We start from the raw sequence: 115,343 nt of genomic DNA on the forward strand, positions 1-115,343 counted from the left end.
ACAGTTCAGGCACCACAATGTGCGAAGCCACCGGCGAAGACGCCAGAACATGATCTGAAATGAAAGCCCATCCTACCCCGTGTTTGACCATTTCCAGAATGAGCCAGTTACTTTCAACCCACCAGACTTCAGCTGCTATACGCAGGCTTTCCCTTTTCTGCTTCTTGCCTCGGGACGCCACCAAAATCTGGCGATAACGTTTCAGTTCTTCCCAAGCCACAGGCTGCATTGCCAGTGGATGGTCTCGGCCACAGACCAGCCGAAGCGGCACACGTCCTATCGTCCGAAAAGCAAGATCAACCGGAGGTGTCGTCTGCTGCCACATCACGCCGAGATCCGCCGTCCCGGCCAGCACCATGTGGCCAACATCTTCCATCAGCGGTAACAGCAGTTCCAGTTCGACATGCGGAAAACAGGCTGCAAAATCCTGAAAAATGGAACCAAGCGCATTTTCCGGATACAGTTCGTCAACAGCAACGACCAGGCGGTTTTCCACACCTTCTTCCAGAGAGCGAGCCACGCCGACCAGATGCTCCCGCCGATCCAGAACGACGCGCGTTTCTTCCAGCAGTCTCTGACCTGCCGGTGTCAGAACGGGCACACGCCCTTCACGACTGAACAGTAACACTCCGAGGTCATCTTCCAGATTGCTGATATGCGTGCTGATCGCTGACTGCGCCTTGCCGGTCCTGCGTGCCGCCGCAGAAAAGGAACCGGCTAATGCGGCTTCCACGAAAGCCTCCAGTTGCTCAAAAGAGATACTCATTGACCTATCTTTAAAACAGATTGATTCTAACTTTTTCCATCTAAAAATCCGTGTAGATTGCCGCGCATGTCAACCGAATCCACTCAATCTTCCCCAGCCATGCGTTCCGGTGCCGATCGCCTCCGTCATATGGTGCTCTTCGAATGTCTTGCGCTGGCTATTGTTATACCGTGCGGCAGCATGCTGTTTGGCGTGCAGGGTTCAGACATGAGCGCCATCGGCGTCGGCTGCGCTATTACTGCGTCGCTATGGAATTATGGATACAATCTATTTTTCGACCGCATTATGCGCCACCTGACAGGCTCGACCCGAAAGAGCATCCCCGTGCGACTGCTGCACACGCTCCTGTTTGAAATAGGATTACAGCTCGTACTGTTGCCCGCAATTGCGCTCTATCTCGGTATCTCGCTCATGCAGGCCTTTTCACTCAACATGGCGATTGCGCTCTTTTATCTGGCCTATACGTTTCTGTTCAACATAGCCTATGACTCGATCTTTCCGGCGGGAGGCGTTGCCGCGAAATCATCTCCGACCGTCACGGCCGAATAAAAGGGCTGCCTGAAATTATCAGGACAGGCTCGAATGAGGCCCGTCCTGATTGTGTTTCACATATGACTGGACGTTTTCTTCGTCTCATCTTCCGCGCTGCCTGTGTCCACAGCCGGAACCAGATCAGAATGATGGAGAAACCGCGACACAGTCGGCGCTGATCCCCGGACATCAGGGGCAGCACTACCCTGCATGCATCCCGCCTGGCTCCCCGTGTCGGAAACATGCACGACCGGAGCAGCCTGTCCGTTCTGACTCATCGTGACTGTCTTGGAACAGGCCGCGCCATTCCCGCTCCAGCTCACGCTGGTAATGGACTGGTAAGAAGACCCACCCATCATGCCGGCTGCTGGCGCTGCTATAGCTGGCGTATGCTGGGCGACCTCAATCATCCGCTGCTCAGCCTTCTGCATCATCGCCATCTGCTGCGCCATCATGCGGTCCATATTCTCAAAGAGAGACTGCATGGGCACGACATTGACAGGCTGAGCAGCAGGCGCACGGATCAGCACACCGATCTGATGACCCTGAGTATCGACTACGCGGATCAGTTCCTGCGCCATTGCCTGTGGCGAAAGCGATACTGTCGCCACACCGGCAACCAGAGTAACCGCTGAAAGTTTGCCCAGAAAAGACTGTCTGAAGAAACGCATCACCAAACCCTCCATCAGGAAAATCTGTCTCTCGTTTCGTGGCCCGAAAACAGTTACCAATCTGTTTACGCGGCCATCAGAAATCAAGGGTTTTTGCTTCCAAAAACTGAAACCCTGATCCGCAACCTCAGATCGCCACCAGCCCCCGGATCTCCTCAGCTTCCAGTGTCTCGACAGCCCCGTTGGCAACAACCTTGCCACGGTCAAGAACAACCACATCCTGCGCCAACTCATAGGCGAAATCGAAATACTGCTCGACCAGCAGAATCGCCATATCGCCACGATCCCGCAGCATGCCGATCACCGAACCAATATCCTTGATGATGCTCGGCTGAATACCTTCGGTCGGCTCATCCAGCACCAGCAGACGCGGACGAATCACGAGCGCACGACCGATCGCAAGCTGCTGCTGCTGCCCACCTGAAAGATCGCCGCCACGACGGTCCCGCATCTTCGCCAGAATGGGAAAGAGATCATAGATCTCGTCCGACACTTTCCGCTGACCACGCGGCAGAAGACCAAAGCCGGTCTCCAGATTTTCCTTCACTGTCAGCAGCGGAAAGATGTCACGTCCCTGCGGCACCGTAGCGATGCCGCGTCGCGCCCGCTCATAGGCAGGCAGGCGCGTGATATCCTCCCCTTCCCACATGATCTTGCCGGACGAGACGGCGTGCATCCCCGTGACCGCGCGCAGAACGCTGGTCTTGCCGACACCATTGCGGCCCAGCAGGCACGTCACGGCACCAGCGCGCGCAGAGAGGGACACGCCGCGCAGGGCAATCGCCGCGCCGTAATAAAGTTGAATGTCCTGAACGTCGAGCATCTGTCTGTTTCCTCAGCGTCCGAGATACACTTCGATCACACGCGGATCGTTGCTCACCTGATCCAGCCCGCCCTCCGCGAGAACCGAACCTTCGTGCAGCACGGTGACTTTCACATCCAGCGCCCGCACGAACTCCATGTCATGCTCCACAACAACTACACTGCGTGTCTGGTTGATCTCACGGAGAAGATCAGCCGTCTCCATGGTCTCCGCGTCCGTCATACCCGCCACAGGTTCATCGACCAGCAGCAGGTCCGGCTCCTGACCGAGCAGCATTCCGATTTCCAGCCATTGTTTCTGACCATGACTCAATCCACCAGCCTGCCGGGATGCCTCACGGCCCAGACGGATTGTGCACAGCAGGCCATCGATCCGGACTTTTTCTTCCGCCGTTTCTTTTGCGAAAAGCAAAGCGAAAGGAGAACGCAATCCTTTCAGCGACAGCAGAAGATTATCGCGAACGGTCAGTTCCTCGAACACCGTAGGTTTCTGGAACTTGCGACCAATCCCCATGCGGGCGATGGCCGGTTCATCCAGCTTCGTCAGATCATGCTCGCGGAATTTGACCACGCCTGTATCAGGGCGCGTCTTGCCGGTGATGATGTCCATCATCGTGGTCTTGCCAGCACCGTTCGGTCCGATAATGGCCCGCATTTCACCGGGAGCCAGCGACAGCGAGAGGTCATTGATCGCCCGGAAACCGTCGAACGTGACGGAGACATGGCTCAACTCAAGCAGGGTTCCAGCGCTCATGCCTCGCCTCCTTCCGGATTGGTCACTTCAGGCGTTACTTCGGAAGGCCGTTTTTCTGGCAGGTGACGCATCAGTCCCATCAGTCCCTGCGGGAGAAACAGCGTTGTCGCCATGAACAATGCGCCAAGACCATAGAGCCACATTTCCGGCAGCCAGGCGGTGAACAGTGTCTTGCCAAGATTGACGAGGATCGCGCCTATGACAGCGCCGGACAGCGTGCCACGTCCACCAACCGCCACCCAGATCACCGCTTCGATGGAGTTGGCGGGCGCAAACTCGCCGGGATTGATGATGCCGACCTGAATGACATAGAGCGCGCCACCGATCGCCGCGATTACAGCGGAGAACACCCAGACCAGCAGCTTGACCTGCTCGGGACGATAGCCAAGGAACCGCGTGCGACTTTCCGCATCACGCACGGCAATCAGCAGACTTCCGAACCGGCCTCCAACCACATACCGCGCCGCCAGCAACGCCCCTGCAAGAATGAGGCCGCTGATAAACAGCATCCCGGCGCGGGTGTAAGGGCTGTGCAGGTCAAAACCGAGAATGTCCTTGAAATCGGTCAGACCGTTGTTGCCGCCAAACCCGAAGCCATTCTGGAAGAAAGCCAGCATCAGTGCGTAGGTCAGCGCCTGCGTGATGATCGACAGATACACGCCCGAGACGCGGGAGCGGAACGCCAGCCAGCCGAACAGTCCCGCCAAACCGGCAGGCACGACCAGCATCAGCAGCAGCGCCACAGGAAAATGGTCAGAACCCCACCAGTACCAGGGAAGGCTTTTCCATGACAGGAAGACCATGAAATCCGGCAGATCGGCATTGCCGTAAACACCGCGCGCACCGATTTCCCGCACGAGATACATGCCCATCGCATAACCGCCGAGCGCGAAGAAGGCTGCATGCCCAAGCGTGAGGATTCCGGCAAAACCCCAGACCAGATCAACAGCGAGCGCCAGCATGGCATAGGCCAGATACTTGCCGGCGAGCGTCATGATGAACGGTGACACCTGCACCGGGCTGGACGCGGGCAGCAGACTGCCCACTGCCAGCACGCCCGTCAGCAGGACAACGATGACCGCCGTGACGGACGCGCCACGAAATGAGAGGGATGCGTTCACGATTCCACTCCCCGGCCCCGCAGCGGGAACATGCCGCGCGGATGACGCTGAATGTAGAGAATGACAAGAACGAGCAGCAGGATCTTGCCCGACACGGCCCCGACCAGCGGCTCAAGCGCCTTGCCGCCGACACCGAGCGTAGCCGCCGCAGCCAGCGTGCCCCACAGATTGCCCACACCGCCGAACACGACGACGAGAAAGCTGTCGATAATATAGCTCTGCCCCAGATTGGGGCTGACATTGTCGATCTGACTGACCGCGACCCCCGCCAGTCCGGCGATACCGGAGCCAAGGCCGAAGGTCAGCGCATCGACCCGCGCCGTGCGGATGCCCATCAGCGCCGCCATGCGCCGGTTCTGGGTCACGGCCCGCATTTCCAGACCAAGAGGCGTGCGACGCAGCACCAGCATCAGTCCCGCCATGACCACGCCTGCAAAGATCATGATGGCCAAACGATCAATCGTGACCTCGATGCCGCCGAGATGAAAGGAGCCGGACAGCCACGGTGGCGTGATGACCGCCACATTCGTCGGGCCAAACAGGGAGCGGATGACCTGCTGGAGAATGAGAGATAGCCCCCACGTCGCCAGAAGCGTTTCAAGCGGACGACCATACAGGAACCGGATCAGTCCGCGTTCAATGACGATCCCCAGTGCTCCACACACCAGAAAGGCAGCAGGAATAGCAAGGATCAGACTGAACGACCCCAGAGCAGGCGCAACGGAAAACACGGCTTTCTGGGTCAGCCACGTCGTGTAAGCACCGATCATCATCAGTTCGCCGTGGGCCATGTTGATCACGCCCATGACGCCGAAGGTGATGGCCAGCCCCATGGCGGCCAGCAGTAGCACGGAACCAAGACTCAGCCCGTAAAACGCATCCTGTCCGAAACCCCAGAGTTTCAGCTTGAAATCGATGGAAGAGACAGCCGCTTCAGCAGCCTTACGTGTCGTCGGGTCCAGAGTCTCCGAAGTGGATGCCTGAGCCAGCACGCCGCGTGCATCCAGTCCTCCAGCGGCCTTGAGTTTTGCCACAGCCTGCTGCTGAGCCTGCGCATCGGACGCCGGAGCACCGGGGCTGAGCAGCGCCGCCGCACGGGCGTTGAGCAACGTGTCTTTCAGGGCGGCGTCATCGGTTTTTGACAACGCCTTGTCGATGGCGGGCAGCATGGCCGGATCGTGGCGCTGATAGAATACGTTTGCGGAAGCCTGCCGCTCCGCAGGCGTGCCGGAGACCAGTTCCAGCTCAGCCTCGGCTGCTACAACAGCAAGCCTGACACGGTTATTGACCCGGACAGGGCGCAGGTTTTCCTCATCAGGCGTGACGGTCGCACCGGACCGGGCATCCTCCCACCCACTGTCAGTGCGGATGAACAGACCGTCGCCCTCGCGAGCGGCAAAAAGTTTCCTGTCGGCCAGAGCGCGCAGAACAGGGAGAGCCCGAGGCCCTCCCTGCTGCGCAATCTGATCGACTGATGAAGCGATGGTATTGAACTGCGTTGTCGCAAGTCCGGCGAACGCATCTTCATCCGCCCGTGCATGCTGGGGCTGAATGAAAAGCAGACTCAGCAGGACGACGGCGAAGATACCCCGCACACCGTTCCGCATTTTCCGGCCTGAAAGGGCTGCCGGACCCGACATCGCAACGTCAGCCATGCTTTGCTCCGAGACAGGCCTTTTTGACCGTATCGTAATTTCCGCAATTGATGGGCTTGGTCCAGTCGCCGATCAGGTTCTTCGTCTCGGCCACATAAGGCGACCAGGCCATGCCCGGCACTTCCTTGGGTGTCTGCCAGACGACGTTGAACTGCCCGTCATCCTGAATCTCGCCGATATAGACTGGCTTGGTGATGTGATGGTTCGGAAGAACCTGCGCCGTGCCGCCCGTCAGATTGGGCTGTTTGAGACCGACCATCGCTTCGATGACCTTGTCATGGTCTGTGGAACCAACCTTCTCGACCGCCTGAACCCACAGATTGAAGCCGATATAGGACGCTTCCATCGGATCGTTGGTCGTACGCTTCGGATTCTTCGTGTAGGTATGCCACTCCTTGATGAAGGACTTGTTGGCAGGGCTGTCGATGCTCTCGAAGTAGTTCCAGGCGGCGAGCTGACCAACGAGCGGCTTGGTGTCCATACCGGCGAGCTCTTCCTCACCGACACTGAAGGCCATGACGGGAATATCTGTGGCGGAGATGCCCTGCGCGCCCAGTTCCTTGTAGAACGGGACATTGGCGTCACCATTGATGGTGGACACAACAGCCGTTTTCTTGCCTGCTGAACCAAAGGCCTTGAGCTGCGACACGATGGTCTGCCAGTCGGACTGACCGAACGGCGTGTAGTTCACCATGATGTCGGCGTCTGCGATGCCTTTGGATTTCAGGTAGTTCTGAAGGATCTGGTTCGTCGTGCGCGGATAGACATAATCCGTGCCGATCAGTGCAAAACGCTTCGCTCCGCCGCCGTCGGCGCTGAGCAGATAATCGACCGCCGGGATGGCCTGCTGGTTAGGGGCCGCGCCCGTGTAGAAGACGTTGCGGCTGCACTCCTGTCCCTCATACTGCACGGGATAGAACAGGATGCCGTTGAGTTCCTCGAACACCGGCAATACGGACTTGCGGGACACGCTGGTCCAGCAACCGAACACGGACGCCACCTTGTCTACGGCGAGAAGCTGACGGGCCTTCTCGGCGAACAGCGGCCAGTTGGAAGCGGGATCGACCACGACAGCTTCCAGAGGACGCCCCAGCACGCCGCCTTTACGATTCTGCAATTCGACCAGCATCAGGATGACGTCTTTCAGCGTGGTTTCGCTGATGGCCATGGTGCCCGACAGGGAATGCAGCACACCGATGCGGATCGGCTCGCCTTTGGGCGCTGCTGCGGCAGCCCCTTTCACACCGGCAAGCATCGCTGCGGATGCGGCGAGACTGAATTTCGTAAAATCACGGCGGGAGAAACGCGGCGACATCGTCATGGCCTCTGTCCTTCTGATACTGACATGAGCATCCCCACCGGGGCAGATTTTCCCATACGCAAACTTGCGTAGTTCATTACGATGTCGCATCTGGCATGAGGGATGCAAAGGAAAACACAGATGCAGGAGCGGTTGTCCGGGTGCCCAGGCGTGTTGCCATGAGGCCATTGCGCATCGTGCGTATGCGCCGCGACTACAATCGCTGGGCGGCCGACCAGTCGCTCGAGGATTACGCCCTGCGCTTTACGGCCCGCTCAGCCCGGGCCGCAACGCCTTTGCGAGCGGCACTGACGGCTCTAGGCTCCATTTCCTTTCTCGCGCTTGAGGCGATCGGCGGCACGCTGACAATGGCTTTCGGTTTCACCAACACGGCCCTTGCCATCGCTTTCGTCAGTGTTGTGATCTTTCTGGTGAGCCTGCCCATCTGCGCCACGGCTGCCCGCAGCGGTCTCGACATCGACCTGCTCACACGCGGCACGGGGTTCGGCTATATTGGCTCAACCCTGACCTCGCTGATCTATGCCAGCTTCACCTTTATCTTTTTCGGGATCGAGGCCGCCATTCTGGCCGCGTTGCTGGAGCAAATTCCTGGGATTTCCCACACCATTGCGTGCTGTCTGGCAGCCCTGCTTGTCATTCCACTGGTCACTGGCGGGTTCCGGTTTATCGCACGATTCCAGATCTTTTCTCTCCCCATCTGGTTCGCGCTCAACCTCATTCCCCTGATCGCCATTCTCTACGCTCACCCAAACTGGATCGGCGACTGGGTGCAGTTCAAGGGACTGGCCTCAACCCAGCCCGTAAACATCTTCGCCATTGGTAGTGCAGCGTCCATCATGTTCGTGCTGATCTGTCAGAGCGCGGAACAGGTGGATTTTCTGAGGTTCATGCCTTCCCTGACACGCACCAACCGGGTGAGATGGTGGTGCGCGCTGATTGCCGGAGGACCGGGCTGGATTGTGTTTGATGCGGCCAAGCTTTTCGCTGGATCGTTTCTGGCGTGGGCGGTCCTGAATGCCGGCTTTTCACCAGACCGTGCCGTGCAGCCCCAGCAGATGTACAGGCTGGCCTACGGCACATTCCTGTCGCCTGCGTTCGCGACACTTGCCACTGCGGCTCTGGTCATCGTCGCCCAGTTCAAGATCAACATCACCAACGCCTATGCAGGCTCCCTCGCCTGGTCGAATTTCTTTTCCCGATTGACGCACTCCCATCCGGGACGGGTGTTCTATGTCCTGTTCACGGTAGCGCTTGCCCTTCTTCTTATGCTCGCCGGTCTGGTCAGCACCATTGAGACGGGCATCGTCCTGTATGCTGATCTTGCCGCCGCATGGGTCGGCCCCATCCTCGCGGATATCGTGCTGTGCAAACCTCTCAAGCTCAGTCCACCCTTTGTCGAATTCAAACGCGCGCTCCTGCCGGACATCAATCCCGTAGGGCTGGGTGCGGCGTTCACAGGCGCTGTGACGGGCATTCTCTGCACTGACGGCTATTTCGGCCCCTATGCCTCGGCGTTTTCGCCGTTCATCGCGCTGGGACTCTCGTTTCTGGTGACGCCCCTTCTGGCGGCGCTGACAGGCGGGCGAACCTATCTCGCACGACGGGCACCCGCAGACTGGAACACACGCGGTTCCATGAAATGCGTGATCTGCGAACACACCTTTGAAGCTACCGACATGGCCAGTTGTCCTGCCTATGGCGGAACCATCTGCTCACTCTGCTGCTCGCTGGACGCCCGCTGCAATGATCGCTGCAAACCTGCTATCACGCATCTAAGGCAACAGTTCAGTCTGCCTTTCGATCTCCTCCCGCAAAAACTCAAAAGCTTTCTTTTATCGACAAAGGGCCGTTTTCTCCTTTTTTCCGGTCTTGGCACCGCGGCGATGCTGCTGATCGGCGATAGCGCGCTGGCCCATCATCATGCCTACCTGGTGCTGTTTCTTCTTGTCGTTCTGACATCCTGGCTTGTCGTGCTTGGGCAGGATGGACGACAAGCTGCGGGAGAAGAAACACGCCGACAAACCCTCCTTCTGATGAACGAAATCCGTGCCCACCAGCGGACAGACGCCGCCCTGAAACGGGCACGGGAAAAGGCTGAGGCCGCCAGTCTGGCAAAAACCCGTTATCTGAGCGGCATCAGTCACGAAATCAGAGCGCCCCTGAACACCATCATGGGTTACACCCAGATTCTCCAGAACGATCATCGTATTCCCGCAGATCGGCAGGATGTTCTGCGCACCATTCGGGAAAGTGGTGAGCATATGACCGGACTTCTGACCGGACTTCTCGATATTTCCAAAATCGAGGCCGGTCGGATCGAGCTCTACAGCGACAGGATCGCTCTCGGTCAGTTCCTCAACACCGTTGTGCAGATGGTCCGCCCGCAGGCACGAGCCAAACGACTGGATTTCCATTATCATCCTGGATACCTGCCGCCCGTCGTGATGGGAGATGAGCACCGCCTCCGTCAGATCCTACTTAACCTGTTGTCCAATGCCGTGAAATTTACTCCATCCGGCTCAGTGACGTTCACGGCGAACTGGCGCGGCCAGATTGCCGAATTCATCATCGAAGATACCGGACCGGGCATTGCTCTTGCCGATCAGGAACGGATTTTCGAACCATTCGAAAGAGCGGCCGGAGACGCTGTCCCCGGCACAGGTCTGGGGCTGACAATCACGCGCCTCCTCACTCATATTCTGGGAGGAGAACTCACTCTGGCGAGTGAGGTCGGACATGGAACACGCTTCCGGGTGCGCCTGCTCCTGTCCGACCGTGCCGAAAATGCAACCCCCGTCCTTCAGGGACTTCCCTCGGGCTATGACGGCGCCAGAAAAACCATACTGGTGGTCGACGACAATGCCGCTCATCGACGTATGATGCATGAATTTCTGGGGTCCAGACATTTCAATATCCACGATGTCTCTGGCGGTGTTGAATGTCTTGAATTTCTGAAAACAGAACTTCCTGACCTGATCATTCTCGATCTCTCCATGCCGGGCATGGATGGACGGGAACTGGCGCTGCGCATTCGGGAAACCAGTGCAGGCCATCTCCCCCTGCTCTTTCTCACCGGCAACGTGACTGAACTGGCAGCGCGTCGTGTTCCTTCACTGGATGACTGTACAGTGCTGCCAAAACCCGTCGATTTTCAGGTCCTTCTCGATGAAATCGGGCGACTTCTGGATCTGCAATGGGTGTTTTCATCTGACGATGAAGCGCTCCAGACACTAGCTTCAGAGCAGGAGACGACACGAACACCGGACAACATCAAACTCGACCTTTCATCGAATATCTCTTTGACAGAAAATGAGAAAACAGACCTTCTCGAACTGATCAACTCCGGAAACGTCCGTCTTTTACGACAAAAACTTGATCTTCTCTGTAACAGTTATCCTCATCTTGTCATGACTCTTGACCCCATTAAGCAAGCAGCCCGCACCTATCAACTCGAAACAGTCAGACGTTTGCTGGAGGAACTGCCCGCATGACACGTGAGACACCCTCCCGTTCCACCCTGCTTGTAATTGATGATGATCCAGCCGCCCTTGGCATGATGGACGAGGCACTGACAAATGCCGGTTACTCGGTTCTGCTGGCGCAATCTGGTGACAGCGCCTTTGAAGTCATGAACCGGACCCTGCCTGATCTCGTGCTGGTCGATGCGATCATGCCGGGACTGAGCGGCTGGGATATCTGCCGCAGCATGAAGGCGGATGCCACGCTCAACGCTCTACCCGTCATCTTCATGACCGGTCTGACGGAAATCGAGCATGTCCTGCGGGCGTTCGAAGCTGGGGCCACAGACTATGTGACCAAACCATTCCACTTCGCCGAAGTTCTGGCCCGTATCGAAATTCACCTGATCGCCGCACGTCGTATCCGAACGGCTCATGCAGCCTTGGACAGCGTCGGCAGACGCTTCTTCGCCCTTGATGACAACGGTGAACTGCTGTGGTCCACTCCAAAAGCCGCCGAGTTTCTGGCGCAACTCCCTTCGCCCGAGCATTTTTCCAAATTCGTCATGAAAAAATCGGAACCGGGACAGGTCATTTTCACTACCCCTCATCAGAATGGTGTTCTGCGCGTCACTTTTATCGGACGGGACGGCCCTCAGGAATGGCTGTTCTCCATCGCGTTTCAACTGGATCGTCCCGAACAGATTCTACAGGAAAAATTCGGTCTTAGCGCACGGGAAGCAGAAGTTCTTCTGTGGATCAGCCGGGGAAAAAGCAGTCGCGATATTGCTGAAATCCTCAGCATCAGTCCGCGCACAATCGATAAGCACACCGAGCAGCTTTATAACAAGGCCGGTTTCAGCGGGCGTGCGGCCGCAGCGGCGGCGGCTTCACGACTGTTGGGGGATATAGAATAACGCTCACATAAACGAAATCGGGTCTACATCCACATCCACGCGCACAGTACTCGTAAACGTCACCTGCCCCAGCCAACGCCGCAGGATCGGCTGCACGGCGATATTCCGATGCGTCCGCAGCAACAGCCGTCGTCGATGTCGACCACGCAATACGGCAATCGGCGCGGGAACCGGGCCAAGCACTTCGATCCCGTTGCCATGCGGCGCGGAAACACCAAGCTGTCGAGCCGCATTATCCGCAGCATCAGCATTTTCCGAACTGACAATCAACGCCGCCAAGCGTCCAAAAGGCGGCCAGAAACCCGGCTTCCGCTGATCGGCTTCCTCCGCCATGAAAGCCGCGAAATCGCCCGAAACCAGTGCCTGCATGACGGGATGTTCCGGTGTAAAGCTCTGAAGCAGCACCTCGCCGGGCGCTTCCGCACGTCCCGCACGGCCGGCGACCTGATGCAGAAGCTGCATCGTGCGCTCCCCTGCCCGCAGGTCAGCCCCTCCCAACCCAAGATCAGCATCCACCACACCCACAAGCGTCAGGTGCGGAAAATGCCAGCCCTTGGCGACAATCTGCGTGCCAATGATGAGATCCACTTCCCTCCGTGAAATCTTGCCGACAGCCTCCGCCGTTGCCGCCGGACCGCTGATCGTGTCGCTGGCCATCACCATGATCCGCGCATCAGGAAATTCGCTGCGGGCTTCTTCCGTTATGCGCTCGATCCCCGGACCGATGGCTGTCAGACTGTCCTCAGCTCCGCATGTCGGGCAGGCATGAGGAACAGGCTCAGTATGCTCACAGTAATGGCAGGCCAGAACATGCTTTTTCCTGTGTTCAACAAGCCATGATGTGCAGTGAGGACATTCCATCCGATGCCCGCAGGTCCGGCACAACGTCAGCGGCGCATAACCGCGACGATTGAGGAACAACATGGCCTGTTCGCCACGCCCGAGCCGGGTTTTCACCGCTTCCACAAGCACAGGTGAAAGAAACAGTCCGCGTGGTGGCGGGTTTTCCCGCATGTCGATCAGATGCGTCTCAGGCATGGCTGCGCCGCCATGCCGTGCCGTCAGCACCAGATGCCGGTAACGCCCGGTCTCGACATTGTTCAGCGTCTCAAGGCTCGGCGTCGCGGAAGCCAGCACGATGGGAGCCTTGGCCAGCCGTGCCCGCACGACCGCCATGTCACGGGCGTTGTAAGTAACGCCTTCTTCCTGCTTGAAAACAGCCTCGTGCTCTTCGTCAACAATCACAAGGCCCAGATCGCGAAACGACATGAACAGCGCCGATCGCGCACCGACAATGACCTTGGCCGAGCCGTCCTCGCAGGCTGCCCATGTCAGACGGCGCGCCTTCTGCCCAATCTCGGAATGCCAGACCGCCGGGCGCACACCAAAACGTCGGGCGAAACGGTCCATCCACTGAGCAGACAGAGCAATCTCGGGCAGCAGAACCAGCGCCTGTCGCCCCTGCGCCAGACATTCAGCTACCGCTTCCAGATAGATTTCAGTCTTGCCGGAACCGGTCACGCCTTCCAGCAAGGTCGCGGAAAACGCACGCTCATCGACACGCGCCCGCAACTCGGTGGCGGCGGTCGCCTGATCGCCCTCCAGAACCGGCGGATTATGAAAGGGATCCGGTTCCGCAAAGGGAGAGACCGGCCCCATTAGCATGCTTTTCAGAACGCCAGCATCCGCCAGACCGCGCACGACCGACACGCCGACACCTGCCTTCTCTGTCAGTTCCGCCATTGTCACCGGGGCCGCACCCTGCGGCAGGGCGTCCAGTACAGCACGGCGGGCGGGCGTCATCCTTAAGGACTCTGGCGGCTCCCCAATACGCACCCACCCCACGGCGGCCGCTGTCTGCTCGCCACGCAGATGGGAACGCAGCGCCATCGCCAGCACCATGCCCGGCGGCGCAAGCGTATAGGCCGCAACCCAGTCGATGAATTGTCGCAATTCAGCCGAGAGCGGCGGCAGATCGAGCCGCTCCTTGATCGGACGCAAACGGGAGGCGGCAATTTCAGGCGGCGGAGGCGGTGCAAGATCAACAGGAAGCACCGTCTGTTCCCAGACCACGCCTGTTTCCCGCCGACCACCCAGCGGCACGACCACCACATCGCCGGGGGCAAGCGAATCAGCCAACGACTGCGGAACGGCATAATCCAGCGCACAGGGAAACGGCAGTGGCAGCAGGACAGACACGCGCTTTCGCGAAGGCAAAGGTTCCAGTAGGCTGCTCTGCACCATGATGGCTCTCTCTACCTTCTTCACGGCGTCCTGTCTCGCCCTCCTTCGGAGAAATGTGCTTTGAAGGCTCACGACGCCCTGCAACAGTTTCTGGCCTGGATGACCGCCGAGCGGGGCGCATCACAGCATACCATCGACGCCTATCAGGGCGATCTGTCCCGTTTTCTCGGCTTTCTGACCAACCATCATGGCGAGGAACCCACGCTCGCCACTCTTGGCACAGCCAGCCTTTCCGACCTCCGCGCGTGGCTGGCGCACGAGCAGACTCAGGCGCTGACACCCCGCCTCGGCCAGCGGCCGACGACCCGCGACAAATCGGCCCGCACCCGTTCCCGTCGGGTCTCGGCGCTCCGCTCCTTCTTCCGCTTCCTCGCCCGACATAAAGGCGTGGAAAACCCTGCACCGAGCCTGCTGGCTACACCGCGCACCAAAAAGCCGTTGCCGCGCCCCCTGCCCGTCACCGAGGCGCTCGAAGCGGGTGAGGGAATCGGCATGCTGGAAGTGAACAGTATGGCGCAGGAACGGGACAAAGCACTGTTTCTTCTCCTGTACGGCGGTGGACTGCGCATTTCCGAAGGGCTCGGGCTGAATGTCGGAGACTTCGACGAGGCGCTTTCGACCGGCGTGTTCCGCATCCGGGGCAAGGGCAACAAGGAGCGTCTTGTGCCGCTGCTCCCACGCGTGTCCGAGGCCCTGAAACGCTGGCGCGGCTTTCATCCCTCGCCATCCCGGAACGAACCTCTGTTTCCCGGCGTGCGTGGAGGCCGCCTGAACGCCACCGTCGCGCAGAAAGCCATGCGGCAATGGCGGAAAAGCGAAGGCCTGCCCGAACACGCCACGCCTCACGCGCTACGCCATTCCTTCGCCACCCATATGATGGAAGGTGGCGCCGATCTGCGCGTGATTCAGGAACTGCTCGGTCACGCCAGCCTGTCCACGACTCAACGCTATACCCTTGCCGATGAAGCCCGTCTGCTGGATGTCTGGCAGAAAGCTCACCCCCGCGCCTCGAAAAACGCCGGAGACCAATGATGACCGCCACCCGCACACTCTATCCACCCATCGAACCTTACGCGCACGGTCATCTCGATACGGGTGAAGGGCATCTGGTCTACTGGGAACGGTGTGGCACGCCCGGCGGCCTGCCCGTCGTGTTCCTGCATGGCGGCCCCGGTGGCGGCTGCTCGCCGATGCAGCGCCGCATGTTCGATCCGGCCCGTTATGACATTCTTCTGTTCGACCAGCGTGGTTGCGGTCGTTCAACGCCACACGCCTCTCTTGAGAACAACACGACGTGGCATCTGGTCGCCGACATTGAGCGACTGCGGGAGATGATCGGTGTCGAACAATGGGTCGTCTTCGGCGGTTCATGGGGTTCAACACTGGCGCTCGCCTATGCGGAAACGCATCCAGAGCGGGTGAAAGCGCTGGCGCTGCGCGGCATCTTCACGCTGCGGCGTGAGGAACTGCTCTGGTATTATCAAGGCGGCGGCGCATGGCTTTACCCGGACAAGTGGGATGCGTTTCTCGCCCCCATCCCCGAAGAAGAACGCGGCGACCTTATGATGGCCTATAACCGCCGTCTGACCGGTAACGATCCGGTCGAGCGCGAAAAGGCGGCCATCGCATGGTCGGTCTGGGAGGGCTCCACTCTCACCCTGCTGCCCGATCCAAATATGGTAAAACAGCACGAAGACCCAACCTACGCCCTCGCCTTTTCGCGCATTGAGAACCATTATTTTGTGAACGCAGGTTGGCTGGCGGAAGGTCAGCTGATCCGCGATGTGGATCGTATTCGCCATATCCCGACGGTCATCGTGCAGGGGCGCTACGATATCGCCACGCCGGTGCGAACGGCATGGGACCTGCACAAGGCGTGGCCGGAGGCCGATTTCAAACTGATCGACGATGCCGGGCACGCTCTGTCCGAACCGGGCATTCTGTCGGCGCTTCTCGACGCCACGGATCGTTTCGCGGAGCATCTGGGCTGAGCATGATGCGCCTCCGCTCCCTCCTGACAGGCCTTGCTTTACAGGCGTTTGCGGTGTCAGCGGCGTTCGCTGCCCCCTGCCCGCTGACACCGATCATGGAAGCGCCCCTGCGGAATGATCTTGGCTTTCTATCCGCGCCCGTGACGGTTGCCGGGCGGACTGTCAGCTTCATTGTCGATACGGGGTCAGAAGGCAGCCTGATTTCACCGTGGTTCGCGCGGTTCATGAAACTGCCGGAAGATCCGAACGCGCTGACTCATGTCAGTGGCACAGGCGGCTCCGGTGGCGTGGTGCCGAACGTCATCATTCCCAGCCTGCAGGTTGGCAGCACCGGGTTTGGTCCGGTTTCCATGCCGCTCGGGTTTCTGCCCAGCCGCCCGAATATCACACCTCCTGTCGAAGGTCTGCTTGGCGGCGACGTGCTGGCGCAGGATGTGCTGGAGATCGATGCCCCACATGGTCGTGTCGCCATGTGGAACGCACCGGGCCGCAAGACCGATGCCTGTTCTGTAGAACCGCCTTTCCTTCCCGGTGTTGAGTGGCAAAGCCTTGAAGCCGAGAAACGTGGTCATCGGATCGTCCTTCACGTCCAACTGGATGGGCATGAACTGACAGCTCTGCTGGACAGCGGGGCACGATCCCGTATCCTCTCACGCCGTACAGCCGAGGCGATGGGGCTGACAGAAGAACAGCTTGCCACTGATCCGGGCGGCACGACGGCGGGTGTGGACGGGAAAGAGTCGGTCTATCGCTGGCACAAGTTTCACAGTCTGACCATTGGACAGGAAACCGAGCACAATCCTGTGCTGACCGTCTCTCCCGTGTCCGAACAGTCTGTCGATATGCTGCTCGGCTCCGACTGGTTCGCAGCCCATCATGTTTGGATCTTTTACAGGCAGGGACGGATTTTTGCCGCGAAGATTCCCGTCCGGCCAAAAACGGGCAGCGGAAAGCCTGCCCCAAACGGATCTGCCTCTCATTGAGAGGAAACAGAACTCTCCTTTCCTTCATAACCCCTTGTTCCAGCTTTCTCTTTATGTGTTCGTCTCCCGACCACCGTGTTTAAAGACAGGCCTCCTGTTGTAATCCACGGACGATCATCCCAACTCATAACGACTGCGTCTATTGAGAAAGGATCTGTCATGCCCAGCCTGTTTGAGCCGATTGAACTGGGAAGCATTTACGCCAAAAACAGAATTCTCATGGCGCCACTGACACGCGCCCGTGGCACCCGTGAGCATGTGCCCACCCCCATCATGGCCGAATATTACGCCCAACGGGCCGGAGCCGGTCTGATCATCTCGGAAGCAACCGGTATCAGCCGCGAAGGTCTTGGCTGGCCGTATGCGCCGGGCCTGTGGTCGCAGGAACAGGTGGAAGCCTGGAAGCCCATCACTGCCGCAGTTCACGCCAAGGGCGGAAAGATCGTGGCCCAGCTCTGGCATATGGGGCGGATGGTGCATTCCAGCGTGACGGGCCAGCAGCCTGTGTCCTGCTCGGCGACAAAAGCGCCTGAAGCCCTCCATACGTATGACGGCAAGCAGGCTCCCGAAGTCGCCCGTCCTCTCACCAAAGAGGATATTGCCCGTATCCTGAACGACTACGAAAATGCCGCCCGCAATGCCCTTCAGGCAGGCTTTGACGGTGTGCAGATTCATGCCGCCAACGGTTATCTGATCGACGAATTCCTACGTGACGGCACCAATCATCGTTCCGATGAATATGGCGGTTCGCCGGAAAACCGCATCCGCTTCCTGCGTGAAGTCACGGAGCGCGTGATCGCGACGATCGGCGCGGACAAAACGTCAGTACGGCTGTCCCCCAATGGCGATACGCAGGGCTGCATCGACAGCCATCCCGAGCAGGTTTTTGTGCCAGCCGCAAAGCTGCTGAACGACCTCGATATCGCCTTCCTAGAACTGCGCGAGCCCGGACCAAATGGCACGTTCGGCAAGACCGATCAGCCCAAGCTGCACGGCCCGATCCGCAAGGTTTTCAGGAAGCCACTGGTTCTGAATCAGGACTACACACGGGAAGAAGCGATCGAGACAGTCGCAACCGGTGTCGCGGACGCCATTGCGTTTGGTCGGCCTTTCCTCGCCAATCCGGACCTCGTGCATCGTCTGGAAGACAATCTGCCCCTGAACAAGGACGATATCCGCACCTGGTACTCGCAGGGCGCAGAAGGCTATACGGATTATCCACTCGCCCAGTAACGTGAAATAAAACCCTGAGATTCCGGGATTATTTTGATGGATCTCAGGGTTGAAATACAACACTGAGATCCATTAAATTTATGCCTTTAATACTGGAATATTACCGGCAAAGCGATCACCAGTACCGGGCAGACAAAGCGTTAACAATAGTCAGCGCATCTACGACCCAGAAAGCCGTTATTGCAACTACTGCAATCTGATGCAGCGCAAGAGACGGACTGATACGTCCTTCCTGTTTCAATTGAGGAAACAGGAGGATCAGAAACGGCATGATCGGTAAAAAATACCGTCCCTGCACACCGTCAACAATCGGGGCTCCGACTTTTGACCAGATGATATAAAGCGAAAGAAAGACAACACCAGCAGCTGCGAGGGTAGACAGGACAGTCAACGCCGATGCCAGTCTGGTTGGCAGAATGACCTCTTTGTTGCGCACAGAAGAGATGGAGACTGCTGCTGCAATGGCTACGGTTATACCTGAAAGAATATAAAAGGAAGCGGGCAGTGGCGTATCAAGCCAGCCGAGAACACCGACCCACTGTGCAGCGTAGCCGTAACCATTCTGCATAAGTGTATCAACCGCCAGCCTCGGTATTGACGTGATATGAGTCAGGAGCCAGTGGACCTGTTCCTTATCGGACACGCCAAGTTCGGCAAGAAACTGTATCTTGACCGGCTTGATCCCGATCCAGCTCCAGCTCACGACAAAAAGAACACTCATTACAAACGGCAGCAGGGCAAGAAGCTTTTTCTTCTCAAACATAAAAGCTGTTGGAATAATCGAGCACATCAGCAGAGGCGGCTTGCTGACAGCCAGTACGGCGAAGAATATACTCAGTAAAATCCAGTTGCGCAGGCTGATCTCGGAGAAACGATTAAAACGGGAAAGAATGCTGGCCGCCAGAATGGCAAGACTGATCAGTATCCCGTCCTGCGAACAGGACCCCGCAAGGGCCATTGTCATGGGCATACTTGCTATGACAGCCAGAAAGAGAGCCCCCCGACGCGCCAGTGCAATAGCAGCCGTGCAAATGAAGACGGACAGAAAACCGTTCACAAGTCTGATTGCATAGCTTGTCTGGATGATGGTCATCCGGGTGTGTCGCCCCACCCACGCTGTCACAGCACCGGGCATGTAGGTAAAAGGCGCATACATGACGGTATTGGGAAAATCGACAAAACCCAGCTCTTTATTCCAGTGAACATTTCTGGCTGCATCCATTGCAGCAACTGAAGTTCGATGCGCTGGCTGAAAAGGAAGATTGTCGAACCCGGTATATCCAGGGAGAAAATTTGTTGGCAGCATGCCGCCACTGTCTCTGGGAGACAGACGCTGGCCAATAATTACGCCTTCGGACAGCTGTACGCTTCGGGCAAAATGCGTCAGTTCGTCCGGTGTCTGCCCGGGAGGTGTAATCAGGGCGCAAATCACGACCATAATGGACGCAAAGAAGAGATAGACTCTTGCCAGAGAAAATGGCCTGTCTGAAATTATATCGCGCATTAACATTCCAAAATCCTGCCGCAGGCCAGAAAAGCATGACGGTCGATTGATTTATTGTCCGGAGCAGAGATTTTTACTGCTTGACAGCCATTATTACTCCAAAGAGCAACTGTCCGGGACAAGCAGTAAAGGGCCAGATCAGCTTCTCAGATAAGCCAGACGCTTCACCTCCAGGCGTCCGACTGCCACACTGTCCAGAATCAAACCACACACCAGAGACAATGCCGCCACAATTTCGCACCCGGTAGCCAGAACAGCCGTCGGCAGTCTGGGAACCAGACCGGTGCGCATGTAGTCAGCTATAACCGGAACTCCACAGAGCACGCCTGCCAATGACAGAAATGCGGCAATCAGGGTAAAGAACAGGAGGGGTCGTTCCTGTTTGACCAGTTGAATAATGGTCGACAGAATCCGCACACCATCTTTCCAGGTATTCAGTTTGGAGGTGGAGCCTTCGGGACGCTCAATATACCGGGTGGGGATTTCACCAATCGGCATACTCAGTTGAAGAGCATGTACCGTAAACTCCGTTTCTGTTTCAAAGCCTGCTGACGCAGCCGGAAATGATTTTACAAAACGCCGGGAAAACACACGGTAGCCGGACAGCATGTCATCCGTGGCCCGTCCGAAAAAGTGGTGAACCAGCGAGGTGAGAACCTTGTTCCCCAGAACATGGCCCGGACGGTACGCCGCCTTGCGATCCGTGACTCTCTGCCCGGTCACCATATCAAGATTGTTATCAATGGCCTCACTTAACATACGTGGAGCCGCATCCGCCTCATATGTCGCATCACCATCAACCAGAACGTAATAATCAGCGTCAATATCTGCGAACATGCGACGGATAACGTTTCCCTTACCCTGCATCAGTTCACGACGAACAACAGCGCCTTCAGCCCGTGCGATTTCCTGTGTCCGATCTGTCGAATTATTGTCGTAGACATAAATCGTTGCAAACGGCAGGGATTGCCGAAAGTCGCGCACAACAGTACCGATCGTTACTTCTTCATTGTAACACGGCACCAGCACAGCAATACAGGGTGACTGCTCAACCGATATTGTCTCTGTTTCCATCATTGAACAGTCTCTTAACCATATTGCAGGGTTGAATAACGCCGCTCCTATAGCAAAACAGCGTTTTTGCAAAGATTATTGCGCAGACAGACCACTCCATAAATCAGGCCGACGCCATTATGCCCCGAAGCCTTCGAGAACGATCTTGCCCTTTGCAGTCCCACTCTCCAGAAGAGCATGCGCACGACGAAGGTTGGCCGCATTGATCGGTCCAGCCACGTCGGTCAGGGTCGTCCTGAGCACGCCAGCATCAACAAGGCTGGAAACTTCTTCCAGAATTTCCGCCTGACGGATCATGTCTGCCGTCTGAAAGGTCGAACGGGTAAACATAAGCTCCCAATGGGCCGAAACACTCTTGGCCTTGAACGGCATGATATCGAGAGACGGCGGATCGTCGATAAGCCCGAACCGTCCCTGAGGCGCGATCAGTTTCACAACATCCGCAAAATGCTTGTCCGTCTGGGTGATCGAAAAGACATAACCCGGAGCGCTCAGCCTTGCCGCCTCGATCTGGGGAGCGAGAGGCTTGCTATGATCGAGCACAAAGTCGGCCCCCAACGCTTTCGCCCATTCCGCTGTCTCGGGCCGTGAAGCCGTGCCGATCACCGTCACGTTTCCCGGACGACGGGCCAGCTGGACCGCCATCGAACCCACGCCGCCACCGGCTCCGATGATGAGAATAGCCTGCGGCACACCGGGAATCGGGCGTGTGATATCGAGACGATCGAACAGCATTTCCCACGCCGTCACAGCCGTCAGAGGCATGGCCGCCGCTTCCGCCCAACTCAGGGTGCGAGGCTTCTTGCCGACAATGCGCTCATCCACCAGATGCAGTTCGCTGTTGCAGCCTTGTCGCGTGACCGCACCGGCATACCAGACCTCATCACCGGGCCGGAAACGCTTCACATCCGGCCCGACAGCCCTGACGATACCGGCAGCATCCCAGCCCAGAACCTTCCACTCGCCAGGGGGAGGTTCCGCCCGCATCCGTACTTTCGCGTCGACCGGATTGACGGAAACAGCCTTCACCTCGACCAGCAGGTCGTGCCCCGAGGCAACGGGGTCCGGAAGTTCGACATCAACGAGAGCGTTCTCGTCCGTCACCGGCAATGATTTCTGATAGCCAACAGCACGCATGGGTGGCCCCCTTCCCGCCGGCTATGAGTCCGGCTGATTTTTCGTCACAACAGCCGAAACCCGGCCATTTCGCAAGTCCGGCGTTCAGGGTCAGACAAGACTGTCTGATTTTCCGCGCAGCAGGCCGTTCGCCTGTCGTCCGGCCAGCGCGAGCGCCACCGCCTCCGCCACGCGGATACCATCCATCGCCGCCGACATGATCCCGCCCGCGTAACCCGCGCCCTCTCCTGCAGGATAAAGCCCTGGCGTATTGAGACTTTCACCATCATCCTTGCGTGGAATTTTCAGGGGAGAAGACGTGCGCGTCTCCACACCTGTCATCACAGCATCCCCCAGAGCAAAACTCGACAGCTTGCTGGCGAAGACCGGCAAAGCCTCGCGAATGGCGGCACAGACAAAGTCAGGCAGGCAGGAATCAAGACTCGTGGGGGTCACACCGGGGCGATAGGACGGCGTAACAGTTCCCAGATGCGTGGAAGGCCGTCCCGCAAGAAAATCCTCCACCCGCTGTCCCGGCGCCTTGTAATCACCGCCACCGGCAACAAATGCCTGACTTTCCCAGTGCCGCTGGAACGCTACACCCGCCAGCGGATCGTCTGGATAGTCCACACCGGGGCGCAGTTCGACAACAATCCCTGCATTGGCGTTTCGTTCGGCGCGGGAATACTGGCTCATCCCGTTGGTGACGACACGCTCCGGCTCGGACGTTGCTGCGACAACAGTGCCGCCCGGACACATGCAGAAGGAATAGACTCCTCGCCCCTCTTCCGTGCGGTGCACCAGCTTGTAATCGGCAGCACCGAGTATTTCGGACCCGGCCTGAGGCCCGAACTGATCCGCGTCGATCAGGGACTGGGGATGCTCGATCCGCACACCGATGGAGAACGGCTTGGCTTCCATCGCCACACCTTCCTCAGCCAGCATCTCGAACGTGTCGCGTGCGCTATGCCCCACGGCCATAATAACGTGACGGGTCTGGATCTCCTCACCGTCCGACAGGCGGACGCCGCGAACCTGTCTCTTTTCATCCAGAAGCAACTGCTCAACCCGCGTGTAAAACCGGTAGGTTCCGCCCGCAGCCTCGATTTCCCTGCGCATATGCTCGACCATCGAGACCAGTCGGAACGTGCCGATATGCGGCTTGGAGAGATAAAGAATTTCTTCCGGAGCCCCGGCACGAACAAACTCGTCGAGCACCTTGCGACCCAGATGACGGGCATCGTTCACCCGGGTGTAGAGCTTGCCGTCCGAAAAGGTGCCTGCTCCGCCCTCGCCGAACTGCACATTGCTTTCCGGTGTCAGTTCCGATTTGCGCCAAAGCGCGAATGTATCGACTGTCCGTTCGCGCACAGGTTTGCCGCGTTCGAGAATGATCGGTTTCAGGCCCATCTGCGCCAGAATGAGCGCCGCCATCAGGCCGCAGGGACCAGCGCCCACAACCACAGGACGCTGAAAATCCGGCTGCGCGAGCAACGCCGGAACATCCACATCCACAGGTTCATAGCGCGTTTCAGGCGTGACCTTGATCTGTGGGTCATCACTGTGTTGGCTCAGGATCGCCGCTTCATCCGGCACCGTGCAGTCCAGCGTATAGACCAGAAAGATACGTCCCCGTTTGCGAGCGTCATATCCACGACGGGCAACGGAAAACGCGCCTATATCCGATACGCTCACTCCCAGACGCTGGGCCAGCGCTTCAGGCAGGGCGTCCGGAGCATGGTCCAGCGGCAGACGGATCTCGCTGACTCGGATCATGGGAACAGCTCCTGTAAGGCGATAAGGGACACGCCTGTCGCCTTACGGATTTGCGGCCGATTTGAAAAGGGAGAGTCTCTGTTCAGGCGCAGGAAGGGCGCGTCACAGACGGCCGACCTGCCCACGATGACGCAGCAGATGATCTGCCAGAACACAGGCCAGCATCGCCTCGCCAACCGGAACTGCACGGATGCCGACACAAGGGTCATGACGCCCCTTGGTGATGACATTGACATCCTCGCCTGCGCGATTGACCGAATGCACCGGGATCAGCATGGAACTGGTCGGCTTGACGGCAAAGCGTGCGACGATCGGCTGCCCCGTGGAGATGCCGCCGAGAATGCCGCCCGCATGATTGCTCTGGAAAGCGACTTCTCCGTCCTCCATCCGCATGGCGTCCGCATTTTCCGGGCCTTCGTAAGCAGCGGTCTCGAAGCCATCACCGATTTCAACTGCCTTGACGGCGTTGATGCTCATTAGAGCGGCGGCAAGATCGGCGTCCAACTTGCCATATAGTGGCGCACCGAGACCCGCCGGAACACCTTCCGCGACCACCTCGACGACCGCGCCAACAGAGGAACCCGCCTTGCGGATACCGCCCAGATACTCTTCCCAGACGGGAACGCTCTCCGGGTCCGGTGAGAAGAAGGGATTGCGCTCCACCTCGCTCCAGTCCCAGCGACTGCGGTCGATGGCATGCTTGCCAATCTGCACCAGAGCGCCACGAATACGGATATTTTCCCCGAGCACACGTCGTGCAATCGCACCTGCCGCGACACGCATCGCCGTTTCGCGGGCAGAAGAACGGCCACCGCCCCGATAATCGCGAATGCCATATTTGGTCTGATAGGCCAGATCAGCATGACCGGGGCGGAAGGTCTGGGCGATATCGCCGTAATCCTTGGACCGCTGGTCGGTATTCTCGATTACCAGCGAAATCGGCGTGCCTGTGGTCTGGCCCTCAAACACACCCGAGCAGATTTTCACCTGATCCGGCTCGCGACGTTGAGTCGTGAAAGAGGACTGGCCCGGGCGACGCTTGTCGAGAAACGGCTGGATGTCCTCTTCGGTCAGACTCAGCAGCGGCGGACAGCCATCCACCACGCATCCGATCGCCGGCCCGTGACTCTCGCCCCAGGTCGTGACACGGAACATATGCCCGAACGTGTTGTAGGACATCCCTGACCGCTCCCGTTCTTACTCGCCAGCTACCGAAATATCCGGAGCCTTCGGGTTCTTCATGCCGATAATATGATAGCCGCTATCGACATGGTGTACCTCACCGGTCACACCACGGGAAAGGTCGGACAGCATATAAAGACCGGCGCCCCCTACTTCCTCCAGCGCCACATTCCGCGCAAGGGGTGAATTATGCTCGTTCCATTTGAGAATATAGCGGAAATCGCCAATGCCACTTGCTGCCAGCGTCTTGATCGGCCCTGCGGAGATTGCATTGACGCGGATACCGTCGCTCCCCAGATCCATCGCCATGTAACGTACGGACGCTTCGAGAGCAGCCTTGGCGACACCCATGACGTTATAATGCGGCATGACGCGCTCGGCCCCGAGATAGGACAGGGTCAGCAGCGAACCACCATTCTTCATCAGGGCAGCCGCACGACGGGCGACAGCTGTGAAGGAATAGCAGGAGATATCAAGTGCAGTGGAGAAAGCTTCACGCGGTGTATCGACGTAACGTCCACGCAGATACTGTTTGTCGGCCCATCCAATAGCGTGCACGACAAAATCAAGACCACCCCATTCCTTCTCGATTACTGTGAACGTTTCATCAATCGCCGCATCGTCAGACACATCACACGGCAGGACGAGGTTTGAACCAATGCTGTCGGCAAGAGGACGCACGCGCTTGCCCAGAGCCTCTCCCTGATAGGTGAAGGCCAGTTCACCACCCTGCTCAGCAACGGCTTTTGCGATGGCCCATGCAATGGAGCGATCATTCGCCACGCCCATGACAAGCCCCTTCTTTCCGCGCATCAGGGTGCCGCCAGCCGGTGCAAGGGTGTCCTCAGTCATAAAAAAACCTCTACCACTACAGTAATGACAAGATGGCACGGGTCGTTGCACAACAAACGTGCGGGAACAAGCCCGAGCAGAACAAGAATCCTTTCCACTCGTGACAGAGAACGGGGAACATCCATGAGCACTTCCAGCGATGAAGCACCACAAACCCCTGAAAATCAGCCATTAATCGATCTTTCAGCTGATCCGTTCGATCTTTTTTCTGCATGGATAAAGGATGCGGAAGCATCCGAACCGAATGACCCGAATGCAATGACTCTCGCCACAGTCTCACCGGAAGGACGACCTTCCGCACGTATCATTCTCCTCAAGGGATTTGATAAAAAGGGGTATTGTTTCTACACCAATCTGGAAAGCCGCAAGGGACGTGAACTGACCGCAACCCCGGTTGCCGCCCTGTTGTTCCACTGGAAAAGCCTGCGACGCCAGATCCGCATCGAAGGCACTGTTGCACCCGTGACGCCGGAAGAAGCAGACGCCTATTTTGCAACGCGTCGTCGCATGTCGCAGATCGGCGCCATTGCTTCCGACCAGTCGCGTCCCCTGCCCGATCGCGCTACCTTCGAAAAGCGCATCCATGATGTAGAAGAGAAGTATGCCGGTCAGGATATACCCCGGCCCGCCAACTGGTCAGGCTTCCGTCTGACGCCTGATCGTTTTGAATTCTGGCAGGATCGCCCTTATCGTCTGCATGACCGCGCCATCTGGGTTCGTCATGGCGCGGACGCATGGGACGTGACGCGTCTCTATCCATAAGACAATTATTATTCGGAGGCTGTCACATGAATATTCCGCTGGTCATAAGGGACGTCCAGGCTTCCGATGAAATCGCATGGCTCCGGTTATGGGCAGCCTATAACCGGTTTTACGAAGCGACAGTAGCGCCTGATGTGACTGATCGCACATGGAAGCGCCTGCTTGACGCTACCAATCCTCTTTTCTGCCGCGTTGCTGAAAAAGCAGGAGAAGTTATCGGCTTTGCCAATAACGTTCTGCATGAAGGCACATGGGTCGCAGAACCGATCTGTTATCTAGAAGATCTGTTTGTGACGCCTGAGGCCCGTGGCGGCGGCGTGGGTCGCGCCCTGATCCGGGATCTTGTCGATCTGGGCAGGACGCGGCACTGGTCACGGCTTTACTGGCACACAAGGGAAAACAATCCAGCCCGCAAACTTTATGATGAGTTTGTCAAAGCGGATGATTTTGTAAGGTATCGGATGGATCTTTAGGTTTTCTTGTCAGTATAGCAAGCTATCTGAAGTGTCATGAACCATCCGGGCGGATTATCTCAACTGATATCCGCACAAAAATTCAGATAGCTCAAAGACACATCATGCTTTTTATAAGAAATCTTTTACAGAAACCAAACCAGAAGTCCGATTTGTTTGGTGACAGAGCCGCCCAAAAGGTCATGATTTGCGATTGTTGGCAGCCTGCTGCCCGATATTCGTGTAAAAGGTTCCGGACCGGAGTGCGCCTTCAATTTCTTCCAGTGTGGTTCCTGCTGTTTCAGGCACGTATTTCCATACGAAGACAAAGGCAGCGACGTTGATAAAGCCGAACAGCCAGAAGGTGCCAGTCGTGCCGAGCGCCTCAACAAGAGACAGTGTCACAAGGGAAACAAGCGTGTCAGATAGCCATACCGTTGCACTCGCCAGTCCCATGGCCTTGCTGCGGATGCAGAGAGGGAAGACTTCGGCTGCGATCAGCCAGACAGCTACGGAAAGCGAGCCGAAATTAAAGAAGATATAGCCCAGAAGCGATGCAACCATGAGGATCAGGCGACCGCCGGTCAGCGGTGCGGAACTCAGGAAAACGGCTCCCAGCAGGAACAGGGAGAGAGCGGCCATCGGCAGCATGGCGAGCATCATGCGGCGGCGGCCGACCTTGTCGATCAATGCAATTCCCATTGCCGTCGTGATTGTGGAGGTGACGCCCACGGACACCGATGTCAGCAGGGCGGCGGAATGAACAAGTCCGGCCTGCGACAGGATGATGGGAGCATAATAGACAATGACATTCGGGCCGGAGAGCTGTGAAAAGGCGGCGACCCCAAGAGCTGCGATCAGAGCGGGACGTACCCAGCGCTGTTTCAGATCCGATCCTGTGGAGCCTGTCTGTTTCTTGTGATCGACTGTCAGGACATCATCCAGTTCCTGACGCACAAGATCCTTGTGTCCGCGCAGTTTGTAGAGGATCGAGACGGCTCGCGGTTCATGCTCGTGATGCAGCAGCCATCGCGGGCTTTCCGGCAGAAAGAACATGCCAAGGCCAAGCAGCATTGCCGGAATGGCGCCGAGCATGAACATGGCCCGCCACGCACCTGCGCCACCCGACAGTTCATATCCGACAAGGAAAGCCAGCAGCAGTCCAAGCGAAAAGACGAGCTGAAACAGCGACACCAGTCCACCACGTCGGGAGGCCGGGGCCAGCTCCGCGACGTAGACCGGAACAATCTGCGTTGTCGCACCAATTGCCGCGCCCAGCCACAGACGGGCGGCAATCAGCGTGCTGACATTGGGGGCCAGTCCGCAGCCCACGGAGGCTGCGATAAATATGCCGGCCGCGACCATGATGGCCGGGCGTCTGCCCCAACGATCCGAAACAGGCCCACTCAGCAGAGCGCCAAAAACAGCGCCGATATTGAGGGAGGCCGCCACCCATTCCTGTCCTGCGGTGGACAGTGAAAAGGTCTTCGTCACAAAAATCAGGGCGGAGGCGATGATCCCGGTGTCGTAGCCGAACAGGAGGCCGCCCACTGCGGCCACTGCTGCGGCCATGGACACATACCGGCGCGCGGAGCGGGTCTGGTCACCCTGATGCCCCATGTCAGACAGTGCTGTCAGGGCGCGTTTATGTTTGTGCGAATGCGGTTGATCCACGGCGGCTGGCATATGGGAAGCTCCTTCCCCTGTAATGGAAAACGCTGTTTTCAGCTTGCGCCGGACACACCGAAAATATCACGCAGGGTCTTTTTCATGACGTCTGCGTCAAGGGTTTTGCCAAGCCACAATTCCACGCCGATCACGCCCTGATTGACCAGCATGCCCAGACCATCAAGTGGTGTGCAGCCTTTTTCGCGTGCCTCACGCAGAAGGCGCGTCATCGGCGGGTTTGGAATAACGTCTGCAACAATCTGGCCTTTTTTCAGAGTGCTGAGGTCGATTTCAGGAAGCGCATTCGCATCGCCAAGCCCTACCGAGGTTGCGTTGATGACAACATCCGTGCCGACAGGAATCTGGACCTTTCCTTCCCATGGGGTGGCTGTTGTCTCACTGTCAGTGTTGTCCCGCACCAGAGCCGCAATGGTTTCAGCCTTGGCGGCGTCACGGTTGACCACGGTTATGTGGGCTGCACCAGCCAGCCCCAGTTCCACGGCAATGGCGCGTGCGGCTCCACCAGCACCAAGCAGGAAAATCTTCTTGCCCGCTGGATCAACCACATCCTTGAGAGAGGCCAGAAAGCCTTTGCCGTCCGTATTGTTGCCGATCGTCCTGCCGTCACGAATGGTGACGCAGTTCACGGCGCCAATGATTCTGGCTGCATCGGTCAGTGCGTCGAGATGTTCGATAACCGCCACCTTGTGGGGAAGCGAGCAGTTGAAACCGACCCACTCCATGGCGACTGCCCCCTTCACTGCGTCTGCCAGATTGCTGGCCTGCACGTCGCAGTTGATGTAGCGCGCATCAATCCCGGCGTGATGATAGGCTGCCTCGATCATGGCGACTGTCGGGTTGTCGGCGCAGGGCGTGGAGAAGGATCCGGTAAGGATGCTGCGAAAATTCTGGTCGCTCATACGGGGCTCCTGACTGGTAGCAAATAGTTTTGCATAGCTATGCAAGACAACACGCTTTTCAGGGGCGGATGCAACCCCTTCCTCGTTCAGAGAGGAAGGCGCGTGCTTCCACGTTCGATCAATTTCGCGTCAATGATGTGAGTGTGCGAATGGGAACTATCTTTTGCCTGAAAGGCTTTTTCAAGCAGTTCTAGAGCGCGGGCGACCATTTTCCCGGTGCACTGGTCGAACGATGTCAGATCGTAACTGCGCCATGCCGCCTGTGGGATATTATCGTACCCCAGCATGATGACGTCGTCAGGGCAGCGCAGGTCCATTTCTTCCCTGAGAGCGTCCATCGCACCGCATGCCATCATGTCGTTGCTGGCAAAGAGGCTGTCCGGCCGGATGCCCTGCCTTTTCAGGCTCAGCATGGCTTCATAGCCGCTGTCATAGGTGTCATCACCCTGCAGACGGGTCAGTTCGATATGGCTTGCGCCTGTTTGCTGCAGGCCCTGCAAAAACCCTTCGCCACGCGCAAGGGAAGCTGCATTTCGCTCGGGTCCAGCCAGCCACACCGGACGCACGCGGCCTTTTTCCATGATGAGGTGTGCAGCGGCGAAACCCGCTCCGTGATTGTCGGAGTTGATGGTCGAAATCCATGGCCCGACCAGAGACGAGTTGAAGCAGACAACCGGAATCCGGAGTCTGGACAAGGCTTGCGCCACCGTCTTCGAGCCGATTGCCAGTGACGTGACAATGGCGTCGATCCGGTAGCTCACCAACTGGTCGAGCGCATTATCAAGGGTCAGGGCGTCATCGACATGCATGAGAAGCACCTGAAGGCCGTTTTCCCGCAATGCGGTCGCCAGACGCTCCAGAGCCGTAGCATAAAACGGATTTTCCAGACCACCGATGACCACGCCCACCATGCAGGATCGGCCCGACAGCATGATGGCCGGGATGCGGTTTGGTCGGTATCCGAGGCTCTCCGCAGCGGCCAGAACCTTCTGTTTCGTCTGGTCCGAAATGCTGGACCCGGGAGAGAACGCCCGTGAGACTGCTGACTGGGAGACACCGGCCAACCGGGCGACATCAATGGATGTGACAGCGCGAATGACGGCCTGCTCCTGCGTAACCATGCTTACCGCGGACTGTACGCCATACACGCCCCTCACGCCATGCCGGCACCGAGCAAGTATGCCCTCTCACGATCCCTTTCAAAGAAAGATCTATTTTTATTACATACCAAAGTATTAGAAATCACCCCAGACTGTTACTCATTTCCCCTATTCACATCTTGCTGTTCTCAAATCATCACATATTTCTCAGTACCGTAACTTTTGGCCATTTCGCGCGTTTATCCAGTACAGCAAGAGCAATAAGTCCTAACGGCAGGAGCGCATCATGAAGCAGGTCAGCAAAATTCTTCTTCCTCTCAGCAGCGCACGAAATTCCGAAGCCGCCTTTGTCTCCGGCGCCAACTTCGCCCGCCGTTTCTCGGCCCATCTCGCCGTTCTGCATGTCCGATCGGATGGGCGTGACATTGCACCTCTCGCGGGCGAAGGTCTGACCGGAGGCATGGTGGAAGAACTCATCGCTTCCGCCGAGAAGGAAGGCGGCAAGCGTTCCCGTGAAGTGCAGAACGCCTTCGAGGATTTCGCAAGCCGGACACCGGACATCGAAGCCGTCCCTCCCCGTATCCCGTTTCCGCAGGGACGGCCGAGCATGAGCTTCAACGTCCTCAAAGGCGCAGAAAGCGAGGTCATCCCGTGGCATGCCCGGCTTTCCGATTTCACGCTGGTGCCACACCCGGACAGTGGGGACGAAGTGTCTTCCTCCGAAGCTCTCCACGCTGTGCTTTTCGATAGCGGACGTCCTGCCGTCATTGCACCCCGTATACCGATGCCTCACTTTGTAAAGCGCGTGTGCATCGCATGGAATGGCACGGCAGAAGCCGCTTCGGCGCTTCGTGGGGTTCTCGCATGGGCCAGCACGTCCGAGAGAGTCCGCGTTCTTCATTGCGAAGATTATCAGCGTCGCGGTCCGGATGCCCGGGAAGTCGTGGACTATCTTTCCATGCACGGCATCGCAGCCGACCGGCAGGAATTTCAGGCTATTGACCGCGATATCGGAAAAGGACTTCTGGGAGCCTGTCAGGATTTCGGTGCCGACATGCTGGCGATGGGCGCCTATTCCCATTCCCGCCTGCGTCAGCTCATTCTCGGAGGCGTGACGCGCCATGTTCTGGAAAACAATACACAACTTGTGCTGATGAGCCGCTGATCGGGCTCTGCCTCTCGTGTCGAAAGGTGTTGTCCACCTTGCATGGACAGCACCTTTTTCAGATTTCCCAGGGAGGTTTCTCGCCGAAACACTCCACCAGATAATCAATCATGACACGGGTCTTGAGCGGTACTGTCAGAGCAGGAGTGTAGACTGCCTGCAACTCTGGCCCTTCCAGAAGAGGCATGTCCAATTCGAAAATTGTCAGGTCACCCTTGCGAACGGCATCAGCCACAATAAACAGAGGCTGGTAGATAATTCCCATTCCAGCCAGGGCCGCCTCCATCAGCACGTCACCGTTATTCGCGCTCAGCGGCCCGGAGATCGGTACCGTCACCTCGCCATTTCTGCCGAAACTCCATCGCCCGACACCGACAGCTTCACTGAGCGTGTAACCAAGGCACACATGTGATGCCAATTCAGACACTGTTTTTGGCGCACCATACTGTCTGAGATAAGACGGTGCCGCACACACGACAAAACGAATGGAAGTGAGTCTACGTGCTTTCAGGCTACTCGCTTCCATCCGTCTGATTCTCAGAGCCAGATCCCAGCCCTGCGCGATCAGATCGACCAGACTATCATCCAGCCCAAGTTCGACGGAAACCTTGGGATACCGCCTGCTGAATTCCGGCAAGACAGGTCCAAGGTATCTGATGGCGAAAGAAACAGGCGCATTCAGGCGTAATCTTCCCAGTGGCTCGCGCCCTCCGGCAGCCGTCTCATGTTCCATCTCATCGAGAGCGCCCAGAACCCGCTGACAACCAAGAAGATACCCCTTTCCCGCCTCCGTCAGCGACAGACGACGTGTACTGCGGTGAAACAGCGTCACGCCCAGACGCTCTTCCAACGCCACAATATGGCGCGTCACCATGGTCTGGGAGAGAGACAGGGTGCGGGCGGCTGCGGCAAAACTGCCCTGTGCAACCACACGCACAAAGACCTGCATGCTTGTCACCCGGTCCAGCATCTCACACCCACAGTTCCAGATATCTTGCCTGAAACAGACATTATCACAACTTAGGTTGGATGCCATTCTTCGATTAAGCACACTGTCGGAGGGCAATCCCATGACTGACACCGCTAACACCAGAGAGGAACGTCAGCCAGTTCTGTTCCTGCCTCATGGTGGTGGACCATGCTTTTTCATGGACTGGGCAGGGTGGGACAAGATGGAAGCCCACCTTCGGAGCGTTGCCGCTACGCTGCCGCGCAAACCCTCAGCCATTCTTGTGGTTTCGGGCCACTGGGAAACCCGTGTGCCGACAGTCACGACAGCAGAAAAACATTCTCTGCTCTATGATTATTACGGATTTCCAGACCACACCTATCATCTGAAATACCCCGCCTCCGGTTCGCCCGCTCTTGCTGCTCGTGTGCGATCATTGCTCACGCAGGCTGACATACCGAGCGCCGAGGATGACAGTCGCGGACTGGACCACGGCGTGTTCATCCCCTTCATGCTTGCCTTTCCGGAGGCCGACATTCCCATCGTGGAACTGTCGCTGCGTGAAGACATGAATGCAGCCGAGGAACTCCGTGTCGGACGAGCCCTCGCCCCCTTGCGGGACGAGAATGTCCTCATTGTCGCAACCGGCATGAGTTACCACAATCTCCGACAGTTCATGACGGGCGATCCCTCCACGGACGCCATTGCGCGAACATTCGACAGTTGGCTTTCCCGGACCGTGGAAGCAGCCCCTGCCGAGCGGGATCAGGCGCTGGTCAACTGGGAACAGGCGCCCGGCGCGCGGATATGTCACCCACGCGAAGAACATCTTCTCTCCATCATGATCGCCGCCGGTGCCGCCGGGCAGGATCGTGGAGCGCGCACATACAGCGATGTGGTGATGGGGAAAGCCCTTTCGGGCTTCCGCTTCGGATAACTCAATTTTTCAAGCAAAGGATAAATCGATGAAGAAAAGAACTCTCCTCACTTCCTCTCTGGCCGCTTTCGGCCTGATCGCCACATTGGGAACCGCCAGCGCTGCGCCACTTCCCGCCGATATTCCATCGGGTCAGTATGCAATCGAGCCGGGGCATACACAGGTTATTTTCTCCCTGCTGCATTTCGGTTTCACCAACTATAGTGGTCTGTTTTCAGATGCTTCCGGCACACTGAAATTCAATCCCAAGCATCTCGACAGGACGAAGCTTGATGTCACTCTGAAAATCGACAGCGTTCAGACGACAAGCCCTCGTCTTACCGATGAACTGAAAAGTGCCGACTGGTTTGATGCAGCCCAGTTCCCGACCGCAACCTTCGTTTCAAGCAGCGTGACCCCGACGGGTGAAGGGGCAGCTGATATTTCCGGCGACTTGACCATCCACGGCATCACCAAGCCAGCCACGCTTCATGCTCACTTCATCGGTGCAGGCGTCAACCCGATGGACAAGGCCTATACCATCGGTTTTGAAGGCACAGCTACGGTGAAGCGCAGTGAATTCGGTGTCAGCCAATACCTGCCTGTGGTCGGTGACGATGTAACCCTGATGATCGCCGGCGCGTTCGAAAAGAAGTAAGCCCTGGCCAATTCGCTGATAGGGAGCCGGGCGCAAGATGCCCGGCTTTTTTATTGCCTTCTGGATAGACTCAAAGAACAGAGAAAAGACCAATACTTTTCCCTCTATATTTGCAAAACGAGACGATTACACTTCCTGTCCTTGCGGCATTTGCCCCGGAACATTCACCCTGCGCCCACCAAGGCACCAACCGCCCAGCAGCGCGACAAAGGGCATAACAGCCAGAAACGTACTGATCCCCAAAGAAAGACCCGTAATGGTCGTGAAGTTATCAAGAATGATAAACAGCACGCTGGCCAGCACAAACACGGACAGAACCGGGCACCAGTTTGTCGACAGGCTTCCAGCCTTCTTTATTCTATTGTTCCGAAAGAACATGACCACTGCGGCAGATGTGAGAATCATCAGCAGCACGATTCCCACTGTCGAGATACCAGCCATCGAGCCAAAAACCGTCACCAGCGGATCGGCCCCGGACAATGCGGCAACACCAACCAGCAGGAACGCCGTAATGGTCTGCACCACAGAAGAACTGTGCGGTGAGGCATGACGGGAATGGGTCTGCGCCAGAAAACCGGGCAGAATGCCTTCACGACCAAGCACAAGCTGATAGCGCGCAATGATGTTGTGGAATGAAAGCAGACAGGCGAACAGGCTGGTCAGCAGCAATACTTCCATGACGTTGCGCATGCCCGTGCCCACATAGCGGCTGGCCGTATCCAGAACCATATTGCCGCCGTCTGCCAGATATTTGCGGGCTACGGCGGTCACGGAATCAGCGCCCCAGGCTTCAATCAGGCACCAGCAGGAAAAGGCGTAAAACACACCGATGATCGCCACAGCACCATAAGTCGCACGAGGAATGGTGCGCTCAGGATCACGCGCCTCGTCCCGGAAAATCGCGGTGGCTTCAAACCCCAGAAAGCCCGTGATGGCGAAGAGAAGCGCCACGGCAAATGGCCCCATTGGCTCTGCCGCATCTGTGGTCACGGGAGCCGGAACGGGAGATGGATGCATCACGATGGCTGCATTCATGATGACTACCACACCGATTTCCAGAATCAGCGCGATACCGAGGACACGCGAGCTGAGTTCAATGTGCCGATAGCCAAGCACGCCCACCACAGCCAGCACCCCAAAGGCATAAAGCCACCAGGGAAGATGCGGACCTCCCCACTCCCTGATGGCGTCATCAACCGCCCAGCCGAAGAAGCCGTAAACGCCAACCTGAATGGCGGTATAGGTCAGCAGAGCCACGAAAGCCCCGCCGCAGCCGATACGTTTGCCAAGCCCCTCACGGATATAGGAAAAGAACGCGCCCGCCTCTTTCATATAGGGCGTCATGGCGACAAAGCCGATGGAAAACAGCATCAACACGAGCGCCGCTGCGACAAAGCCGGTCCAGGCGTAGGGGCCATTTCCCTGAGCGATGGCAAGCGGCACGTTTCCACTGACCACAGTCAGAGGCGCAGCAGCCGCCACGACCATAAAGATGATCTCCGCCACACCCAGATTACCGGAAAGGCGTCCTTGCGGTGAAGAGGTGTCGGTTTTCTTCATGCTCTTTCCTTTCGTGGGTCGGAGATCAGAGATCGATAGGCGGATGGCCGCCTGTCCTGAAGATAGGGATTGTCGTGCTGGGCGCGGGCAACCAGACCGGGCTCCACATCGGCAACAATCAGACCGTCGCCACGTTCGATGCGTGCCAGAACAGAAGCGTCCGGAGCCACGATCTGACTGTTGCCCACATAGTGAGTGTTACCTTCGCGTCCATCATGATTGATGTAGGCGAGATAGATCTGGTTTTCCCATGCCCGCGCACGGATCACTTCACGGGCGACAAAAGTAAAAGGCTCCATCTGCGCCGTCGGGACAAGCAGCAGTTCACACCCTGCCAGAGCTGTGGCCCGCACATATTCGGGAAACTCGACATCATAACAGATCATTGTAGCAATCCGAATGCCCATGAACGACACGACTTCAGGATTGGCGTCGCCCGGCAGAAAGAAATGGCGATCCAGTTCACCGAAGAGATGCTGCTTGCGATAACGCAGCACTTCATGCCCCTCAGACGTCAACATGACGGCACTGTTATAGAAACCTTCCGGTGTATTTTCCGCAAAGCCTACAAGGATTGCGAGACTGTGCCGCTGAGCGATCTCCCTGATCGCAGGAATCGGGTCTGTCCTGGCGAGTTCAAAAAGACGTTCACCAATGTCATAACCCGTCACAAACAGTTCGGGGGTAACAAGCAGATCGGCTCCAAGCGTACGCGCCTCCCCGGCAGCCCGATCCAGTTCCCGCAGATTGGCAGCCACGTCACCCGGCGTTCCTGCTGTCTGAAGTCCGGCAATCCGCATTTCAGCTCGCTCTCTTTCTTACGATAACGCAACAGACCTACACGAAAGAGAAACTGATGTGCAATGACTTCACACCTTACATGGCACGCGACCCCACACGCCTTTCACAAGAAGCGGCTTGGAGGGACAGATGACCATTCATCCTGAACCTGTCACTTGTCGGGATATTTTCTCCTCCAATATTGATCCTTCCAACACAATTGCGACATTGAATTCCCGGCTGACATTTCATGCTGGATGCACTCAAATTTACTTGTTTATCACATGGTTATTGTAATATATTTTATCGTCATAGTTGAAACGGGAAACCAATGGAAAAATCAATTTCATTTGCAGGACGAGATTTCTTTTTCGATGATGTGGATGGCAAGGACCAGATAGCCCAACAAATCAGAAACGGATCATTTGAGCAGCCTCTCCCAATAATGATTATGGCGAGTCTGTCCAGAATGGGCGGCACTTTCCTCGACGTCGGGGCCAATAGTGGCATATATACCATTCTGGCCTGCGCCACATCTCCGGAAATCAAAGTTCTGGCATTTGAGCCTTATCCCCTGGTCCGAGAGGCGTTGCAAAAGAACGTCATCGTCAACGGCTATGATCAGCGTGTCTCTCTTTTTCCCTACGCTCTCAGCGATCAGGAAGGGACCCTTCCACTCTATATCCCCGATGATTCTCATGGCGTTCTGGAAACGAGCTGCTCCCTTGAAAGCACGTTCAAGGACAACATAAGTCACACGATAAGTGTTGACGTAAAAACCATGGACTCATTTGGTCTATATGAAAATATATCAGTTATAAAAGTAGATATAGAAGGGCACGAACCATCCTTCATGAAAGGCGCCATTGAGACAATAAAAAGAAACAGGCCAATTATATTCTGCGAAATACTTTCCTCTGATACAGGTTTCTTTAATAGTTTCCTCCCCTCTGTGGGATATTATGACTTCAGACTTCGTCATGACATGGCCATTCTCGACGAGAGAATTGCGTTTGATAACCATTCATGGAACCATGCTTTTGTACCTCGTGAGAAATTGTCAGTTTTTTATGACTGCTGCCGCACCCATGGCCTTGAGGTTGTAAAAAAGGTCGTCATCTGAACGGCCCTACTCCTTACTGGCGGCCTTCATGCAGGACCAGGGATCTTTGAAGACCGTCCTATAAAAAGCAATGAAATCTGCCAGAAAACGCTGTGCGGCCTAAGATTTTTGCGGACACAGAAATCGAATAAACAGCGAGCAACGCAACCACCTCTCTCCCGATGCATTGTCTCTCTGAAACATCAACCTTCGGGAGACCTGTCATGCCTTCAACGCTCTCCAGCAGACAGTTTGAGAACAAGAGAGTTTTTATCAGTGGAGGCAGTCAGGGCATCGGTCAGGCCCTTTCCCATGCTTTTGCACGGGAAGGCGCACGTGTTGCCGTCAATGGACGTCACAAGGATAAACTGGACGCTTTCCTCCCTACTCTTCCTGCCGTAAGTTCTGGACCTCATATCTCCAGTCCTGCCGATGTGGCCGATGAACAGTCGGTCATCAACGCGATCGATCAGACCTTCCGTGATTTCGGTGGCCTCGATGTTCTGATTTGCAATGCAGGCGTTCTTTCGGAATCACCTTCCGAAGACGTTACATACGAAGACTTCATGAAGGTCATGAGTGTGAACGTTACGGGCGTCATGTTCTGTGTGCGTGAGGTGCTTAAACGCTGGCTGCACACCGGCACCAAAGGAAGTATCATCATCAACAGTTCGGTGCATCAGATCATCCCGAAACCTGCTTTTCTCGCCTATTCCGCCAGCAAGGGCGCCGTAGGCAATATGGTCAGGACATGGGGACTGGAATACGCATCGCGCGGCATTCGCGTAAACGGTGTCGCACCCGGCGCGATTCTCACACCCATGAATGACGCCTGGATGAACGATCCACAGAAATATGAAACTGTGTCATCACATATTCCTATGGGCCGCCCCGGAAAACCTGATGAAATTGCAGAACCAGTGCTTTTTCTGGCCTCTGGACTGGCTTCCTACATTACTGGCCAGACATTGTATGTTGATGGTGGCCTGACTCTTTATGCCGATTTCGCGAAAAACTGGAGCTCTTAAATAATTACAAGCATGAATTTTTAAAATATAATACGTTACGCAATTAAAAATTACAACATTATTTTCTTTTTTTGCATAATACCCTGAAGGATTGAAGAAAAAATTCATTGTTTTGATCAAAAAATTTATTCTATACTAACCAATATTTTGTACGCTTGCTGCAACATCAATCAGACGTTTCCTGAGTTTTGAGAAGACTATCTCAGACAGGTCGAGACATGGCAGCTGATCAGAAGGAAAAATAATTTACGTAATCGAATTCAGGCGCTGCCTGCACGACAGCCATTTGAGCAAGACAGGTTACTTATCACGACGACATTATTCGGTCGCAGACTTGTAAGGAAGACCAGAAGCCTCTGACAACGATGAGGAGGAAATGTGCAGCGAACACTTAATGCGGCCTACGCACAGCCTTATGATTTAAACATAAACTACCACTCCTTGCATCCCGAAGCACACAAAGTCCGGGCTACCCCCGAACCAGGCGGGGACCGGATCTCACGACAAGACCGGCTTTTTCAAACAACGCCTCATCTGCAATCTGGCACTGAGCTAGATCTCAATACATTCCGAGCTCACTTTGAGAGTTACTGGCAGATTTAAAGAGCCATCGGATTTATGTTGCAATAAAGCAACGGCTGTATGCTTCTCAACCAATCCGCCTTCGTGAAAAGGTCTGAGGTGCTGGAAAAGGCATCATAGAAATGCTTTATATCCCCATAGACCAAAACGATATCGAAATGACACATTCCGATATCGAATCGGAAAGCGACCGAAAAATCTTGAGAGATTCAGGAAGGCCACATGCAGAATTGTATACGGAAGCGCAATAGGTGTATTGTTTATACATCTTTTACCGCCATGGTTCGAACCAAAGAACGTCTGTATACGATAACCTGTCTGGCTAGCGTTTTCTCTGCATTTGCCTTCCTGCCTGAAGCACAGGCCGCATCACCGGCAAAACACTATAAATCAGCGAAAAATGCTGCGACGTCAGGCCCCTCCATCTCTTCTCATGCAGTCCACACACCAGCAAAAGCCTACGCCAAAGGTACAGAAGAGATAAAAGTTACCAGATCACGGCAGTCCTTGAACGGCGGTGGTGGCATGATGCGGGTCGAGACAGCGCCTCATACTGTGCAGACCGTCACAAAACAGTTCATCAGCATGCGTTCACCGATCCAGCACGGCACTGGATCTCGTCAAGAATGTTCCCAGCCTGAGTGTCTCGACACCTGACACCAGCGGCATGCAGGGCGGTATGATTCAGGTACGTGGTCTGACAGATCTCGATATGGCCCTGATGATCGACGGCGCTCCTGCAGCCGCAGCCAAATACATGAGTGAGAATCTTGATTCCGAAAATCTGGAGATGATCACCGTCACCCCGGGAAGTTCTGCAACAGCGCTTCCAGCGATGTCTGCTGCAGGCGGCGTCCTTGAAGAGCACACTCATACTGCTGCCCGCAAGTTCGGGGGTATGGTGGACTTCTCTTACGGCACCAACAATCTCTCCCGGGAGTTCATACGACTGGAATCCGGCGAGATCGGCAATAGTGGTGTACGCAGCTATTTGTCATTCTCGAACAGTCATAGCCGCAGCTGGATGGGTTCCGGCATCAATCAGCGACACCACATTGACTTCGGGCTCCAGAAAGACTGGGATAACGGTTCAAACGCCAAGCTGTTCCTCTCATGGAACAATGCCGATTTCACGATCGACAACTACCCCACGACACAGGAATTTCTTCGGTACAAGAAGACGGGCGAAGGCTGGGGACGATCAGCCCAGTCCTCCAGCGACAACTACTGGAAGAACAGCCTCGATCACTGGAACCAGATTTTTCTGACTGCACCTGTGCATATTGTTCTTCCAGCGAAGTTCTCGTTCGATCTTCAACCCTATTTCAGCTTTGGTCAGGGCTGGGATGCAGCTCCCGGCGGATATGATAGTGCAGGACAAAATCTGACCAGCTTCTTTCTCCAGAACTCAACCAAGCAAGTTGGCGCTGTGTCAAAGTTGAATTACGAGATTGATCATCATAACCATATTACCGGCGGTTACTGGTATGAGAACGACTATACCGATCAGTCCTATCCGACTGGCCTGACCAACACGAACGGCACACCGCCCTCCCCCTGGGCTCTTTACAAGACAACATCTCCCTATGGACAGAATGCCGGATACGAAATTCACGGACTATTTCTGGAAGAAACTGCGAAATACCTTCAGGATCGCCTCACTATTCATGGCGGGTTCAAATTCGTGATGGTCAATTCATGGACGTCTGACCCCTATAACCGTTACAGCAAAAACACGACCGAGCCGCTTCCTCAGCTTTCAATCGGTTACAAGATCAACGAGCACAACCAGATCTACATCAATGCCGAAGGTGACTATCGTCAGCCGAGCGCCGTTGACATGGGCTGGATGCCCACCAGTCCTAATTTTCTCAAAAATCAGTATTCCATCAAGGAAGAACTGGGATATCGCTATAATGACAAATACATCATCGCCGATGTCGCGTTCTTCAATTACAATGTGACAAACCGCATCGTGAACCAGTATATCGGCATGAACAGCTTCCTGCCGTTCTCGATCGGCAATCAGACCATGCGTGGTTTCGATGTCTCGATTTCCGGACGTCCCATCCATGGTTTCAGCCCGTTTGCTTCTGTCGAATATCTGCATGCCACGCAGGACAGCGACGTAATGGATCCCTATACCAACACCATGATCCACTCGAAGGGTTCGCAGGCCGTTCTGGCACCGCATGTGGTGGCGAATTTCGGTCTGACCTATACCTACAAAGGATTTTTCGCGAACGGAACAGTGCATTACACCGGCCCTCAGTCTGTCAGCGTTGCTGGCGATCAGCATATTCCGGGATATGTCACCGACACGCTTTCTCTGGGATATCACTTTCAACCCTTCATGTTCGCAAAGTCTCCGACTTTCCGTCTGAACTTTACAAACCTGACCGGCTCTGTCGTCCGGACCGGCGCGATGGGTGTGGTCTACAGAGGCAGCGACGCCAACACACACCCGGTCTGGAGCGGCAACTCCGCACCAAGCACTGGATATGGAAACTCTTTCATGGTTGAACCTCGCTTCAGCATGACAGGTACGATTTCCACGTCATTCTGAGATCGGATGATGGCGGCACAGGCCGCCATTGCCGCCGTAAGAGAGCCTGACCGTGTCACATGAAATTCCTGTCATAGATATCTCTCCCCTGCGTGTGGGAGCAGAAAAGGGATGCGCAGAAACCGCGCGTGCTCTCGGAAGAGCCAGCCGGGAAACAGGTTTTTTCTATATTTCAGGGCACGGCATGTCTCCGTCCACACTCCAGACCGTTTTTGATGCGTCTCATGCGTTTTTCGGACAACCGACTGAGGAAAAAAACAGACTTGCAATGAGTCGACTTGGCCGCAATCGCGGTTATGTCGGACTTGGTGTCGAACGTCTGGATACGCGGTCGAAACCGGATCACAAGGAAGCCTTCAATATCAGTCTGGATGAAACTGATGCGGATTCCGTCTGGCCTGATATACCGGGATGGCGCGATATCATGCGCTCGTATTTCTCAACCTGTCTTGATCTTGGGGCCGCCCTTCACCGGGGTTTTGCTCGTGATCTGGGCGTTGAAGAAGATTTTTTCGTAAAAAGTTTTCGAAATCCGCAAGCCACGCTGCGCCTACTTCATTATCCGGCTCCCTCCACCTCCTGGGATGAGGATGTGCCGGGAGCAGGCGCTCATACTGACTACGGCAATGTCACCATTCTCGCAGTAGACAGCGTGTCCGGACTGCAGGTCCGTCCCAGAGGACAGGACTGGATAGATGCCCCGCTCATTCCGGGCACCTTTATCTGCAATATCGGCGACTGCCTTATGCGCTGGAGTAACGATGTTTATGTCTCCACGCCGCATCGGGTTCTTCGCCCTGCACGGGAGCGCTATTCGGTCGCCTTTTTCCTGGATCCGGATGATGACGCAATCGTAGATCCCATACTCAGCGGGCCGGAAGATCATCCGCATTATCCGCCGGTTACCGGAAGAGACTATCTGGAAGAACGTCTGAACGCGACTTATGGCCGCGCAGAGCGAAAAAACGTATAAACGCAAAGTTCACGGAGCAAGTCTGCCTATGAACCACATGGCGTTTTGCAACGACGCCATCTGACAAAGGCCTGACCATCCAAAAAGAGAGGGATAGTCTTTCTACCCCTCAACCTTTGCCGCCAGCTTAGCCAGAACAGCCGTCACTTTCTGCGCCAGCCCCACCCGCTGCGCATTGAGCAATTCGCGCACGATGGACAGTTTCTGGTCCGGACGGACACGGATCTGCCCATCCGTCCACTTGCCCATCCAGCGGATAAGTCCATCCGGATTGGCGAAGTGATTGCCCCGGAACTGGATCACCATGCCTTTCGGACCCGCCTCCACACGCTCAATACCGGCGGCACGGCAGGACCGTTTGATCGCCACCACATTGAGCAGGTTTTTCAGCTCAGGCGGCACTTCACCAAAGCGATCCACCAGTTCGGCTTCCATCGCCTCATCCTCGGCAGCCGACGCCAGCGAGGCGATCCTGCGATACAAGCCGAGCCTGACAGGAAGATCCGTGACATAGGTGTCGGGGATGAGAACCGGCAGGCCGAGGACAATGTTCGGCGTCCAGTCGCGGTCTTCCCGCTTGGCCTTGCCCTTTTCAGCCCGCAGATCCGCCACAGCGTCCTGCAACATCTGCTGATAAAGCTCGATACCCACTTCACGGATATGACCGGACTGCTCATCACCCAGCAGATTACCCGCGCCACGCAGATCAAGGTCATGCGAGGCCAGCGTGAAGCCCGCACCCAACGTGTCGAGCGTCTGCATGATCTCAAGCCGCTTCTGGGCGGCAGCGGAAAGAAGATGCGTCTGTGGCCATGTCAGATAAGCATAACCACGCTGCTTGCCGCGCCCGACACGCCCACGGAGCTGATAAAGCTGCCCCAGCCCGAACATGTCAGCGCGATGGATGATGAGCGTGTTGACGGACGGCATATCCAGTCCGCTTTCTACGATGTTAGTGGAAAGCAGAATGTCGTATTTACCATCAGCAAATTCCGTCATCACCCGCTCAAGGTCGGTGGGCGACAACTGACCATGCGCCTGAACAACTTTCGCATCCGGCACAATGTCGGCCAGACGTTCCGCCAGACGGTTCAGATCTTCGATACGCGGCGCAACACAGAAAATCTGCCCGCCACGAAAGCGCTCGCGCTGGATCGCCTCGCGGATCACCACGCTGTCGAACGGCATGATGAACGTGCGCACAGCCAGACGATCGGTCGGCGGCGTGGCGATCAGGCTCATCTCGCGCACACCGGACAGGGAAAGCTGGAGCGTGCGCGGAAGCGGTGTGGCGGAGAGCGTCAGCACATGCACATCCTCGCGCAGGGCTTTCAGCTTCTCCTTGTGGCTCACGCCGAAATGCTGCTCCTCGTCGATAATCAGCAAGCCCAGATCAGCGAATTTCACGGTCTTGGCCAGCAGCGCATGCGTGCCGACCACGATGTTCACCGTGCCGTCAGCAATGCCCTTGCGCACTTCGGTCGCCTGCTTGGCCGTGACCATGCGCGAAAGCTGCGCGACGTGAATCGGGAAGCCTTCAAAGCGCGTCTCAAACGTACGGAAATGCTGACGGGCCAGCAGCGTGGTTGGCACCACTACCGCCACCTGTGTGCCGGACATTGCCGCTACGAACGCCGCACGGAGCGCCACCTCGGTCTTGCCGAAGCCGACATCGCCGCAGACGAGGCGATCCATCGGACGCCCGGACGCCATGTCCTCAATCACATCAGCGATGGCGCGGGCCTGATCGTCCGTTTCCACAAACGGGAAGCGGGCGCAGAACTCCTCCCACAACCCTTCTGGCGGAGCCAGTGAAGGCGCTTCCCGGAGCGCACGCGCCGCCGCCGTGCGAATAAGAGAGCCCGCCATATCGCGGATGCGCTCCTTCATCTTGGACTTGCGGGCCTGCCACGCCACACCACCCAACTTGTCGAGCGCAACACCTGCCTGATCCGAGCCGAAGCGGCTCAGCAGTTCGATGTTCTCCACCGGCAGATAGAGCTTCTGGCCGCCATCATAGAGCAGGCGCAAACAGTCATGCGGCGCAACGCCAACGCTGACCGTCTCCAGCCCGTCATAACGCCCGATGCCGTAATCCTGATGGACAACCAGATCGCCCTCGGTGATCTCGCCCGCTTCGGAAATCAGTTCATCAGCGCGACGACGCTTGCGCGGCGGACGGCCAATCCGTTCGCCCAGCAGATCCTGTTCGGAAACGATGGCGATATCATCGCCAACAAAACCACGATCGATGCCGAAGATCAGCAACCCGACCGGACCGGCCTTCATCTTGCTGGCAGCATCCCAGCTGTCGAACGTCTCAACCGCCACTCGATGTTCCATGAGCAGCGTCTTGATCCGCTCACGGGAACCTTTGGTCCATGCGGCAACAAAACAACGACGCTTCGTCTGCGCCCATTGCTGCGCGTAATCGGCGATCAGATCGAAGACCTTCTCGCGCTCACCCTGCGGAGCCATCTTGGCGAACATGATGCCGGGACGACCGCCCGCATCGATCCCCTCCGCGCCATCCGGCTTGGCGAAGGGACTGAATTTCGTGACCGGGAAACGCGACAGCGCGGCGTCCCAGCCCTTGCGGTCGAGATACAGCAGATGTGGCGGCAGGGCGCGATAGGGCGTTTCCCCTTCACGCGGCGGCGTCTTTCGCGCCTCGTAATGGTCCTGCACCATCTCCATGCGCGCCGCCAGAGATTCATCCACCTGATGATCGAGCGAAATGGCCGGATTTTTCAGGTAGTCGAACAGCGTTTCCATGTCCGCATGGAACAGCGGCAACCAGTGTTCGATGCCGGTATAGCGCCGCCCGTCGCTGACATGCTCGTACAGCGAATCCGTCGCGGCAGCCTGCCCGAACTGATCGCGCCATGCGGAACGGAAACGCGAGATGCTGTCAGGGTCGAGCGAAAACTCGGACACAGGACGGAGAGTCAGCCTCTCGGCCTTGCCTGTGGAACGCTGGGTACCGGGGTCGAAGTAGCGGATGTTCTCGACCTCGTCACCGAACAGATCGAGACGGACCGGCTCGGGCTGTCCCGCCGGAAACAGGTCGAAAATTCCGCCGCGGGAAGCGAATTCACCCGGCTCCATTACCGTATCGGTGCGGGTGTAACCGTTGGCGATCAGCAGTTCGATCAGAAAGGACTGATCGAGACTTTCACCTTGCGCCACTTCAAGCGACTGACCTTCAAACGCTGAACGTGGCGGCACACGCTGCATCAGGGCGGCAGGCGTGGTGAGAACGATCCGACCGCCTTTCGCCTTTGTCGGTTCAAGCAGGCGCGTCATGGTGGCGACACGCTCGGCGATCAGAACCGGATTGGGAGAAACGCGGTCATACGGGAGGCAGTCCCACGCCGGAAAACGCAGGACCTCCGTCTTCTCTCCCATGTAGTCCAATGCCTCGCCAAGCCGATTGAGCGCGGCATCGTCCTTGGCGACGTGGAGAACCGGCCCGTTATGTTCACGGGCACGCTTGACCAGCAGGAGCGCATCAAAACCATCCGGCGCACCCCAGACGGTGGTCGCGGCTGTGGTGGCTGTCCGGGTGTTGCGTGCGTCCGCGTCCATCGGGGAGAGGTCCATCAGTCAGAGAGAGAGAAAGTTCAGTCTTCGCCGCGTTGCGCCCGGCAGTCCTTGATCATGGCCACCAGCATGGGAGTCTCGCGCTCTTTCGGCAGAGGCAGACGCCCGAACAGCCAGTCCGACAGATCGGGGTCAGGCATTTCCAGCACGGCTTCCATATCGGTGAGGTCGGCTGCATCCATTTTATCGACGTTTCGATCGACAAAACCACCGATCAGAATGTCGGTCTCAAAGGTGCCGCGATGACGCGCCCGGAAGACGAGACGCCGCCGCCGTGTCTCAAGATCGGGTTCAGAGCCCTGCGCTGATTCCGGGGCAGATACGGTTTCGTTTTGTTCCATGGCTGTGGTGTCCTATAGCCTCATGACTGATGCCTGTCAGCCCGACAAGAAAGGCCGTTGCGCCGTCCGTGTCCAGACCAGTTCGCCCGCAGTCCCCCTCACGGGCGGGTGAGGTCATGCCTGCCCCGCAAGAAACGGAGGCAGTGCAGCCACCTGCCTGCGTCGCGCCGCTTCTGGAACCTCTGACCGCCCTCCCCGGCATTGGTGAGGCGACGGTCAAGCTGCTGTCGCGGGTTTCTGGCGGTAGCCGGATCATTGATCTGCTGTTCCTGATGCCCGAAAATGTCATCGACCGGCGCTGTCGCTCAACGATCGCAGCCCTTGATCCGGGTCAGATCGTGACTCTGACCGGAACGGTGACGCGGATATCCGAACCGGCGCACAGACGGCAGCCCTGGACGGTCACGCTCGCCGACAACACTGGCACGCTCGATATCGCGTTCTTCTCGAAATGGATGGCCAAACGCGCCGTCCTGAACGCCGCCATGCAGGTGTCCGGCCGCATCGAACTGTTCAATGGCCGCAAGGTCATGAACACGCCCGACTATTTCGTCTCAGCCGACGACCATATTCCTCCGCTCGATCCCGTCTGGCCGCTGACGGCAGGTCTGTTCGGCGGTCAGGTGCGGGCCGCGATGCGCCGCGCCTTTGCCCGCGTGCCGAGCGATTTGCCCGAATGGCAAAATCCGGCTGTCGTGAAAAAGCGCAACTGGCCCGATTTCAGGACAGCGCTGCTCTGGACCCACTTCCCCGGCGACGTGCCGGAGTTTCAGGAAGGCGAGACATGGCGGGAGAGCCGGCGCAAGGCACGCGAGCGGCTGGCGGCGGATGAACTGCTGGCCGACCAAATCGCCACCCTTCTGGCGCGGGAGGCCAACCGGTCGCGTCCCGGACGGTCCCTGAAAGGCGACGGCCATCTGCGTCGGGAAGCCCTCGCGCGGTTTGGGCACACCCTCACTTCCGCCCAGTCGAAGGCGCTCAGGGAAATCGACATCGACCTTGCTGCTCCTCGGCGCATGGTGCGTCTGCTTCAGGGCGATGTTGGTGCGGGCAAGACGCTGGTGGCGCTTCTGGCGATGCTCCGGGCCGCTGAGGCCGGGGCGCAGGCGGCGATCATGGCCCCCACGGAAATCCTCGCCCGCCAGCATTTCGCGACATTCGAGCGGCTTTCTCCGGTTCCGGTCGTGTTTCTCTCTGGTTCAGTGCGCGGCAAAGCCCGACGTGAGGCGCTTGCCGCCATTGCGGATGGGTCCGCCTCTCTGATTGTGGGCACACACGCCTTAGTTCAGGACGCCGTGCATTATCATGATCTGGCTCTGGCCGTGGTGGACGAACAGCACCGTTTCGGCGTCGGACAGCGTCTGACGCTCGGCGCCAAGGGCGACGCCGTGGACATGCTGGTCATGACCGCCACGCCCATTCCCCGCACGCTCCTGCTGGCGCAGTGGGGCGAGATGGAAGTCAGCCGTCTGGACAGCAAGCCCGCCGGTCGAAAGCCCATCCGGACGTCCGTGCATGGACCAGACTCTTTCGAGGGCGTGCTTGCCGGTCTGGAACGGGCGCTGAAGTCGGGCGCACGGATTTTCTGGGTCTGTCCGCTGGTCAGCGAGAGTGAGGCGCTGGACATCGCGGCGGCGGAAGCCCGGCATGTCTCTTTGGCCGAACGGTTCGGGGAACGGTTTGGGGTTGGTCTGGCGCACGGACAACAGGATATTGCCGTGCGCGAAGCAGCGCTGACCGACTTTGCCGAAGGACGTACGAAGCTGCTTGTCGCCACGACGGTCATCGAAGTAGGCGTTGATGTGCCAAGCGCCACCGTCATGGTGATCGAACACGCGGAACGCTTCGGGCTCGCGCAACTGCACCAGCTACGCGGACGGGTGGGACGTGGCGCTGCCGAGTCGTTCTGCCTGCTCCTGCATGGAAGCGAGATGGGACAGGTCGCCCGTCAGCGCCTGAGTCTTCTACGGGAAACGGAAGACGGTTTCCTCATCGCCGATGAGGATTTCCGTGTTCGGGGTGGTGGTGACGTGACCGGGAAACGTCAATCGGGGCTACCGGGCTTCAGGCTGGCCGATCCGGAGAATTGTGACATTGATATTGGCTCGTTGCTTGTTCTTGCCCGCCAGACGGCTGAAACCCTATCAGGACAGATGAAACGGCAACGTGATGTGCCCGAGAATATTCTCTGCCTTCTATCCTTGTTTAAAAAAAGTAATTTTGCTTCCATTTTACAGGCATAACACCAACAAGAGAGTCATCTAACTTTTGATTATTGTGTCATTAATTTTAGATTTACGGGCCTCTGCTACCACAGAGACCAATCGATACAGAGGCACGCGGGGAGCCGTTCTTTCTCGTCAGCCTTCTTCGCAAAGGCCATGGCTACGATGAGTGATAACAAGGCAGACAAAAACGGCCCGGATGTGTCTGGCAGCGCACTATGCCATCTCTTGCCGCAACTTCTGCCTTGCGAAGCTGCCGTTATACTCGAAACGGGTTCGGTACCGACAATCCTGTGTTTTAGCACGGATCATGAAAAAGCCTTTACGGCCTCGTCGCTGATTGACGCATTGAAGCTATCCACAGCACGACTGTCCGCTGAAGGCGGGGTAGAAGCCGGCCTGTTCCCTGAGCCTGTCCATGGCTTCCGTTCCTGGGCCAGCAAACCTATTGGGTCGAAAGACGGCCACAAGGTGCTGGTGCTGTGCCTGAACAGCAGCACGGAGCCTTTTCCGTCCCCGGCACTCACCAGACTGGCGACGCTGACGGCCAACGTCAGCTCTCCTGAAATCCGGAAAAAAATCAGCCATACTGGACGGATATCTGATCTGACACGGTATCTCGACACACGAATATCGCCGGCTGAAATTTCTTCCTCCACGCCTCTGGCGCTTCTCCGGCTTGACCTCGGCAAGATCAGCCCCATCAATGACCGGGATGGCTGGCCTGCTTCCGATGCCCTCATCGAAAGGGCTTATTCGCTGATCCGCGAATTTATCCCCGCCCGCTGCTTTACTGTGCATCTGGGGGGCGGAAGCTTCGCCATCGTGATTCCTGTCGAAAAGGACGTATCGGAGGCGGAAACACTTGCTGACGATCTGCTCAGACGCATGCAGCATGAAGTCATCGCTCCCAAGGACGGATTTCCTTTCGAACCGTATATCGGCTGGGCCTGTTATCCGTTCGATGCGCCGGATACACACACGCTGGTCAGTTTCGCGAACGCCGCTCTGGCCCGTATCAGGGGGCTGCGTGCAGGCCCCCTGATCAACCGGGTTGCTCCGGAGATTGCGCACGCCCATGCGGATGAAGTCGGCATGGAAAGTGACCTCCGGCAGGCGCTGATCGATAATGCCTTCACTCTGAACTGGCTTCCTGTTCTTGAGACCGGAACAGAGCACGTTGTCACATTTGAGGCGCTCGTACGCTGGAAACGGCCCGATCACGGCGATGTCGATCCCCCACAGTTCCTGCGCTGCGCCGAACAGGCTGGCCTGATCGAGGATATCGATTCCTGGGTGCTGCACACCGCCTGTCATCAGGCCCAGAACTGGAAAGAGCCACTCGGACTGAGTGTGAACGTGTCTCCCTCATGGCTGGCGACAGAACGGGTCGCCACAACAATCGGATCGGCCCTGAAAACAAGCGGACTGGATCCTCTCCGTCTCCAGATTGAGTTCTCGGAGAAAAGCGATTTCGGATCTCCCGATATTGTCCGAAAGGAACTTGCGAGAATCAGGGGAATGGGCGTCCGGCTTATTCTGGATGATTTCGGAACCGGTTTCGGCGCACTGGAACGTCTGACCAACTACCCCTTCGATCAGGTCAAGCTGGACCGCTCATTTGTACGTCGCGTCGGGGTCGACAGCCGGGTCGAAACGGTTCTTCGCTGCACACTCTATATGATTCACGCCCTGAACATGACCTGCTGCGCAGAAGGCGTTGAAACCGAAGAACAGCTTGGTTTTCTGGAAGCGCATGGATGTGAAGAAATTCAGGGCTATCTGATCGGACAGCCTACGTTGCGGCAACCAGACAGCAGGACCGACTGACGCGTTTCTTTTCGCAACAGTTTGTCCCAGCCCTTCTGGTTCCGTTTTTATCAGATCAGCTCGATCAGCATGATCAGAAACGGCACAGCGCCTAGCACAACCCAGGCACCCATTGCGCAGGTTGCACAGAAACGTGCTGTTTTACGCCGAAGACGTACGATTCCGGAAAGTGGTGAGACTGAAACGTCCCGCTTTTCCTGCTTCATTGTATCGTTCATGAGGAATTTTCCCCTTGTATCTGTCCATTCGATAAACCCGGCAAGGACAGAGGCGCTTTTCTCAGGCTACAGGAGACCTCATTTAAGGCAAAATCAGGGCAAATTTTCCCGTTTCCGTAAGGAATTTTTTCAAATACTGACGAGATGTTGCCTTTGGTGACCGATAACGAAACCAACACTTTTATTTCGCTTTGCTGCGTCCCCTCGCCCGCCCGCGCTTCTTCTCGGGATCGTAGCCGCCTCCACCCGGACCCAGCGGCACAGGTGCGCTATTTTTCCGACTCCCCCCCGCCTTCTGACGAGGCGCTGTCGGTGGCGGCGGCTCGATGCCCAGTTGCAGGGCTTCAAGCCGTTTGACTTCATCACGAAGACGAGCCGCTGTCTCGAACTCGAGATCAGCCGCCGCCGCACGCATCTTCTTCTCCAGTTCGGCAATCGTCTGATCGAGATTCTTGCCGACAAACTCGTCGGCTTCCGCACCCTGCGTCGGCGTGACTGTCACATAATCCTGTTCGAACACGGAGCCGACAATGTTGCCGATCTGCTTGCGCACGCCCTGTGGCGTGATGCCATGCTCGGTATTCCAGAGAGACTGCTTTTCACGACGACGCGCCGTCTCCTCAATGGCGTAACGCAGGCTGTCGGTCATGCGATCCGCATACAGCAGCACCCGTCCGTCAATGTTACGGGCAGCACGGCCAATGGTCTGAATCAGGGACGTCTTCGATCTCAGAAAACCTTCCTTGTCAGCATCAAGGATCGCAACAAGCGAACATTCCGGAATATCCAGACCTTCTCGCAGAAGGTTGATGCCAATCAGCACATCAAACGCGCCAAGCCGCAAATCGCGGATGATCTCGATCCGTTCGAGCGTATCAATGTCCGAGTGCAGATACCGAACCTTGATCCCCGCCTCATCCAGATATTCCGTGAGATCCTCGGCCATGCGCTTGGTCAGAACAGTGACAAGCACACGCCCTCCCTTGCCGATCGTTTCCCGACACTCAGCCAGCAGATCATCCACCTGCCGTTCGACCGGACGCACCTCCGTCACAGGATCGATCAGACCCGTGGGACGAATGACCTGTTCACTGAAAACACCCTCTGTCCTCTCCATCTCCCAAGGACCGGGCGTTGCACTGACAAAAAGCGTCTGAGGGCGATAAGCCTCCCATTCCTCGAACTTCAGCGGACGATTATCGAGGCAGGACGGCAGGCGGAACCCGAACTCGGCAAGCACGGACTTGCGCGCATGGTCTCCCCGCTCCATGCCGCCAATCTGAGGCACCGTGACGTGGCTTTCGTCTACAATCAGCAGGGCGTCTTCCGGCAGATATTCGAACAATGTCGGCGGCGGATCCCCTGCGGCACGACCTGACAGATAGCGTGAGTAGTTCTCAATACCCTTGCAGACGCCGGTTGTTTCCAGCATTTCCAGATCAAAGGTCGTGCGCTGCTGCAGACGCTCTGCCTCCAGCAGCTTACCTTCCTCGATGAACTTCGCGAGTTGCTGCTTCAGCTCCTGCTTGATGCCTACAATCGCCTGATTGAGCGTCGGACGCGGCGTAACATAGTGGCTGTTGGCGTAAAGACTGACTTCCTGAAGATCGGCCGTCTTTTCACCCGTCAGCGGGTCAAACTCGATGATCTGGTCGATCTCGTCGCCAAACAGGGACACCCGCCAGGCACGGTCCTCGTTCTGGGACGGGAAGATATCAATACTCTCTCCCCGCACACGGAACGCACCACGCACAAAGGCTGCATCGTTCCGTCGATACTGAAGCTCCACCAGCCCCTTGATCAGCTTGTCACGGTCGATTTCACCACCGACCTCCAGCCGCACGACCATGCGGGAATAGGTTTCAACCGATCCGATACCGTAGATGCAGGAAACCGACGCGACGATGATGACGTCATTCCGCTCTAGCAACGCCTGTGTGGCCGCATGCCGCATCCGGTCAATCTGTTCGTTGATCTGGCTGTCTTTTTCTATGTACGTGTCAGAACGCGGCACATACGCTTCCGGCTGGTAATAGTCGTAGTAACTGACAAAATACTCGACCGCGTTGTTGGGAAAGAATTGCTTCATTTCACCATAGAGCTGGGCCGCCAGCGTCTTGTTGGGTGCGAGAATGAGCGTGGGTTTCTGCGTGGCCTCAATGACCTTGGCCATGGTGAAGGTCTTGCCGGAACCGGTCACGCCAAGCAGCACCTGATCCCGCAGATTTTCCTGCACACCAGTGGACAGTTCACGGATTGCCGTCGGCTGGTCGCCGGCGGGTTCATACTCTGACACCACTTCCATGCGGAAGCGCTTCTCCTTGGGAGGCTGGCGCTCAGGCTGGAACAGAAGGGCGGGATTTCCCTCAAGGGAGGATCGGGAACGAGTGGCCATTTCGTGAACATGGGCGTTCATCGCTCAACCCGCAAGAGACAGAAACGGGGACTGAAGCATCTGCCTCGTCCCCGTTTCCATTAGCTACAGCTCAGAAGAGAACGGCTTAACGACGCCACCAGCCTGTGCGCGGCCTTGCCACAGGTGTGTCCTCATCAATGATCTTCGGCTCGACCACGACCGGCTTCCGATCATTTTTCGAAGCCTCTTCCTTTGGTGCTTCGGAGAGTGCTTCTGCCACAGAAGCTTCGGCAACCGGAGCTGCCTCCGCACTTCTCCGTGTCCGACGACGACCACGAGGAGCAGGCTTTTCATCTGCCAGCACGTCTGTTTCCGTCTCGGATTCAGAAGCAGGCGGCTCCGCAGCTTCAACCGGCTCTTCCCGCGTCGCTTCCACCGCGTTTCTGGAAGCACCAGAGCCCCGACGTCCTCGGCTGCGACGACGTGCCGGGCGGGCTTCCCGCACAGGCTCTTCCCCTTCAGTGGCCTCGGTTTCAGCCGCCTTCACGGCATGATCAGCCTCGCCATCTTCTACCTCAACAGCAGGAACCGGCTCGTGCTGTCGGACAGCAGCAGGCTTGGGTGCCGGCGCAGGCTTTGGTTCAGACGAAGCTTCAAAATCGACCTGATCCATGATGTCGAAGATATCGAAGCTACCGCCAAACGGATCAGCCGGTGTCGGCCCACGCCAGCCAGAAGCAGCAGCCGGTGTTTTGGCAGGCTGGCTTCTCTCGTTTGTCTGACGCGGCTCAGTGGGCGTCCGTGCCTGCGCCTGAGGAGCAGACGGCGTCTTGCGGGAGTAACGGGTGCGGTTACGACCCGGAACCAGATTTTCATTCGGTTCCGTCGCAGGTGCAGGCACGCTGTCTGCATAGGGGTCTTCTTCGGCAACAGGCTGCTCGCCTGTGCTTTCAGCCGTCACGCCTTCTGCGTTACGCGTTTCCGCCGTACCCTCTTCTCTCGGCCCACGACGACGACGGCGACGACGACGACGACGACCGGTGCCATCACCTTCACCACGCTCATCCTCCTGTGCCACCGCAGGATCACGGGCTTCATTTGCTACAGCGGGTGGCTCATCGCTGATGGCGATGACCTTTGTGCGCGTCTCTGTCGACGCAGCCCCATCCTTCCGGGCCGAGGAGTGACGGTCCGACGAAGAGCTTTCATCCTCGACAGGAGCAGCAATCGCAGGCACATCGAAGCGGGCCGTCTGCGCACGACGACGTTCGATCCGGATCTGCGGCGCAGGCAGAGACTGATCCGCGGAGAAGATCACGTGCATCTTGTGACGTGTCTCGATGGCTGTCAGCCAGTCGCGCTTGTTGTTGAGAATGTAGAGTGCAATCTCACCAGCGACATACACGACGATTTCCGCCGCACGACGCTGACCACCCTCATCCTCAACCGCACGGAGCACATGCAGGGCCGAGCTCTCGATACCGCGCACAATACCGGTGCCCTGACAGTGCGGGCAGGGCACAAAAGCAGATTCCGCGACGGAAGGACGCAGACGCTGGCGCGACATTTCCAGCAGCCCGAAGTGAGAGATTCCTCCCACCTGAATGCGGGCGCGGTCATGACGCAAGGCATCCTTCAGACGCCGCTCGACCTGAGCATTGTGACGCCGGGATTCCATGTCGATGAAGTCGATGACAATCAGACCAGCAAGATCACGCAGGCGGAGTTGACGCGCCACTTCATCAGCCGCTTCAAGGTTGGTCTTGACCGCTGTTTCCTCGATATTGCGCTCACGTGTCGCACGTCCCGAGTTCACGTCGATCGCCACCAGCGCTTCCGTCTGGTTGATGACCAGATAACCACCCGAACGGAGCTGAACTGTCGGCGACAGCATCCCGTCAAGCTGGCCTTCAACCTGATAGTGGCTGAAGAGAGGCTGGTTTTCCTTACGCCACAGCTTCACCCTCTGAGCGCTCTGCGGCATCAGCATCCGCATGAAATCGCGCGCAGCACGCCAGCCCTGCTCGCCATCGACAAGAATTTCATCGATATCGCGGGTGTAGACGTCACGGATTGCCCGTTTGACGAGGCTGGCTTCCTCGTAAATCAGAGCTGGTGCGACCGAATTGAGCGTGTGTTCGCGGATCTCGTCCCACAGATGCAGCAGATACTCGCAATCGCGCATCACTTCCGGACGGGGCCGCTGCCCTCCGGCTGTGCGCACGATCATGGCCATGCCACGCGGCAGCTGGAGATCCGCGATGATATCCTTAAGTCGCTTGCGATCAGCAACCGAGGTAATCTTGCGCGACACGCCACCACCGCGCAGGGCGTTGGGCATCAGCACGCAATAGCGTCCGGCCAGCGAGATGTAGGTGGTCAGGGCTGCGCCCTTGTTGCCGCGCTCTTCCTTGACGACCTGCACCAGCAGAACCTGACGACGACGGATGACTTCCTGAATCTTGTAGCTACGCAGGAAGCGGGCCATGCGCTTCTGCACCATGGCTTCTTCGCCGGTGTCAGTCTCGCCGCCGACATAATCTGGCGTCTGCTCGGAGGAAGTCTCCTCGCTGTTTTCTTCAGATCCGGTGGTTTCTTCAGCCTGCTCCGTCTCATCCGTCGCGGAGGCTTCGTCCGTCAGATCCTCTTCAGCAGGTTCTTCTTCCTGAAGGGCCAGCAGCTTTTCACGGTCAGCAACCGGAATCTGATAGTAGTCTGGGTGAATTTCGCTGAAAGCAAGGAAACCGTGACGGTTTCCGCCATATTCTACGAAGGCCGCCTGAAGGCTGGGCTCAACGCGGATGACCTTGGCAAGATAGATATTGCCTTTGAGCTGCTTGCGATTGGCAGCCTCAACGTCGTAATCCTCAAGACGGTTCCCGTCCATCACAACGACGCGGGTTTCTTCCGCGTGCGTCGCGTCTATCAGCATACGCTTGTTCATAAAAAAGGAAACTCCGGTGGCCCGGCGCTCGTCCAGACGGGCGCAGCCAACCAGATTGGAACAAACCAACATGGAAATGGGCGCCGCGCGGGAGCGCTGCGGGCAAATCGACTATAGGATCGGGGATAACGGGCGTGAGCGACACTCGGGAGACAGTGATGCCGGCATGACAGTCCATCACTGACAGCGGAAATGGGGCATCAAGAGGATACTTACGCTCCCTGCCCTTCCCTTGTTCCGCCAGTGTGTCCAGACCTGCTCTCATCCGCCCTTGTCGATCAGTATAAATTAGGCCTGACCCAAAACGCAGCCGCTCTCTGCATGATGAAGAAACGGCTTGCCTTGGTCCGGGCAGCGTGGATAACCGTCACAGACGGGCCACATGCTCGCAAACATGGCCGAAACCAACAGAGTACGCAAGCCGTCGGATACAACTGTATGTAACCGGGAGTGAATGCAGCCGCAACGAACCCCACACTCTCCTGACATAATCATCGTTCATTAATGACTTCCCAACGTCAGCATGGCAAAACATCAGAAGCCTTTTTCAGGACGCAGTTCATGGCTCAGAAACCGGATAACGGAGATACAGTGCCGACCAACCATCTGCTTCCCGGCAAATCATTCCGGCAGGGTTGCATCGCCAAAGCAGCGGATCCACTTCCCTTTGAAGCTCTATCCAGCCTTATGGGCCTCGCCCTGCCCCGCAGAACCGCTCTTCTCGCAAGCCTTGCGCCCCTGCTTCCGCACGCCGCTATGGCCCGCACAGGAAAAAGTGCACACGTTTCCACTTCGTCGCATGCCCATAACACGAATACGCTCCATGCCCCCGCCATCATCAGAGGCGCAGCACCTCCGCCGCCTCTGGTCATGCTGGACCCGGGTCACGGAGGAAAAGATCCGGGCGCCATCGGCTATTCAGGAACATATGAAAAGCATGTCTCTGAAGCCGCCGCCGCCGAACTGGAACGGCAATTACTGGCGACAGGCCGCTATCGGGTAGCGCTGACCCGCGCCAGTGACCGCTTCATCCCACTGGAAGGGCGCGTGGAAATGGCGCAGGCGCACAAGGCCTCCCTGTTCATTTCCATGCATGCCGACGCACTACATGATTCTGCCGTCCGCGGCGCCAGCGTTTATACGCTTGCGGGGGCCGCATCGGACTCCCAGACCGCCATGATCGCCCAGAGCGAGAACAGCGCGGACCTCTTCGGTGGGCCCCATGTCCACGCAACATCACCGGAAGTGCAACAGATACTGGCCAGTCTGGTTTCGGAAGAAACACGCCGGGGATCGACCCGCATCGCCAATCAGGTTGTCTCTTCCTTTCAGTCGCGCATCTCGTTGCTGTCGCATCCGCACCGCCATGCCGCCTTTGTCGTGCTCAAGGCGGCCGATATTCCTTCGGTGCTGGTGGAAATGGGCTTTATGTCCAATCGCAGCGATGAAGCTGCCCTACGTCAAGCCGGCCACCGGGCCATGGTCGCCGGCGCCATGCGGGATGCTGTGGATCGCTATTTTGCTACGGCCCGTATCGGGGTTGGTTAAAATCCGTCCATACAACTCAGGCTGCCTCATCTACGCCATCAGTGCGTTTCACACTCACGCCACACGATCCAGTCAAGGGAACAAGGGAAAATTCATGATCGCATCATCCAGACAGTCCGGAGCCCTTTTAGCCGGGGTCTTTTTCGCACTTACGCTGGGAAGCGCTTCATCTTTTGCGCGCACTGTTTCGTCCACCTGCGACAATAGCGGTTTCATTGAGGCTCAGCAGGCCTTCGAAAATGGTAGAAAAAAACAGGATATTCCTGTTCATATCTGCGGTCAGGTCATCGCTGTTTCGGAAAAGGCCAAACACACGCGCAGCGGCTGGCATGGTTATTTTTATGTAAATGTCGGACAGGGCATTTCAATCCGCGTAGTCAGCAACCTTGATGAAATCAATGCGCCGGAATGGCCATGGGTGCGGGATGGCGACATGGCTGACATTGTAGGGCGTTATTATTATGACTCCCCTCGCAGTCAGGGGATCGACTGGACCCACAGAGGCACCAGTCGTTCCTGGGACATTCCCGGTTATGCCATCATCAATGGCAAACGGTTCGACTGAAATCAGAAATGCCTTTTCCTTCTGTCGTCATGAAGGAAAAGGCGTTTTAAAACTGGCCGATAGAAAAAGAGATTTTCAGCTTACAACTAACCTGTTTTTCCATCCGATTTTTTGACGCTTTTCGGTAACGGGCCGACTTTTTTCAAACTATCCCACGACAGAAAGCAGTCCCCAAGAAAAGATGCCAGTGACGCGATCGTGCAGAGCAACGCGGCCCCAAACAGCCCTACCAGCCATAGAGCAATCGAAGCATCCCTGACGGTACCAAGAAAAAGCACGAAGGCAGCGCCGCATGTCATGGCTCCGGCAAGGCCGCCAAACATGATGGCCATATCAAGAACCATGACACGCTTCTGCAAACGCACGAAATGCTTCTGCAGCTTATGCCTGGCCTTGCTATCCTCTTCGTCCGTGAGCAGATCAGAGGCTTTTTCAATCTGGTCTGCAACACGACCAGCTCGGGTATTCAACAGATTCAGCAACGTTCCCACACCTGACAACATGAAAACCGGCGTCAGAGCCGTTTCAATCAGATGCGCGACATCACCGGCAGAATCAGAGGCAAGAGCAGAGAGAGGAAGAGCCATAATCGAATCACGCCGTCACAATAGAGAACACACTCCCTACAGAGAACCATACGAAATTTCAAATAAGGCTGAATGGATGTCTGTGAAAAGAACCCGCAAGACAGAACGCCTGCACACCCTACTCTCCACCACATAGGAAAACAGGGCGGCATTTTTCTTACAACGCAGCGAGAATTTTCAAACCACCCAGAATAGCATTGGGAATAACCGAGGTTTCTCCCGGACGCATTATATATTCAAACACAGGCTGCATCACGAGACCGGGCACCACCGGAATACCGTAATAGGCTTCCAGCGTCGCGGCATGGGTCTGGGGACCATTGACGTACGCTCCCATCGACATGCCCGCCATCTGACGCAAGCGCTGCCCCTCCGTCAGATTGTGGCTGATCTGATAGTAGGAATACATCACACCGAAACGGTCGAAGGGTCGATAAGGAAGAATGCCGAGCAGCGACGCGCCGACATAAAACTGGTCAGACCAGACCGAGACACTCGGGGTGTTATGAATATACCCGGCAAGCAGATATCCGCCTGCCATCTGATGATCTCCGCCCTTACGGTACACCATCTGATCGGCCTCAAAATAGAATGTATCGCGAGGACCGCCATTATGCCCCAGATAATCATGTTGGTAAGCTGCGGGAATACTGCCCAGCATGTCGTCATAATGGCTAGTGTCGTGTCCGAACCCGATCTTGTAATGACCTGGCAGCTTCTTTTCTCCAAGAAACGGCTCCCATGCCAACTCGATTGGCAGCATCACACCGGTATGCTCCTCGCCACCCCAAGCCCATCCCGACGGATTCGATGTCAGTGGTCCCGCAGCGTATACGCCTGTCGTCAGAGTGAGGTCCCGCACCGGCCTCAGACGGATGGTGCCGCCCCAGGTCGCTTTCGGATACACGCTCCAGCCTGCCTGCGATTTGAGAGCGACCGGCGCGGAGCACTGGATCATGAATGTGCACAGCAGCACTGATGTTGCATAGGTATGCGTCAGAGTCAGTCGACCGACGTTAATGTTAACCTTGTTATGGAAAAGAGATTTCTCAAGGTAGATATCGGCCAGATGGGCAGCCATATGACCTGACAGGCTGTAGACTTCGGACAGCAGCATGCGATGGTCACCGACATAGTCCGTTGTGACCTGACGTCCGGCACGCTCCATCATGACGGCATGCAGAATCCAGCCGTTCCACCCCACAAGCTTACCCAGATCAAATCTAGTGGTGAGCGTCAGCTCATGGGCATAATCCATACCCCTGGAGAGACCACCTCCTGTATTGGCAATACCCTCACCCTTATAAGAAAACTGAAAGCTGAACCCACGGTCCTGCATCCACTTGCGCCATGGCTGCAACTGGGGAACCAGATTACCGAACGTCTGTGCAGGAACATAATAACCTGCGGACAGATCACGCTCACGAATGGCGTCGTCTCTGTTGTTAAGCAGCGACGAAATACTTTCAGTGTCGAACAGACTCTCCAGACGCTGAGCGGGCGTTATGACCGTTTTCTTGGGAGCCGCATGAGCGGGCGCATCATAGGGGCCAACCTTTTTCTGCGCCGAAGCAGACACATCCGCTTCCGGGCGTTGTACAATCTCCTGCTTTTCCGCCCGCACTTCCGTGGCACTGACAAAAGAAGCCATCAGCACCCAGAATGGAGCACACGTAATCCAGCCATTTCGACGCGAAACTGCAGTCGCCCGGTTACCGGAGAGGGGTATTTTTTTTGTTTTTTTCATTACCACTAACTCACCTTGACCCTCCCAGACGTACTACGAATTACCCCTTCTTCCAATATTAACGGCACCGCTTTCCATCTCAATTTCCAAAGAATGTTGCAAAGCGACAACACAATTTTTCGTTACAAAAAATAAAAAACAAATAAATGTTTTATTTAAATAAAACAGATAATTATAAAAAATATTACTTCAATGCAGATCAGCAACGCCTTTATTTTATTTTTTAATAATTATAGTTAAATTATTTTTCAAACAACTTTAAATAAAAATCTGAATTTAAAATATAATAAAATATTACAATTTACATATATAAATAAATTTAAGAAATAAAAATTATATTTTATTTTTACATTATAAGTATAAAAAAAACCAAAACAACTCATATTTAAATTGACACAGGGTGCATGCAAGCATACTTTGTAAAAGTTATTTTGATAACATGAAAGATTTTTCATGTCAGACACCAACCTTGCCACCGCATCTCGTCAAATCGAACAAGCCATTCTCAATCCTGATCTTAGACCGATCGTGCAGACCTTCTTTGACGAGACCACCTTTACGGCAACTCACATTGCCCATGATCCTGCTACACTAAAGGCCGTCATAATTGACAGTGTCCTTGATTATGATGCTGCATCAGGGCGCACACAAAATACATCGGCGCAACAGGTTCTGAATTATATTCAAGAGAACGGACTTACTGTTGAATGGCAGCTGGAAACACATGCTCACGCTGATCATCTTTCTGCCGCTGTCTGGCTAAAGGAGAAGCTGGGAGGCAAGATTGCCATTGGTGAAAACATCACTCATGTGCAGGATGTTTTTGGAAAAATCTTCAATGCTGAAAAAAACTTTTCTCGTGATGGCTCACAATTTGACAAGCTTTTTCATGATGGAGAGACATTCTCGGTTGGAAGATTGCCAGCCATAGCCCTGTCTGTACCGGGACATACTCCGGCTGACATGGTCTACATCATTGGCGACGCGGCTTTTATTGGCGATACACTCTTCATGCCTGATTACGGGACCGCCCGCGCCGATTTTCCTGGCGGTGACGCCCGCCAGCTTTATCGATCCATTCAACGCCTCCTCTCTCTTCCGGACAAAACACGCGTTTTTCTCTGTCATGATTATAAAACGGCAGATCGCCATGACTTCATGTGGGAAACAACAATAGGCGATGAACGAAACAATATTCACGTGCATAAGGGCATTTCAGAAGATCAGTTCGTCACCATGCGAACCAACAGGGACAAAACCCTTTCCCTGCCTCATCTGATTATGCCCTCCGTTCAGGTGAACATGCGCGCTGGACATTTACCAGAGCCTGAAGAAAACGGTGTAAGCTATATAAAGATTCCTATTAATCGCATGTGACGTCTATGAGAGTTTGTGGGCAATTACGATTGCTATCAGGGCGGCATTTTTGGTGTGACCGCCTCTTTCACATTAGCGAACAGATAAGGTGCCCCGCGTAACCACATCACCAGTACGATTGTGGTTTAAACTTTTTTATCGCGTGAAGGGATGAATACGACATCATCCCTTTTTTGATAGTTATACCTCAATCGCAAACACATAAAATATTTTTAGAATTGATGAGCAGCAAAATATACCATCATATTTTGGTGAATTTATCAGGTATATCCAAGATAATTTAACGATCCAACGCCTCTATATCGGAATGCATCCAAAAGATTTATAGTCATCAGCATGACATTCTTGCCGAAAATCCAATATCCGCAAACATGCAAACTAATATGAGTCATGTAGCGCTGGAAATTTTGTCCGGCGTGCCGGTTGGCTTCACGCTTGGACTGATCGGCGGCGGAGGCTCAATCCTTGCCGTCCCACTTATGGTCTATCTGGTGGGCGTGAAAGATCCTCATGTCGCCATTGGTACAAGCGCTCTCGCTGTAGCTGTTAACGCTCTTGCTGGATTGGTACAACATGCCCGCAGCGGGACGGTGCAATGGCGATGTGCAGCCGTATTTGCTCCGTGTGGAATGATAGGTGCCATAGGCGGTGCCTGGCTAGGAAAAGCCATGGACGGACAAAGGTTACTGCTCTTATTCGCTTTCCTGATGATAGGCGTTGGCGTCACGATGCTTCGTGGACGTCGTGAAACTGATTGTGAAAAAACAAGTTATGCTCCAAAAAATATTGTGAAAATTGCCAGTTTTGGGGCGGGAACGGGCTTGTTGTCAGGCTTTTTCGGCATAGGGGGAGGTTTTCTGATTGTGCCTGGTCTCATGGCCTCAACTCATATGCCGATCATCAATGCTGTGAGCACTTCACTGGTGGCAGTGGCAGCTTTTGGTCTCAGCGCAGCGCTCAGCTATCTCCTTTCAGGCTACATTGATTGGAGTTTGGCTACTTTCTTCATTTTGGGTGGGATTATCGGCACTTACAGCGGCAGTTATTGTGCCAAGGTTCTATGTAAAAAGGGTTGCCAGTTAACGACTATTTTTTCCAGTATTATTTTTACTGTCGCTGTGTACATGATCTGGCGCGGGTTCCAGACACTCTGATTCCAAAGACGGTATCCTTCGATTCAGGCGCCACGCACCTTCAAGCGCCTCAATCAAAGTAGCTGCCTCCTCACTCCAGACCCCATCCGTGTCAGCAGCCTGAGTTATCGCTCGCCATTGACGCGACGCAGCAGAGCGTTCGATACGCACTTCCCAGTCATCAGGCAGGCGAGGCGAGACAAGACTCGCTCCAGGCGTTGAGCAATCCCAGCCGGTTTAGAATGATTGTGACCCATTTTTCTCATTTCGTATCAGAGGATTATGACGTATCGCCTTACTTCCATATTATATTCATTTGGACACAGCATCCACAACGATAACGATATTATCACCTAGATTGCATATCTACCCTTGCATGTAGCTCATTCTTGTGGTCAAAATAGCCCGAGCATTGGCAGAGGCGGTTGACTTTTTGTTCATACCGTTCGTACCAATAGCCCCTCTAAACTCCTTGGACGTCTTGCCGGATGAAGTGTGAATACGCTTCAGGATATATTGGTGAGGGTAAATCAGGGGTTCAGCTAGCTGTCCAGAGGACCAATCGATTGAAAACCAAGAAGGCATCGTGGTAACGCCATGAATATAAAGCGCATGCGCAACCGTAATCATCGTCCCGGCGGAAGCAACGGCGGAGGAGGCACGCGCCACCAGAACGGTCAGATACCTCTTAATCGTAATCATGTATTTGACAGTAATGGTCCTGAGGTTCGCATTCGGGGCACTGCACAGCAGCTCTTCGAAAAATATCTTCAGCTGGGACGTGACGCCACAAGCAGTGGAGACAGGGTTCTCGCAGAAGCCTATTTTCAGCATGCAGAACATTATTTCCGCATTCTCAATGCCATGAATCAGGCTGCACAGCAGGCACAGCAGGAACGACAGGAGCGCTCCGCACGGGCCAGAGCCTCTTATAAACAGGACGCTGAATCTGCCTCGGAAGATGAGGAAAACCGGAACGATCCTCAACCCGAATCTTTTGCTGCGACAGAAGGTGCAGCTTACTAATTTTAATCAGAGGACTTACTGCTACAAGACGTATAGCTCTATTCGTAACTAAATACGAATTACTTTCTTTCGCTCAGCTGTCATTGATGATCGCCAAGCGAAAGAAAGGTGTAGCAAAGCATTTGGTCATATCAACACCAAAAATCGTAAAAATTCATGTATTACCTTTCAATCAGCGACAACAATACAATTTCTTCCGCGTTTTTTACCTCTGTAAAGCGCCCGATCGGCGCGCCCAATCAATGTTGATGCCGTATCACCAGGTATAATAACAGCCAGACCTATACTGCAAGTCGCAACGACCTCAGAGGCACCGTAGACCATTGGGTTACGTAAGTGCTCATGCAATTTTGTAACCTGATCCAGCAGTTTTTCTGTAGAAGGAACGGACATGAACACTATGATAAGTTCCTCCCCTCCGTAGCGCCCACAAATAGCCGTTGACCCAGCGAATTTACGTAAACACTGTCCATATTGCTTCAGAACATAATCACCACCCTGGTGGCCAAGAGTATCATTAATCATCTTAAAATGATCAATATCAATAAGTGCCACTGCGATAAGTTCATTCGGAGAAATAGATGCTACCAGTTCATCAAGTTCATCAAGAGCACTCCGGCGATTAAACAATCCAGTCAGACTATCAACACGCGATTGATGCAAAAGCTGTGTCTGCATTTCTTCCATCACACGAGTACGTCCTCGCACAGCGGCTTCGAAATTTTTTTGCCTCGAAAGCTTTATTCTTCTGTACAAAATAGCGCCAAGTAATGCTACTGATAAAAATGAAAGAAAAGCCCACCACAAGATTCCCTTGAAACTTGATATTTTCAAACCGGAAGAACGCACAGACAAAGTCGCACTACTTGCAGAACGGTAATTCAGAATATCTCGCGCCTGAACCGTAAAAATTATTTTTTCTCCTTTTATATTGTTGTAATTTATAAAGTTTTTTGACAAATATACAACTTCTTGATCAATACCCAGCAGTTGATACTGGTATTTAATCTCTCTATTTCCTGTAAAGGTTGGGGCAACAAACTGGAAGGAAAGCTTTCTGTCACCATCAGGCCAGAAACGCTCTTTTCCTAGAAGATCTATATTATCCAGACGTGCAGACAGAAAAACTGTATGTAAATCAGGTAAAATCGGAAGAGAGCCCGGCTCCCTAAGGTGGTTTAGTCCGCTTTCTGTACCGAACCAGAGTGAACCATCATCATCTTCATTGATTGAACCAGAAAGAATACGGCTGGAGATTAACCCACTCGTCAAATCAAAATGAGACCAACCATTCGGAGTGGAAACATCCAGTCCATGAGAACCACCCAGCCATATCCATCCTCGGCTATCCCGAAATATCGTTGTAAAGTCGGAATCTTTTGGCCCATTATCCAGCATGGACACGACAGGAGAACCATCTTCCGGAAGAAATATCTTTCTGACGCTTCCTTTACTTCCTAAAACCCAGATGTCATTGGACATCCCCACTGTTATCGCACTGCCGTTCCCAATATCAAAACTTTCCAGATCAACCCGAGGATCAAAAACATTCTCCTCCGCTGTCTGCTGAAACAGAACGCTATCTGTCAAAACAAGAAGCCGTCCAAACTGATCGAAGCACAACGCATTGATACGACGATTTTGTAATGCGAATACCGTTGGCAAATGAGAAGCATAACGTAACGGATCATCTATCCGTATGAGCCCAGAAACGGTACCTACCCATATTCGACCACCGCTATCGAGGATCAAAGCCCCAGTCACCGGCTCGGAAGAAGGCAGGGTTCTGACCTGACCGGTGGCTGGGTCTATCCGGATCAACCCTTTTCCTTTTTCAGCTGTCCAGAGCGCACCATCTCCGGTACGAAGAAGGGAACTGATATTTTCAAGCTCAATATGTTTCAGGAGATGATCGCCATCATGGCTCGAAGATGATGCCGCATATTCAAAAAGACCATTTGCAGCTGCAATCCAGAAATTGCCAGCTGCGTCGTGTCTTACGCCAGATACACGCACAGGGAACGCATCATTTCCGTGAGGAAAAACCTGCCAGAATGGAAAGCCCGCAATACGGACGGGGCCGCGTCCTGGACTATCCAGCCACAGACCATATTCCCTGTCGATAAAAGCGCTCGAAATCGCCTGGGGAGAATAACCGGAAGGCCAGTCCATATCCTCCCAGTGTCCAGCAGAAGACCGGACAACAAGCGCACCGTCTCCAGGCATCAGCAAGGAGCCATCAGTCATTCGGGATATAAAAATTTCAGAAGGTCTTTCTCTGAAATATTCCGGCAGTTCATAGGGAATATCTTCCACATGAACTCCACCATTCGCTGCAATGATCACCAGTTTTCCGACACTTCGGGCAATCAGGGTACCGTCCGGAGAAATAGCCAGCGCACGCCAGATTTCATGCGGCACTCCCCTACGCTCATCAAAGGTGTCGACGCCACCGTCCCGATAGCGACAGAGCGCCTCTCCACAGCCTACCCAAACACTTTTCGCTTCCGAAGCCATGGCCGAAAGAACTTCAGATTCCAGCGGATTTGTGGATGGGACCTGACTGTCGGCATGATCTTTTACGAGCGATGCAAAGACCAACTCCCCTCTCTGGTGACGATATAGTCGCCAGATGCCTCCATTTCGAGCCGGTCCTTCGCCTGACAAGATGATAAAATCCATCCCATCAGCAGCAAGAGCTATCCGGCCATCAAACTGAAACGATAATTTTTCTAAACTAGTCTTTGTTTTCAGCCATAATTCCCTATCGGCAGCAATCAGAATGCTACCATTGGCTCCTCCCGCAATCGCTGCAGTATCTTTGAAAGGAGTTCCGTCAGGCCTGTCGATCCGGGTAAACTCACCACCAGAACTGACATACAATCCGGTTTTATTTCCAATATAGAAAAAACCATCGGAATCTTGAGCGAAGATATTTCGGGAAGCATCAGAAAGGCCGGTCTGTCCGTTAAAAAAACGGACAGTCTGCGCTGATGCTGGAGCCGCACAGAACGCCAAAAGACTAATCAGAACAGCAACAAGCACATCACACAATTTAAAAGACAAACCTATCCTGCTCTGGAAGGCTGCCTTGCGCTTAAGGGAATGATGAAAACAATCAGATTTCTTTTGCGACTGCACTGCTGGAGCGCAAGGAAAATATAGCAATGAAATCAACCTGCTTTATGAACCCCAATAGCAGGACATTAGAACCGGCACGGTTAGTATTCAGTTAAAACCTAACTTCATCGTCCAACCGATAAAGATTTCATAGAATTACAGACCAGCGGCCGCCAGTTGCTCTGCCTGATCTTCCTGAATGAGAGCGTCAACAATCTCATCAAGCTCGCCCAGCATCACCCGGTCAATCTTGTGGAGCGTCAGCCCGATGCGATGATCAGTCACACGACCCTGCGGAAAATTATAGGTCCGGATCCGTTCGGAGCGATCGCCCGTTCCCACCTGCGATTTCCGATCGGCGGCTCGGGACTCGTGAAGGCTGACACGCTGCTGTTCGTAAAGTCGGGACCGCAGAATTTTCATAGCCTTCGCACGGTTCTTGTGCTGGCTTTTCTCTTCCTGCATCGCCACGACAACGCCTGTCGGCAGATGTGTGATCCGCACGGCGCTTTCCGTCTTGTTGACGTGCTGTCCCCCTGCCCCGGAAGCGCGGTAAACGTCGATACGCAGATCTTTTTCATCAATCTGCACATCAACCTCTTCCGCCTCAGGCAGAACAGCGACAGTGATGGTAGAGGTATGAATGCGCCCCTGACTTTCCGTGGCTGGCACACGCTGCACGCGATGAACCCCGGATTCATACTTCAGGCGCGCAAAAACGCCCTTCCCGCTGATGGTCGCAATACCTTCACGCAGACCGCCAAGTTCGCTCTCGTCATACTCCATGACTTCGAACTTCCAGCCACGAAGATCAGCGTAACGTCGGTAAGCGCCGAACAGCTCTGATGCGAACAGCGCTGCTTCATCCCCTCCTGCAGCGGGTCGTATTTCAAGAATGGCGCTGCGTTCGTCAGCCGCATCCTTAGGCAGCATCGCCAGACGGACATCCTGCTGAAGCATCCCAATACGATCCTTCACCTCATGAAGCTCGCTTTCCGCCAGCGCCTTCATTTCCGGATCATCAAGAAGCTGCTTCAGATCCTGCTCTTCAGCCTGGACTGCGCGAAGAGCATTGATCCTCGCGACCAGAGGCTCGATTTCACCGTACTCACGGGAAGCCCGCGTAAAATCTTCTCCCGTTACACCGCTTGCCAGCAGCGCTTCGAGTTCTTCACTGCGGGCAACGATACGATCAAGCCGGTCGTCGAGATTCACGCGCGAACGTCTCCAGACTGGCGGATGGCCTCAACCAGAGCGGATGCCGCCACTTCATTCTGTAGGCCGGTGGCAAGATCACGGAGTTGCACCGTTCCCGCAGCCACTTCGGTTTCACCGATGATCACGACATGGGACGCATTGGTCTTGTTGGCGCGCTCCATGCGTTTTTTCAGATTACCGCGATAGGCCATCTCGGCCCGGATGCCACCGGCCCGCAATGCTGCAAGAGCACGGATCGCGGCTTCCTGCGCACCATCGCCGACCGGAATCACCGCGACAGGCTGCTGTACGGCGGGAGCGGCATCCAGCAGCATGGCCAGACGCTCGATGCCGCCCGCCCAGCCGATGGCCGGCGTCTGAGGCCCACCCATTTCCGACACAAGACCGTCATACCGTCCACCAGCAAGGACAGTACCCTGTGTGCCAAGGTTGGTTGTTACAAACTCGAACGCCGTGTGGCTGTAATAGTCGAGGCCGCGAACGATACGGGGGTTTTCGGTATAGGCGACGCCAAACATCTGGAGGCCTTCGCGGAGATCGTCCCAGAAGCGACGGGAGGTATCATTTAAAAAGGACGCCAGCATCGGCGCGTCAGCCACCAGTTCCCGGTCTTCTGGAGCCTTACTATCGAGAATACGCAACGGATTGCGTTCCAGACGATTCCGGCTGTCTTCAGAAAGGCGATCGCGAAAGTCCGAAAAATAGGCCACCAGTCCGTCACGCCAAGCAGCGCGACTTTCCGCATCACCCAGCGTATTCAGTTCCAGAACAACATCATTCACGATCCCCAGAGCCGCCAGAACGTCGCGTCCCATGGTGATCGCTTCAGCGTCAGCCATCGGTTCGCCGGGACCGATCAGTTCCGCGCCGATCTGATGAAACTGGCGATAACGTCCTTTCTGGGGTCGCTCATAGCGGAACATCGGACCCGCGTAGAACACTTTCTGCGGCAGCGACTGTGTCAGTCCATTGGTGACCAGCGCGCGGCAGATGGCGGCCGTCCCTTCCGGACGAAGCGTCAGGGAATCCCCGCCGCGATCCTCGAAGGTATACATTTCCTTGGACACGACATCCGATGTGTCGCCGAGAGAGCGGGAAAAAACCCCCGTCTCCTCAAAAACCGGTGTCGCCCATTCTTCAAAGCCATACAGAGCCGTGACACGTCGCGCCGTTTCCACGACATGAGCGTGACGACGCTGGTCCTCTCCAATCAGATCGTGGGTGCCACGAACGGGTCTGATGGCGCTCATAAGGACAGGACTCCGAAAAAAATGGCTTCAGGACGCCAACCGGCCATCAGACGGAAACGCCTGATGGCCGTAATGACATCTCTCATAGACTGTCCCGAAGACAGACGCCTCCGGGACCTGAGTTTTTTATTTCGCGCTGGCGAGGTCAGGCAGCGGCAGATCAATACCTTCCGCCTTTTCCTTGGCTTCCTCGGCTTCGATATTCGCTACACGCTCTTCAACAAGACCAACGATGTGTTCGATCATGTCGTTGGCTGGCACCGTGTGGTCCTGCTTGCCGGACGAGTAGACCATGTGACGGCCCGAACCGCCGCCGGTCACGCCGAGGTCAGTCATCAGCGCCTCACCCGGACCGTTCACAACACAACCAATGATGGACAGGGTCAGTGGCGTCTTGATGTGTGCGAGGCGATCTTCCAGCGTCTGCACCGTCTGGATGACGTTGAAGCCCTGACGCGCACAGGACGGGCAGGAAATGATCTTCACGCCGCGATGACGCAGGCCGAGGGACTTCAGGATGTCCCAGCCAACCAGCACTTCCTCTTCCGGCTCAGCAGAGAGAGAGACGCGCATCGTGTCGCCCACACCGGCCCACAGCAGATTTCCAAGACCGATAGAGGACTTCACCGTTCCGGCGCGACGGCTGCCGGCCTCGGTGATGCCGATATGCAGCGGATGGTCACACGCATCGGCAAGCTGCTGATAAGCTGCAACAGCAAGGAAGACATCTGATGCCTTCACGCTGATCTTGAACTCGTGGAAGTCATGATCCTCAAGGATCTTGGCGTGCTCCAGAGCGCTTTCGACCAGCGCATCGGGGTTCGGCTCACCGTATTTTTCAAGCAGGTGCTTTTCCAGCGAACCGGCGTTCACGCCAATACGAATGGAGCAGTTATGGTCCTTCGCGGCGTTCACAACCTCACGGACACGCTCGGCGCTGCCGATGTTGCCGGGGTTGATACGCAGGCAGGCCGCACCGGCTTTCGCGGCTTCGATGGCGCGCTTGTAGTGGAAGTGGATGTCCGCGACGATGGGAACATTCACTTCACGCACGATCTCGTGGAGAGCAGCGGTGCTTTCCTCATCGGGGCAGGACACGCGCACGATGTCCACACCGGCGAGTTCAGCGCGACGGATCTGGTCGATCGTCGCCTGGGCGTCGCTGGTCAAGGTGTTGGTCATCGTCTGGACCGAAATCGGCGCATCACCACCGACCGCGACCTTGCCGACGTGAATCTGACGCGACTTGCGGCGTTCAATATACTGATAGGGCCTGTAGCCACTCATCGTTCAATCCTCCTGTCGGGACGAAGGTCGAGGCTGAAAAAGCACGCCTCGGTATCTGTTCCGGGTCTTCCTGCCAAATTTGTCATCCGAAAGCCAGAGCGCAAGCCCTGACCGGAGTGCGTGACATTAACAGGCAGGTCATTTCCTGTAGGGCGCATCAGCGGGGATCGCCCATATTTTTCAACTGGCGCGCATTCAGATCATCCGCGGAAAGTTCTTTTTCCGGCGGCGCTGATCTCGGGCGCAACACCCGTGGCTTTACCACAGGTGGCGGAGGAAGGGGAATCGGGGGCTTTTCCTCCGCAGAAGCGGCATCGTCTGGCACCACAGCGGGGGACATTACAGCGTCGCCTGCTTTTGGAGCCAGTGCTGCAACGCTGCCATCGCGGATCGCATCATCGCTGACTGAAATATTACGCCGGACCGCCCCGTCCTTTCCCAGCGGCTGGGTCACCACATTATCGACAGCCAGCACCACACCGCCCGCATTCCCGACGGTCAGAGTGAACGGCGCGCCTTCCTTTGGAAACTCCCAGGTCTCCTCGGGTTCCATGATGTGGTCGTACACAACCTTGCCGTCAGCGTCCTTCACTTGAATCCAGCTTTTAGCTGTCGCCTTGATTTCAGCCGCTTTTGGAGGAGCAGGGATTTCGGGCGACGCCAGTCCATTTTCTACAGCCGCATTTTCCGAAGAAGTCGACCCCACTGAACCGGATGCAGCAGACGACGGTTCTGGCGGCATGGTCACAGCTTTAGCAAACTCATCCGCGCTGACATGGCTGGACGCGTCAGGATGCACTGCCTGAAGAGCCGGAGGTGTGCTGCCATTCAGCACTGAAGGGGCTGCATCCGGCATCACCGTCGCAATCTGCGGAGAAGGAGATGCAGCACTGTTCACGCCCGGCATCACACTGGCGACCGACGGAACTTTCTCCAGATGAACCGGCTCATGGCCGCCCATTTCATACCAGCCAACATAAGCCAGCACGATGACAAACAGACCCGCCAGCACGAAGGCGCTCGCAGGAACTGTCCGCTCTGGTTCGGGAGTGAGGAATGTCAGCTCAGGTTTTTTCGCGACATTCCGGACTTCACGCTTGAAACGGGCAACCATCGCCTCGGCGGGGAAACCCAGTGCTGCGGCATAAGTGCGCAGAAAACCGAGCGCATAGACACCGGCCGGAATGGTGTCCGCCCGATCATGCTCCAGAGCCTCAAGATAGGATTGTTTGATGCAGAGCCACGCCGCGACATCGGGCAAGGACCAGCCCAGCGTTTCGCGACGTATTTTCAGCGCGTGCCCCACGCCAAGAGAATGAAAATCAGGCAATGGCGCAGACCACGCACGGGAGGCCTCCGCAGTCTGATCAGGAATCTGATCAGGAATCTGCGCAGTGTCCTGCTGTCCGCCCTCTCCCATTGTGTCTTCCTCGATTCGCTTCGAGGTCTCCACGCTCATTCACTCTCCTCGACGAGCGCCCCGCTGTGCCAGAGCGCCAACTGCCTGCCGGACGAGTTCTTCGATGATGTCCTTCACCGGCTGGATGGTCTTTACCATGCCAACCGACTGTCCGGCCATGACCGATCCGGTCTCGACATCACCGTCAATCACGGCCCGACGCAATGCGCCAGCCCAGAAATGCTCGATTTCAAGCTGTGCTTCCTCTTTGGTCAGCTCTTCCGCCTGAAACCGTCGAAGCGTCTCCGCCTGATGCGCAAGGAAATTCTTGCTTCCTTCATTCACCAGTCCCCTGACCGGAATGACGGGGAAACGAGGATCAAGCTGCACCGAAGTCGTCGCATCGCGGGCAGCGGCGCGGATGAACGCCTCCTTGAAGCGTGGGTGAGCGATGCTTTCCTCCGCCGCCGCAAAGCGCGTTCCCAACTGTGCGCCGGAGGCTCCTTGCTCCAGAAAACCGACAATCGCATCGCCACGGGCAATACCACCGGCCACGAAGACAGGCACATCCTGAATATGCGGCAAAATTTCCTGAGCCAGAACGGTCAGGGAGACTGGTCCGACATGACCTCCGGCTTCCGCACCCTCGATCACCAGCGCATCGACGCCCATACGGATCAGGCGTTTGGCCAGAACCAGTGCTGGGGAAAAGGCGACAACCTTCGCGCCACCATCCTTGGCGGCACGGATCGCGGCTGAAGGCGGAATACCACCTGCCAGCACGATATGTCCCACACCAGCCCGAAGACAGACCTGCACCAGCTCATCAAGCTGGGGGTGCATGGTGATCAGATTAACGCCAAACGGTTTGCTGGTCAGAGCCTGCGTAGCCGCAATTTCCTTCTCCAGCAGTTCCGGCGTCATGGCGCCACAGGCGATCACACCAAAGCCGCCCGCGTTAGAGATCGCTGCGACGAGATTGCGCTCACTCACCCACGACATGGCGCCACCAAGGATGGCGTATTCAGTGCCCAGAAACGCGGTGCCGCGGGACCAGAGGCGATCAAGTTCCCGACGGGCAGCCTGCATGTCAGGGGCCAGCGTGTCAGAAGGTGCGGCGGTCGTCACAGAATGCTCCGTCATGGCGTCAGAAAATCGACAGCTTACGCTGCGTCGAGCCCGTAGGCAGTGTGAAGCGCACGGATGGCCAGCTCCGCGTAATCCGCTGGGATCAGCACGGACACCTTGATCTCACTGGTGGAAATGACCTGAATGTTAATGCCGCGCTCAGACAATGTGCGGAACATCGTGCTGGCGACACCGGCGTGTGAGCGCATGCCCACACCCACCACGCTGATTTTGACCACAGCGTCATCAGTGATGACTTCGCCGTACTGAATGTCCGGACGCGCTGCCTCGATCACTGCCATGGCACGGGCCAGATCCGTCTTGCTGGTCGTGAAGGTCATGTTGGTCATGCCGTCTTCGCCCGTGCTCTGGACGATCATGTCGACATTGATGTTGTTCTCGGACAGCGGGCCGAAAATGGCGGCGGCGATACCGGGGCGATCCGGAATGCGACGCATCGAGATCTTGGCTTCGTCGCGGGAATAAGCGATGCCGGTAACGAGTTCCTGTTCCACGATTTCGTCCTCATCAACCACAAGCGACCCGGGCAGGTGGCCATTTTCTGCGGGAGCTTCTTCAGCGAAGCTGGAAAGCACCTGCACACGCACGCGCTCTTTCATGGCGAGTTCGACACTGCGGGTCTGCAGCACCTTTGCGCCGACGGATGCCAGTTCCAGCATCTCTTCATAAGTGATCTTGGCGAGCTTGCGGGCCTTCGGCACGATCCGCGGGTCGGTCGTGTAAACGCCGTCCACGTCCGTGTAGATGTCGCAACGATCGGCCTTCACGGCAGCAGCAATGGCCACGGCGGACGTATCTGATCCACCACGCCCAAGTGTCGTCACGCGCCCTTCTGGCGAAACACCCTGAAAACCGGCGATGACCGGCACCTGTCCCGCTTTCATGCAGGCGGACAGTCCTTCGCCGTCGATGGAGTCGATGCGGGCCTTGCCATGTGCGCTGTCGGTGCGGATCGGCACCTGCCATCCCTGCCAGGATCGTGCGTTCACACCGAGGGCCTGCAGGGCGATTGCGAGCAGGCCACTGGTGACTTCCTCACCTGTCGCGACCACCGCATCATATTCACGCGGATCGTAAAGCGGCGACAGGCTTTCACAGAAACCGACAAGCTTGTTTGTCTCTCCGGACATGGCGGAGACGACAACAGCCACTTCGCAACCGGCGTTGACCTGCGCCTGAACCCGTTTGGCGACCGCACGGATCCGATCGAGGTCGCCGACTGACGTGCCGCCGAACTTCATGACGATCCGTGGTGGAGTGCGCTCCATGATCTGACCTGTCTCCATCCCCCGTCCGTGCGGAGGCCTGCTCTTTTCACGCAGGCGTCCAGATGTCAGAAACGCCACCTGAACCCTGCGTGTCTTGTGTTATCTCTTACGTTCGACGAATGGACTGTCTGTGTACACTGGGAGTTGCCGATACGGATCAGGCAACCATCCCCCTGCATGACCAGCCATTGCCAACGCGTGCAAGCCGCGTCACATAACCTCGCCCTTGGCTTACGTCCAGCCGGGAACGCAGTTGAAAGGTGTCGTTTCATGCATTCTGCTCATGACAGTGACTGGCAGACAACAGAACCGGAAACAGCAACCGGACAGGCCAATGCTTCGGCTGCGTCTGTTTCTCCTGAAGAAATCGCCCGTTTCAGCGCGATTGCCCGGGAATGGTGGGACCCCACCGGACCAATGCGTCCACTGCATGCCATGAACCCTCTCCGCATCGGCTGGATCGACCGTCATCTGCCGCTGAGAAGCAGAAAACAGTCACCCCTGACCGTGCTCGACCTCGGATGTGGCGCGGGACTTGCCAGTGAGGCGCTGGCAAAAGCAGGTCACGATGTGCTGGGCATGGACGCCTCGGCCGAAGGGATTGCCGCTGCCCGCAAACATCTTGAGGACAACCCGCTGCCTGCCGGGTCCGGTTCGCTGGCCTATCGTGTCGGCAGCGCTGAAGCGCTTGTCGCCGAAGGCGTTACGTTCGACGCCGTCGTGGCGCTTGAGATCATTGAGCACGTTACGGACCCAACCGCTTTCATGTCGATGCTCGCCAACCTGGTCAAACCGGGCGGCTGGGTGTTCGTGTCCACGATGAACCGTACTGCCCGCGCCTTTGCCTTCGCAAAAGTCGGGGCGGAATATATCATGCGACTTCTTCCTGTCGGCACGCATGACTGGCGCAAGTTCGTAACACCGTCCGAACTGGGGCATTACGGGCGTCAGGCCGGTTTGAGCCTGGAAGATATTGCCGGCATGACCCCTTCCCTGCTGGGCGACAGTTGGCGGGAAAGCCGTGATCTGGGCGTGAATTACATTGCCGCGTTTACGCGGGGCTGATTTTTTTAATGATGGACCTGATTTTCTGAAGCTTTTTGAGAAAAGCTTCAGAAAAAACTTTGTTTGTATGTTTTCAAAAACAAAGCAGCTTTGTCGTGAAGAGTTGTAGCACCCTACTCATGACCAAAAATCCATGTCATAAAAACCGCTTTTTGAATCATCATCTTCTAGCAATGGAGATAATGATTCAAAAATTCATTTCCCGGGCAAGGAACCTTCCGCCTCAAACATGTAATCGCGCGTCAAGGGAACCGCCCGGATGTTCCGGGTCAGCTGAATCTGAAAGTTCATGTGCCCCTGCACCTCAAAGGAAAGCTCTGCTCCTGCAAGGTAAAATTCAAACATGCGGCAAAAGCGTTCGTCGTACAGTTCTCTGGCTTTTTCACGCTGCTCAGCAAAACGCTGTCTCCAGATGGCTATCGTTTTTGCGTAATGCAGTCTGAGGATTTCACAATCCGTGACCCACAGCCCTGTCCTTTCGATCGCAGCGAACGTTTCGCTCAGGCTGGGCGAGTAGCCACCGGGGAAGATGTATTTATCAATCCAGGGATTGGTCGTCCCCGGTTCATCGCTACGACCGATGGAATGCAGGAGAGCTACACCATCATCTTTCAGACATTCCCGAACTTTCCTGAAAAAAGCTTCATAGTGCGCAATCCCGACATGCTCGAACATGCCGACGGAGACGATCCGGTCGTAACGTGTCTGGACATGCCTGTAATCAAGCAACTCGAACCGGACCTGATGGGAAAGACCCGCTTCCTGCGCTCGCTCGCGGGCGATCTTCAACTGTTCGACGGACAATGTAACACCCGTCACCATTGCCCCGTAATCCCGGGCCAGCGTGAGAGCCATCCCTCCCCAGCCGCATCCTATATCGAGCACTTCCAGTCCGGGACGGTCGAGCAGAAGCTTTGAAGCGATATGGCGTTTTTTGGCCTCCTGTGCCTCATCCAGCGTTTCCTTGCCGGTCCTGAAATAGGCGCAGGAATACTGACGATCCTTGTCCAGAAACAGATCATACAGGCGCGTATCGAGGTCATAATGATGCGCCACGTTTTTGCGTGACCGACTTTCCGGATTGAACTGAATCCAACTCCGTCTTGCATACCGCGCCGTCGCGGAAATGGCCTCTCCGATATGGCCACCCGGCTTCATGGCGTTGATCATCATGACGTTAAGAAGATCGTAAAGCGTGCAACCGTCAGGTTGTAGACCGCCATCCATATAGGCTTCGCCAAAGCCCAGACCGGGGTTCAGCAGAAGACGCTTTTCAGCTTCCGCGCTTGTAAAACGGAGCGCCGCATGTGGGCCAGCCTGCGCCCCCTTGAAAAGGGCTGACGAACCATCAGCAAAAACAACACCCAGAGAACCAACGGAAATAAAGCGCCGAAGCAGGATATTAAGTAGGCTCTTCATGCGTGGTCTCTCCAAAACAAGACGTTCGGTCATCACAGAATGCCATACCCCGAACAGATTGGTTTTCTTATATCTTATTACGATCCGGCATAGGCACGGGATCTGCTTTTCTTCGTAATGGAAAAGCTATTATTCCAAAAAGCCTCGCATCTTTGTCCCGGTTGGGTGGACTTCTGAAAACCTAATTACAATTTCCATGAATCACAAAAGAAAAAGGCCGGGATGGTTAAACCATCCCGGCCCTCTTCAAGATTCCAAATAAGACAGAAAGTCTTATGCAGAAGCTTCTTCTTCAGCCGGAGCTTCAGAAACAGTCTCTTCCTCGACGAGTTCGAGAACAGGTGTCTCTTCCTCTTCCTCGGCGCCAATCACTTCACCGCGTGCCTGACGCTCGGCCTCTTCAACCGTACGGGCCACGTTGACGCGCACGGAGATGGAGACTTCCGGGTGCAGTGCGACGCGAACGTCATACAGACCCAGTGACTTGATCGGGTGCGGCAGGAACACCTGATTACGGGTGATCGTGAGACCAGCCTCGGTCGTCGCCTGAGCAATGTCACGGGTGGAGACGGAACCATACAGGTTGCCGCCGTCACCAGCCTGACGGATCAGAACGACCGACAGACCTTCCATGCGCTCGGAAAGACGCTCGGCCTCTTCACGACGCTTGACGTTCTGAGCCTCAAGCTGGATGCGCTCGCGCTCGAAGCGCTCACGGTTTGCAGCATTGGCGCGGATCGCCTTGCCCTGTGGCAGGAGAAAGTTACGGGCATAACCCGGCTTCACCTTAACAAGGTCGCCCATCTGGCCGAGATGCTCGACGCGCTGGAGCAGGATAACTTCAGTTGCAGCCATGATCTTCTCCCTCAGCCCACAACATAGGGCAGCAGGGCAAGGAAGCGGGCGCGCTTGATGGCCTGAGCCAGTTCACGCTGCTTCTTCGCGGACACGGCCGTGATACGGCTAGGGACGATCTTGCCACGCTCCGAGAGGAAGCGGCTCAGCAGACGGACGTCCTTGTAGTCGATCTTCGGCGCGTTCGGCCCGGAGAACGGGCAAGCCTTGCGACGACGGTAGAACGGACGACGCGCACCAACAGCTACGCGACGGGCGCCCGGATTGATTTCGTTGCTTTCGGACATTCGCTCTTACTCCGCTGCAGCTTCGGCGTTCTCTTCACGAGCGCGATATTCTTCGCGATCGTCATAGGAACGGCGTGAGGAACGACCGCTTTCAAAGCGACCGGACGGCTTCGGACCACGGAAGCCACGCTCACCACGGTCGTCACCCTTGCGGGACAGAACCGGGGACGGGTTCTCGTCGATTTCCTCAACACGCAGCGTCAGAACGCGCAGGATGTCTTCGTTCAGGCTGAGCTGACGCTCAACTTCACGCAACGTCTCCGGCTTCGCCTCAAGACCGAGGAGCATATAATGGCCCTTGCGGTTCTTCTTGATGCGGTAAGCGAGTGAACGCAGACCCCAGTATTCCTGCTTCTTGATGGAGCCGCCGTCTGCCTCAAGGAGACCCTTGATCATTTCGGCAACAGCTTCAACCTGCTGCTGGTTGATATCGTTACGTGCGATCAGCACGGTTTCATACAATGGCATGCAGTCCCTCCGGATTGCTTCAACCCAAACACTGCGGACCGTTCCGACAATGCTGCGCGGCAGGAAATTCCTGAACGCACGGGTATAGCCGGACACGATGCCACGCGCCCGGCAGGGAAGAGGGGCGATCAAACACGACTGGACCTGAAAAGCAAGTTTTTTCGCACTTTCATCAGCTTTTTCCGCTGAGGAGCGAACAGTCAGAGTCTGGTCAGATGCTCAGGGATAGGCAAATCCAGACGAAGAGGAATATCCCACTCCTCCCTCACAACACCCAGAACCCGAAAGCCGATCGCAAGATAGGCCGGCAGCGCGCGTCGATGATCCGCCGTGCAGGTATTGACCGTCACGCGAAGCGGATTGGCGGACCACGCCATATCCACAGCCTGCGACAGGAAGGCACGCCCTATTCCACGACCGATCATGTCCGGCACAAGGCCAAAATAGGCGAGATTGACCGTCCTGTGAGGGTGCAGCTCAAACTCGAAAAAACCACGGACAACGCCACCCTCTTTCAACAGAAAGAGTGAGCGCCTTGGTTCAGCAAGGATAGCCGCCAGTTCCTCGTCGGATTTGACCCGACGCATCCACCAGCAGTGCTTCCCGCCCACATCCGTGTGCAACTGACGATACAACGCTACTGTCGGCTTATGTTCCTGCTCGATGCGAAACCCCGACGGCAAGGCTATTGCCGGAAATCTCGGGGGGTGGATCATCTCCAGAAAGGTGACGTCCACCAGAACCCGATCAACAGGCTCCATGATCTCAGTTGTCGTCGAGGAACGACCGGAGTTTGCGGCTACGGCTCGGATGCTTGAGCTTGCGGAGCGCCTTGGCTTCGATCTGACGGATACGTTCGCGGGTCACGTTGAACTGTTGCCCGACTTCTTCCAGCGTGTGATCGGTGTTCATGCCAATGCCGAAGCGCATACGCAGAACACGCTCTTCACGCGGAGTGAGAGAGGCAAGCACGCGGGTCGTCGCTTCACGCAGATTGGTCTGGATGGCCGCATCGAGCGGAATGATGGCCGTCTTGTCCTCGATGAAGTCACCAAGATGGCTATCTTCCTCGTCACCGATTGGCGTTTCGAGAGAGATCGGTTCCTTGGCGATCTTGAGAACCTTTCGGACCTTCTCCAGCGGCATGCCCAGCTTTTCAGCCAGCTCTTCCGGTGCGGGCTCACGGCCGATTTCATGCAGCATCTGACGCGACGTGCGGACCAGCTTGTTGATCGTCTCGATCATGTGGACCGGGATACGGATCGTGCGAGCCTGATCCGCGATGGAGCGCGTGATGGCCTGCCGGATCCACCATGTGGCGTAGGTGGAGAACTTGTAGCCGCGACGATACTCGAACTTGTCCACGGCCTTCATCAGGCCGATGTTGCCTTCCTGAATCAGGTCGAGGAACTGAAGGCCACGATTGGTGTATTTCTTGGCAATCGAGATCACGAGACGCAGATTGGCCTCGATCATCTCCTTCTTGGCGCGAGCAGAATCACGCTCACCACGGGCGACAGTGGCATAGACGCGACGGAATTCACCAACAGACAGACCTGTATCCTGCGCCAGTTCGGCAACCTGCGTCCGCAGATCGTTCATCATGTCTGTGTGCTTCGTGACAAGGTTTTTCCATCCCTTGCCCGGAAGAGTCGTGATCATGTCCATCCAGCCCGGCTCAAGCTCATGACCACGATATTTCAGCAGGAAGTCGTCACGGGAGACTTTGCAGCTTTCGGCCAGTCGGAGCATTCTGCCTTCAAAGGCGTTCAGGCTCTGGAACAGCTCCTTGAGCTGCATGACCAGCTCTTCGATCCGGTTATTGTGCAGGTGAACCTGCTCAACTTTGGCAACAAGTTCCAGCCGCAGCTTCTGGTAGTCAGCTTCGATCTTGTCGGTGGTTTCTTCACCCGCCACAAGCGCTTCAAGACGCTTGTCCTGCATCTTCTGCAGTTTTTCATAGAGTGGTTCGATCTCGTCGAACTGGAGCAGAATGTCAGGCTTCAGCTTTTCTTCAAGAGCTGACAGGGAAAGACCGCTTCCCTCCCCTTCGGCTCCGTCGACCTCTTCTGCGTCTTCCGCATCATCGGTCTCGTCTTCGCTATTCTCTTCGCCGTCCTCACCCTCGGCAGGGACGCCTTCCGGACCGTTCTGCTCAGCCTGCATGGCTTCAAGATCGACGATATCGCGAAGAAGCATGTCGCCAACCTTGAGGCGCTCATGCCAGGAAATAATGGCGCGGAAGGTGAGCGGACTCTCACAGAGTCCGCCGATCATCTCATTGCGACCAGCCTCAATGCGCTTGGCGATGGCGATCTCGCCCTCACGGGAGAGGAGTTCGACCGAACCCATCTCACGCAGATACATCCGGACCGGATCATCGGTGCGACCAAGGTTTTCGCTGACGTTGCCGGAAGCGCTTTCGGTTCCGGCCTCGGCTTCGGCCTCTTCTTCCTCGGCTTCCTCTTCCTCGCCTTCGGCTGTCTTTTCAGCCGGAGTCTCGGTTTCGTCGTTGTCTTCGTTTTCTACGACCTGGATGCCCATCTCGGAGAGAATGGCCATGACATCCTCGATCTGCTCGGAAGACATCTGATCCTGGGGAAGAACCGCATTCAGCTCGTCGAACGTGATGTATCCACGCTCCCGGCCCTTGGCTATCAGACGTTTAACAGCGCCGGAGCGGGTATCGAGGAGTGCATTGTCCCCGTCCTGTTCACCTGACGTGGTGGTCGTCCCGGCTGCAGTCTTAGTCGCCATCCCTGGATAGTCTCCCTCTGCCCGCTTCCTGAAGAAGGAAAACAGGACAGCACAAAATGCACACATAAAGAATAAGGCAGCGTGGAGGTGGTCGATCCAACCACGGAAGTCAAGGCTGCTTCCTCAACAAACAGGCAAGTTATCTGTGTGTTGCATCTGTAACACACGATTTTTCAACTGAACCCGTCCTCCATACGCCGCAATGCCGCCAGCGCGTCGATTCGGGATTTCAGCCTGTCCCATTCATCGGGGTCCATCCCGTTTTTCGTCCAGGCTTCCGTATCCCGCACAACATCAGCCTCAAACTCCGACCGATTGACGTTAGCATAAAAGTGCCACCATTGCATTTCCGGTGTCTCGTCAGCAGTCGCGGGATCAGGCTGACGATCCGTTGTCGGACTACAGGAAGCCCTGATTACAGCCTCAGCCTTCTCGCTCAACCCCTGAACCGACAAAACCTGCATCAGTCTTGCATGTATATCTTCCGGATGAAACTGCCCCTCGGCATCCAGATCGTCCTCCACGAACATCATGATCGCAGAACGCAGATCGGTCAGGTCCTCCGGTAACGCCAGACGACACCAGGCATCCCCGATGCGCTCCGCAAGCCAAGGATAACGCAGCACAAGGTCTGTCAGTTTCTCCAGACTACCCCTGTCACCGCTAAAGGGTGTCTCCGCCCTCGCACCCAGACTGATGTCGGGCAGAGCAGGTCCAGCCTTTCCTGAGCGCCCGCCTCCGTAGGCAGGACGTTTATGGCGGTAGGTCTGAAAAAATCTGTCGAGAAGCGTGGAGCGATACTCACCGCCGAGCGTCTTGTCTTCGATCCTGGCGGCGGCCTGCGTGAGGCGACCACGGAGAGCAGCGCGCTGCTCCGGTGTCGGCTGAGCCGGCGTACCTTCAGCAAGCAGATCGAAGAGCATGTCGGCCAGAGGACGGGCCTGAGCGAACAGTGCCGCCACAGCGTCTCGTCCACGACGTTGAAGGAGACTGTCAGGATCCTCGCCCTCGGGAAGCAAGCAGATACGCAGACCACGATCGGCCGAGATGAGAGGCAGCGCAGTCTCGGCAGCACGAACGGCTGCGCGACGACCGGCGGAATCACCGTCAAAGCAGAGGATGGGAGAGGGTGTTGCCTGCCAGAGAACTTCCAGCTGCTCGGGCGTCATGGCCGTTCCGAGCGGGGCGACAGCACCCGTGAAACCGGCCTGATGGAGGGCGATGACGTCCATATAGCCTTCAACGACCAGAGCCTCGGCGGGCGGTGCGCCTCTGGGGCGGGCAGCGCGAAGAGCTGGGCGAGCACGATCAAAGCCGAATAGGAGACGGCGCTTGGAGTAGAGCGCAGTTTCAGGACCGTTGAGATATTTCGGCTGGCCATCGCCGAGGATACGGCCACCGAAGGAGACGAGGTCGCCGCGGCGGTCGCGGATGGGAAAGGTCACGCGGTTCCAGAACAGTTCGCCTTTGGGGCGTCCCTGCTCGTCGAGGCGCATGAGGCCGGCTTCGGCCATCGCTTCCGGGGTGATGCCCTGCGGCTTGAGGGCGTCCACGAGGGCGTTGCGGCGGTCGCTGGCCCAGCCGAGGCCGAAGACGGCGATGGTCTCGTCGGTGAGGCCGCGTCGACGGAGGTAGTCGAGGCCGGGGCGTCCGGTGGGCTGGTGCAGGTCGTGGGCGTAGATGCGCTGGGCGGCTTCAAGCACGTCGCCGAGGGTTTTCTGGCGGGCTGCTTCCTCGCGGGCCTTGGGGCTGGGCTTGGGAACGCTGAGTCCGGCTTCGGCGGCGAGGGTTTCGACGGCTTCGGGAAAGCCTTTCCCTTCGATCTGCATGACGAAGGAGATGGCGTCGCCGTGCGCGCCGCATCCGAAGCAGTGGAAATGGTCGTCGTAGACGTAAAAGGATGGAGTTTTTTCGCCGTGGAAGGGGCAGCACCCCTTCCAGTTACGGCCTGAACGCGTGAGCTTGACGCGACGAGCGATCAGGGGCGCGAGTGGGGTTCTCGCGCGGAGTTCGTCGAGGAAGGCGGCGTCAAGGCTCATACGTCCATGATTTAGGCGGAGAGAGCGGCCTTGACGAGACCATTTGCGCGACCGAGATCGAGAGACGCGCCGAATTTGGCTTTGAGGGCGCCCATGACCTTGCCCATGTCCTTCATCGTTGAAGCGCCAGCCTCGGCGATGGCGGCTTCGACAGCGGCCTTGAGCGCGGCTTCGTCCATTTCCGGCGGCAGGAATTCACGGATGACTTCGATTTCGTGCTGTTCCTTTTCGGCGAGATCTTCCCGACCGCCTTCGAGGTACATTTTCACAGATTCCTGACGGGATTTGACCATACTGCGGAGTGTAGAGGTGATGTCATCATCCGAGAGAGCCTCCTTGCCCTGCCCGCGCGCAGCGATGTCAGCGTCCTTGATTTTCGCACCGATCATGCGGAGCGTGGTGACGCGCTCTTTCTGACCGGCCTTCATGGCGGTCTTGGTTTCTTCTGCAATGCGGGTGCGGATATCGGTCATGGACAAGCCTCCAGTAGAGTGGGTCAGGTGCAGGGGGTGTCTCCCTTATTCTCAGACTGGTCAAGGAAAACTGCTTCAAGGCAGCCCGCCTTCCGGACGCGCTTTCCAAGAAAGAGCGCTGTGTTTCACACTCAATCTGGCTGCGATGCGCCCCTGAAACCGGGATTCAAATGAAGTCAAAAAACATGCGATTGCAGAAGAATGGAAGGACAGAAAAACAGTTCATTTAACCCAGTAAAATTCAGATATTCACTTGCCAATACGGCATCTTTTGATAATCTCATCGACAAATGTATTTATTATTCTGTTTTTCTCATCTATCGTTCTAAACGCGACATAATGCTTTGATGAAAATTTATATATATCACGCTTTATGGCCCGCATCTGCTTGCTTTTGACATAGGGGAGCGCTGCCTGTTCAGGCAGAAAACCGATAAAACTTCCTGACAGAATCATCATCAGTTGCGCCTCCATATGCACAATGCTGCCACTGGCGCGTGGATGCCGGATACGCTGAAGATCCTCAAGCTTGCGATAGGCTCTTACGGAAAACCGGGCCTGATCAATCATGTCTTTCGAAATATCAGCATCTTTCATTGTAAAGAAGGGATGCTGCTCGCCGCAGTACAAGGCATGCGGTTCGTCACAGAGCTCCACATACTGCACGCCGGGCGCGTGCCGGGCGAAAGGCCCGACCACGACATCACGCGTCCCGTCCGCCACCTGAAGCTCCAGATCCTGCGGCACACCCAATCGCAGATCAATATGGATATTAGGGATCTGAGCAACCACACGCGCCAATACATGCTGAAGCGCCATCTCAGGACTGTTTATGATTCCCCCAATCGTGCCGATCCGCAGCCTTCCCCCCAATTCAGTTGGAGCCTGACTGATCCGGGATTGGAAAGTGTCGATACTTTCAAAAAGATCCTGAATTGCCTCGACTGTCTCCTCTCCCAGAGGCGTCAGCCGAAAGCCCTTGCGTCCCCGAAGACACAGCGCCCCGCCCAGCCGCTGCTCCAGCGCAGCCAGATGGGTGCTCAATGTGGACTGGCTGAGATTGAGGGTTATCTGGGCAGCCGAAAAGCTGCCCGTTTCTGCGAGTGTCGCAAAAACCCGCAAGAGGCGCAGATCAATATTGTCGAACCGCCGCATCCTCGTAGCGCCAGGAGCAGCCTGCTTTTTTTGGACAGGCGGGAGGGAATGCGCCGATGGAGGGCGTTTAGGACTCATGTTTCCTGAAATACAGGATGCGTCCGATAAAATTAAGCAGCAATTGTGAAGCGAGAATGGGTGTTATTTTGGCCGGATCGTAATCGGGCGCGACTTCCACCAGGTCAACCCCGACCACACGACCTCTTTCCGCCAGAGCAACGAGGAACTCCAGTATTTCGTAATACAGGAATCCTCCATGGCTTGGTGTGCCCGTTCCGGGAGCGATAGACGGGTCAAAAGCGTCGATATCAATGGAAAGATAATAGTTCACACCAGCAGGAATACGTTCAAGCAAGGCTTCCAGCCCCAGCTTGCGTACCTGTCGCACGCTGAGAATGTCCGAGCCGAATTCCCGGGCATCCTCATACCCCTCCCGTCCCGTTGACGACACGTTTCGGATACCGATCTGCGTCATCCCGGTGATGTAAGGCTGCTCTGCGGCACGGCGCATCGGATTGCCGTGACCGTGACGAACACCCTGCCGCTCATCCACGAAGTCGAGATGCGCATCAATCTGGATAAGATGCATCGGAGGTTGATCGTCGAAGGCCCGGATGCAGGGAATGTTGATGGAATGATCGCCGCCCAGAACAACAGGCAGAGCGCCAGCAGCAAGAATGGCGCGAACACCCGCTTCAATGTTCGCGTGGCTGCGCTCCGTATCCGTATGCACGATATCAGCATCGCCTATATCGACGATACGACCTCCGGTTTCATCCAGATAAACCCGGTCATCTTCATGATCATAGGCCCCGGCATGGCCGAAGGCGAAGAGGGTCGACGCCTCCCGGATGCTGCGGGGACCAAAGCGGGTTCCACTACGCCACTGGGTGCCGCAGTCGAAAGGTGCCCCCATGATCGCCACATCTGCGTCGATAGCCGACCAATCAAGCTGGATCGGGTATTTTCCGAAACTGCATATACCGACAAAAGGCAGATCAAGACGCCCGCTGTCGTAACCGTTTTTCATGCCTTCTCTCCTGCCGCGACAGCGCACAGCAGCTCAAACATCATGGTCGCACCGGCAAGAGACGTAATGCCTCCCACATCGAATGGGGGTGACACCTCCACAACGTCAGCGCCGATGATATCGAGACCGTTGAGACCACGGACCATCTTCTGCGCTTCACGCATCAGAAAACCTCCTGCCTCGGGCGTGCCTGTGCCCGGAGCAACCGAGGGATCAAGACAGTCAATATCGAACGACACATAAACGGGGCCGTCACCTACCCGCTCACGAATGGCGCGGATGATGCCGTCCGGCCCAAGATCCATCGCCTCATCCATGAGGATCAGCCGGAACCCGGCTTCACGGGCAAAATCATAATCCGTTGGCGAATACAGTGAGCCACGCAGACCGATCTGAAGCGTCCGGCTGCTGTCGATCAACCCTTCTTCCACCGCACGCCGGAAAGGAGTGCCATGTGTATAACGGTTTTTCCCGAAATAGGCGTCACCGGTGTCAGTATGACTGTCGAAGTGGATCAGCCCGACAGGACGCTCAGCCGCAAGACCGCGCAGGATGGGCAAGCTGACAAGATGGTCACCACCCGCCGTGATGGGCACCGCACCTGCGGCCGCAATGGCAGCGTAATGCGCGGTGATCATATCCAGACACTCCGTCACATTGAACGGATTGACCGGGCAATCTCCAATATCAGCCACGTTCAGCGCCTGATAGGGAGCGATCCCGTTGGCGTTGACCTGCCGCATCATGGAGGAGGCATTGCGCATTTCACGCGGACCATGCCGTGCACCGGAACGATTGGTTGTGCCGCCGTCATACGGAATGCCAGTGAAAACGACGTCATACCCCTCTGCGCTACTGGCCAGCGGGAGCCGCATGAAGGTCGGAACACCCGCAAAACGGGGCACCTGACTGGCGTCGATCACATGGGTTTCACCGTGATGCGTCATAGTCCGAACTCCTTGCTGATGGCTTCCGCCAGCAGACGTGTGTGATCATCCATCAGCCACTGCCCTTTCTCGGCCGTGGAACCCTGCGCCTTGGCCAGCACGCCCGACGGAGGAACAAAATCCGCACGCAGCGGCCAGCGGTCATAGGGGGGGAATGTGGCGGGCCCGTCATTGGGGACCTTGCTCATATCAACCAGATCGTCTCGCACGAGCAGCATCAGCGAGGTTTCAAGCAGACTTGCATGCTCGAGTTCCGTGCCGGGAAACCCTTCCGGAAACAGGCGATCAAGCGTCGCACGTTCGACGAAATCCCAGTATTCCAGACGCATGGCGGTGAGGCCTTCGATCCCGTCGCGTCGGATATCGCGCATGGCAAGATCGAGACCCTCCACGGCAGGCCAGGCATTTTCGAAATGACCGTTTACCAGAACGATCCGTTTGACACCATGATGCGCCAGCCGACACACGATATCACGGATGACGAGGGTAAGCGTATTGGCATCCAGCCCGATTGTGCCGGGAAAATGCTCGCCGCCGCCTGAACGGGGCTGCGATTTGTAGCCGTAAGGCAGTGTCGGGGCGACCAGCCCTCCCACCTTTTCCGCCACACGTTCGGCGACGGCAGTGGGAAGGACCTGATCGACATTCAGCGGCAGATGCGGACCGTGCTGCTCCGTGGCGCCGATCGGCAGAAACACCACAGGATTTTCCGCCACACGGGCAGCAAAATCTGGCCAGGTAAGTTCAGCAAGTTTGACGGTTCTGGACATGATAGATTGAAACCTCCGAACGTAAAGCAGGTCAGTGCATGGCGGCGCCGCCATCCACGTTAAGGCACTGGCCGGTGATGAAGGATGCGTCCGCAGACGCGAGAAAGAGAGCAACCCGGGCAATTTCCTCAGGTCGTCCGATACGCCCCAGCGGATTGGAAAGATCCTGAGCCTGTGTGGCGGCATCCTGCTGGGCGAAATTCAGCAATGGTGTATCGACTGGTCCGGGGGCGATGGCGTTGACCCGGATGCGGGGCGCAAGCTCGCGCGCCCATGAACGCGTCATGGACAGGGCTGCCCCCTTGGTGGCGCAGTAGGCTGAAGCCCCGGCGCGCCCGAGATAGGCCAGCTCGGACGCGATATTGATGATGCAACTCCCCTCGCTCATGAACGGCAGCGCGTTCTGTGTTACCAGAAAGGGTGCGCGCAGATTGACAGCCAGCGTAAGATCGAGTGCTTCACTGGTTAAATCCTGAAGTGTTTCTTCGATCATGATGCCGGCGCAGTTGACCAGAACATCGATCCGGTTTCCCAGATGCTCCGCGGCGTCCCTGATACCTTTTTGCAGAGCAGCGACATCTGTCAGATCGACTTCCAGACCATCAAGCCCCTCAACAGGTGCTTTGCGATCCAGACCGATCACATTGGCCCCAATCGCTGACCACGCCTGCGCAATGGCAAGCCCGATCCCTGACGAAGCTCCTGTCACAAGGACATGCTGATGTGAGGACTGTATTTTCATTGGAACCTACAGGGGATATTCGCCGCGATCGATCTGGATCGTCTGGCCGGTAATGCTTGCTGCGTGGGGAGACGCAAGAAACAGGTAGGTATCAGCCACATCGGACGCCGCCATGAGCCCCGGAAGAGCCTGAGCCGCGATGATAGCATTCAGACTGTCTTCTTCGCTTTGTCCGCTCCGTTCCGACATCGTCGCCAGAGAGCGCATGGCGGCCTCCGTTCGTACCCAGCCCGGTGCTACGGCATTGACACGGATGCCCTGCGCCCCAAGCTCCATCGCCCAGGTTTTTGTCAGACCGATAATGGCGTGTTTGGAAGCGACATAGGCTCCAAAAAGCGGTTCCGCCACACGGCCCCAGATCGAGGCTGTATTGATGATGGTCCCTCCTGCCCGCATGAGAGGACGCACCAGACGCGTGACATGATAGGTGCCGACGACATTGGTGTGGATGATCCGCTCAAACATGGCGACGGTTTCGGCATCCTGACTCTCCAGCGGGGTCAATCGCTCAAGCCCGGCATTGTTGACCAGCACGTCGATCGGCCCGTGATCCCACAGACCTTCAGTGATGGCTGATGCATTGCCGATATCTGCTTTTACGGCCTTTGCATTGAGAGAAGCCGCAACATCAAAAATCGCATCGTCGTCAGCAAGGAGAGTCAGGGACGCCCCTGCGCGTGCGAAAGCCTGCGCCACGCCGAGGCCGATCCCCCGGCTTGCTCCTGTGATGAAAACAGACTTTTTCGAAAAATCCATTGTCATGCGGCAACCCCTTTCACCTGACGGCCTCGCAGAAGGTGCAGTATCTCGGTACGCAGATGGAAAAACTGCTCGCTGTCGCGCACGGTTTCATTTCTCTCCGTACCGATCAGGGAAGTTACGTCGATATCCGCAATGACATGCGCCGGACGTGGTCCGAACACGATGATCCGATCAGCAAGGAAAACGGCTTCCTCGACATCATGTGTCACGAAGATTGTCGTCTTCCCCGAGCTCTTCTGAATTTTTCGTAGTTCGAACTGAAGATCCTCACGCAGATTGGCGTCCAGCGCTCCGAAGGGTTCGTCCATCAGCAGCACATCAGGATCGGCGGCAAGCGTCCGGGCGATGGCGACACGCTGTCGCATACCGCCCGAGATGCGCGATGGAAAACTCTTCGCAAAATCACCCAGCCCGACCAGTTTGAGGAAATGCTCCGCACGTTCCTTTTTCTGACTGGTCGAGAGGTCCCTGCGAAAACGCATACCGAACTCGATATTCTTGCGCACTGTCAGCCACGGAAAGGAAGAATAGGACTGAAACACCATCCCCCGACGGATATCCGGCTCACCGACAGGCGTTCCCTGAAGCAGAATCTCTCCGGAAGTCGGCGTGTCGAGACCACCGATCATCCGCATGAGCGTGGTCTTGCCGCATCCGGATGGACCGAGAAAAACCGTGAAATGACCAGAAGGAATGGAAAGATTGAACGGTTCCTGCACGACCGGAACGTCTCCGAAGAATTTCGTGACATTCCGGAACTGGAGATAGGGCGAGATCTGTTCCATGTTCACTGATACCTGAAGAGCTTGCGGTGCAGCAGACGCAGGCATTGATCTGTCACGAGGCCAATCAGGCCGATCATAATGACACCTGCCATGACCTGATCGGTTTTCATGAAGCGCCGCGCTGTCCAGATGACGAAACCAAGACCGCTGTCGGAAGCAACGATTTCCGCGATGATCACATAGGTCCAGCACCAACCGAGACTTATGCGCATGCTGTCCATGAGTTGCGGCAACATGGCCGGAAGCGCCACAGGTAGAAGCGTCTCGCGTGGACGGGCACCCAGCGTGTAAGCCGTCTCGAAATATTCGTTGGGGATACGCTTCATGTCTGCAGCGATCATGAGAACGAGTTGGAAGAACGTCCCAAGCCACAGCAGAAAGATCTTGGTTGTCTCTCCCACCCCGAACCAGATGATCGCGAGTGGCACGAGCGCCGGCACCGGAAGATAACGGATAAAGTCGATCATCGGCTCCAGTGTCGCGCCGATGATGCGATATCCGCTCATCAGGATTCCCAGTGGCACAGCCAGCAAAGCCGAAAGAAGAAAAGCCAGCCACACACGTCTGACGGACACCACCGTATTGGGCAGCATCGCGCCATCCGTGCACATCCGGATAAAGGTCTGCGCGACCTTGAGAGGCGTGGGAAGGAAGACGGGCGCCACCACATGCAGCGACACCAGTAACTGCCAGCCTCCGAGAAAAGCCGCCGCTCCCATCACTGCAGCCAACAGTGTGGCGCTCTGTGGAATTGATGCCCGAAAACGAAACAGGCCGTCGGGACCTTTCCGGGAAGAAGAAGTCACTGCCGTCATGGAGAAGGAATCTCGGCAATCAGGCTGCTATCGATGGAATGCGCTGGATCGAGACGAACAGAGGCGGCTCCATTTTCGATGTTCAGCCCCATGAGAGTGACAAAAATCTCGCTAATCTTTCCCGGCTTTTCAGGCGTGCCCATATAGGCCTTTGACTGAGCCAGATCCGTGTATTCAAGACTTCCCACCACGCTTTTCTTGAAGTCATCCGGCGAAAGATCGAAGTGAGGCGCGGCGATCTTCGCGAAGTCTTCCGGATTGGATTTATAGTAGGTCACAGCCTTGTACAAAGCCGTCAGGAAACGCTTGTATTTGTCGGGATTGGCCTTCAGGTCGTCATTGCGGGCCACGAGAACATCCACGATGTAATCAGGATAATCAGCCGACGACACCAGTTCCTTTGGATGACGGTCTGCTGAAATGCCCAGTATCTGCTGCAGGAAAGGCTGATAGGTCACAACCGCCGCGATGCTCGGATCTGCAAATACCGCCACACTGTCGGAGGTCAGGATTTCCTTCACCTTGAGATCGGCCAGAGTCATGCCATGCTTGTGCAGTTCCATCTGCAAGAGAAGACGACCGGGAATATTGCTTTCCGAGGCAACAGTCTTGCCCTTGAGGTCACTGACGTCGTGGACGGAGCCGTCAACAATCACCCCATCCCCGCCAAGACTGCGATCGATGGAACCGATGACGATGCCCGGCGTGTTCTCGTCGCGTGGACGTCCCTGATATTCACTGAGGGTGCGCATCTCCATCTCGATGGAACCATGCGCCATGGCGGCCATGACATCGGAGCGTTCGTCGGAAAATTTCAGATCGACGGAAAGATGGGCGTCCTTGAAATATCCCAGATCCTGCGCGACCAGAACCGGAGCAAAGCCTGTCCAGACAGGCGCCATGATTCGAATTGTGTCGTCAGCATGCGCTGCTGTCGCACAGCCAAGACCGAGAACAGCTGCAAGCACTTTGAGTGACTTCATCACGCACCCCATCATATCGTTACCGAAATATGTTAGGGGTGTGATGGCTTTATGGGTATCAAAATGTTCAGAACATTATATCGATAAATCTGGATGTATTTACTTCAATACAGAGAAGCGTTCCGATTGGATGCCTGCCTGTCATCAACTGATGCACCCGATTGATTTTCACGCGTCTTTGGACCAACACCCGTAGCGCAATCGTCTCCTCACGCAATCAAGAGGAAAGTACACTTCAGTGTCTGCTATTTAACGTGAGAAAGCTCTGCGGCGTGGCATCCACTGCGCGGACACGATGAACTGCTCTCTTATACATTTCGTCTGAGAAAAAAAATCCCACCATAATTTTCCAGGTTGGGAATTTTCTTCCCACTACCGTTTCGGACTGCTAAAAGGCCCTTCGGTAGGGAGTAAGCAAGCCATGTCTCTGTCTGTCGAAGCCATCATTGAACGGATCGGCGGTCCTGAAAAGATCGCGGCGCTGACTGGCGTCGGCACTGAAGCCGTACGCAAATGGCGTCAGGCGCGTACGATTCCCCCGAAACACTGGCCTGTTGTGGCCCGGGCTGCTGGCATTTCGCTTGATGAGCTTCAGCCAGAATCCACTCCCTCTTTTCCCGAGTCCCCTAACCGGAAACCGAACATGTCCGAACAGCGTGCAAGCTCCGCCACTGATGTTCCGGAGGGAGCGACAGCCGCCCTCGTCCTCGCCGATGGCACGGTGTTCTGGGGAATCGGCTTTGGCGCCGCACCGACCGACGAAGCGATCGGTGAAATCTGCTTCTCCACCGGCATGACCGGTTATCAGGAAACCCTGACCGATCCTTCCTTCGCCGGACAGATCATCACCTTCACCTTCCCGCACATCGGCAATGTCGGCACGAACAGCGAGGACGACGAAGCCCTTCGCGTTGCCGCACGCGGTCTTGTCGTGAAGCAGGACCTGACGGAGCCGGCCAACTGGCGCTCAACGGAAAGCCTCGATGCCTGGCTGAAAGAGCGCAATGTCCCCGGTATCTGCGGTGTGGATACCCGCGCGCTGACCCTTCGCATCCGTGATGGCGGTCCGCAGACTGCCGTTCTTGTGCCTGTCAGCAACGGTCAGATCGACCTCGACGCCGCCAAGGCAAAAGCGGTCGCGTGGCCGGGTCTGGAAGGCATGGACCTTGCCAAGACCGTGACGTGCGACAAGCCCTACACATGGTCCGAAGGCGTGTGGAACTGGCCGTCCGGCACCAAACCGCTGCCCGCCAAGCGTCGTAAGGTCGTCGCAGTCGATTACGGCGCGAAGCGGAACATTCTCCGCTGCCTGACAACCGCAGGCTGTGATGTCACCGTTGTGCCAGCGACGACCTCCGCCGAAGAAATTCTGGCGCTCAAGCCGGAAGGCGTATTCCTCTCCAATGGCCCCGGTGATCCGGCAGCCACGGCTCCCTACGCCGTTCCCGCTATTCGTGGCGTTCTGGATGCGGGCATTCCCGTGTTCGGCATCTGCCTTGGCCACCAGCTTCTCGCTCAGGCGCTTGGGGCCAAGACCTATAAGCTGGCGCAGGGCCATCGTGGCGCGAACCAGCCCGTGAAGGATATTGAGACCGGCAAGGTCGAGATCACTAGCCAGAACCATGGTTTCGCCGTCGATGAGAAATCGCTGCCGAACGATGTGAAGGTCACGCATATCAGCCTCTTCGACAAGTCTAACGAAGGCATCGCCTCGACCACGCTTCCTGCCTTCTCGGTGCAGTATCACCCGGAAGCCAGCCCCGGTCCGTCCGACAGCTTCTATCTGTTTGAACGGTTCGTGGCGCTGATTGATAAACACGGAAAGGCCGCCTGAGCCTTCCCGCATGGATCCTGTTCGTAACCCCTACGTTCCCGGAGCAGGCGCGTCCCCTCCCGAGCTTGCCGGGCGGGAAGACCTGTTCACACAGGCCGGAATCGTGTTGCAGCGTGCGCTTGCCGGTAAAAGTGCGCGGAGCTTCATCGCGACCGGCCTGCGGGGCGTGGGCAAGACGGTTGTTCTGGCGCGCGTCGAACAGCTCGCGAAAAGCGCCGGGTATCTGACCTGTTTTGTCGAAGCAGAGGAAGAAAAACCGCTTGGCGTAACGCTGGCTCCTCACCTGCGCCGGATGATGCTGGAACTCGATCGTCTGGGTGCCGTCACAGAACAGGTCAAACGTGGCCTGCGTGTTCTGAAAAGTTTCGCCAGTGGCCTGCGTATCCAGTCCGTGCTTGGTTTCAGCATTACACTGGATGTAGAGCCTGAGCACGGAACGGCCGATACGGGTGATCTGACAATCGATCTGCCCGACATGCTTTCCGCCCTCGGTCAGGCGGCGCAGTCCCGCCATACCGGCGTGGCGCTGTTCATCGACGAGATACAGAACCTGTCCGAGGCCGATCTGTCGGCGCTCATCATGGCGATGCATCGTGTCATGCGTGAAGGTCTGCCGATCGTACTGGTTGGAGCGGGCCTGCCGCATCTGGTCTCATTGATCGGACAGGCCAAATCCTATGCCGAGCGCCTGTTCGAGTTTCCGGTTCTCGGACCGCTGTCACCGACCGAATGTGCAGATGCGCTCCGTACGCCAGCGGCACGGGAAAACGTGGACTTCACACCGGAAGCCGTCGCGGAAGTCGTGCGCATTACTCGTGGTTATCCCTACTTTCTTCAGGAATGGGCTTACCATGCGTGGAACGTGGCGCATGGCGATCACATCCTCAAAGGCGATATCGATGTGGCGACCGAAGTGTCGCTCACCTCGCTGGATGGGGGCTTCTTCCGGATGCGTTATGCGCGTCTGACACCCCGTGAACGGGAATATTGTCAGGCTATGGCGGAGTTGGGCGAAGGCTCGCACCGCTCCGGCGAAATCGCCGAACATATGGGCTCGCGCACGCAGGCCGTAGCCCCTGTGCGCGCAACGCTGATCCGCAAGGGCATGGTCTACAGTCCGGCTCATGGCGAGACGGCGTTCACCGTTCCCCTGTTTGAAAACTATCTTCACCGTATTCGGACCATGGGCACCGACCCGGCCGACTCAGACGACTGACCAAAAGGACTGATCATGCCCAAACGGACAGATATCCGCTCTATCCTGATCATCGGCGCTGGTCCGATTGTTATCGGTCAGGCCTGTGAGTTCGACTATTCGGGCGCGCAGGCGTGCAAAGCGCTACGCGAGGAAGGCTACCGCGTCATCCTGCTGAACTCGAACCCGGCGACGATCATGACCGATCCGGGTCTGGCGGATGCGACCTATATCGAGCCGATCACGCCGGAGTTCGTGGAGCGGATCATCCTCAAGGAAAAGCCGGACGCAATCCTGCCGACGATGGGCGGCCAGACTGCGCTGAACGCGGCGATGGCGCTGGATGCTTCCGGCTTTCTCGTGAAGCACAATGTGGAACTGATCGGCGCGAAGGCCGATGTGATCGACCGCGCCGAAGACCGGCAGAAGTTCCGTGAGGCGATGGACGCCATCGGCATCGAAAGCCCGAAGAGCTTCATCGCGCATACGCTGGAAGAAGCCCGTGACGCGCTGAAGAATGTCGGGCTTCCGGCCATCATCCGCCCGTCCTTCACCATGGGCGGCGCAGGTGGCGGCATTGCCTACAACAAGGAAGAGTTCGACCAGATCGTCACGGGTGGCCTCGACGCCTCTCCAACAACGGAAGTGCTGGTTGAGGAGTCCGTGCTCGGCTGGAAAGAGTTCGAGATGGAAGTTGTCCGCGACAAGGCGGACAACTGCATCATCGTCTGCTCAATCGAGAACATCGACCCGATGGGTGTGCATACGGGTGACTCAATCACCGTCGCTCCGGCCCTGACGCTGACCGACAAGGAATATCAGCGGATGCGCGACGCCTCGATTGCCTGTCTGCGGGCAATCGGCGTCGAGACGGGCGGCTCGAACGTGCAGTTCGGTGTGAACCCGAAGGATGGCCGCATGGTGGTCATCGAAATGAACCCGCGTGTGTCGCGCTCCTCGGCGCTGGCCTCCAAGGCGACAGGCTTCCCGATCGCCAAGATCGCCGCGAAGCTGGCAGTTGGCTACACGCTGGACGAGCTGACCAACGACATCACGGGTTCGACCCCGGCCTCCTTCGAGCCGACCATCGACTATGTCGTTGTGAAGATCCCCCGGTTCACGTTCGAGAAATTCCCCGGCACCCCTGCCCTGCTCTCCACCTCCATGAAGTCGGTTGGCGAGGCGATGGCCATCGGTCGTTCCTTCCCGGAAGCACTCCAGAAGGGTCTGCGCTCCATGGAGACCGGCCTCGTCGGTCTCGATCCGGTCGAGGCTCCCGGCGACGGTGGTGTGGATGCGTTCCGCGCCGAGCTGTCTCAGCCACGCCCCGAGCGTATCCTGATGGCGGCGCAGGCGCTCCGTGCAGGATTCTCGGTGGATGAGATTGCAGCGGCGTGCAAGTTCGAGCCGTGGTTCCTGCGTGAGCTTGAGAAAATCGTTCAGGCGGAAAAAGAAGTGCTCGACAAGGGGCTGCCGGAAGATGCGCAGGGTCTGCGTCGTCTGAAGGCCATGGGCTTCTCGGACGTGCAGCTTGCCCGTCTGTCCGGCACGCAGGCAAAGGAAGTGACCGCCCTGCGTGAGAAGGCTGGCGTGAAGCCTGTCTACAAGCGCATCGATACCTGCGCTGGCGAGTTCGCTTCCGCCACGCCCTATATGTATTCGACGTATGAAAACCGCTTCGGCCAGCCGGTCTGCGAGTCCGATCCGACATCACGCAAGAAGGTGGTGATCCTCGGCGGCGGTCCGAACCGGATCGGTCAGGGCATCGAATTCGATTATTGCTGCGTCCATGCCGCCTACGCCCTGCGTGAAGCCGGTCTTGAGACGATCATGGTCAACTGCAACCCGGAGACGGTTTCCACCGACTATGACACCTCCGACCGCCTGTATTTCGAGCCGCTGACCGGTGAGGACGTCGTCGCCCTGATCCGTCGTGAGCAGGAGACGGGCGAGGTTCTGGGTTGCATCGTGCAGTATGGCGGTCAGACGCCACTGAAGCTATCACGCGCTCTGGAAGAAGCGGGCATTCCGCTGCTCGGCACGCCTGCTGATGCGATTGACCGCGCCGAGGATCGCGAGCGCTTTCAGGCGCTACTCCGCAAGCTCGGCCTGCGTCAGCCCGCCAACGGCATCGCCCGCTCCCCTGCCGAGGCTGAGGATATCGCCGAGCAGATCGGTTATCCGGTCGTTGTGCGTCCGTCCTACGTTCTCGGCGGTCGCGCGATGGAGATCGTTTATGACCGCGCCAGCCTCCAGCGTTACATGAAGGTGGCGTTGCAGCTGGCCGGTGCGGAAGTGGCGAACGGTCCGGTTCTGATCGACCACTATCTGAACGACGCCATTGAAGCTGACGTGGACTGCATTGCCGACGGCAACGAAGTCTATGTCGCAGGCGTCATGGAGCACATCGAGGAAGCCGGCATCCATTCGGGTGACAGCGCCTGCGCTCTGCCACCCTACACGCTCTCCCCGGCCATCGTGACGGAGTTGAAAGCGCAGACCGAGGCGATGGCCCGTGAACTGGGCATCGTCGGTCTGATGAACGTGCAGTATGCGATCAAGGGGCAGGACATTTTTGTTCTGGAAGTGAACCCCCGTGCGTCTCGCACCGTGCCGTTCGTGGCGAAGGCGACTGGCGTTCCGGTGGCGAAGATCGGTGCCCGCGTGATGGCTGGTGCCAAGCTGTCCGAGTTCACGCTAGATGACCGGGCCGTGGTTCCGCATGTCGCCGTGAAGGAAGCCGTCTTTCCGTTCCATCGCTTCCAGGACGTGGACACGATCCTTGGCCCTGAAATGCGCTCCACCGGTGAAGTCATGGGTCTCGACACGTCGTTCGAGCGAGCTTTCGCCAAGTCGCAGCTGGCCGCTGGCGTGAAGCTGCCGATGTCCGGCGCAATATTCCTGTCGGTGCGTGACGGTGACAAGGCGCATTTGCCGCGTCTGGGACGGATGCTGGCCGACATGGGTTTCACCATTCTGGCGACACGCGGCACGGCGAAGTGCCTGAGTGATGCGGGAATTGAAGTGAAGATCGTCAACAAGGTGCTGGAAGGTCGTCCGCATTGCGTGGACGCCATCCGCTCCGGCGAAGTCCAGATGGTCATCAATACGGTGCAGGGCGGTCAGTCCGTGAAGGACAGCTATGACATCCGTCGCTCGGCCCTGACGATGGGCGTGCCGAACTTCACCACAATGGCCGGAGCGCGTGCTGCAATCCATGCGATTGCAGCGATGCGCGAGGGTCCGCTTGAAGTTGCGCCGCTTCAGTCCTACTTTAATGGATCGTTCTAAGGAGGGGTGGGCGTTTCTGGAAACGTCCCTCATCCGCCTCCGGTATGTTTACCGTTCTGAAACGGTCTGATGTAAGGCTCACGTCTTTCAGAAGATCGTGAGGGAATATCCCTCTTCACCCTGGGCTGGACTGGCGTTCATGCTGGTCTGGTCTTCTTTTTGTGTTCCGCTTTCCGAGGATTGGCACCTTGCAGAAAACCCCGATGACCGCGTCCGGCCTGCAGCGACTTGAGGACGAACTCCGTCATCTCAAGTCTGAGGAACGTCCCGCCGTTATTCGTGCAATCGCTGAAGCACGTGAGCATGGTGATCTCTCGGAAAACGCGGAATACCATGCCGCCCGCGAGCGCCAGTCCTTTATTGAAGGGCGCGTGCTGGAGCTTGAAGAGATCGTCTCGACAGCCGAGGTGATCGATCCTTCCAAGCTGTCCGGCGATCAGGTCAAGTTCGGCGCCCGCGTCACCCTGATTGACGAGGAAACCGAGAAGGAAGTGCGCTACCAGATCGTCGGTGTGTATGAGGCCGACATCAAGCAGGGCCTTCTCTCCATCTCCTCCCCGCTGGCAAAGTCCCTCATCGGCAAATCGCTGGGCGATACGGTTTCCGTGCCTGCACCGGGCGGTGACCGGAGCTATGAAATCACCTCCGTCGTTTACGCCTGAAGAAAGCTGCCCGCGTGATCACGTTCGAAGACATCACGGCCGCCGCCCGGCGGATCGAAGGGCGCGTGCTGCGCACGCCGACCCTGCCGTCCCACTCGCTGTCCAAGTCGGTGGGCGCAGAGATCACGCTGAAGCTTGAAAATCTTCAGGCCGTCGGATCGTTCAAGGAACGTGGTGCTGCGAACAAGCTGGCGCTGCTGACACCGGAAGAACGCGCTCGCGGTGTGATCGCCGTCTCGGCAGGCAATCACGCACAGGGCGTGGCGCGTCACGCGAGCCTGCTGGGCATTGACGCAGTGATCGTCATGCCGCGCTTCACGCCTGCGTCCAAGGTGACACGGACCGAAGGCTGGGGCGCACGCGTTGTGCTTGAGGGCAACAACTTCGCTGAAGCCTCCCTGTTCGCCAAGGATCTGCAGGAGCGCGAAGGGCGGGTTTTTATCCATCCCTACGACGATGACGCCGTCATGGCCGGTCAGGGCACCTGTGCGCTGGAACTTCTGGAAGATGCAGGACCGCTGGATGCGCTTGTTGTGCCGATTGGCGGCGGCGGTCTCCTGTCTGGCATGGCCGTTGCGGCCAAGGCCATGCGTCCCGAGATCGAACTGATCGGCGTGCAGGTGGAAAGCTATTCCTCCCTGTCTGCTTTTCCCGGAGCCGAGGTGACACCCTGTGGTGGCGCGACCATCGCCGAGGGTATTGCGGTCATGAAGATTGGTCGCCGGACGCATGAAGTGATCCAGCAGCTTGTCTCGAAGGTTGTGGTCGTGTCCGAGCGTGACGTGGAAAACGCGATCACCCTCATGGCTGAGGGTGCCAAGCAGGTCACTGAAGGCGCTGGCGCGACAGGGCTGGCTGCCGTCATGAGCCACCCTGCCCTTTTCGCGGGCAAGCGTCTTGCGCTCCCTGTGAGCGGCGGCAATATCGACACACGTATTCTCGCCAACACGTTGCTGCGCGCCATGCTGCGTGACGGGCGTCTGCTGCGCCTGATCATGGAAATCCCGGATCGTCCCGGTGTGCTGGCAGATATTTCAAAAACGATCGGCGAGGCAGGCGGCAACATTATCGAAGTGTCGCATCAGCGTCTGTTCGCTGCGCCCTCGGTGCAGGCAGCAGAACTTGAGGTGATGATTGAGGCGCGAGATCCTCAGCATGCCGAGCAGATCACTGAGGCGCTGCGGGAGCATTACGTCGTGCGGCGGGTGTGATGCACCATCGCATCTGGAGGAAAGCTGAAAATGAAGTGTATAGAAATCTTCACTTCCTCCAATCTCGAAAAAGAATTTAAAAAACAATATCGATATGCGGTGTATGTTCTTCAGTCTCTTACCGATCCTGATGTTATTCGATACGGTTCTGCCGGAAGTCGACTGGGTCAGTCCGGCTCTTTAAAAAGTCGTCTTTCCAAACATCTCAATAAAAAATTCGCCCGCGTTCCAGACTCACAAAAAGCATCAGAGCGCTACGGTCCTTATAAAGTCTTATGGATCTGCGCGACTATAGACGCCTCTCCCAATTCACCGGGTTTATCTGCAGCCGCAGATCTGATGGAAAGAGTTATTCAGATATCGCTTACCAAATACAAACGGGGCTCACTCCCATGCAACAAAAGCGCGAGCTGTCTACTTGTTGGGGAAAGTAATCTTGAGTTGATACTAAAAGATCTAAATGATCTTTCCAGACAGTTAGATACTGTTGTCGATACAGTACAAATGCTGTTTTCGAATGATTTGTTAAAAACCTGATGCCAAATAAATATCGGAAGAAGCACTCACTTCTCCCGATATCCGAACCAGTCTTCAGAGAGACGTAATCTCTCCTCCATCGGCGCCATCGAAGTCGGTGCCCCACATCTGCTCCAGACCGTAAAGCGCACGCGCTTCCGCCTTGAACAGGTGGATTACGATATCGCCTGCGTCGATCAGCACCCAATCGGAACCGTTCGCGCCTTCAACAAGAATACGCTTCAGACCGACATCTTTAAGCTTACGCTCTATATGCTGGGCCATTGCGGCAATCTGGCGATCCGCCACACCCGTCGCGATGACCATACGGTCCGCGAAGGAAGCACGTCCGGTCAGATCAATGACGACAATGTCCTCGCCCTTATCATCGTCGATGCTTTCCGTGATGATACCGAGATACTTCTCGAGCTCATCAGCCGGAGCGTGAGGGCGCTTCTTGCCTTCTTTGACAGGTCCTGCTGCCGCAGCTTTCTTGCGCGGCGTACCCGGAGCCTTTGCCACAGCGGCAAGACTCGGATTGACCGCCTTGGGCGTTCTGGATTTTGCCGGCGTTTTTGACGCGCCAGCTTTTGCTGCGACCGGGCGACGATCCGTCGTTTCCGTATCGGTTGGGGGCTTTCTGGCTATGACCGTGTCTCCTGCCGGGTGGCTGCCCGATCTGTCCGGAATAAGGATTCTGTGTGTCCCGCACGTCGCAGGGCTGTTGCCGATATACCGTTTTGCGGGCCAGGAAGAAAAGCCCAGACTGGGGGCGTTTTATCGGGAAGCTGTCGAATTTTCCCAACCGGCAGGCGGCAGCGGCTCAGACGCCCGGCAATCTTGCCATGCAGGGCCGCTGCATTGCTCCCCGGACGCGGCATGACAGCCAATGGAACCTGCCTGAGAAACGCCTGCCAGCGGTGCCAGCGGGGCAGTTCCGCAAAAACATCCGTGCCCATCAGCCAGACAAAGCGGGCGCGGGGGAAACGACGTTTGAGCGCACGAATGGTGTCGAAGGCGTAACGCGTGCCGAGAGAAGCTTCAATATCGGTGGGGATAAGCCGACGGTCGGTTGCCAGCCGCTCGACCGATGCCAGACGTGCGGCAAGCGACGCCATACCCTTGCTGGGTTTGAGTGGATTGCCCGGCGAGACCATCAGCCAGACCTGATCGAGACGAAGCTGGCGCAGGGCCCTGAGAGCGATCTGGACGTGTCCCTCATGCGCCGGATTAAACGATCCACCGAGGAGACCGATCCGGGAGGCGCGACGGTCACCCCGGATCGGGATCGTATCGTGATGAGAAACCACGATACGTTTATGGACGCGTCTGGCCTGTGCCGAGGACTTCATAACGGAAGGTCGTAAGCTGCTCGAGTCCGACCGGACCCCGCGCATGGATACGGCCGGTGGCGATGCCGATTTCCGCACCGAATCCGAACTCGCCGCCATCACAGAACTGGGTGGACGCGTTCCACATCACGACAGCGCTGTCCGTTCCGTTCAGGAAGCGCGTGGCGACGGCTTCGTCTGACGTGATGATCGCCTCGGTATGGCCGCTGCCATAACGGGCGATGTGGGCAAGCGCAGCTTCCACGCCATCCACAATGGCGATCGACAGGACGGGAGCCAGCCACTCGGTCGCGAAGTCCTCATCAGCAGCGGGCTCAAGACCGGGAACGATGTGACGGGCGCGCTCGTCGGCACGGAAATCACAGCCGAGTTCCCGCAGATCACTGACAATCTCAGGCAACAGTTCAGGTGCAATGGCATTGTCAATCAGCAGGGTTTCGGTCGCGCCACAAATACCCGGACGACGCATCTTGGCATTGGCGAGAACACGACGCGCCATCTGCGGCTCGGCGGCGGCATGGATGTAGGTGTGACACAGGCCCTCGGCATGGGCGAGAACGGGAATACGCGCCTCGTTCTGCACGCGCTCGACGAGAGATTTGCCGCCACGGGGAATAATGAGGTCGATCAGGCCAGACGCGGCGAGCATGTCGGCGACGTGCTTGCGGTCAGCGCTGGGCGCGACCTGAACGGCGTCCACAGGCAGACCTGCGGCCTCGAGACCGGCAGCCATGGCTTTGTGAATGGCCTGCGCGGAATGGAAGCTTTCTGAACCGCCACGCAGGATGACAGCGTTTCCGGACTTGATGCACAGGCCCGCAGCATCCGCACCGACATTCGGGCGGCTTTCATAGATCACGCCAAGGACGCCAATAGGAGTGGCGACGCGACGGATTTTCAGCCCATTGGGACGGGTCCACTCGCTGAGGATACGTCCGACAGGATCGGACAGGTCGGCCATATCTTCCAGCCCTTTGGCCATCCCCTCGACGCGCTCGGCAGTCAGAGTGAGACGATCACGAAAAGCCTCGCTGCCGGTGTAGGCGGCAAGGTCTTTTGCGTTGGCCTCCAGAATGGCGTCTCTCTGCTCACGCAGGGCATTGGCAGCGGCCCAGAGGGCCTTGTCACGAATGGCGGTTGGAGACTGGGCCAGCGTCCGCGCTGCGATCCGTGCGGCCCGGGCCATGCCCGCGATCGCATTGGAGTCTGTCGCTTCCGCCTTCATGCTGGCGCTCATTTATGGTCCCCTACCCTCTTCTTCTATGATGTTGATGTATCAGACGTTGAAACGGAACAGCAGTACATCGCCGTCCTGCACAATATAGTCACGGCCTTCGATGCGCATCTTGCCCGCTTCTTTCGCGCCTGCCTCACCGTTGTACTTCACATAGTCGTCATAAGCGACTGTTTCACAGGCGATGAAGCCGCGCTCGAAGTCGTTATGAATAACAGCGGCTGCCTGAGGCGCCTTGGTGCCAGCTGTGATGGTCCAGGCGCGGGTCTCTTTCGGACCGACGGTGAAGTAGGTCTTCAGGCCAAGCAGCTTGTAACCCGCAGCGATGACGCGATCGAGACCACTGTCCGCAAGGCCAAGCCCCTCAAGAAATTCCTTCTGGTCTTCCTGCGGAAGCTGGCTGACCTCGGCCTCAATCGCGGCGGACACGATGACGCAGGCTGCGCCTTCCGCTTTCGCACGCTCTTCGACGGCTTTGGAGAATGCATTCCCGGTCGACGCGGAGCCTTCCTCGACATTGCAGACATAGAGCACGGGCTTGGTCGTCATGAGTTGGAGGCGCTCGGCGATCAGTTCCTTGCCTTCCGGGATAGCCGTGCGGGCTGGCTTGCCTTCACGTAGCGCCGCGATCAGAGGCTCCATCACTTCGATCTGTGCCTGCGCATCACGATCGTTCGATTTGGCCTTCTTCTGCAAAGGCACAATGCGCTTTTCGAGGGAGTCGAGATCGGCCAGCATCAGCTCGGTCTCAATGATCTCGGCGTCACGAACCGGATCAACGCCACCTTCGACATGGGTGATGTCGTCGTCTTCGAAGCAGCGCAGAACGTGAATAATGGCGTCTACTTCGCGAATATTGGCGAGGAACTGGTTACCCAGACCTTCACCGCGAGACGCACCACGCACGAGGCCAGCGATGTCCACGAATTCAAGGCTCGTGGGCAGAATCTTCTGTGACTTGCCGATACGCGCCAGTTCCGCGAGACGCGGATCAGGCACAGCAACACGACCGACATTCGGCTCAATGGTGCAGAACGGATAGTTCGCCGCCTGCGCCGAGGCCGTGGCCGTCAGGGCGTTGAACAGGGTTGATTTACCGACATTGGGCAGTCCGACGATGCCGCAGTTGAAGCCCATCAGTCTTTCACTCCTGTTTCTCCTGCCTTCGGGCCGGGAATTATTGGTTTGGGGCTGTTTGCCGTGAGAAGCGCAATGCGTGTCATGCAGTCTTCGCGCTGACCGGCAGCCAGCAATGGGGCAGTATCGGCCACGGCGTCGAGCAGATCTTCGAGCCAGGGCTGGTCGGCCTTGGCGAAGTCTCCGAGAACCCAACCGTGGACGCGTTCTTTCGAACCGGGATGACCGATACCGAGGCGCACGCGCCAGTAATCCTGTGTGCCAAGCTGTCTGTCGGTCGAGCGCAGGCCGTTATGACCGGCAGCGCCTCCTCCTTTCTTGATACGCACCTTGCCGGGCGCAAGATCAAGCTCGTCATGGAAGACGGTAATGGCATCAGGGGGAATTTTGTAGAACGTCGCGGCTTCGCGGATGCTGTCACCGGATGCGTTCATGTAGGTCATCGGCTTGAGGAGCAGCACTTTACTTGTGCCGATCCGTCCTTCCGCGATCTCGCCGCGGAAGCGCTTGCGCCACGGTGAAAAACCGTGACGCTTCGCGATAGAGTCGACCGCCATGAAGCCGATATTGTGGCGGTTATGGCTCATGGAAGTCTCGGGGTTACCGAGCCCCGCCCAGAGCTGGATCGCCGGTTGCATGGCGGTCTGTCCCGAGGCCGGAAGCTATGCTCCCGACCCGACGGGCCTCCTTACTTCTTTTCTTCTGCGGAAGATTCTGCCTCAGCGGAAGCTGCTTCTGCTTCGTCCTGCTCAACATCAACGGACGGAGCCGCAATCGTTGCAACGACGAAGTTCGGAATCTGCAGAACCGGCGTCACGCCTTCGGTGCCCTTCAGATCATCCCAACGCACGTTGTCGTTGATGTCCAGAGCGGAAACATCCACCGTGAAAAACTCGGGGATATTGCTCGGGTCAGCCGTCACTTCGATCGTGTGGCGAACAACATTGAGCACACCGCCGCGGGAAATGCCGGGGGAGTTATCTTCACCCTCGATCTTCACAACAATCTCGACATGGACCTTCTGGCCCGGAGCAAGACGCTGGAAATCAACGTGAATCGGGGCATCAGAGACCGGATGGAACTGGATGTCGCGCATCAGGGCGCGCTCGCTCAGATCGCCAGCCTTGATTTCATAGACATGCGAACGCCAGCCCGGCTTGTGCAGCTCACGCATGATGACACGCGGATCAAGCGCAATGAGGGAGGCTTCGGCTTTTGCACCGTACACGACAGCCGGGACCAGCCCTGCACGTCGGGTTGCGCGCGCTGCCCCCTTACCTGCTTTCGCGCGCGTGGATGCTTCGAGAGGAATCAGTTTCGTCGCCACTGTGTTAACTCCTGAGTATGCGAACGGACGCCGGCCTCCAGGGGTGCCGACGCGAGGCGCGCTCTTTAGCGGAAAAGCAGTAACGACGCAACAGGAATGCCGGGACGATCGATGCGCCCCGGCTCTTCTTCATCCCGCTCTGTCTCTCAATACCCCTGCTGAGGAGCGTAACCGGCAGGATAACCGCCATAGGTGCGGGGATATGCTCCCTGCTGGGGGGCAGCCTGATAACCGCCCTGCTGATAGCGCTGCTGCTGAGGGTATTGTTGTTGAGGATATTGCTGCTGGGGATAAGCGGCCTGAGGCTGCTGGTATCCCTGCGTATAACCGCCACCGGGACGATTGGGCGTGGTCAGTGCGCCGGCCCCCGCACCGAGCAGACCACCGGCAAGAGCACCAATGGCCGCGCCGCGACCGCCGCCGGCTAGCGCCCCGATAGCGGCGCCGGAGCCTCCTCCAATCAGCGCGCCATTTCCGGCTCTTTGTCCGGGGCTATAGGGGTCACCGCAAGCGGAGAGAAAAAGAGGCAGAGCCAACACCGCAATGCCGCACGCTTTCTGTCTATTCACCGTCATCGCCATCCATTCATTCTATAGGCCTGTGAGCTGCGGACGATAGAACCGCCAGGCCCATACCTTGTCATTGACGCACACCGCCTGCCCTGAAAATCAGCAGGGATCAACGCCTGTTACCAGCCTGCGGAGGATTGGGGGTTGTCGCAGCGCCGACTGCCGCCCCTGTTCCACCGCCTGCCAGCGCCCCAATGAGCGCGCCTCTTCCGCCACCGGCAAGAGCGCCGATCGCCGCACCACCGCCAGCGCCAATCAGGGCTCCGCTGCCGGCACGGGCACCGGAGTCATAGGGACTGCCGCACCCGGCCAGAAGGGATACGGACATCAATCCGGTAGCGGCCAGAAGGCGCATGCCTGTTCGACCGGGTCCCGTTTTTTTAATGGCACTCTCTGTCATGTCACTAGCCTCTGATCCTCATGGCTCACCACATTCACAGTCTCCCCAGAGACTCGTCAGGTGCAGGACAGGCAAAAACGACAAGGCGCTTCCGGAAGTTCCACAACGGCCTGACGGGAAGCAGGAAATCCGAAACATCGTTCAGATCCGGATTTTCTGCTTCACCACACTCTGAAAAAGATTTGTGGCCAAATCAGGAACGCTATGTCTCTCCCATAGTTTCTGCGTATCAGCCCTTGCGGTGTCATCACAGCCTCGCTAAGCGTCGCAACCGACCTGCATGCGCGACCGACACATGCTTCCCGCGTTCATCGCACCTGGAAAACTGGCGTCCCTCACGTCATGCGGGTTTTATTATGCCGCACGACCTCAGTGCGCGCATGACTGCTGGCCAGGAGTTTTGGATGTTCGCTCGCCTGCTGGGTCTCATGTCGGCCGACATGGCAATCGACCTCGGCACTGCCAATACGCTGGTGTATGTCAAAGGCCGCGGTATCGTTCTGAACGAACCGTCCGTTGTGGCCATTGCCGACTCACGTGGCAAAAAACAGGTTCTCGCCGTCGGTGAGGAAGCCAAGCAGATGGTCGGACGCACGCCCGGCAACATCATGGCGATCCGCCCGATGCGTGATGGCGTGATCGCTGACTTCGAAGTCGCGGAAGAGATGATCAAGCACTTCATCCGCCGCGTGCATAATCGCAGCATTTTCGCCAGCCCGCAGGTCATCGTGTGCGTCCCTTCCGGCTCCACGGCTGTCGAGCGCCGCGCCATTCAGGAAAGCGCAGAGAGTGCTGGAGCCCGTCGCGTGTTCCTGATTGAGGAGCCCATGGCAGCAGCCATCGGCGCAGGCCTTCCGGTGACGGAGCCGTCCGGCAGCATGATCGTCGATATTGGTGGCGGCACCACGGAAGTGGCCGTCATCTCTCTTGGTGGAATCGTCTATGCCCGCTCGGTGCGCGTGGGCGGCGACAAGATGGATGAAGCCATCATTTCCTACATCCGCCGGATGCATAATCTTCTGATCGGCGAGAGCTCTGCCGAGCGGATCAAGATGTCCATCGGTTCGGCCATGATGCCGGATGACCCGAACGATCCCGGTCCGCTCCAGAATGTCAAGGGGCGCGATCTCATCACCGGCGCACCGCGTGAAGTCATCGTCTCGCAGGCGCAGATTGCGGATAGTCTTGCCGAACCGATCACCCAGATCATCGAAGCGGTGAAGCTGACGCTGGAAAACACACCACCGGAACTGGCTGCCGATATCGTGGATAAGGGCATTGTTCTGACGGGTGGTGGCGCCCTGCTCTATCGCCTCGATGAAGTGCTGAGGCTGGCGACGGGACTACCGGTTACGGTCGGAGAGGATCCACTATCCTGTGTTGCACTGGGGACAGGCCGTGCGCTTGAGGAAATGAAGCGGCTGCGCAATGTCCTTACGACAATGTATTAACGAAAAATAACCATGCACTCTCTACAGCTTTTTGCCATTATATCAGCAGAGAGCTGAAGGCTTATGGTTCGAAGAGCGTAGATTGGGGATACAGCCCCCAAAACATGGGGGTTCCTTGGCGAGCAGCTGCGAGGAAAAATCAGGACGGATTTCCGGGAAAGCGCTGTCTGACAGGACAGCCGCCCCGGCTTTGCCTTTCTGCCAGTCAACGCTGCCGGAAAGACCCACGGCATGATCCCTGTCTCGATCCAGATTCGTCAGGCGCTGGACCGGCTCTGGCTGCCCGCCATGCTTCTGCTGTCCATCGCGATCATGCTCTTGGGATGGGCCAACCAGCGAGTCACGGTAGCGGCACGCATGGCGACGGCCGATGTCCTCTCGCCGCTCTGGTCGCTCGTGGCCCTACCCAGTCATGAAATTTCGGAAGCCGTTTCCGAACTGCACAGCATCGGGCACCTCGCACATGAAAACGCCCAGCTCCGCTCCGAGAACGAAAACCTGCGCGGGTGGTATGATGTCGCCGTTTCCCTGACGCAGGAAAACGCCACGCTCAAAGATAATCTCCACTGGATGCCCGATCCGCTGCCGTCCTTCGTGACGGGGCGTGTGGTCGGCGATGTCGGTGGGCTCTACTCTCATGCCGTGCTCATCAATGCCGGACCCGCCAATGGTGTCCGGGTCGGTGACGTAGCGCTGGCCGCTGACGGCTTTGCCGGACGCGTGACGGAAACAGGCGAGCATTCCGCCCGTATCCTTCTGATCAATGACGTCGCCAGCCGTATCCCTGTCCTGCTGGAATCTAGCCACGGTACGGCCATCATGGCGGGTGACAATTCATCGACTCCAAGACTGATCTTTTATGCTCAGGACAATCACCCGGTTGAGGGAGAGCGTGTCGTCACATCCGGACAGGCGGATCTTCTCCCGACGGGTATTCCGGTCGGCACGGTTCATTATATTCATGCCGGAACGCCTGTTATGGTTCCCTATGCCCGCCTGAATCATCTGAGCATTTTGCGGGTCTTCAATTTCGAAACCGGGACAATCGAGTCACCGGATGCGCCGGGGCGTGTGCCTGTGACCTCCAGCCGCAGTTTCCGCAGCGACGGCAAGAAGGACAATCTGCTCGACGGCATGACCCTTGGCGGCGTGGTCGAAAGCGCGACCGGTCATTCACCCGCGGGCTATCAGCCGCAACGTCAGGATACTCAGGGCAGCGAAAAACCGGATTCATTCCGCACGAACGAGGAGCATCCGCAGAACCAGAATGAGGATGACAACACGCAGGGTGATCATCAGCCGTTACAGAAATCCGGCTCCATCATGCCTCACTCGTCTTTCAGTTTCCCTCCGGCAGGATGCGGATGAGAGAGCACGTCATGTCTTCCGATCCTCACTCTCATCCGCAGTCTCACTGGCACCCTGATGTCCGGTCCGCGCCTGCTCTTGCGCAGCGTCTTGACCGGCTGGCCATGCGCCTGCTTCCCGGTGGCCTCACAGCCCTTGCCGCCGTTCTGCTGGCTGCCCCGACCGGCATCCCAGGTGCCATCGCGCTGATTCCGGGATTGGCGATGGCCTCGGTGTTTTTCTGGTCCGTCTGGCGACCGGCTTCGATGTCCGTGCCGGTGGTGTTCTGTCTGGGCCTTCTGCTTGACCTGATCGGTTTCGCGCCACTCGGGGTCACTGCCTTCGCATTTCTGCTGCTGCATGGAACAGCCGTTCACATGCGCTTTGGGCTCATGCGCCTGAATTTTGTCACGCTGTGGCTGGCTTTCACACTTCTGGAAAGCTGCGTATGCTGGTTGTCGTGGTTTCTGGTTTCTTCACTCTCATTCAGAATAATGCCGACAGCCCCGGTCATGTTCGAATGTATGCTCACTGCGGGTGTTTATCCTCCCTTCGCCGCCCTCGGAAACTGGGCGCATCGAAGATTTTCCAATCCGGAGCCGCAACTGTGATGGCATCTGAAATCACAACAGGCATGCCAGTCGGCCGACAGTCTGTCGCCGGAGCATCCGTCTGATGAAATTCCGTGGACGGAAAAAAAGGGAAAAGCTGAACAGGCTGTTACCTGTCCGTGACCAGAAAGATCCCGGCAAGGGTGTCTTCACCCGACGCGCTCTTCTGATCATGGCCGTGCAGACGGCGGCGCTTGGGGAACTAGGCCGTCGTCTTTACGACCTGCAGGTCAATAATGGTGACCATTTCGCCAAACTGGCCGACAAGAACCGGACCAGCAAACGCCTGCTGGCCCCGCCACGCGGACTGATTTCCGATCGTTTCGGCACCATCCTCGCCGCCAACAAAACCAACTGGCGCGCCCTGCTTCTTTCGGAAGAAACCACGGACGTCGAAGGCAGCATTGAGCGGTTTTCCCAGCTTGTGCCGCTCGACGAACATGATCGTTCCCGCATCGCCCGCGAGATCCGGCACAAACGCAAATTCATCCCTGTCGTCCTGAGGGAGTTTCTCTCTTGGGACGACATGGCCCGCATTGAAATCAACTCCCCCTCGCTGCCGGGTGTGTTGATCGATGTCGGCACCACGCGCTCGTACCCCTTTGGAGAGCTTCTGGCCCACACGATCGGCTACGTTGCTCCTCCCAATGAGCAGGATGTGGCCAAATCCGCGCTATTCGCCTTGCCAGGCATGCGTATCGGCCGGGCCGGCATTGAGCAGAGCCAGGACGCCATGCTGCGGGGACAGGCCGGTTCCGTGGAGATGGAGGTCAATTCCGTCGGACGCGTCATGAAGGAACTCGACCGTCAGGATGGCACGCCCGGCGATGAACTGGCGCTGACACTCGACATAGGATTGCAGCAGACCATCCAGAGCAGGATCGGCGACCTGGCCGCCTCTTCCGTCGTCATGGACTGCCGCAATGGCGAAGTGCTGGCGATGTGCAGCACACCATCCTTCGATCCCACCCTGTTCGACAGCGGCGTCAGTCGCGCCCAATGGATTGAATGGACCAACGATCAGCGCACACCGCTGATCGACAAGACCGTCTCGGGTGTCTATCCGCCGGGTTCAACCTTCAAGCCTGCCGTGGCGATGGCCGCCCTGAATGCAGGTGTGATTTCTCCTTCCGACCGGTTTTTCTGTCCCGGCCATTTCGATCTGGGTGGGGCGCGTTTCCATTGCTGGGCAAAGCATGGACACGGCTCGGTCGATCTGCACCTTGCGCTGAAATATTCATGTGACGTCTACTTCTATGAAGTCGCCATGAAAGTCGGCATGGACAGGCTGGCGGCTTCAGCTCACGAACTGGGGCTCGGCACGGAACTGGGCATTGAGCTTCCTCACCAGCGTCTGGGGCTTATTCCCACCCCCGAATGGCGTCAGAAACACAAACACCACTGGAACGGCGGCGATACGGTCGTCAGCGGTATCGGTCAGGGCTTTGTGCAGGTCACGCCTCTACAACTGGCGACCTATACGTCCCGCATCGCTACAGGTCGCAAGGTCGAACCGCATCTTGTCCGGGCGGTCAACGGGGATATCGGCGCTCAGGTCGACCCACAGCACTGGCCGGAACTGGGAATGGATGACCGCTATCTGCAAGCCGTCCGGGAGGGTATGTTCGCCGTCGTGAACGAGAGCCACGGCACAGCGCCCAAGGCGCGTCTGGCCATCCCGGGCGTCGAAATGGCTGGTAAAACCGGTTCTGCGCAGGTGCGGCGTGTCTCAAGAGCCCTCCGTGAGAGTGGTCACTTCAACTCCGCCACACTCCCGTGGGAATTTCGCCCGCATGCGCTGTTCATCTGCTTTGCGCCCTATGACTCTCCGCGCTATGCGGTTTCGGTCGTGATAGAGCACGGCAATGCTGGCGCAGAAGCGGCAGCGCCGCTCGCCCGGGACATCATGACCGATACCCTGTTGCGCGACCCAGTCAATCACAAGAGCGCGCCGGGGCAGACAGTTGCGGATGCAGAGTAGTCTGAGCGGTTTCTGAACTGGTCCCCATCTGATTTCGAGGAGGGCATCACCGTGGATTCACGGATGCCGATGAGGCGTTTTCGCAAACGGCTGTTACGCGCCGAACCGAATTTTCGCACGCTGTCAAAACTCTGGCAGGTCAGCTGGCTGTACATTCTTCTCATCTGCACGCTGGCGGGCGTCGGTTATATTGCGCTCTATTCAGCAGGAGGCGGCTCCGCCCGTCCCTTCGCCGGACCACAGGCCGCCCGTTTTGGCTTCGGCCTGATCTTGACGCTGACCGTCGCCATGCTGCCCCCCAAATTTCTCGTCCGGCTGGCATGGCCACTCTATCTCATCTCGCTGGCCCTGCTGGTCGTCGTTCTTCAGATGGGCCATGTCGGCAAGGGTGCGGAGCGCTGGGTCATGATCGGCGGCACGCAGGTTCAGCCGTCCGAATACGCCAAGGTCGCCCTCGTCCTGATGCTGGCGACATGGTTCTCCCGCATTCCCTACAGCAAGATGGGTAACCCGCTGCGTCTGATCATCCCGGCTCTCATGGTGCTGGTCCCGGTGGGTCTGGTTCTCAAGGAACCCAACCTCGGCACGGCGGTGATTATCGGTGGCATTGGAGCATCCCTGTTCTTTGCCGCCGGGATGCGTCTCTGGCAGATCGTCCTTCTCCTGCTGCCGGTGCCCTTCCTTCTGAAAATCGCCTACTCCCATCTACATGATTATCAGAGGGCGCGTATCACCACCTTCCTTCACCCGGAAAGCGACCCTCTCGGGGCTGGCTACAACATCATCCAGTCAAAGATCGCTCTCGGATCGGGGGGCATGTGGGGTCAGGGCTATCTGCATGGCACACAGGGGCAGCTGAACTTTCTTCCCGAAAAGCAGACGGACTTCATCTTCACGACCATTGCCGAAGAGTGGGGTTATGCAGGCGGAGCGTTGGTCATTGGCCTGCTACTTCTCCTCATTCTCGGCGGCATGGTGATGGCCATCCGCAGCCGCAACCGCTTCGGACGATTGCTGGCTCTGGGCATTTCAGTGAATTTCTTCCTGTATTGTCTGGTCAATCTTTCCATGGTGATGGGCGCCATCCCTGTCGGCGGCGTGCCCCTGCCGCTGGTGTCTTATGGCGGTTCCGCCCTGATCAACGTGATGCTTGGTTTCGGACTGCTCATGTCCGTCTGGGTTCACCGCAATTCCCGCTTTGGCGAAGAGGGCGATGAGGAAGCGTAACTTCCAGTCCGGATTTTGATGCAGAGTTACAGTCTGTGAAAATCTGTTTTTCTTTATGATAAAACCGCTTTGCCGTCTGGGACGTTGATTAGCAAACTCTCTGTTGGTTCCGGTTTATTTTCAAAGAGTGAGTGAACAAACAGGACAGCTGAAAAACCCGGTCTGCAATAAAAACGGATATGACTGGCCTCACTTCACCTTGAATCAACGCCATGTTAGCGCCATCGTTTCCGTGTCAGATTGACCTTCAACACAACTCAGGAAACGAGTTCTTCATGCGAATAAAACCGATCGCATTCATCATGGCGTCCGTTCTGAGCATCGCGCCTGTCTGCGCGATGGCACAGCCCATGCCCGGAAGAGGTCATCAGGGCGGTGAGTTCCGCGGCGACGGACGAGGCGACCCATACCACGGCGGCCCCGGAGGACGTGACTCTCGTGGTGGCGATGGAAGATACGGTCGCCGTGGAGCTCCACCGCCCATGAACAACTGGCGTCCTGGCGCCCGCTACTGGGGCGGTGACCCGTGGATCGACAACTGGCGGTCCTATCGCGGCCTTTACGCGCCTCCTTACGGATATCGCTGGATCCAGTCGGGCAATCAGTTCCTTCTGACCGCCATCGCCACCGGCATCATCTCGGCCGTGGTTGTCAATGGTGTGGTCAGCGGAATGGGACCGGGTGGCATGGCTCCGGGCGCTATGGCTCCGGGCGCTATGATGGGCGGCCCCGGATACTGAGCCTCTGATAATAAAAACGCCCTCTGCCAGACTGACAGAGGGCGTTTTGATTCAAACCAATACTGACACTCTTACCCGGCGGAAGAGGCGGCCTCTTCTTCAGCATCCTGCCCCTTGAGAAAGGCCTTCAACTTCTCGTCAGCCTTGCCAATATGTACTTCCAGCCGGACATACAGATTACCGGCCTCGTGCTTTCCGTGCTCCTTCACGCCCCGTCCCTTCAGACGCAGGACAGTCCCTGTGTCAGAATCAGCCGGGACATTCATGCGCACCGCCCCGGATGGCGTCGGAACCGTGATAGGCCCACCGAGAATGGCTGTCTTCAGATCGACCGGCAGGGTCTGCCGGAGGTCACGCCCTTCTCGTGTATATTGATCATCCGGTGTCACCGTGACAGTGATGAGAGCGTCCCCGGCAGGACCGCCCTGAATTCCCTCGCCGCCTTTTCCACGCAGCCTGAGAACCTGCCCACTCTCGATACCCGGCGGAATCCGGACATCCAGCGTGGAGCCTCCCGGCAACGAAACACGTGAGGTCGTTCCCAGCACGGAATCGATAAAGGA

The 115,343-nt window shown here is 56.9% G+C and carries 95 protein-coding genes and 1 pseudogene (2 of these 96 running past the window's edge); 36 read left to right on the forward strand and 60 right to left on the reverse strand.

Going from position 1 to position 115,343, the window contains the following annotated elements:
• Positions 1-766 carry the 5' portion of a LysR family transcriptional regulator gene (locus EMQ_RS04195; protein WP_018308411.1) on the reverse strand. The gene continues 134 nt to the left of window position 1, outside the view, so the window shows 766 of its 900 coding nt (coding positions 1-766); the start codon lies at positions 764-766; its stop codon lies off the left edge, out of view.
• Positions 767-832: 66 nt separating this feature from the next.
• Between EMQ_RS04195 and EMQ_RS04200 the strand changes: the two genes are divergently transcribed.
• On the forward strand, positions 833-1,315 hold the full coding sequence (locus tag EMQ_RS04200; RefSeq protein ID WP_231368000.1) for a PACE efflux transporter: 483 nt from the start codon (positions 833-835) through the stop codon (positions 1,313-1,315).
• A 56-nt stretch (positions 1,316-1,371) separates the two neighbouring features.
• Here EMQ_RS04200 and EMQ_RS04205 read toward each other — a convergent pair whose 3' ends face one another.
• From EMQ_RS04205 to urtA, 6 genes are all read right to left on the reverse strand, one after another.
• On the reverse strand, positions 1,372-1,968 hold the full coding sequence (locus tag EMQ_RS04205) for a hypothetical protein (protein ID WP_132012000.1): 597 nt from the start codon (positions 1,966-1,968) through the stop codon (positions 1,372-1,374).
• A gap of 127 nt (positions 1,969-2,095) precedes the next feature.
• Complete coding sequence (gene urtE, locus EMQ_RS04210; RefSeq protein WP_010668213.1) at positions 2,096-2,791, reverse strand: urea ABC transporter ATP-binding subunit UrtE; 696 nt, start codon at positions 2,789-2,791, stop codon at positions 2,096-2,098.
• Between the two features lie 12 nt (positions 2,792-2,803).
• The gene (urtD, locus tag EMQ_RS04215; RefSeq protein ID WP_010668212.1) at positions 2,804-3,544 is read right to left on the reverse strand and encodes an urea ABC transporter ATP-binding protein UrtD; all 741 of its coding nucleotides are present in this window, start codon (positions 3,542-3,544) and stop codon (positions 2,804-2,806) included.
• Positions 3,541-4,665, reverse strand: a complete 1,125-nt coding sequence (gene urtC / locus EMQ_RS04220; RefSeq protein ID WP_010668211.1) for an urea ABC transporter permease subunit UrtC — start codon at positions 4,663-4,665, stop codon at positions 3,541-3,543. Before urtC ends, urtD begins: the two co-directional genes overlap by 4 nt.
• On the reverse strand, positions 4,662-6,320 hold the full coding sequence (urtB, locus tag EMQ_RS04225) for an urea ABC transporter permease subunit UrtB (RefSeq protein WP_010668210.1): 1,659 nt from the start codon (positions 6,318-6,320) through the stop codon (positions 4,662-4,664). The genes urtC and urtB overlap by 4 nt, the downstream gene beginning before the upstream one ends.
• Positions 6,313-7,641: an urea ABC transporter substrate-binding protein gene (urtA, locus tag EMQ_RS04230; RefSeq protein WP_010668209.1), complete on the reverse strand. Its 1,329-nt coding sequence runs from the start codon at positions 7,639-7,641 to the stop codon at positions 6,313-6,315. Before urtA ends, urtB begins: the two co-directional genes overlap by 8 nt.
• Positions 7,642-7,781: 140 nt before the next feature.
• Here urtA and EMQ_RS04235 point away from each other — a divergent pair, with 140 nt between their 5' ends.
• Together EMQ_RS04235 and EMQ_RS04240 are read left to right on the forward strand one after the other, a co-directional pair.
• Positions 7,782-11,132, forward strand: coding sequence for an ATP-binding protein (locus tag EMQ_RS04235; RefSeq protein ID WP_231367999.1), 3,351 nt, complete (start codon positions 7,782-7,784; stop codon positions 11,130-11,132).
• Positions 11,129-12,016, forward strand: coding sequence for a response regulator transcription factor (locus EMQ_RS04240; protein ID WP_010668207.1), 888 nt, complete (start codon positions 11,129-11,131; stop codon positions 12,014-12,016). The genes EMQ_RS04235 and EMQ_RS04240 overlap by 4 nt, the downstream gene beginning before the upstream one ends.
• 3 nt (positions 12,017-12,019) lie before the next feature.
• Here EMQ_RS04240 and EMQ_RS04245 read toward each other — a convergent pair whose 3' ends face one another.
• Positions 12,020-14,260, reverse strand: coding sequence for a primosomal protein N' (locus tag EMQ_RS04245; RefSeq protein ID WP_018308407.1), 2,241 nt, complete (start codon positions 14,258-14,260; stop codon positions 12,020-12,022).
• 60 nt (positions 14,261-14,320) lie between these two features.
• Between EMQ_RS04245 and EMQ_RS04250 the strand changes: the two genes are divergently transcribed.
• The 4 genes from EMQ_RS04250 to EMQ_RS04265 all read left to right on the forward strand — a co-directional run bounded on the left by EMQ_RS04250 (position 14,321) and on the right by EMQ_RS04265 (position 18,467).
• Positions 14,321-15,292, forward strand: coding sequence for a tyrosine recombinase XerC (locus EMQ_RS04250; RefSeq protein ID WP_010668102.1), 972 nt, complete (start codon positions 14,321-14,323; stop codon positions 15,290-15,292).
• Complete coding sequence (gene pip, locus EMQ_RS04255; protein ID WP_010668103.1) at positions 15,292-16,251, forward strand: prolyl aminopeptidase; 960 nt, start codon at positions 15,292-15,294, stop codon at positions 16,249-16,251. Before EMQ_RS04250 ends, pip begins: the two co-directional genes overlap by 1 nt.
• 2 nt (positions 16,252-16,253) lie before the next feature.
• Positions 16,254-17,234, forward strand: a complete 981-nt coding sequence (locus EMQ_RS04260) for a retropepsin-like aspartic protease (protein WP_010668104.1) — start codon at positions 16,254-16,256, stop codon at positions 17,232-17,234.
• Positions 17,235-17,393: 159 nt separating this feature from the next.
• The gene (locus tag EMQ_RS04265; RefSeq protein WP_010668105.1) at positions 17,394-18,467 is read left to right on the forward strand and encodes an alkene reductase; all 1,074 of its coding nucleotides are present in this window, start codon (positions 17,394-17,396) and stop codon (positions 18,465-18,467) included.
• Between the two features lie 115 nt (positions 18,468-18,582).
• Here the strand turns inward: EMQ_RS04265 and EMQ_RS04270 are convergent, their stop codons facing one another.
• From EMQ_RS04270 to fabI, 6 genes are all read right to left on the reverse strand, one after another.
• Positions 18,583-19,971: a DUF2142 domain-containing protein gene (locus tag EMQ_RS04270; protein WP_010668106.1), complete on the reverse strand. Its 1,389-nt coding sequence runs from the start codon at positions 19,969-19,971 to the stop codon at positions 18,583-18,585.
• A 138-nt stretch (positions 19,972-20,109) separates the two neighbouring features.
• The gene (locus tag EMQ_RS04275; RefSeq protein ID WP_010668767.1) at positions 20,110-21,048 is read right to left on the reverse strand and encodes a glycosyltransferase family 2 protein; all 939 of its coding nucleotides are present in this window, start codon (positions 21,046-21,048) and stop codon (positions 20,110-20,112) included.
• A gap of 114 nt (positions 21,049-21,162) precedes the next feature.
• Positions 21,163-22,182, reverse strand: coding sequence for a zinc-binding alcohol dehydrogenase family protein (locus EMQ_RS04280; RefSeq protein ID WP_010668766.1), 1,020 nt, complete (start codon positions 22,180-22,182; stop codon positions 21,163-21,165).
• Between the two features lie 90 nt (positions 22,183-22,272).
• Positions 22,273-23,937 (reverse strand): NAD(P)/FAD-dependent oxidoreductase, encoded by a 1,665-nt coding sequence (locus EMQ_RS04285; protein WP_010668765.1) that lies wholly within the window; start codon positions 23,935-23,937, stop codon positions 22,273-22,275.
• Between the two features lie 102 nt (positions 23,938-24,039).
• The gene (gene aroC / locus EMQ_RS04290) at positions 24,040-25,116 is read right to left on the reverse strand and encodes a chorismate synthase (RefSeq protein WP_018308406.1); all 1,077 of its coding nucleotides are present in this window, start codon (positions 25,114-25,116) and stop codon (positions 24,040-24,042) included.
• Between the two features lie 18 nt (positions 25,117-25,134).
• Positions 25,135-25,971, reverse strand: a complete 837-nt coding sequence (gene fabI / locus EMQ_RS04295; RefSeq protein WP_010667544.1) for an enoyl-ACP reductase FabI — start codon at positions 25,969-25,971, stop codon at positions 25,135-25,137.
• 123 nt (positions 25,972-26,094) lie between these two features.
• Between fabI and pdxH the strand changes: the two genes are divergently transcribed.
• Both pdxH and EMQ_RS04305 read left to right on the forward strand, forming a co-directional pair.
• Positions 26,095-26,733, forward strand: coding sequence for a pyridoxamine 5'-phosphate oxidase (pdxH, locus tag EMQ_RS04300; protein WP_010667543.1), 639 nt, complete (start codon positions 26,095-26,097; stop codon positions 26,731-26,733).
• Between the two features lie 26 nt (positions 26,734-26,759).
• Positions 26,760-27,206 carry a GNAT family N-acetyltransferase gene (locus EMQ_RS04305; RefSeq protein WP_010667542.1) on the forward strand — a complete coding sequence of 149 codons (447 nt, stop codon included), beginning with the start codon at positions 26,760-26,762 and terminating at the stop codon, positions 27,204-27,206.
• A 180-nt stretch (positions 27,207-27,386) separates the two neighbouring features.
• On the opposite strand, the gene EMQ_RS04310 is transcribed toward EMQ_RS04305, so the two are convergent.
• The 3 genes from EMQ_RS04310 to EMQ_RS04320 all read right to left on the reverse strand — a co-directional run bounded on the left by EMQ_RS04310 (position 27,387) and on the right by EMQ_RS04320 (position 30,894).
• Positions 27,387-28,871: a sugar porter family MFS transporter gene (locus tag EMQ_RS04310; RefSeq protein ID WP_018308405.1), complete on the reverse strand. Its 1,485-nt coding sequence runs from the start codon at positions 28,869-28,871 to the stop codon at positions 27,387-27,389.
• Between the two features lie 38 nt (positions 28,872-28,909).
• Positions 28,910-29,773, reverse strand: a complete 864-nt coding sequence (locus EMQ_RS04315) for a shikimate dehydrogenase family protein (RefSeq protein ID WP_010668470.1) — start codon at positions 29,771-29,773, stop codon at positions 28,910-28,912.
• 86 nt (positions 29,774-29,859) lie between these two features.
• Positions 29,860-30,894: a LacI family DNA-binding transcriptional regulator gene (locus EMQ_RS04320; RefSeq protein ID WP_010668469.1), complete on the reverse strand. Its 1,035-nt coding sequence runs from the start codon at positions 30,892-30,894 to the stop codon at positions 29,860-29,862.
• Positions 30,895-31,159: 265 nt separating this feature from the next.
• On the opposite strand from EMQ_RS04320, the gene EMQ_RS04325 reads away from it, so the two are divergent.
• Entirely contained in the window at positions 31,160-32,038 is an 879-nt protein-coding gene (locus tag EMQ_RS04325; protein ID WP_018308404.1) for a universal stress protein, read from the forward strand.
• 58 nt (positions 32,039-32,096) lie between these two features.
• Here the strand turns inward: EMQ_RS04325 and EMQ_RS04330 are convergent, their stop codons facing one another.
• Positions 32,097-33,008 carry a LysR family transcriptional regulator gene (locus tag EMQ_RS04330; protein ID WP_010668749.1) on the reverse strand — a complete coding sequence of 304 codons (912 nt, stop codon included), beginning with the start codon at positions 33,006-33,008 and terminating at the stop codon, positions 32,097-32,099.
• 100 nt (positions 33,009-33,108) lie between these two features.
• Between EMQ_RS04330 and EMQ_RS04335 the strand changes: the two genes are divergently transcribed.
• Both EMQ_RS04335 and EMQ_RS04340 read left to right on the forward strand, forming a co-directional pair.
• Positions 33,109-33,924, forward strand: coding sequence for a DODA-type extradiol aromatic ring-opening family dioxygenase (locus EMQ_RS04335; RefSeq protein ID WP_010668750.1), 816 nt, complete (start codon positions 33,109-33,111; stop codon positions 33,922-33,924).
• 28 nt (positions 33,925-33,952) lie between these two features.
• The gene (locus tag EMQ_RS04340) at positions 33,953-34,561 is read left to right on the forward strand and encodes a YceI family protein (RefSeq protein ID WP_010668751.1); all 609 of its coding nucleotides are present in this window, start codon (positions 33,953-33,955) and stop codon (positions 34,559-34,561) included.
• A gap of 126 nt (positions 34,562-34,687) precedes the next feature.
• Here EMQ_RS04340 and EMQ_RS04345 read toward each other — a convergent pair whose 3' ends face one another.
• The gene (locus EMQ_RS04345; RefSeq protein ID WP_018308403.1) at positions 34,688-36,121 is read right to left on the reverse strand and encodes an APC family permease; all 1,434 of its coding nucleotides are present in this window, start codon (positions 36,119-36,121) and stop codon (positions 34,688-34,690) included.
• Positions 36,118-36,921: a carbon-nitrogen hydrolase family protein gene (locus EMQ_RS04350; RefSeq protein ID WP_010667811.1), complete on the reverse strand. Its 804-nt coding sequence runs from the start codon at positions 36,919-36,921 to the stop codon at positions 36,118-36,120. The genes EMQ_RS04345 and EMQ_RS04350 overlap by 4 nt, the downstream gene beginning before the upstream one ends.
• Before the next feature lie 311 nt (positions 36,922-37,232).
• Here EMQ_RS04350 and EMQ_RS04355 point away from each other — a divergent pair, with 311 nt between their 5' ends.
• The 4 genes and pseudogenes from EMQ_RS04355 (at position 37,233) to EMQ_RS04370 (ending at position 43,152) form a co-directional block, all read left to right on the forward strand.
• Positions 37,233-38,024, forward strand: a complete 792-nt coding sequence (locus tag EMQ_RS04355; protein ID WP_018308402.1) for an FkbM family methyltransferase — start codon at positions 37,233-37,235, stop codon at positions 38,022-38,024.
• A 203-nt stretch (positions 38,025-38,227) separates the two neighbouring features.
• Positions 38,228-39,031 carry an SDR family NAD(P)-dependent oxidoreductase gene (locus EMQ_RS04360; RefSeq protein ID WP_010668029.1) on the forward strand — a complete coding sequence of 268 codons (804 nt, stop codon included), beginning with the start codon at positions 38,228-38,230 and terminating at the stop codon, positions 39,029-39,031.
• 861 nt (positions 39,032-39,892) lie between these two features.
• Positions 39,893-42,179 (forward strand): annotated as a pseudogene (locus tag EMQ_RS04365) (TonB-dependent receptor).
• A gap of 52 nt (positions 42,180-42,231) precedes the next feature.
• Positions 42,232-43,152, forward strand: coding sequence for an isopenicillin N synthase family dioxygenase (locus tag EMQ_RS04370; RefSeq protein ID WP_010666089.1), 921 nt, complete (start codon positions 42,232-42,234; stop codon positions 43,150-43,152).
• A gap of 102 nt (positions 43,153-43,254) precedes the next feature.
• On the opposite strand, the gene mfd is transcribed toward EMQ_RS04370, so the two are convergent.
• The gene (gene mfd / locus EMQ_RS04375) at positions 43,255-46,740 is read right to left on the reverse strand and encodes a transcription-repair coupling factor (protein WP_010666090.1); all 3,486 of its coding nucleotides are present in this window, start codon (positions 46,738-46,740) and stop codon (positions 43,255-43,257) included.
• A gap of 35 nt (positions 46,741-46,775) precedes the next feature.
• Positions 46,776-47,096 (reverse strand): FAD assembly factor SdhE, encoded by a 321-nt coding sequence (locus tag EMQ_RS04380; RefSeq protein ID WP_010666091.1) that lies wholly within the window; start codon positions 47,094-47,096, stop codon positions 46,776-46,778.
• 116 nt (positions 47,097-47,212) lie between these two features.
• Here EMQ_RS04380 and recG point away from each other — a divergent pair, with 116 nt between their 5' ends.
• Both recG and EMQ_RS04390 read left to right on the forward strand, forming a co-directional pair.
• Positions 47,213-49,339, forward strand: coding sequence for an ATP-dependent DNA helicase RecG (gene recG / locus EMQ_RS04385; protein ID WP_010666092.1), 2,127 nt, complete (start codon positions 47,213-47,215; stop codon positions 49,337-49,339).
• A gap of 147 nt (positions 49,340-49,486) precedes the next feature.
• Positions 49,487-51,151: a GGDEF domain-containing phosphodiesterase gene (locus tag EMQ_RS04390; protein WP_010666093.1), complete on the forward strand. Its 1,665-nt coding sequence runs from the start codon at positions 49,487-49,489 to the stop codon at positions 51,149-51,151.
• A gap of 50 nt (positions 51,152-51,201) precedes the next feature.
• On the opposite strand, the gene EMQ_RS04395 is transcribed toward EMQ_RS04390, so the two are convergent.
• The 3 genes from EMQ_RS04395 to EMQ_RS04405 form a co-directional block, all read right to left on the reverse strand.
• On the reverse strand, positions 51,202-51,369 hold the full coding sequence (locus EMQ_RS04395) for a hypothetical protein (protein WP_010666094.1): 168 nt from the start codon (positions 51,367-51,369) through the stop codon (positions 51,202-51,204).
• A 181-nt stretch (positions 51,370-51,550) separates the two neighbouring features.
• Positions 51,551-53,764 (reverse strand): excinuclease ABC subunit UvrB, encoded by a 2,214-nt coding sequence (uvrB, locus tag EMQ_RS04400; RefSeq protein ID WP_026200209.1) that lies wholly within the window; start codon positions 53,762-53,764, stop codon positions 51,551-51,553.
• Between the two features lie 106 nt (positions 53,765-53,870).
• Complete coding sequence (locus EMQ_RS04405) at positions 53,871-56,669, reverse strand: Rne/Rng family ribonuclease (RefSeq protein WP_018308399.1); 2,799 nt, start codon at positions 56,667-56,669, stop codon at positions 53,871-53,873.
• A gap of 561 nt (positions 56,670-57,230) precedes the next feature.
• On the opposite strand from EMQ_RS04405, the gene EMQ_RS04410 reads away from it, so the two are divergent.
• Entirely contained in the window at positions 57,231-58,217 is a 987-nt protein-coding gene (locus EMQ_RS04410) for an N-acetylmuramoyl-L-alanine amidase family protein (RefSeq protein WP_010668120.1), read from the forward strand.
• Positions 58,218-58,311: 94 nt separating this feature from the next.
• Positions 58,312-58,782: a DUF3465 domain-containing protein gene (locus EMQ_RS04415; RefSeq protein WP_010668121.1), complete on the forward strand. Its 471-nt coding sequence runs from the start codon at positions 58,312-58,314 to the stop codon at positions 58,780-58,782.
• 86 nt (positions 58,783-58,868) lie between these two features.
• Here EMQ_RS04415 and EMQ_RS04420 read toward each other — a convergent pair whose 3' ends face one another.
• Together EMQ_RS04420 and EMQ_RS04425 are read right to left on the reverse strand one after the other, a co-directional pair.
• Positions 58,869-59,369 carry a DUF2721 domain-containing protein gene (locus EMQ_RS04420; protein WP_010668641.1) on the reverse strand — a complete coding sequence of 167 codons (501 nt, stop codon included), beginning with the start codon at positions 59,367-59,369 and terminating at the stop codon, positions 58,869-58,871.
• 157 nt (positions 59,370-59,526) lie between these two features.
• Positions 59,527-61,020 (reverse strand): carbohydrate porin, encoded by a 1,494-nt coding sequence (locus EMQ_RS04425; protein WP_018308398.1) that lies wholly within the window; start codon positions 61,018-61,020, stop codon positions 59,527-59,529.
• A 549-nt stretch (positions 61,021-61,569) separates the two neighbouring features.
• Here EMQ_RS04425 and EMQ_RS04430 point away from each other — a divergent pair.
• The 3 genes from EMQ_RS04430 (at position 61,570) to EMQ_RS04440 (ending at position 64,652) form a co-directional block, all read left to right on the forward strand.
• A complete protein-coding gene (locus EMQ_RS04430; protein ID WP_018308397.1) occupies positions 61,570-62,493 on the forward strand; it encodes an MBL fold metallo-hydrolase in 924 nt (307 codons plus the stop codon).
• A 371-nt stretch (positions 62,494-62,864) separates the two neighbouring features.
• Entirely contained in the window at positions 62,865-63,647 is a 783-nt protein-coding gene (locus EMQ_RS04435; protein WP_010666188.1) for a sulfite exporter TauE/SafE family protein, read from the forward strand.
• Between the two features lie 576 nt (positions 63,648-64,223).
• Positions 64,224-64,652, forward strand: coding sequence for a DUF4167 domain-containing protein (locus tag EMQ_RS04440; protein ID WP_010666187.1), 429 nt, complete (start codon positions 64,224-64,226; stop codon positions 64,650-64,652).
• Between the two features lie 168 nt (positions 64,653-64,820).
• Here EMQ_RS04440 and EMQ_RS04445 read toward each other — a convergent pair whose 3' ends face one another.
• From EMQ_RS04445 to EMQ_RS04475, 7 genes are all read right to left on the reverse strand, one after another.
• Positions 64,821-67,793: a ligand-binding sensor domain-containing diguanylate cyclase gene (locus EMQ_RS04445; RefSeq protein ID WP_132011999.1), complete on the reverse strand. Its 2,973-nt coding sequence runs from the start codon at positions 67,791-67,793 to the stop codon at positions 64,821-64,823.
• Between the two features lie 135 nt (positions 67,794-67,928).
• Positions 67,929-68,987, reverse strand: coding sequence for a peptide chain release factor 1 (gene prfA / locus EMQ_RS04450; protein ID WP_010668492.1), 1,059 nt, complete (start codon positions 68,985-68,987; stop codon positions 67,929-67,931).
• On the reverse strand, positions 68,984-70,240 hold the full coding sequence (gene hisS, locus EMQ_RS04455; RefSeq protein ID WP_010668491.1) for a histidine--tRNA ligase: 1,257 nt from the start codon (positions 70,238-70,240) through the stop codon (positions 68,984-68,986). The genes prfA and hisS overlap by 4 nt, the downstream gene beginning before the upstream one ends.
• A gap of 126 nt (positions 70,241-70,366) precedes the next feature.
• Positions 70,367-71,527, reverse strand: a complete 1,161-nt coding sequence (gene ispG, locus EMQ_RS04460; protein ID WP_010668357.1) for a flavodoxin-dependent (E)-4-hydroxy-3-methylbut-2-enyl-diphosphate synthase — start codon at positions 71,525-71,527, stop codon at positions 70,367-70,369.
• A gap of 157 nt (positions 71,528-71,684) precedes the next feature.
• Positions 71,685-72,986 carry a helix-turn-helix domain-containing protein gene (locus tag EMQ_RS04465; protein ID WP_010668356.1) on the reverse strand — a complete coding sequence of 434 codons (1,302 nt, stop codon included), beginning with the start codon at positions 72,984-72,986 and terminating at the stop codon, positions 71,685-71,687.
• The gene (locus EMQ_RS04470; RefSeq protein ID WP_010668355.1) at positions 72,987-74,069 is read right to left on the reverse strand and encodes an NAD(P)H-dependent flavin oxidoreductase; all 1,083 of its coding nucleotides are present in this window, start codon (positions 74,067-74,069) and stop codon (positions 72,987-72,989) included.
• 20 nt (positions 74,070-74,089) lie between these two features.
• Positions 74,090-75,343 (reverse strand): aspartate kinase, encoded by a 1,254-nt coding sequence (locus EMQ_RS04475; RefSeq protein WP_026200207.1) that lies wholly within the window; start codon positions 75,341-75,343, stop codon positions 74,090-74,092.
• Between the two features lie 270 nt (positions 75,344-75,613).
• On the opposite strand from EMQ_RS04475, the gene ubiG reads away from it, so the two are divergent.
• Positions 75,614-76,408, forward strand: a complete 795-nt coding sequence (gene ubiG, locus EMQ_RS04480) for a bifunctional 2-polyprenyl-6-hydroxyphenol methylase/3-demethylubiquinol 3-O-methyltransferase UbiG (RefSeq protein WP_010667104.1) — start codon at positions 75,614-75,616, stop codon at positions 76,406-76,408.
• 195 nt (positions 76,409-76,603) lie between these two features.
• Here the strand turns inward: ubiG and EMQ_RS04485 are convergent, their stop codons facing one another.
• From EMQ_RS04485 to EMQ_RS04565, 17 genes are all read right to left on the reverse strand, one after another.
• Positions 76,604-77,827 carry an SAM-dependent methyltransferase gene (locus EMQ_RS04485; RefSeq protein WP_026200206.1) on the reverse strand — a complete coding sequence of 408 codons (1,224 nt, stop codon included), beginning with the start codon at positions 77,825-77,827 and terminating at the stop codon, positions 76,604-76,606.
• A 273-nt stretch (positions 77,828-78,100) separates the two neighbouring features.
• On the reverse strand, positions 78,101-78,682 hold the full coding sequence (rplI, locus tag EMQ_RS04490; protein ID WP_018308394.1) for a 50S ribosomal protein L9: 582 nt from the start codon (positions 78,680-78,682) through the stop codon (positions 78,101-78,103).
• Positions 78,683-78,693: 11 nt separating this feature from the next.
• Positions 78,694-78,969 carry a 30S ribosomal protein S18 gene (rpsR, locus tag EMQ_RS04495; RefSeq protein WP_010668229.1) on the reverse strand — a complete coding sequence of 92 codons (276 nt, stop codon included), beginning with the start codon at positions 78,967-78,969 and terminating at the stop codon, positions 78,694-78,696.
• A 6-nt stretch (positions 78,970-78,975) separates the two neighbouring features.
• Positions 78,976-79,437, reverse strand: a complete 462-nt coding sequence (gene rpsF / locus EMQ_RS04500; protein WP_026200205.1) for a 30S ribosomal protein S6 — start codon at positions 79,435-79,437, stop codon at positions 78,976-78,978.
• A 200-nt stretch (positions 79,438-79,637) separates the two neighbouring features.
• A complete protein-coding gene (locus EMQ_RS04505) occupies positions 79,638-80,198 on the reverse strand; it encodes a GNAT family N-acetyltransferase (protein ID WP_010668227.1) in 561 nt (186 codons plus the stop codon).
• A 4-nt stretch (positions 80,199-80,202) separates the two neighbouring features.
• Positions 80,203-82,194, reverse strand: a complete 1,992-nt coding sequence (gene rpoD, locus EMQ_RS04510) for an RNA polymerase sigma factor RpoD (RefSeq protein WP_018308392.1) — start codon at positions 82,192-82,194, stop codon at positions 80,203-80,205.
• Positions 82,195-82,367: 173 nt separating this feature from the next.
• Positions 82,368-84,233, reverse strand: a complete 1,866-nt coding sequence (gene dnaG, locus EMQ_RS04515) for a DNA primase (RefSeq protein ID WP_010666846.1) — start codon at positions 84,231-84,233, stop codon at positions 82,368-82,370.
• A gap of 11 nt (positions 84,234-84,244) precedes the next feature.
• On the reverse strand, positions 84,245-84,706 hold the full coding sequence (locus tag EMQ_RS04520; RefSeq protein ID WP_010666845.1) for a GatB/YqeY domain-containing protein: 462 nt from the start codon (positions 84,704-84,706) through the stop codon (positions 84,245-84,247).
• 249 nt (positions 84,707-84,955) lie between these two features.
• Positions 84,956-85,861: a LysR family transcriptional regulator gene (locus EMQ_RS04525; protein ID WP_010666638.1), complete on the reverse strand. Its 906-nt coding sequence runs from the start codon at positions 85,859-85,861 to the stop codon at positions 84,956-84,958.
• A gap of 67 nt (positions 85,862-85,928) precedes the next feature.
• Positions 85,929-86,891: an agmatinase gene (gene speB / locus EMQ_RS04530; RefSeq protein ID WP_010666637.1), complete on the reverse strand. Its 963-nt coding sequence runs from the start codon at positions 86,889-86,891 to the stop codon at positions 85,929-85,931.
• Entirely contained in the window at positions 86,888-87,838 is a 951-nt protein-coding gene (speB, locus tag EMQ_RS04535; RefSeq protein WP_010666636.1) for an agmatinase, read from the reverse strand. Before speB (EMQ_RS04535) ends, speB (EMQ_RS04530) begins: the two co-directional genes overlap by 4 nt.
• Positions 87,835-88,608, reverse strand: a complete 774-nt coding sequence (locus tag EMQ_RS04540; RefSeq protein ID WP_018308391.1) for a creatininase — start codon at positions 88,606-88,608, stop codon at positions 87,835-87,837. The genes speB (EMQ_RS04535) and EMQ_RS04540 overlap by 4 nt, the downstream gene beginning before the upstream one ends.
• 31 nt (positions 88,609-88,639) lie before the next feature.
• Positions 88,640-89,317: an SDR family NAD(P)-dependent oxidoreductase gene (locus tag EMQ_RS04545; RefSeq protein WP_231367997.1), complete on the reverse strand. Its 678-nt coding sequence runs from the start codon at positions 89,315-89,317 to the stop codon at positions 88,640-88,642.
• Between the two features lie 39 nt (positions 89,318-89,356).
• A complete protein-coding gene (locus tag EMQ_RS04550; RefSeq protein ID WP_010667685.1) occupies positions 89,357-90,112 on the reverse strand; it encodes an SDR family NAD(P)-dependent oxidoreductase in 756 nt (251 codons plus the stop codon).
• On the reverse strand, positions 90,109-90,897 hold the full coding sequence (locus EMQ_RS04555; protein ID WP_010667686.1) for an ABC transporter ATP-binding protein: 789 nt from the start codon (positions 90,895-90,897) through the stop codon (positions 90,109-90,111). Before EMQ_RS04555 ends, EMQ_RS04550 begins: the two co-directional genes overlap by 4 nt.
• A gap of 2 nt (positions 90,898-90,899) precedes the next feature.
• Positions 90,900-91,712, reverse strand: coding sequence for an ABC transporter permease (locus EMQ_RS04560; protein ID WP_010667687.1), 813 nt, complete (start codon positions 91,710-91,712; stop codon positions 90,900-90,902).
• Positions 91,709-92,695, reverse strand: coding sequence for an ABC transporter substrate-binding protein (locus EMQ_RS04565; protein WP_010667688.1), 987 nt, complete (start codon positions 92,693-92,695; stop codon positions 91,709-91,711). Before EMQ_RS04565 ends, EMQ_RS04560 begins: the two co-directional genes overlap by 4 nt.
• Before the next feature lie 421 nt (positions 92,696-93,116).
• Between EMQ_RS04565 and carA the strand changes: the two genes are divergently transcribed.
• From carA to EMQ_RS04595, 6 genes are all read left to right on the forward strand, one after another.
• Positions 93,117-94,529 carry a glutamine-hydrolyzing carbamoyl-phosphate synthase small subunit gene (gene carA / locus EMQ_RS04570; RefSeq protein ID WP_018308390.1) on the forward strand — a complete coding sequence of 471 codons (1,413 nt, stop codon included), beginning with the start codon at positions 93,117-93,119 and terminating at the stop codon, positions 94,527-94,529.
• 10 nt (positions 94,530-94,539) lie between these two features.
• On the forward strand, positions 94,540-95,745 hold the full coding sequence (locus tag EMQ_RS04575; protein WP_010666568.1) for an ATP-binding protein: 1,206 nt from the start codon (positions 94,540-94,542) through the stop codon (positions 95,743-95,745).
• Between the two features lie 15 nt (positions 95,746-95,760).
• Positions 95,761-99,015 (forward strand): carbamoyl-phosphate synthase large subunit, encoded by a 3,255-nt coding sequence (gene carB, locus EMQ_RS04580; RefSeq protein WP_010666569.1) that lies wholly within the window; start codon positions 95,761-95,763, stop codon positions 99,013-99,015.
• 188 nt (positions 99,016-99,203) lie between these two features.
• Positions 99,204-99,677, forward strand: coding sequence for a transcription elongation factor GreA (gene greA / locus EMQ_RS04585; protein ID WP_010666570.1), 474 nt, complete (start codon positions 99,204-99,206; stop codon positions 99,675-99,677).
• A gap of 14 nt (positions 99,678-99,691) precedes the next feature.
• Complete coding sequence (locus EMQ_RS04590; protein WP_010666571.1) at positions 99,692-100,888, forward strand: threonine ammonia-lyase; 1,197 nt, start codon at positions 99,692-99,694, stop codon at positions 100,886-100,888.
• A gap of 30 nt (positions 100,889-100,918) precedes the next feature.
• Complete coding sequence (locus EMQ_RS04595) at positions 100,919-101,425, forward strand: hypothetical protein (RefSeq protein WP_132011998.1); 507 nt, start codon at positions 100,919-100,921, stop codon at positions 101,423-101,425.
• A gap of 54 nt (positions 101,426-101,479) precedes the next feature.
• Here the strand turns inward: EMQ_RS04595 and rsfS are convergent, their stop codons facing one another.
• From rsfS to EMQ_RS04635, 8 genes are all read right to left on the reverse strand, one after another.
• The gene (rsfS, locus tag EMQ_RS04600) at positions 101,480-101,926 is read right to left on the reverse strand and encodes a ribosome silencing factor (protein ID WP_010666572.1); all 447 of its coding nucleotides are present in this window, start codon (positions 101,924-101,926) and stop codon (positions 101,480-101,482) included.
• A 122-nt stretch (positions 101,927-102,048) separates the two neighbouring features.
• Positions 102,049-102,756 (reverse strand): nicotinate-nucleotide adenylyltransferase, encoded by a 708-nt coding sequence (locus EMQ_RS04605; RefSeq protein WP_010666573.1) that lies wholly within the window; start codon positions 102,754-102,756, stop codon positions 102,049-102,051.
• Entirely contained in the window at positions 102,722-103,993 is a 1,272-nt protein-coding gene (locus EMQ_RS04610) for a glutamate-5-semialdehyde dehydrogenase (RefSeq protein WP_010666574.1), read from the reverse strand. The genes EMQ_RS04605 and EMQ_RS04610 overlap by 35 nt, the downstream gene beginning before the upstream one ends.
• A 39-nt stretch (positions 103,994-104,032) precedes the next feature.
• Entirely contained in the window at positions 104,033-105,127 is a 1,095-nt protein-coding gene (gene ychF / locus EMQ_RS04615) for a redox-regulated ATPase YchF (RefSeq protein WP_010666575.1), read from the reverse strand.
• The gene (gene pth / locus EMQ_RS04620; RefSeq protein ID WP_048874220.1) at positions 105,127-105,753 is read right to left on the reverse strand and encodes an aminoacyl-tRNA hydrolase; all 627 of its coding nucleotides are present in this window, start codon (positions 105,751-105,753) and stop codon (positions 105,127-105,129) included. The genes ychF and pth overlap by 1 nt, the downstream gene beginning before the upstream one ends.
• Positions 105,754-105,815: 62 nt before the next feature.
• Positions 105,816-106,454 carry a 50S ribosomal protein L25/general stress protein Ctc gene (locus tag EMQ_RS04625; protein WP_010668493.1) on the reverse strand — a complete coding sequence of 213 codons (639 nt, stop codon included), beginning with the start codon at positions 106,452-106,454 and terminating at the stop codon, positions 105,816-105,818.
• A 146-nt stretch (positions 106,455-106,600) separates the two neighbouring features.
• Positions 106,601-107,029, reverse strand: a complete 429-nt coding sequence (locus EMQ_RS04630; protein WP_231367996.1) for a YMGG-like glycine zipper-containing protein — start codon at positions 107,027-107,029, stop codon at positions 106,601-106,603.
• Positions 107,030-107,132: 103 nt separating this feature from the next.
• Positions 107,133-107,378 (reverse strand): hypothetical protein, encoded by a 246-nt coding sequence (locus EMQ_RS04635; RefSeq protein ID WP_187326319.1) that lies wholly within the window; start codon positions 107,376-107,378, stop codon positions 107,133-107,135.
• A 449-nt stretch (positions 107,379-107,827) separates the two neighbouring features.
• On the opposite strand from EMQ_RS04635, the gene EMQ_RS04640 reads away from it, so the two are divergent.
• The 6 genes from EMQ_RS04640 to EMQ_RS04665 all read left to right on the forward strand — a co-directional run bounded on the left by EMQ_RS04640 (position 107,828) and on the right by EMQ_RS04665 (position 114,780).
• Positions 107,828-108,874 (forward strand): rod shape-determining protein, encoded by a 1,047-nt coding sequence (locus EMQ_RS04640; RefSeq protein ID WP_010668496.1) that lies wholly within the window; start codon positions 107,828-107,830, stop codon positions 108,872-108,874.
• A gap of 231 nt (positions 108,875-109,105) precedes the next feature.
• The gene (gene mreC, locus EMQ_RS04645) at positions 109,106-110,242 is read left to right on the forward strand and encodes a rod shape-determining protein MreC (RefSeq protein ID WP_010668498.1); all 1,137 of its coding nucleotides are present in this window, start codon (positions 109,106-109,108) and stop codon (positions 110,240-110,242) included.
• Positions 110,243-110,253: 11 nt separating this feature from the next.
• On the forward strand, positions 110,254-110,832 hold the full coding sequence (gene mreD, locus EMQ_RS04650; RefSeq protein WP_010668499.1) for a rod shape-determining protein MreD: 579 nt from the start codon (positions 110,254-110,256) through the stop codon (positions 110,830-110,832).
• A gap of 64 nt (positions 110,833-110,896) precedes the next feature.
• Entirely contained in the window at positions 110,897-112,813 is a 1,917-nt protein-coding gene (gene mrdA / locus EMQ_RS04655) for a penicillin-binding protein 2 (RefSeq protein WP_010668500.1), read from the forward strand.
• Between the two features lie 63 nt (positions 112,814-112,876).
• A complete protein-coding gene (rodA, locus tag EMQ_RS04660; protein WP_010668501.1) occupies positions 112,877-114,040 on the forward strand; it encodes a rod shape-determining protein RodA in 1,164 nt (387 codons plus the stop codon).
• A 275-nt stretch (positions 114,041-114,315) separates the two neighbouring features.
• Entirely contained in the window at positions 114,316-114,780 is a 465-nt protein-coding gene (locus tag EMQ_RS04665; protein WP_010668502.1) for an RcnB family protein, read from the forward strand.
• Positions 114,781-114,851: 71 nt separating this feature from the next.
• Here the strand turns inward: EMQ_RS04665 and EMQ_RS04670 are convergent, their stop codons facing one another.
• Positions 114,852-115,343, reverse strand: the 3' portion of a protein-coding gene (locus EMQ_RS04670) for a DnaJ C-terminal domain-containing protein (protein ID WP_018308386.1). 450 nt of this gene lie beyond the right edge of the window; 492 of the gene's 942 nt are visible here — the last part of the coding sequence; its start codon lies beyond the right edge, outside the window; its stop codon occupies positions 114,852-114,854.

Source organism: Acetobacter aceti NBRC 14818 (assembly GCF_000193495.2).
GTDB lineage: Bacteria > Pseudomonadota > Alphaproteobacteria > Acetobacterales > Acetobacteraceae > Acetobacter > Acetobacter aceti.

Excerpts from the sequence above, each read along its gene's own strand:
- EMQ_RS04200 (WP_231368000.1), top strand. The coding sequence starts at position 833 with ATGTCAACCGAATCCACTCAATCTTCCCCAGCCATGCGTTCCGGTGCC.
- EMQ_RS04205 (WP_132012000.1), bottom strand. The coding sequence starts at position 1,968 with ATGCGTTTCTTCAGACAGTCTTTTCTGGGCAAACTTTCAGCGGTTACT.
- urtE (WP_010668213.1), bottom strand. The coding sequence starts at position 2,791 with ATGCTCGACGTTCAGGACATTCAACTTTATTACGGCGCGGCGATTGCC.
- urtD (WP_010668212.1), bottom strand. The coding sequence starts at position 3,544 with ATGAGCGCTGGAACCCTGCTTGAGTTGAGCCATGTCTCCGTCACGTTC.
- urtB (WP_010668210.1), bottom strand. The coding sequence starts at position 6,320 with ATGGCTGACGTTGCGATGTCGGGTCCGGCAGCCCTTTCAGGCCGGAAA.
- urtA (WP_010668209.1), bottom strand. The coding sequence starts at position 7,641 with ATGACGATGTCGCCGCGTTTCTCCCGCCGTGATTTTACGAAATTCAGT.
- EMQ_RS04240 (WP_010668207.1), top strand. The coding sequence starts at position 11,129 with ATGACACGTGAGACACCCTCCCGTTCCACCCTGCTTGTAATTGATGAT.
- EMQ_RS04245 (WP_018308407.1), bottom strand. The coding sequence starts at position 14,260 with ATGGTGCAGAGCAGCCTACTGGAACCTTTGCCTTCGCGAAAGCGCGTG.
- pip (WP_010668103.1), top strand. The coding sequence starts at position 15,292 with ATGACCGCCACCCGCACACTCTATCCACCCATCGAACCTTACGCGCAC.
- EMQ_RS04260 (WP_010668104.1), top strand. The coding sequence starts at position 16,254 with ATGATGCGCCTCCGCTCCCTCCTGACAGGCCTTGCTTTACAGGCGTTT.
- EMQ_RS04265 (WP_010668105.1), top strand. The coding sequence starts at position 17,394 with ATGCCCAGCCTGTTTGAGCCGATTGAACTGGGAAGCATTTACGCCAAA.
- EMQ_RS04270 (WP_010668106.1), bottom strand. The coding sequence starts at position 19,971 with ATGCGCGATATAATTTCAGACAGGCCATTTTCTCTGGCAAGAGTCTAT.
- EMQ_RS04275 (WP_010668767.1), bottom strand. The coding sequence starts at position 21,048 with ATGATGGAAACAGAGACAATATCGGTTGAGCAGTCACCCTGTATTGCT.
- EMQ_RS04280 (WP_010668766.1), bottom strand. The coding sequence starts at position 22,182 with ATGCGTGCTGTTGGCTATCAGAAATCATTGCCGGTGACGGACGAGAAC.
- EMQ_RS04285 (WP_010668765.1), bottom strand. The coding sequence starts at position 23,937 with ATGATCCGAGTCAGCGAGATCCGTCTGCCGCTGGACCATGCTCCGGAC.
- aroC (WP_018308406.1), bottom strand. The coding sequence starts at position 25,116 with ATGTCCTACAACACGTTCGGGCATATGTTCCGTGTCACGACCTGGGGC.
- fabI (WP_010667544.1), bottom strand. The coding sequence starts at position 25,971 with ATGACTGAGGACACCCTTGCACCGGCTGGCGGCACCCTGATGCGCGGA.
- pdxH (WP_010667543.1), top strand. The coding sequence starts at position 26,095 with ATGAGCACTTCCAGCGATGAAGCACCACAAACCCCTGAAAATCAGCCA.
- EMQ_RS04305 (WP_010667542.1), top strand. The coding sequence starts at position 26,760 with ATGAATATTCCGCTGGTCATAAGGGACGTCCAGGCTTCCGATGAAATC.
- EMQ_RS04310 (WP_018308405.1), bottom strand. The coding sequence starts at position 28,871 with ATGCCAGCCGCCGTGGATCAACCGCATTCGCACAAACATAAACGCGCC.
- EMQ_RS04315 (WP_010668470.1), bottom strand. The coding sequence starts at position 29,773 with ATGAGCGACCAGAATTTTCGCAGCATCCTTACCGGATCCTTCTCCACG.
- EMQ_RS04320 (WP_010668469.1), bottom strand. The coding sequence starts at position 30,894 with ATGGTTACGCAGGAGCAGGCCGTCATTCGCGCTGTCACATCCATTGAT.
- EMQ_RS04325 (WP_018308404.1), top strand. The coding sequence starts at position 31,160 with ATGAAGCAGGTCAGCAAAATTCTTCTTCCTCTCAGCAGCGCACGAAAT.
- EMQ_RS04330 (WP_010668749.1), bottom strand. The coding sequence starts at position 33,008 with ATGCTGGACCGGGTGACAAGCATGCAGGTCTTTGTGCGTGTGGTTGCA.
- EMQ_RS04335 (WP_010668750.1), top strand. The coding sequence starts at position 33,109 with ATGACTGACACCGCTAACACCAGAGAGGAACGTCAGCCAGTTCTGTTC.
- EMQ_RS04340 (WP_010668751.1), top strand. The coding sequence starts at position 33,953 with ATGAAGAAAAGAACTCTCCTCACTTCCTCTCTGGCCGCTTTCGGCCTG.
- EMQ_RS04345 (WP_018308403.1), bottom strand. The coding sequence starts at position 36,121 with ATGAAGAAAACCGACACCTCTTCACCGCAAGGACGCCTTTCCGGTAAT.
- EMQ_RS04350 (WP_010667811.1), bottom strand. The coding sequence starts at position 36,921 with ATGCGGATTGCCGGACTTCAGACAGCAGGAACGCCGGGTGACGTGGCT.
- EMQ_RS04355 (WP_018308402.1), top strand. The coding sequence starts at position 37,233 with ATGGAAAAATCAATTTCATTTGCAGGACGAGATTTCTTTTTCGATGAT.
- EMQ_RS04360 (WP_010668029.1), top strand. The coding sequence starts at position 38,228 with ATGCCTTCAACGCTCTCCAGCAGACAGTTTGAGAACAAGAGAGTTTTT.
- mfd (WP_010666090.1), bottom strand. The coding sequence starts at position 46,740 with ATGGACGCGGACGCACGCAACACCCGGACAGCCACCACAGCCGCGACC.
- EMQ_RS04380 (WP_010666091.1), bottom strand. The coding sequence starts at position 47,096 with ATGGAACAAAACGAAACCGTATCTGCCCCGGAATCAGCGCAGGGCTCT.
- recG (WP_010666092.1), top strand. The coding sequence starts at position 47,213 with ATGCCTGCCCCGCAAGAAACGGAGGCAGTGCAGCCACCTGCCTGCGTC.
- EMQ_RS04390 (WP_010666093.1), top strand. The coding sequence starts at position 49,487 with ATGAGTGATAACAAGGCAGACAAAAACGGCCCGGATGTGTCTGGCAGC.
- EMQ_RS04395 (WP_010666094.1), bottom strand. The coding sequence starts at position 51,369 with ATGAACGATACAATGAAGCAGGAAAAGCGGGACGTTTCAGTCTCACCA.
- uvrB (WP_026200209.1), bottom strand. The coding sequence starts at position 53,764 with ATGGCCACTCGTTCCCGATCCTCCCTTGAGGGAAATCCCGCCCTTCTG.
- EMQ_RS04405 (WP_018308399.1), bottom strand. The coding sequence starts at position 56,669 with ATGAACAAGCGTATGCTGATAGACGCGACGCACGCGGAAGAAACCCGC.
- EMQ_RS04410 (WP_010668120.1), top strand. The coding sequence starts at position 57,231 with ATGGCTCAGAAACCGGATAACGGAGATACAGTGCCGACCAACCATCTG.
- EMQ_RS04415 (WP_010668121.1), top strand. The coding sequence starts at position 58,312 with ATGATCGCATCATCCAGACAGTCCGGAGCCCTTTTAGCCGGGGTCTTT.
- EMQ_RS04420 (WP_010668641.1), bottom strand. The coding sequence starts at position 59,369 with ATGGCTCTTCCTCTCTCTGCTCTTGCCTCTGATTCTGCCGGTGATGTC.
- EMQ_RS04425 (WP_018308398.1), bottom strand. The coding sequence starts at position 61,020 with ATGGCTTCTTTTGTCAGTGCCACGGAAGTGCGGGCGGAAAAGCAGGAG.
- EMQ_RS04430 (WP_018308397.1), top strand. The coding sequence starts at position 61,570 with ATGTCAGACACCAACCTTGCCACCGCATCTCGTCAAATCGAACAAGCC.
- EMQ_RS04435 (WP_010666188.1), top strand. The coding sequence starts at position 62,865 with ATGCAAACTAATATGAGTCATGTAGCGCTGGAAATTTTGTCCGGCGTG.
- EMQ_RS04440 (WP_010666187.1), top strand. The coding sequence starts at position 64,224 with ATGAATATAAAGCGCATGCGCAACCGTAATCATCGTCCCGGCGGAAGC.
- hisS (WP_010668491.1), bottom strand. The coding sequence starts at position 70,240 with ATGAGCGCCATCAGACCCGTTCGTGGCACCCACGATCTGATTGGAGAG.
- ispG (WP_010668357.1), bottom strand. The coding sequence starts at position 71,527 with ATGAGTGGCTACAGGCCCTATCAGTATATTGAACGCCGCAAGTCGCGT.
- EMQ_RS04465 (WP_010668356.1), bottom strand. The coding sequence starts at position 72,986 with ATGAGCGTGGAGACCTCGAAGCGAATCGAGGAAGACACAATGGGAGAG.
- EMQ_RS04470 (WP_010668355.1), bottom strand. The coding sequence starts at position 74,069 with ATGACGGAGCATTCTGTGACGACCGCCGCACCTTCTGACACGCTGGCC.
- EMQ_RS04475 (WP_026200207.1), bottom strand. The coding sequence starts at position 75,343 with ATGGAGCGCACTCCACCACGGATCGTCATGAAGTTCGGCGGCACGTCA.
- ubiG (WP_010667104.1), top strand. The coding sequence starts at position 75,614 with ATGCATTCTGCTCATGACAGTGACTGGCAGACAACAGAACCGGAAACA.
- EMQ_RS04485 (WP_026200206.1), bottom strand. The coding sequence starts at position 77,827 with ATGAAGAGCCTACTTAATATCCTGCTTCGGCGCTTTATTTCCGTTGGT.
- rplI (WP_018308394.1), bottom strand. The coding sequence starts at position 78,682 with ATGGCTGCAACTGAAGTTATCCTGCTCCAGCGCGTCGAGCATCTCGGC.
- rpsR (WP_010668229.1), bottom strand. The coding sequence starts at position 78,969 with ATGTCCGAAAGCAACGAAATCAATCCGGGCGCCCGTCGCGTAGCTGTT.
- rpsF (WP_026200205.1), bottom strand. The coding sequence starts at position 79,437 with ATGCCATTGTATGAAACCGTGCTGATCGCACGTAACGATATCAACCAG.
- EMQ_RS04505 (WP_010668227.1), bottom strand. The coding sequence starts at position 80,198 with ATGGAGCCTGTTGATCGGGTTCTGGTGGACGTCACCTTTCTGGAGATG.
- rpoD (WP_018308392.1), bottom strand. The coding sequence starts at position 82,194 with ATGGCGACTAAGACTGCAGCCGGGACGACCACCACGTCAGGTGAACAG.
- dnaG (WP_010666846.1), bottom strand. The coding sequence starts at position 84,233 with ATGAGCCTTGACGCCGCCTTCCTCGACGAACTCCGCGCGAGAACCCCA.
- EMQ_RS04520 (WP_010666845.1), bottom strand. The coding sequence starts at position 84,706 with ATGACCGATATCCGCACCCGCATTGCAGAAGAAACCAAGACCGCCATG.
- EMQ_RS04525 (WP_010666638.1), bottom strand. The coding sequence starts at position 85,861 with ATGCGGCGGTTCGACAATATTGATCTGCGCCTCTTGCGGGTTTTTGCG.
- speB (WP_010666637.1), bottom strand. The coding sequence starts at position 86,891 with ATGAAAAACGGTTACGACAGCGGGCGTCTTGATCTGCCTTTTGTCGGT.
- speB (WP_010666636.1), bottom strand. The coding sequence starts at position 87,838 with ATGACGCATCACGGTGAAACCCATGTGATCGACGCCAGTCAGGTGCCC.
- EMQ_RS04540 (WP_018308391.1), bottom strand. The coding sequence starts at position 88,608 with ATGTCCAGAACCGTCAAACTTGCTGAACTTACCTGGCCAGATTTTGCT.
- EMQ_RS04550 (WP_010667685.1), bottom strand. The coding sequence starts at position 90,112 with ATGACAATGGATTTTTCGAAAAAGTCTGTTTTCATCACAGGAGCAAGC.
- EMQ_RS04555 (WP_010667686.1), bottom strand. The coding sequence starts at position 90,897 with ATGGAACAGATCTCGCCCTATCTCCAGTTCCGGAATGTCACGAAATTC.
- EMQ_RS04560 (WP_010667687.1), bottom strand. The coding sequence starts at position 91,712 with ATGACGGCAGTGACTTCTTCTTCCCGGAAAGGTCCCGACGGCCTGTTT.
- EMQ_RS04565 (WP_010667688.1), bottom strand. The coding sequence starts at position 92,695 with ATGAAGTCACTCAAAGTGCTTGCAGCTGTTCTCGGTCTTGGCTGTGCG.
- carA (WP_018308390.1), top strand. The coding sequence starts at position 93,117 with ATGTCTCTGTCTGTCGAAGCCATCATTGAACGGATCGGCGGTCCTGAA.
- EMQ_RS04575 (WP_010666568.1), top strand. The coding sequence starts at position 94,540 with ATGGATCCTGTTCGTAACCCCTACGTTCCCGGAGCAGGCGCGTCCCCT.
- carB (WP_010666569.1), top strand. The coding sequence starts at position 95,761 with ATGCCCAAACGGACAGATATCCGCTCTATCCTGATCATCGGCGCTGGT.
- EMQ_RS04595 (WP_132011998.1), top strand. The coding sequence starts at position 100,919 with ATGAAGTGTATAGAAATCTTCACTTCCTCCAATCTCGAAAAAGAATTT.
- EMQ_RS04605 (WP_010666573.1), bottom strand. The coding sequence starts at position 102,756 with ATGAAGTCCTCGGCACAGGCCAGACGCGTCCATAAACGTATCGTGGTT.
- EMQ_RS04610 (WP_010666574.1), bottom strand. The coding sequence starts at position 103,993 with ATGAGCGCCAGCATGAAGGCGGAAGCGACAGACTCCAATGCGATCGCG.
- ychF (WP_010666575.1), bottom strand. The coding sequence starts at position 105,127 with ATGGGCTTCAACTGCGGCATCGTCGGACTGCCCAATGTCGGTAAATCA.
- EMQ_RS04630 (WP_231367996.1), bottom strand. The coding sequence starts at position 107,029 with ATGACGGTGAATAGACAGAAAGCGTGCGGCATTGCGGTGTTGGCTCTG.
- EMQ_RS04635 (WP_187326319.1), bottom strand. The coding sequence starts at position 107,378 with ATGCGCCTTCTGGCCGCTACCGGATTGATGTCCGTATCCCTTCTGGCC.
- EMQ_RS04640 (WP_010668496.1), top strand. The coding sequence starts at position 107,828 with ATGTTCGCTCGCCTGCTGGGTCTCATGTCGGCCGACATGGCAATCGAC.
- mreC (WP_010668498.1), top strand. The coding sequence starts at position 109,106 with ATGATCCCTGTCTCGATCCAGATTCGTCAGGCGCTGGACCGGCTCTGG.
- mreD (WP_010668499.1), top strand. The coding sequence starts at position 110,254 with ATGTCTTCCGATCCTCACTCTCATCCGCAGTCTCACTGGCACCCTGAT.
- mrdA (WP_010668500.1), top strand. The coding sequence starts at position 110,897 with ATGAAATTCCGTGGACGGAAAAAAAGGGAAAAGCTGAACAGGCTGTTA.
- rodA (WP_010668501.1), top strand. The coding sequence starts at position 112,877 with ATGCCGATGAGGCGTTTTCGCAAACGGCTGTTACGCGCCGAACCGAAT.
- EMQ_RS04665 (WP_010668502.1), top strand. The coding sequence starts at position 114,316 with ATGCGAATAAAACCGATCGCATTCATCATGGCGTCCGTTCTGAGCATC.